Source organism: Roseburia sp. 499 (assembly GCF_001940225.2).
Taxonomy (GTDB): Bacteria; Bacillota; Clostridia; order Lachnospirales; family Lachnospiraceae; genus Petralouisia.
Genome location: NZ_CP135164.1, coordinates 3,287,273 through 3,381,825 on the forward strand (window position 1 = coordinate 3,287,273; position 94,553 = coordinate 3,381,825).

The 94,553-nt window shown below is 37.5% G+C and carries 90 protein-coding genes, 1 pseudogene and 1 riboswitch (1 of these 92 cut by a window edge); of the genes and pseudogenes, 85 read left to right on the forward strand and 6 right to left on the reverse strand.

The annotated features are described in order from the left end of the window. On the forward strand, positions 1-321 hold the 3' portion of the coding sequence (locus BIV20_RS16200; protein ID WP_075721815.1) for an SAM-dependent methyltransferase. 156 nt of this gene lie to the left of the window's left edge; 321 of the gene's 477 nt are visible here — the last part of the coding sequence; the start codon falls outside the window, past its left edge; it ends in the stop codon at positions 319-321. 60 nt (positions 322-381) lie between these two features. Here the strand turns inward: BIV20_RS16200 and BIV20_RS16205 are convergent, their stop codons facing one another. Then, a complete protein-coding gene (locus BIV20_RS16205; RefSeq protein WP_075721814.1) occupies positions 382-1,449 on the reverse strand; it encodes an undecaprenyldiphospho-muramoylpentapeptide beta-N-acetylglucosaminyltransferase in 1,068 nt (355 codons plus the stop codon). A 179-nt stretch (positions 1,450-1,628) separates the two neighbouring features. Here BIV20_RS16205 and BIV20_RS16210 point away from each other — a divergent pair, with 179 nt between their 5' ends. Continuing rightward, positions 1,629-1,943 (forward strand): hypothetical protein, encoded by a 315-nt coding sequence (locus BIV20_RS16210; RefSeq protein ID WP_075721813.1) that lies wholly within the window; start codon positions 1,629-1,631, stop codon positions 1,941-1,943. A gap of 95 nt (positions 1,944-2,038) precedes the next feature. On the opposite strand, the gene vanX is transcribed toward BIV20_RS16210, so the two are convergent. Continuing rightward, on the reverse strand, positions 2,039-2,647 hold the full coding sequence (gene vanX / locus BIV20_RS16215; RefSeq protein ID WP_075721878.1) for a D-Ala-D-Ala dipeptidase VanX: 609 nt from the start codon (positions 2,645-2,647) through the stop codon (positions 2,039-2,041). A 313-nt stretch (positions 2,648-2,960) separates the two neighbouring features. Here vanX and BIV20_RS16220 point away from each other — a divergent pair, with 313 nt between their 5' ends. Then, the gene (locus tag BIV20_RS16220) at positions 2,961-4,220 is read left to right on the forward strand and encodes an IS110 family transposase (RefSeq protein WP_083655299.1); all 1,260 of its coding nucleotides are present in this window, start codon (positions 2,961-2,963) and stop codon (positions 4,218-4,220) included. Between the two features lie 141 nt (positions 4,221-4,361). Here BIV20_RS16220 and BIV20_RS16225 read toward each other — a convergent pair whose 3' ends face one another. The 3 genes from BIV20_RS16225 to BIV20_RS16235 all read right to left on the reverse strand — a co-directional run bounded on the left by BIV20_RS16225 (position 4,362) and on the right by BIV20_RS16235 (position 8,376). After that, a complete protein-coding gene (locus tag BIV20_RS16225; protein WP_075721811.1) occupies positions 4,362-5,378 on the reverse strand; it encodes a D-alanine--D-alanine ligase family protein in 1,017 nt (338 codons plus the stop codon). Beyond that, the gene (locus tag BIV20_RS16230; protein ID WP_075721810.1) at positions 5,371-6,384 is read right to left on the reverse strand and encodes an NAD(P)-dependent oxidoreductase; all 1,014 of its coding nucleotides are present in this window, start codon (positions 6,382-6,384) and stop codon (positions 5,371-5,373) included. Before BIV20_RS16230 ends, BIV20_RS16225 begins: the two co-directional genes overlap by 8 nt. Before the next feature lie 231 nt (positions 6,385-6,615). Beyond that, entirely contained in the window at positions 6,616-8,376 is a 1,761-nt protein-coding gene (locus BIV20_RS16235; RefSeq protein WP_083655297.1) for a methyl-accepting chemotaxis protein, read from the reverse strand. Positions 8,377-8,653: 277 nt separating this feature from the next. Between BIV20_RS16235 and BIV20_RS16240 the strand changes: the two genes are divergently transcribed. From BIV20_RS16240 to BIV20_RS16435, 40 genes and pseudogenes are all read left to right on the forward strand, one after another. Further along, positions 8,654-9,844 carry a cell wall hydrolase gene (locus BIV20_RS16240; RefSeq protein WP_075721809.1) on the forward strand — a complete coding sequence of 397 codons (1,191 nt, stop codon included), beginning with the start codon at positions 8,654-8,656 and terminating at the stop codon, positions 9,842-9,844. A 133-nt stretch (positions 9,845-9,977) separates the two neighbouring features. Next, entirely contained in the window at positions 9,978-10,415 is a 438-nt protein-coding gene (locus BIV20_RS16245; RefSeq protein ID WP_075721808.1) for an NfeD family protein, read from the forward strand. A 21-nt stretch (positions 10,416-10,436) separates the two neighbouring features. Beyond that, the gene (locus BIV20_RS16250) at positions 10,437-11,369 is read left to right on the forward strand and encodes an SPFH domain-containing protein (protein ID WP_075721807.1); all 933 of its coding nucleotides are present in this window, start codon (positions 10,437-10,439) and stop codon (positions 11,367-11,369) included. An 87-nt stretch (positions 11,370-11,456) separates the two neighbouring features. Then, on the forward strand, positions 11,457-12,443 hold the full coding sequence (argF, locus tag BIV20_RS16255) for an ornithine carbamoyltransferase (protein ID WP_075721876.1): 987 nt from the start codon (positions 11,457-11,459) through the stop codon (positions 12,441-12,443). A 22-nt stretch (positions 12,444-12,465) separates the two neighbouring features. Next, positions 12,466-13,461 (forward strand): biotin--[acetyl-CoA-carboxylase] ligase, encoded by a 996-nt coding sequence (locus BIV20_RS16260; RefSeq protein WP_075721806.1) that lies wholly within the window; start codon positions 12,466-12,468, stop codon positions 13,459-13,461. A gap of 10 nt (positions 13,462-13,471) precedes the next feature. After that, on the forward strand, positions 13,472-13,822 hold the full coding sequence (locus tag BIV20_RS16265; protein WP_075721875.1) for a DUF6145 family protein: 351 nt from the start codon (positions 13,472-13,474) through the stop codon (positions 13,820-13,822). Between the two features lie 4 nt (positions 13,823-13,826). After that, complete coding sequence (locus BIV20_RS16270; protein WP_075721805.1) at positions 13,827-14,603, forward strand: type III pantothenate kinase; 777 nt, start codon at positions 13,827-13,829, stop codon at positions 14,601-14,603. Between the two features lie 5 nt (positions 14,604-14,608). Beyond that, positions 14,609-15,592: a tRNA dihydrouridine synthase DusB gene (gene dusB, locus BIV20_RS16275; RefSeq protein ID WP_075721804.1), complete on the forward strand. Its 984-nt coding sequence runs from the start codon at positions 14,609-14,611 to the stop codon at positions 15,590-15,592. Positions 15,593-15,606: 14 nt separating this feature from the next. Next, positions 15,607-16,137: a hypothetical protein gene (locus BIV20_RS16280; RefSeq protein ID WP_083655293.1), complete on the forward strand. Its 531-nt coding sequence runs from the start codon at positions 15,607-15,609 to the stop codon at positions 16,135-16,137. Positions 16,138-16,188: 51 nt separating this feature from the next. Next, positions 16,189-16,668 (forward strand): transcription elongation factor GreA, encoded by a 480-nt coding sequence (greA, locus tag BIV20_RS16285; RefSeq protein ID WP_075721803.1) that lies wholly within the window; start codon positions 16,189-16,191, stop codon positions 16,666-16,668. 13 nt (positions 16,669-16,681) lie between these two features. Then, positions 16,682-18,163 (forward strand): annotated as a pseudogene (gene lysS / locus BIV20_RS16290) (lysine--tRNA ligase); the annotation flags it as partial. A gap of 299 nt (positions 18,164-18,462) precedes the next feature. Further along, the gene (locus BIV20_RS16295; protein WP_075721801.1) at positions 18,463-18,702 is read left to right on the forward strand and encodes a hypothetical protein; all 240 of its coding nucleotides are present in this window, start codon (positions 18,463-18,465) and stop codon (positions 18,700-18,702) included. Between the two features lie 18 nt (positions 18,703-18,720). Next, positions 18,721-19,503 (forward strand): ParA family protein, encoded by a 783-nt coding sequence (locus tag BIV20_RS16300; RefSeq protein WP_075721800.1) that lies wholly within the window; start codon positions 18,721-18,723, stop codon positions 19,501-19,503. Further along, on the forward strand, positions 19,496-20,386 hold the full coding sequence (locus BIV20_RS16305) for a ParB/RepB/Spo0J family partition protein (protein WP_075721799.1): 891 nt from the start codon (positions 19,496-19,498) through the stop codon (positions 20,384-20,386). Before BIV20_RS16300 ends, BIV20_RS16305 begins: the two co-directional genes overlap by 8 nt. Further along, positions 20,386-21,447 (forward strand): DUF6017 domain-containing protein, encoded by a 1,062-nt coding sequence (locus BIV20_RS16310; RefSeq protein ID WP_242939877.1) that lies wholly within the window; start codon positions 20,386-20,388, stop codon positions 21,445-21,447. The genes BIV20_RS16305 and BIV20_RS16310 overlap by 1 nt, the downstream gene beginning before the upstream one ends. Positions 21,448-21,485: 38 nt before the next feature. Then, positions 21,486-21,839 carry a nucleotidyltransferase domain-containing protein gene (locus BIV20_RS16315; RefSeq protein ID WP_158024949.1) on the forward strand — a complete coding sequence of 118 codons (354 nt, stop codon included), beginning with the start codon at positions 21,486-21,488 and terminating at the stop codon, positions 21,837-21,839. Between the two features lie 34 nt (positions 21,840-21,873). After that, a complete protein-coding gene (locus BIV20_RS16320; protein WP_075721796.1) occupies positions 21,874-22,290 on the forward strand; it encodes a hypothetical protein in 417 nt (138 codons plus the stop codon). Positions 22,291-22,455: 165 nt separating this feature from the next. Further along, entirely contained in the window at positions 22,456-22,641 is a 186-nt protein-coding gene (locus BIV20_RS16325) for a type II toxin -antitoxin system TacA 1-like antitoxin (protein WP_075721795.1), read from the forward strand. Next, positions 22,628-24,646, forward strand: coding sequence for a HaeIII family restriction endonuclease (locus BIV20_RS16330; RefSeq protein ID WP_075721794.1), 2,019 nt, complete (start codon positions 22,628-22,630; stop codon positions 24,644-24,646). Before BIV20_RS16325 ends, BIV20_RS16330 begins: the two co-directional genes overlap by 14 nt. A gap of 13 nt (positions 24,647-24,659) precedes the next feature. Further along, positions 24,660-25,124, forward strand: coding sequence for a hypothetical protein (locus BIV20_RS16335; protein WP_075721793.1), 465 nt, complete (start codon positions 24,660-24,662; stop codon positions 25,122-25,124). Between the two features lie 11 nt (positions 25,125-25,135). Beyond that, positions 25,136-26,044, forward strand: a complete 909-nt coding sequence (locus tag BIV20_RS16340) for a hypothetical protein (protein WP_075721792.1) — start codon at positions 25,136-25,138, stop codon at positions 26,042-26,044. A 103-nt stretch (positions 26,045-26,147) separates the two neighbouring features. Further along, entirely contained in the window at positions 26,148-27,962 is a 1,815-nt protein-coding gene (locus BIV20_RS16345) for a KAP family P-loop NTPase fold protein (RefSeq protein ID WP_075721873.1), read from the forward strand. A gap of 18 nt (positions 27,963-27,980) precedes the next feature. After that, positions 27,981-28,736 carry a hypothetical protein gene (locus tag BIV20_RS16350; protein WP_075721791.1) on the forward strand — a complete coding sequence of 252 codons (756 nt, stop codon included), beginning with the start codon at positions 27,981-27,983 and terminating at the stop codon, positions 28,734-28,736. After that, positions 28,733-30,016, forward strand: a complete 1,284-nt coding sequence (gene qatC, locus BIV20_RS16355; RefSeq protein ID WP_075721790.1) for a Qat anti-phage system QueC-like protein QatC — start codon at positions 28,733-28,735, stop codon at positions 30,014-30,016. The genes BIV20_RS16350 and qatC overlap by 4 nt, the downstream gene beginning before the upstream one ends. Further along, positions 30,016-30,753, forward strand: a complete 738-nt coding sequence (qatD, locus tag BIV20_RS16360) for a Qat anti-phage system TatD family nuclease QatD (RefSeq protein ID WP_075721789.1) — start codon at positions 30,016-30,018, stop codon at positions 30,751-30,753. The genes qatC and qatD overlap by 1 nt, the downstream gene beginning before the upstream one ends. Before the next feature lie 545 nt (positions 30,754-31,298). Continuing rightward, complete coding sequence (locus BIV20_RS16365) at positions 31,299-32,729, forward strand: hypothetical protein (protein ID WP_075721788.1); 1,431 nt, start codon at positions 31,299-31,301, stop codon at positions 32,727-32,729. After that, on the forward strand, positions 32,719-33,048 hold the full coding sequence (locus BIV20_RS16370) for a ribbon-helix-helix protein, CopG family (RefSeq protein WP_075721787.1): 330 nt from the start codon (positions 32,719-32,721) through the stop codon (positions 33,046-33,048). The genes BIV20_RS16365 and BIV20_RS16370 overlap by 11 nt, the downstream gene beginning before the upstream one ends. Beyond that, positions 33,049-33,270: a hypothetical protein gene (locus BIV20_RS16375; RefSeq protein WP_242939875.1), complete on the forward strand. Its 222-nt coding sequence runs from the start codon at positions 33,049-33,051 to the stop codon at positions 33,268-33,270. Next, positions 33,206-33,712 (forward strand): JAB domain-containing protein, encoded by a 507-nt coding sequence (locus BIV20_RS16380; RefSeq protein WP_242939874.1) that lies wholly within the window; start codon positions 33,206-33,208, stop codon positions 33,710-33,712. The genes BIV20_RS16375 and BIV20_RS16380 overlap by 65 nt, the downstream gene beginning before the upstream one ends. Before the next feature lie 110 nt (positions 33,713-33,822). Next, positions 33,823-34,794: a DUF6782 family putative metallopeptidase gene (locus BIV20_RS16385; RefSeq protein ID WP_075721786.1), complete on the forward strand. Its 972-nt coding sequence runs from the start codon at positions 33,823-33,825 to the stop codon at positions 34,792-34,794. A gap of 94 nt (positions 34,795-34,888) precedes the next feature. After that, positions 34,889-35,029 (forward strand): hypothetical protein, encoded by a 141-nt coding sequence (locus BIV20_RS16390; RefSeq protein WP_158024948.1) that lies wholly within the window; start codon positions 34,889-34,891, stop codon positions 35,027-35,029. Next, positions 35,022-36,056 carry a DUF5688 family protein gene (locus BIV20_RS16395; RefSeq protein ID WP_075721785.1) on the forward strand — a complete coding sequence of 345 codons (1,035 nt, stop codon included), beginning with the start codon at positions 35,022-35,024 and terminating at the stop codon, positions 36,054-36,056. The genes BIV20_RS16390 and BIV20_RS16395 overlap by 8 nt, the downstream gene beginning before the upstream one ends. A 14-nt stretch (positions 36,057-36,070) precedes the next feature. Beyond that, positions 36,071-36,430: a SpoVG family protein gene (locus BIV20_RS16400; RefSeq protein ID WP_075721784.1), complete on the forward strand. Its 360-nt coding sequence runs from the start codon at positions 36,071-36,073 to the stop codon at positions 36,428-36,430. A 12-nt stretch (positions 36,431-36,442) separates the two neighbouring features. Next, positions 36,443-36,697: a SpoVG family protein gene (locus tag BIV20_RS16405; RefSeq protein ID WP_075721783.1), complete on the forward strand. Its 255-nt coding sequence runs from the start codon at positions 36,443-36,445 to the stop codon at positions 36,695-36,697. 94 nt (positions 36,698-36,791) lie between these two features. Continuing rightward, positions 36,792-38,597, forward strand: coding sequence for a relaxase/mobilization nuclease domain-containing protein (locus BIV20_RS16410; RefSeq protein WP_075721782.1), 1,806 nt, complete (start codon positions 36,792-36,794; stop codon positions 38,595-38,597). Positions 38,598-38,648: 51 nt separating this feature from the next. After that, positions 38,649-39,890: an ATPase, T2SS/T4P/T4SS family gene (locus BIV20_RS16415; protein WP_075721781.1), complete on the forward strand. Its 1,242-nt coding sequence runs from the start codon at positions 38,649-38,651 to the stop codon at positions 39,888-39,890. A gap of 1 nt (position 39,891) precedes the next feature. Beyond that, complete coding sequence (locus BIV20_RS16420; RefSeq protein ID WP_075721780.1) at positions 39,892-40,380, forward strand: hypothetical protein; 489 nt, start codon at positions 39,892-39,894, stop codon at positions 40,378-40,380. Next, positions 40,380-42,005 (forward strand): hypothetical protein, encoded by a 1,626-nt coding sequence (locus BIV20_RS16425; RefSeq protein ID WP_075721779.1) that lies wholly within the window; start codon positions 40,380-40,382, stop codon positions 42,003-42,005. Before BIV20_RS16420 ends, BIV20_RS16425 begins: the two co-directional genes overlap by 1 nt. Beyond that, positions 42,005-42,787, forward strand: a complete 783-nt coding sequence (locus tag BIV20_RS16430) for a hypothetical protein (RefSeq protein WP_075721778.1) — start codon at positions 42,005-42,007, stop codon at positions 42,785-42,787. Before BIV20_RS16425 ends, BIV20_RS16430 begins: the two co-directional genes overlap by 1 nt. Beyond that, positions 42,788-43,738, forward strand: a complete 951-nt coding sequence (locus BIV20_RS16435) for an InlB B-repeat-containing protein (protein WP_075721777.1) — start codon at positions 42,788-42,790, stop codon at positions 43,736-43,738. Positions 43,739-43,902: 164 nt separating this feature from the next. Here the strand turns inward: BIV20_RS16435 and BIV20_RS16440 are convergent, their stop codons facing one another. Continuing rightward, positions 43,903-45,276, reverse strand: a complete 1,374-nt coding sequence (locus tag BIV20_RS16440; RefSeq protein ID WP_242939811.1) for an IS1380 family transposase — start codon at positions 45,274-45,276, stop codon at positions 43,903-43,905. Between the two features lie 311 nt (positions 45,277-45,587). Here BIV20_RS16440 and BIV20_RS16445 point away from each other — a divergent pair, with 311 nt between their 5' ends. The 42 genes from BIV20_RS16445 to ltrA (BIV20_RS16650) all read left to right on the forward strand — a co-directional run bounded on the left by BIV20_RS16445 (position 45,588) and on the right by ltrA (BIV20_RS16650) (position 94,470). Then, positions 45,588-46,814, forward strand: coding sequence for a hypothetical protein (locus BIV20_RS16445; protein WP_143524573.1), 1,227 nt, complete (start codon positions 45,588-45,590; stop codon positions 46,812-46,814). Positions 46,815-46,954: 140 nt separating this feature from the next. Beyond that, positions 46,955-47,389, forward strand: a complete 435-nt coding sequence (locus tag BIV20_RS16450; protein WP_075721775.1) for a hypothetical protein — start codon at positions 46,955-46,957, stop codon at positions 47,387-47,389. A 12-nt stretch (positions 47,390-47,401) separates the two neighbouring features. Next, positions 47,402-47,728 carry a hypothetical protein gene (locus tag BIV20_RS16455; protein ID WP_075721774.1) on the forward strand — a complete coding sequence of 109 codons (327 nt, stop codon included), beginning with the start codon at positions 47,402-47,404 and terminating at the stop codon, positions 47,726-47,728. Positions 47,729-48,009: 281 nt separating this feature from the next. Further along, entirely contained in the window at positions 48,010-48,231 is a 222-nt protein-coding gene (locus tag BIV20_RS16460) for a hypothetical protein (RefSeq protein WP_075721773.1), read from the forward strand. 9 nt (positions 48,232-48,240) lie between these two features. Beyond that, positions 48,241-49,251, forward strand: coding sequence for a hypothetical protein (locus BIV20_RS16465; RefSeq protein ID WP_075721772.1), 1,011 nt, complete (start codon positions 48,241-48,243; stop codon positions 49,249-49,251). Then, positions 49,232-51,721, forward strand: coding sequence for a VirB4-like conjugal transfer ATPase, CD1110 family (locus BIV20_RS16470; protein WP_242939885.1), 2,490 nt, complete (start codon positions 49,232-49,234; stop codon positions 51,719-51,721). The genes BIV20_RS16465 and BIV20_RS16470 overlap by 20 nt, the downstream gene beginning before the upstream one ends. Then, positions 51,711-53,093: a C40 family peptidase gene (locus tag BIV20_RS16475; protein WP_075721770.1), complete on the forward strand. Its 1,383-nt coding sequence runs from the start codon at positions 51,711-51,713 to the stop codon at positions 53,091-53,093. Before BIV20_RS16470 ends, BIV20_RS16475 begins: the two co-directional genes overlap by 11 nt. A 17-nt stretch (positions 53,094-53,110) precedes the next feature. Beyond that, positions 53,111-54,556, forward strand: a complete 1,446-nt coding sequence (locus BIV20_RS16480; RefSeq protein ID WP_075721769.1) for a hypothetical protein — start codon at positions 53,111-53,113, stop codon at positions 54,554-54,556. Between the two features lie 3 nt (positions 54,557-54,559). Continuing rightward, a complete protein-coding gene (locus tag BIV20_RS16485; protein WP_075721768.1) occupies positions 54,560-56,890 on the forward strand; it encodes a VirD4-like conjugal transfer protein, CD1115 family in 2,331 nt (776 codons plus the stop codon). 90 nt (positions 56,891-56,980) lie between these two features. Then, positions 56,981-57,214 carry a hypothetical protein gene (locus BIV20_RS16490; RefSeq protein WP_075721767.1) on the forward strand — a complete coding sequence of 78 codons (234 nt, stop codon included), beginning with the start codon at positions 56,981-56,983 and terminating at the stop codon, positions 57,212-57,214. Between the two features lie 69 nt (positions 57,215-57,283). Beyond that, positions 57,284-58,159 (forward strand): hypothetical protein, encoded by an 876-nt coding sequence (locus BIV20_RS16495; protein ID WP_075721766.1) that lies wholly within the window; start codon positions 57,284-57,286, stop codon positions 58,157-58,159. A 16-nt stretch (positions 58,160-58,175) separates the two neighbouring features. Next, complete coding sequence (locus BIV20_RS16500) at positions 58,176-58,724, forward strand: hypothetical protein (RefSeq protein WP_075721765.1); 549 nt, start codon at positions 58,176-58,178, stop codon at positions 58,722-58,724. Then, on the forward strand, positions 58,717-59,997 hold the full coding sequence (locus BIV20_RS16505) for an ATPase, T2SS/T4P/T4SS family (RefSeq protein ID WP_075721764.1): 1,281 nt from the start codon (positions 58,717-58,719) through the stop codon (positions 59,995-59,997). The genes BIV20_RS16500 and BIV20_RS16505 overlap by 8 nt, the downstream gene beginning before the upstream one ends. Continuing rightward, positions 59,978-61,060 (forward strand): hypothetical protein, encoded by a 1,083-nt coding sequence (locus BIV20_RS16510; RefSeq protein ID WP_075721763.1) that lies wholly within the window; start codon positions 59,978-59,980, stop codon positions 61,058-61,060. The genes BIV20_RS16505 and BIV20_RS16510 overlap by 20 nt, the downstream gene beginning before the upstream one ends. Further along, positions 61,044-61,994, forward strand: a complete 951-nt coding sequence (locus tag BIV20_RS16515; protein WP_143524572.1) for a hypothetical protein — start codon at positions 61,044-61,046, stop codon at positions 61,992-61,994. Before BIV20_RS16510 ends, BIV20_RS16515 begins: the two co-directional genes overlap by 17 nt. Before the next feature lie 17 nt (positions 61,995-62,011). Then, on the forward strand, positions 62,012-62,851 hold the full coding sequence (locus BIV20_RS16520) for a type II secretion system F family protein (protein ID WP_075721761.1): 840 nt from the start codon (positions 62,012-62,014) through the stop codon (positions 62,849-62,851). 12 nt (positions 62,852-62,863) lie between these two features. Beyond that, positions 62,864-63,280, forward strand: coding sequence for a hypothetical protein (locus BIV20_RS16525; RefSeq protein WP_075721760.1), 417 nt, complete (start codon positions 62,864-62,866; stop codon positions 63,278-63,280). 12 nt (positions 63,281-63,292) lie between these two features. Next, positions 63,293-63,862, forward strand: coding sequence for a hypothetical protein (locus BIV20_RS16530; RefSeq protein WP_075721759.1), 570 nt, complete (start codon positions 63,293-63,295; stop codon positions 63,860-63,862). A gap of 15 nt (positions 63,863-63,877) precedes the next feature. After that, positions 63,878-64,618 (forward strand): hypothetical protein, encoded by a 741-nt coding sequence (locus BIV20_RS16535; RefSeq protein ID WP_075721758.1) that lies wholly within the window; start codon positions 63,878-63,880, stop codon positions 64,616-64,618. A gap of 291 nt (positions 64,619-64,909) precedes the next feature. Next, positions 64,910-67,084: a hypothetical protein gene (locus tag BIV20_RS16540; RefSeq protein WP_075721757.1), complete on the forward strand. Its 2,175-nt coding sequence runs from the start codon at positions 64,910-64,912 to the stop codon at positions 67,082-67,084. Positions 67,085-67,097: 13 nt separating this feature from the next. Beyond that, positions 67,098-67,301, forward strand: coding sequence for a hypothetical protein (locus BIV20_RS16545; protein ID WP_075721756.1), 204 nt, complete (start codon positions 67,098-67,100; stop codon positions 67,299-67,301). Between the two features lie 506 nt (positions 67,302-67,807). Beyond that, positions 67,808-67,957 (forward strand): hypothetical protein, encoded by a 150-nt coding sequence (locus BIV20_RS16550; RefSeq protein WP_242939873.1) that lies wholly within the window; start codon positions 67,808-67,810, stop codon positions 67,955-67,957. Between the two features lie 258 nt (positions 67,958-68,215). Next, a complete protein-coding gene (locus tag BIV20_RS16555; protein ID WP_075721754.1) occupies positions 68,216-69,310 on the forward strand; it encodes a hypothetical protein in 1,095 nt (364 codons plus the stop codon). 185 nt (positions 69,311-69,495) lie between these two features. Further along, positions 69,496-69,571: riboswitch (cyclic di-GMP riboswitch) on the forward strand. Between the two features lie 73 nt (positions 69,572-69,644). Further along, positions 69,645-69,845: a DNA-binding protein gene (locus BIV20_RS16560; RefSeq protein ID WP_075721753.1), complete on the forward strand. Its 201-nt coding sequence runs from the start codon at positions 69,645-69,647 to the stop codon at positions 69,843-69,845. A 208-nt stretch (positions 69,846-70,053) separates the two neighbouring features. Next, entirely contained in the window at positions 70,054-74,373 is a 4,320-nt protein-coding gene (locus tag BIV20_RS16565) for a DEAD/DEAH box helicase (protein WP_202817021.1), read from the forward strand. After that, positions 74,370-76,826: a PIN domain-containing protein gene (locus BIV20_RS16570; protein ID WP_075721752.1), complete on the forward strand. Its 2,457-nt coding sequence runs from the start codon at positions 74,370-74,372 to the stop codon at positions 76,824-76,826. Before BIV20_RS16565 ends, BIV20_RS16570 begins: the two co-directional genes overlap by 4 nt. Positions 76,827-76,835: 9 nt before the next feature. Continuing rightward, positions 76,836-77,966 (forward strand): hypothetical protein, encoded by a 1,131-nt coding sequence (locus BIV20_RS16575; RefSeq protein ID WP_075721751.1) that lies wholly within the window; start codon positions 76,836-76,838, stop codon positions 77,964-77,966. Next, positions 77,966-79,816: an AAA family ATPase gene (locus tag BIV20_RS16580; protein WP_075721750.1), complete on the forward strand. Its 1,851-nt coding sequence runs from the start codon at positions 77,966-77,968 to the stop codon at positions 79,814-79,816. The genes BIV20_RS16575 and BIV20_RS16580 overlap by 1 nt, the downstream gene beginning before the upstream one ends. 8 nt (positions 79,817-79,824) lie before the next feature. Further along, the gene (locus tag BIV20_RS16585) at positions 79,825-80,391 is read left to right on the forward strand and encodes a 4Fe-4S single cluster domain-containing protein (RefSeq protein ID WP_075721749.1); all 567 of its coding nucleotides are present in this window, start codon (positions 79,825-79,827) and stop codon (positions 80,389-80,391) included. A gap of 393 nt (positions 80,392-80,784) precedes the next feature. After that, on the forward strand, positions 80,785-81,750 hold the full coding sequence (locus BIV20_RS16590; protein ID WP_278335699.1) for a radical SAM/SPASM domain-containing protein: 966 nt from the start codon (positions 80,785-80,787) through the stop codon (positions 81,748-81,750). A 2-nt stretch (positions 81,751-81,752) separates the two neighbouring features. After that, on the forward strand, positions 81,753-82,646 hold the full coding sequence (locus BIV20_RS16595) for a radical SAM protein (protein ID WP_075721747.1): 894 nt from the start codon (positions 81,753-81,755) through the stop codon (positions 82,644-82,646). A 4-nt stretch (positions 82,647-82,650) separates the two neighbouring features. Then, positions 82,651-83,808, forward strand: a complete 1,158-nt coding sequence (locus tag BIV20_RS16600) for a radical SAM protein (protein WP_075721746.1) — start codon at positions 82,651-82,653, stop codon at positions 83,806-83,808. Next, entirely contained in the window at positions 83,768-84,493 is a 726-nt protein-coding gene (locus tag BIV20_RS16605; RefSeq protein WP_075721745.1) for a hypothetical protein, read from the forward strand. Before BIV20_RS16600 ends, BIV20_RS16605 begins: the two co-directional genes overlap by 41 nt. A 10-nt stretch (positions 84,494-84,503) precedes the next feature. Continuing rightward, positions 84,504-85,184, forward strand: coding sequence for a hypothetical protein (locus BIV20_RS16610; RefSeq protein WP_075721744.1), 681 nt, complete (start codon positions 84,504-84,506; stop codon positions 85,182-85,184). Continuing rightward, the gene (locus BIV20_RS16615; RefSeq protein WP_075721743.1) at positions 85,184-86,083 is read left to right on the forward strand and encodes an NAD(P)/FAD-dependent oxidoreductase; all 900 of its coding nucleotides are present in this window, start codon (positions 85,184-85,186) and stop codon (positions 86,081-86,083) included. Before BIV20_RS16610 ends, BIV20_RS16615 begins: the two co-directional genes overlap by 1 nt. Positions 86,084-86,151: 68 nt before the next feature. After that, positions 86,152-87,159 (forward strand): helix-turn-helix transcriptional regulator, encoded by a 1,008-nt coding sequence (locus BIV20_RS16620; protein WP_075721742.1) that lies wholly within the window; start codon positions 86,152-86,154, stop codon positions 87,157-87,159. Positions 87,160-87,180: 21 nt separating this feature from the next. Next, positions 87,181-87,432, forward strand: coding sequence for a hypothetical protein (locus BIV20_RS16625; protein WP_075721741.1), 252 nt, complete (start codon positions 87,181-87,183; stop codon positions 87,430-87,432). A gap of 170 nt (positions 87,433-87,602) precedes the next feature. Further along, positions 87,603-88,766 (forward strand): GTPase family protein, encoded by a 1,164-nt coding sequence (locus tag BIV20_RS16630; RefSeq protein WP_202817020.1) that lies wholly within the window; start codon positions 87,603-87,605, stop codon positions 88,764-88,766. A 27-nt stretch (positions 88,767-88,793) separates the two neighbouring features. Beyond that, positions 88,794-89,579 carry a lecithin retinol acyltransferase family protein gene (locus BIV20_RS16635; protein WP_075721740.1) on the forward strand — a complete coding sequence of 262 codons (786 nt, stop codon included), beginning with the start codon at positions 88,794-88,796 and terminating at the stop codon, positions 89,577-89,579. A 235-nt stretch (positions 89,580-89,814) separates the two neighbouring features. Continuing rightward, positions 89,815-90,774 carry a hypothetical protein gene (locus tag BIV20_RS16640; RefSeq protein ID WP_075721739.1) on the forward strand — a complete coding sequence of 320 codons (960 nt, stop codon included), beginning with the start codon at positions 89,815-89,817 and terminating at the stop codon, positions 90,772-90,774. A 513-nt stretch (positions 90,775-91,287) separates the two neighbouring features. Then, positions 91,288-92,682 carry a group II intron reverse transcriptase/maturase gene (gene ltrA, locus BIV20_RS16645; protein WP_075721737.1) on the forward strand — a complete coding sequence of 465 codons (1,395 nt, stop codon included), beginning with the start codon at positions 91,288-91,290 and terminating at the stop codon, positions 92,680-92,682. A gap of 546 nt (positions 92,683-93,228) precedes the next feature. Beyond that, positions 93,229-94,470 carry a group II intron reverse transcriptase/maturase gene (gene ltrA / locus BIV20_RS16650; RefSeq protein ID WP_075718702.1) on the forward strand — a complete coding sequence of 414 codons (1,242 nt, stop codon included), beginning with the start codon at positions 93,229-93,231 and terminating at the stop codon, positions 94,468-94,470. Positions 94,471-94,553: the final 83 nt, after the last annotated feature.

The window sequence follows — 94,553 nt, forward strand, 5'->3', positions numbered from 1 at the left end:
GAGTGTAGGTCAATCTTAGATACAGAACAGCCTTATAAAAGGGCGCCTGAGAAAATGGGCATTTTTGCTACGAGGTCTCCGATTCGTCCGAATCCAATCGCATTGACTGCAGTAGAGGTTATTAGTATCGATTATCAAAAAGGCATTATCCGGATTCCATATATTGATGCAAATGACAATACACCGGTTCTTGATATCAAGCCATATACCCCTAGTCTTGACAGAATAGAAAATCCTACGGTTCCGGATTGGTGTTCTCATTGGCCGAAAAGTTTAGAGGAATCTGCAACTTTTCCGTGGGAAAATGAATTTAATTTTTAAAAACGTGTTTGTAAAAAACGGGAAGATTTATTTTAAATCTTCCCGTTCCTATTTCTGTTCTTACTTCTTTGCTGCCTCTTCGATAATCTGAACTACAGTCTCTACAGAGTTCATCTGTTTACTCTCTTTCATGGCAGTGATGTACTGGTCCCGATTTTCGTAAAGTTTCTGTACCGCATCTAAAAGAACTACATTACTTAAGTTCTCTTCTTCAATTACCATGCTAAATCCTTGCTGTTCAAAGGATTTTGCATTTAATATCTGGTCTCCACGGCTGGCGTTGGCAGAAAGTGGGATCAAAATATTTGGCTTATGTAATGCAAGTAATTCACAGATGGAATTTGCGCCGGCGCGGGAAATTACAATATCCGCAAGAGCAAACATATCGCTTAATTCCTGATTTGCATACTCAAATTGTGCATAACCTGCTGTACCGTGCAGGGATTTGTCCAGATTGCCCTTTCCGCACAAATGGATGACCTGATAGGTTTTTAAAAGCTCTGGCAGGATACCACGGACAATTTCGTTAATAAACAGTGAACCGCTACTGCCACCTACTACAAGAATGACTGGTTTGTCATCGGTTAGATGACAGTAATCCAATGCATGTTGGCGGTTTCCGCTTAACAATTCGCTTCGAATTGGAGAACCGGTAAGTATTGCTTTGTCTGCCGGAAGATATTCTAAAGTTTCCGGGAAGTTGCAGCATACCTTGTAGGCGTTTGGAATTGCGAGTTTGTTGGCAAGTCCCGGAGTAATATCCGATTCGTGGATAATGGCCGGAATGTGACAGTGTTTTGCTGCAAAGACAACCGGAACAGATACAAATCCGCCCTTAGAAAAGACCACATCCGGTTTCAATTTTTTTAAAAGTTTGCGAGCCTGACCGTAGCCTTTTAGTACCTTAAAAGGATCGGAAAAGTTTTTGATATCAAAGTAACGACGTAGTTTTCCGGAAGAAATGCCATAATAGGGAATGTCGCAGTCTTCAATCAGTTTCTTTTCCATTCCTTCGTAAGAGCCAATGTAGTGAATATCATATCCCAATTCTTTCAAACGGGGAAGTAATGCAATATTAGGAGTAACATGTCCGGCAGTTCCACCGCCGGTAAGTACGATTCGTTTCATTAGAACCTCCAAAATTATTCTTCAAATTATCATTACTCACTATTTTATACTCCTCTATAAAAAAGTCAAGGGAAACATGTCGTCGAAAAAGCCCGAAACATGCGATGAAAAGAGGGCTTGTCCTACTTTTCAAAAGAAAGAAACTTCATTATAATAGTAGAAGAAAAGGAGGCGGGATTATGAGTACAGTAACAGAGGTACTGCAAAATTACGGAGAGATAGCAAATATCGGGCTGAAAACAGTGATTGGAATAGCGATGCTGTGCCTGTTAACAGGGATTTTAAAACAGATAAAGAGATTAAATACAAGTTTAAAAAGCATTACAGCGAATATGCAGGCGTATTTTGATGTGATTCTTACGGAGGAAGAGGAAACCAATAATGCGCAGCATATGGAAAAGGAAGAGGAAATCAGAGCTAAGATAGAGCAGTTAAAAAAACAAGAAGAGGATGAACAGATTTTTAATGCCGTGTTACAGGAATATTTTTCTTGAGAAAGTAAGAAAGTTGTAAAAAGTATTGTAAAAGAAATGTAAGAAACGGAGCTGGCACATGAATTGATGATAATGCGTAGCTCCGTTTCTCTATTTTATTCAATTACAAAATCAAAATAAACATCCGGATATGGTTCGTTTTTTAACGAATAATGCCACCACTCATTCTCGTAAGGAACAAATCCGCCTTTTTCCATAAGGTCACGAAGGAGTTTACGGTTTTTATGTTCTTCTTTTGTGATTCCCTGTGCATCATAGTGAGATACCTTATCCATTAGGTCGAAGTCTCCACCCATATCTAAAAGTTTCTGGCTTTCGATATCATATAATGTCAAATCGATGGTGCTACCTCTGCTGTGACCGGAATATTCTGCTATGTATCCGTCATCAATCATTGTTTTCTTATCAATATTTGGATAGTGTTTTGATTTACGGCTTTCATCTTTGCTATGCTTCGTCCATTCCATAAAATGAGATACTGCTCGTACCGGACGATATCCGTCCCATAAAAGAAGTCCTAATCCCATTTTTTGTGCCATTTCGTTTACTTTCTTTAATGCATTTGCCATTTCAACGGTTCCAACTACACGATTTACTTTATATCCATTTACAGGCATTCCCATGAAATTGTCCCATGTGGCATATTTTGCATCCCATCTGATTCCTGGGATAGCTTCATCTAAAAATACAAAATTCTGTTTCATTTGTATAATCCGCCTTTCTGCGAAAGGTACCAATGTTTCATGAAACATTTTGGTGAACTTCCGCTTTTCTAATCTATTTTCCTTCTGATATATTCTTCTTATAAGACTGACACACTACAGAACACGTGGAGGTGAGTGGCGGGGCTGTATAGCGGCGACCTCGCATTTGTATATGTTGTCGGTCATCCGTTAAGGCATCAATGATTGGCGCATAACAGTAGCCCGTAAACTTATCTCTTCCAAAGTCGACTCGATTTTGCCGGATGATCAGTCAATGTCAGCTTATAACTATAAATTTCAGGAGGTTATTTTATTGTCGTTTAAAATTCTCAAAAACAATTGTTGTGGGCTTGATGTCCACAAAACCTGGATCTATGCCTGCATCGGTATTACTGATTCCAACGGTCGTACTGAGTATAAACAAGCTCGCTTTTCTTCCTTTACAAAAGGTTTGCAAGAGTTGTGTGATTGGCTTGTTAAATATAACTGTAACGACGTTTGTATGGAATCTACCGGCAAATACTGGATTCCAGTTTTTAATATCTTAGAGAAGAATAACATCTGGGTTACTCTTTCTCATCCCAAATATACCAAGCCTCAAAAAGGTAATAAGACGGATCGTAAGGATGCTAAATGGATCTGTGATCTATATATGTGTGGCATGGTCCAGCCTTCCTTTATTCCTCCGGCTGATATCCGTCAATTAAGAGATTTAGCAAGATACCGTTTCAAACTCACTTGCATGATTACCGGTGAGAAGAATCGTGCACATAACTGTCTTACTGTCTCTAACTTTAAGCTGGATGATGTCTTTACTGATATATTTGGTAAATCTTCTCGTTCCATTACGGAACAGATTTTACAACACCCTGGGGAAACTTTTGATGTAGCACCATTTGTTGATGGCAGATGTAAAACTCCTATCGAAGAAATACAAGCTGCTGTTGATGGCACTATCTCTACCGAACAAGCTGTGAAACTCAGACAATGTCTTAATCACATCGATGAATTAGAAATGCACAAAGCAGAAATAGAACGGGAAATCTTTCGTCTCAGTGATAAATACGAAAAAGTCCTTAATCTTATGCGAACCGTACCAGGATTCGATAAGAACCCAATGACTGCCATTCAGGTGCTCTCTGAAATCGGAGGTGATATGTCTGTCTTCCCCACAGCTAAAAACCTCGTTTCATGGGCAGGATGCTGTCCTCGCAATGATCAAAGCAATCAAAAAATCAAATCCACTAGGATTTCCCGTGCTGGTTATTATTTTAAACCAGTTTTGGTGCAAGTTGCAAATGCTTTAATCAAATCGAAGAAAAATCCTGAATTTACTACCCGTTATCGACGTATAAAAGCACGTCGTGGTCACAAGAAAGCTATCATTGCTATCTGCCGTATGATCCTGACCGCTATCTGGCACATACTCACAGATTTAAAACCATATACACCAGAAGGTTTTCTTGCATCACGTCCTGTGAATGAATCAAAAGTACTGACCACTTCACAGGCACTTAATTTACTTAAACAACGAGGATATGTCATCAAAGATGATGCTGTTCCTGTTACCTGATTAGGTGTTGTGTCTATATTTAATTTTTATGCCACCGAAAGATGGTTTGTTTGCTATGCCCTTTATTTCTTGGCTGGCCTCTACTTATTTGTTTCAAACTTGTCTCCTTCATACAAAATTTATTCATGTCAAAGTGTGCGTTTAGAGTGCTAACTCAACTAATCGATTAATCATTTCTGTAAAATCAATGCCGGCTGCGTGCATCATACGAGGATATCGGCTATAACAGGTAAGCCCCGGTAATGTATTTACCTCATTTAAAATGATTTCCTCGTTATCTGTTAAGAATAAATCTACTCTGGCCAGTCCTTTGCAGCCCATTGCCTGGTACACCTTTTTTGCTTCGGTTTTAATGCGTTCGGTTAGTTCTTTTTCCAATGGAGCGGGTACTTTAATAGAAGAGTTTTCAGACCCCTGTTCCGGATTTTTTTCTTGATGGATGCGGAAAAATCCGTTGCTAACTTGAATCATGTCTACCTCACCGGTGATTAGCGCATTACCATTTCCCATAACTGCACAACCAACTTCTGCACCTACAATGGCTTCTTCGATTAACACTTTACTATCATATCTTAATGCCTCTTCTATAGCGGCTTGATATTGTTCTTTGCATGTTACTTTACTAATTCCAAAAGAGGAACCGGATCTGGCTGGTTTGATAAAGACTGGGTACGGCAACGCGTCCGGATTAATGTCTTCTACACACTCTGTTGTTATAAACCAAGGAACGCGCACTCCGGCCTTTTGGGCCACCAGATGTGCGAAAGATTTGTCCATTCCGATTACAGATGCTTCAATTCCGCAACCCACATAAGGAATGCCGGACATTTCCATAATTCCCTGAAGCTGTCCATCTTCGCCCATTTTTCCATGCATAACAGGGAAAATCACATCAATTGGTTGAAAAGTATAGTTGTTGTTTTCTAATAATAAAATACCTTTCATGCTTTTGTCCGGTGACAAAATAGCGGTTACATGACTGTCAGACAATGGCTGTTCGGGACTTGTTACTTTATGCCACTCTCCATTTTTGGTAATTCCAACATAAGTCACCTCGTATTTTGTTTTATCAATATGATGATAAACCTCTGTAGCGGATTTTACTGCAATATCATGTTCCTCTGAACAACCTCCGAATAAAACTAAAACCTTAAGCATAAATCATGTCCTCTCTTTCCTTTAAGTTTTTTACTAATTGACCCGAAAATATTTCCGGTACTTTTTCTGATAAGTGCTTGGGTGTATACTCTATGCATCCCAAGATACTATTTTTCACGGAATCTTCTAATGCTTGCTCCGTATAAAAAGCGCTATGAGGTGTAATTATCACATTCTCCATTTGGCAGAGTTTTGCAATGTTTGTCTCGACCTCTTCACAGGATTTGTAGAAAAATAGTTCATCGTTTTCCAGTACATCTAATGCGGCCCCCGAAACATCACCATTTTCTAAAGCGTGAATTAGTGCTGGAGTGTCAATTAACCCTCCACGAGCCGTATTGATGATATAAGCCCCTTTTTTTAAAAAATGAATATTGCCTTTATTCAACATATGTGAGCTATCTTTATCTAAAGGAATGTGATAACTTACAATATCGCTTTTAGATAAAAGTTCTTCATAAGGAACATAGGTCAGTCCCTGTACGTGGTACTTATCGTAACAGATAATTTTGCAGCCAAATCCTTTTAAAAGTCTAATTACAGCTTGTCCAATGCGTCCTGTCCCAACCACACCAACGGTTAATTCTTTCAGTTCCTTAAATCTTTTCTGGGGAAGTCTATAATCATATGCTTCCATCTTTTTCTCTGTGTTCTTCATATTGCGAAGAGACATAAGTATTAACATTAGTGTATGTTCCGCAACGCTCTCCGGTGAGTACGCTACGTTTTCCACTTGGATTTCTAAGCGATTTGCTTCTTCTGTGCAAATGTGGTTTGTGCCGATACTTCTTGTGGAGATATATTTCACGCCAGCCTGTTTCAAACGTCTAAGATTTTCTTTGTTTATATGATCTGCATGGCTAATGCTTAATAAATGTTCACTACCTGTCTGACACATCTCGTCCATGTTTTTGTAAAAGTGAAGTTCAACTTGATATAATGTAGCGTATTTTTTAAAGATTTCTTTTTCGGTCGGAGTACTTCCTAAAACAGCTATTTTCTTCATGGTTTTCCTGCCTTTCTATATTATTTTTTGTATGCTTGCTTTTATGTTTTGTATTTTAAAGCTTCAAAATGACAAGCAGGTGACTTCTTTATTACAAATCCGTCACTTTTCATTTTTTTAGAATTTTGTTAGAGGAATGAAACATGAGAGTGTTGTTGGTTATAACAAAAAAACTGCCACTTTACGATTTTTATCAATCATAAAGTGACAGCTTCTTTTGCTTATTAGAGATTAAATCTGAAAGATATTGATATTCTTTTCCAGTGTAGAAGCAATTTCCTGTAATTCCAGTGCATGATCTGAAATTTCCTGCATTACGTTAGCTACTTCGATAACAGCAGCAGAGGTTTCCTCGGTGCTTGCTGCATTTTCCTGTGCAATGGCAGTAAGATTCTGAACTACATCTACAATACCGTTTCTGGTAGAATTTAATTTATTGGTGCGGTCAGCAATTTGAGCAATACCGTTGATGGATTCGGTAATACCGGTTTCTACTTGTGAAAATACTGTTCCGGCTTTGGAAACATTTTCACTTTGCTGTTCCATAATAGTTTTTACTTCGTCCATAGTCTTTACAGCTTTTTCGGAATCTTCCAATAAAGCATAGATAACCTCATCAATCTGTCTTGCGGAATCATTAGACTGTTCTGCAAGTTTTTGAATCTGGGATGCAACAACAGCAAATCCTCGACCGGCTTCTCCGGCTCTGGCGGCTTCGATAGAAGCGTTCAGGGAAAGTAGATTGGTCTCATCTGCAATGGAGGCAATCAACGAGGTGGCTTCCTTGATTTTCAGAGCGGATTCATTGGTTGTATGAGTCTGTTCGTAAATAACGTTGATAGAATCAATTGCTCTCTTATTAATAATATCCAGTTCCTGAAGTGTGTTGTTAGCAGTATCGCTGGACGCCTTAATCGCATCAGCTGCGTGATGTAAAGCAGATACTTGAGAATTGGTATCCTCTACCATGTTGCCCATTAATACAATATCTTCTGTTGCTTTCTGTGTTTCCTGGGCCTGATTGGTAGCTCCGGAGGCAATCTCAGAAACAGCCTGTTCTACATTTTGGACTGTACCACTTGTAGTGGTGGCATTTCCGGTTAGCTTAGCAGAAGTTTCATATAATATAGCGCTCTGATTTTTAATATCCGTTATGACATTCACTAAAGATTCGCGAAGAATAATAATTGCTTTTGCCATTGTACCACATTCGTCTTTTCGACGGCTGATTTTCTTTGTGTGAGAATCTTCACGGAAGTCCATATTTGCCAGGCGATTAATAAGGTTGGTGACCTGTAAAATCGGACGGGTCAGTTTGGCGGTAATAAAATATCCTAAAATGCCAAGGAATAACATATTAAAAATACCTGCAGCAATTGCACGATAGAAAGTCTTGTTGACAGGTGCCATAATTTCATTTTCATCAATAGTCAAAACTAAAATAGCTTTTCCTTTTCCGGCTATGTAATAGGAAGCGTATTTGTCCGTACCACGATAGTTATACTCTTGAAGTCCTGGTTCTGGAACGTCTCCGTTTGCAAGTTTATCTACAAGGTCTAGAACCATGATGCTTTCTGATTGTGATCCTATTCTGGTTTTGTCAGGATGATACAAAATGGTTCCATCGGCAGAAGTAACATAGAAGTAACTGCTGTCCATTCCCTCGATGCCTGCATCGCCTAATAAAGTTTCCAAGCGGTCTGCATATAAGTACATAATAGAAATACTAATGTTTTGATCTAAAATATTTCCATAGGCAGATGTCATATCCTTCATATAGTTTTTGGTTATTGCTGATGTATTATTTCCTACGGATGGAATAATAAGAGCGATTGTGAATACAATACTTACCAAAACAGAACCGGTCAAAAGCATGACAATTTTTGATTTAATAGAAGAAAAGAAACCCGCTTTTGTAGTTTTTTCTGACTGAGTTTTCTTTCTCTGTTTTTTCTTATTTGCCGTTTTTTCGGCCTTTTTTACATTACCCACAAGAAATCCTCCTTTAACTATTTGCCTATGCTACATTATATCATCATAATTTGTCAAATGCAATAAAACAGAAGGAAATAAAAGGAAAATGAATAGTGAAAAGTAACAAAGAAAAAAGGTAAAATAGAAGGGGAAAAAGAGATATATTATTGGAAAACTTGACAAATTACAAAAACTTTGCTATATTGTAACAGGTTTGTAATAATTGTAACAATTCTGCATAAAATAATATAATAAAATGAAATTTATGCAGTTACGTACAATCAGGAGGTTAACTATGAAATTCAAGAAGGTTATAGAAAGCGGAATTATTGCAGGATTTGCGCTTACCATTGCTTTATCAGCAGTGTTCGGGACAAATGTATCTGCTAAGGCAGCTGACCAGAGACCGGAAAAAGAATTTGCACAAGAGACCAGTGAAGAAGAAATAGAAGTAGCAACCATAGAAAAGACAGAGATTAATCTGGTAGCAGAAGCAGCAGAGGCAATGGAAAGTGCACAGGCAGCAGAGGGTGCAGTAACAGACCAGTTGGTTGGTGAGGGCATCGAGGCTCCGGTACAGATGGTAAGTCAGGAAGTATCACCTTGGGCTGCAAAGCTTATGCCGAATGTTGAGGACTATTTAAATGTTCGTGCAGAGGCATCTGACGATGCTGAGTTAGTAGGAAAGATTCACAAAGGAGCAGTTGCAGACATTGTGGAACGTGGCGATGTTTGGACAAAGATTAGTTCCGGAAGTGTAGAAGGATATGTAAAGAATGAGTTTTGTGTGACAGGACTTGCTGCAGAGAATTTAGCAAATCAGCAGGGTACCACATACGCTATTGCGGTAAGCGGTGGTGTAAGAGTCCGTGCAGAGGCATCTTCCGCAGATGGTGTTGAGATTTTAACAGTTATGGAAGAAGGCGGTAAGTTAAAAGTTGACAATGAGGCTCCTCAGGTAGAGGGCTGGGTTGCTGTTAAGTGTAATGATAAGACAGGATATGTCAGCGGAGAGTTTGTAAATGTAGATTTAGAGCTTGGCAAGGCAATTTCAATAGAGGAAGAAAGAGCAGCAATTGCAGAAGCAGAAAAGGAAAAGAAGGCACAGCAGGCTTCTCAGGGTACACAGCAAAGAGGTGCTGTTGCAGCATCTTATGATGATGTGACACTATTAGGAGCATTGATTCAGTGTGAAGCCGGAAGTGAAGGATATGAAGGACAGCTGGCTGTTGGTGCAGTTGTAATGAATCGTCTTAGAGCAGGATATGCCGGAAGTATTTCAGGTGTTATTTATCAGAGAGGACAGTTTTCACCGGCGTCCACTGGAAGGCTGGAAAGCGTATTGAGCAGAGGGGTCAGCGGAAGTTGTTTACAGGCGGCGCAGGAAGCAATTAACGGAGCAGATAATGTAAACGGAGCAAAGAACTTTAAGAATGCTTCATCCGGACAGGCGGGAATCGTAATAGGAAATCATGTGTTTTTCTAAGTAAAGTATAAGAAGAGAAAAGCAGTTCTATCTTTTGCGGATGGAGCTGCTTTTTGTTCTACATTAAATATTGTAATCTTGGGAAAAGTATAGTAATATGTAAGAAGTTAAAAAATTCGAAGGAGGGGAAGGAATGGAAGGTATCATAGGAATTATCTGGTTGGCAATTATTGTTGTAATGGCAATTATTGAGATTATCACACTCGGTCTTACCACAATTTGGTTTGCCGGTGGCGCATTAATTGCGTTTATTGCCAGTCTTTTTGGCGTAAGCCTGCCAATTCAGATTGTATTATTTGTTATAGTATCTTTAGTGCTTCTTGTATTTACAAGGCCGTTTGCAGTAAAATTTGTAAATAAGAACCAAACTCGTACCAATGCGGAGAGTTTGATAGGAAAGAGTGCAATCGTGTTGGAGGATATCAATAATCTGAAGGCAGAGGGTGCGGTAAGTGTAAATGGACAGGAATGGACTGCAAGAGCAGTAGATGATACTGTTATTACAAAGGACACAGTAGTAGAGATAGTAGAAATTAAAGGCGTAAAGTTAATGGTAAAAGCAAAAATATAATGTAAAACGGAGGATTTTATTATGCCAGGTTTAATAGTTGGAATTATCATTTTATTGGTACTGATATTAGCACTGTTAGCATCATGTGTTAAAGTAGTGCCGCAGGCACAAGCGATGGTTATTGAACGTTTAGGTGGATACTTAGGAACATGGGGCGTTGGAATTCATTTTAAAATGCCATTTATTGATCGCGTAGCAAAGCGTGTTCTGTTAAAGGAACAGGTTGTAGATTTTGCACCACAGCCGGTTATCACCAAAGATAATGTAACCATGAGAATTGATACCGTTGTATTTTTCCAGATTACAGACCCGAAGTTGTTTGCTTATGGAGTAGAGAATCCAATTATGGCAATCGAAAACTTAACAGCAACCACACTTCGTAATATTATCGGTGATATGGAATTAGACGAAACACTTACATCCAGAGAGACCATCAACACCAAGATGAGAGCATCTCTCGATGTTGCAACAGACCCATGGGGAATCAAGGTAAACCGTGTAGAATTAAAGAATATTATTCCACCACAGGCAATTCAGGATGCCATGGAGAAACAGATGAAGGCAGAACGTGAACGTCGTGAAGCCGTAACAAGAGCAGAAGGTGAAAAGACAGCAACCATTCTTGTTGCACAGGGTAAGAAAGAATCTGCAATTTTGGATGCAGAAGCAGAGAAGCAGGCAGCAATCCTTCGTGCAGAAGCGAAGAAGGAAGCAACGGTTCGCGAAGCAGAAGGTCAGGCAGAGGCAATCTTAAAGATTCAACAGGCAAATGCAGATGGTCTTCGTTTCCTGAAAGAAGCAGGACCGGACAGCGCAGTGCTTCAGTTAAAGAGCTTAGAGGCATTTGCAAAGGCAGCAGATGGAAAAGCAACCAAGATTATTGTACCATCTGAGATTCAGGGAATGGCAGGATTGGTAAAGTCCATCGCAGAAGTTGCAAAAGAAGATAAATAAAATAGTAAGAAAGAAATAAAACAGGAGCGGGGTGTCGTGTCAGATATGGCAGCCCGCTCTCATATGCATAGAACAGGAGTGAAAAACATGAATTTAAAAGGACGTAATTTTTTAAAACTAAAGGATTATACACCGGAAGAGATTACATATCTGATTGACTTATCAGCAGAATTGAAAGAAAAGAAGAAAAAAGGAATTCCACATGATGAGTTAAAAGGAAAAAATATTGCTTTGATTTTTGAAAAGACAAGCACCAGAACCCGCTGTTCTTTTGAAGTGGCAGCTCATGACCTGGGAATGCATGTGACCTATCTGGATCCATCCGGTTCTCAGATTGGAAAAAAAGAAAGTATCGAAGATACTGCAAGAGTATTAGGCAGAATGTTTGATGGAATTGAATATCGTGGATATGGACAGGAAATTGTAGAGGAACTGGCAGAGTATGCAGGTGTTCCTGTTTGGAACGGATTGACAAATGAGTTCCATCCTACACAGATGATAGCAGATATGCTGACGGTAAAAGAGCATCTGGGACGTTTAAAAGGCGTTAAGTTTGTTTATATGGGGGATGCTCGTTATAATATGGGAAATTCCCTGATGGTGACTTGCGCAAAGCTTGGAATGCATTTTGTAGCATGTACCAATAAGAATTATTTTCCAGATAAAGAGTTGGTCGCTTATTGTGAATCTGTGGCAAAGGAAACAGGAGCAACCATTACTTTAACGGAAGATGTGGCAGAAGGAACGAAGGATGCAGATGTTATTTATACAGATGTATGGGTATCCATGGGTGAACCTGCAGAAGTATGGGAATCCAGAATTAAGGAATTGTTGCCATATCAGGTAAATAAAAAGGTAATGGATAATGCTGGAGAAAAAGCAATCTTTATGCATTGTTTGCCGGCATTCCATGATTTGAAAACCGGGATTGGACGTGAAATTCACGAAAAGTTTGGTCTGTCTGAAATGGAAGTTACGGATGAAGTGTTTGAAAGTAGCCAATCCGTAGTATTTGATGAAGCAGAAAACCGTATGCACAGTATTAAAGCAATTATGTATGCAACTTTAAAATAAGAAGAAATCGTAGGATAGAGCCATGAAGACAAAGATATTACAGATATTACGTCAAAGTGAAGATTATGTATCCGGTCAGGAATTGTGCGAAAGTCTTGGAGTTTCCAGAACTGCTGTGTGGAAAGCAATCAAGCAGCTTCGGGAAAAAGGATATGAGATTGAAGCAGTACAAAACAGGGGATACCGCTTGGCTGTTATACCGGATGTATTATCTCAGCAGGAAATAGAAAGCTGTATTCGTACAAAATGGTTGGGACATAAAGTGTTTTATTATGATGAAATTGATTCTACCAACACAGAAGCGAAGCGAAGAGCAGAAGAAGGTGCTCCCTATGGAACGCTGATAGTGGCAGATATGCAGAGTGCCGGTAGAGGAAGAAGAGGAAGAGGCTGGGAGTCCCCTCATAATCAGGGAATCTTTTTTACCATATTGCTGAGACCGGAAATAGAGCCGACCAATGCGCCAATGCTTACCTTGGTAATGGCGATGGCAGTGACAAGAGCAATTTCGAATTGTACCGGGTTGAAGGCAGAGATTAAGTGGCCAAATGATGTGGTGGTAAATGGAAAAAAGGTAGTTGGAATCTTAACGGAAATGAGCGCCCAGATAGATTATGTTAACCATATTGTAATTGGAACCGGAATTAACGTGCATCAGGAAACATTTCCTGAGGAATTGGCAGAGAAAGCAACTTCCCTTGATATGGAATTAAAACAGCAGGAAAAAACTCTAAATGTCTCTAGGGCACAGCTTTTGGAAAAAATATTAGAACAGTTTGAAGAATGTTATGAAAAGTATATTCAGACACAGGATTTATCGAATTTAATGGAAGAGTATAATCAGAATCTTGTGAATATGGGCCGTAGAGTAAGAGTTTTAGATCCGTTAGGAGAATTTGAGGGCAGTGCATTGGGAATTAATGAACATGGCAGTCTTCGGGTTGAAAAAGACAATGGCGAGATAGCAGAGATTTCCTCAGGAGAAGTATCTGTTCGCGGAATTTATGGATATGTATAAAGGAGAACTTATGGAACAGGAAGAAATTGTATTATGCGGTTCCAGCGCATATACCCAGAAATATTATCTGAATGAGGATTTTGAAGGTCTTCCGGACAGCATTAAGGATGAACTAAAGATTATGTGTGTGCTGTATACAGAAGATATTGGTGGAGTGCTTACGTTAGTATTCGATGAAGATGGAAATCTGAACTTTCGGACAGAGGCAGATGAGGGAGACCTCTTGTATGATGATATCGGAAGTGTCCTGAAGGTAAAGCAGTTTCAGCAAACAAAAAGGGAGCTTTTAGAATCACTGGAATTGTATTTTAAAGTATTTTTCCTTGGAAAAGAACTAACGGAAGAGGAATTGGAGGATTAAGTCTATGTTATTAGGAGTAGATGTAGGAAATACCAATATTACATTTGGTGTATTCGATGGTGAAGAAATAGAAGCAACCTTTCGTATGACCACGAAGCTGCTTCGTACCTCAGATGAATATGGAATTTGTATTCGTGATTTGTTAAAACATAATGGAATTGATTACGAAAATATTCATGATGTTATTATTGCTTCTGTAGTGCCGAATGTAATGCATTCTCTTTTAAGTTCTTTTATTAAGTATTTTGGAGTTCATCCGGTGGTAGTGGAGCCGGGAATTAAGACAGGCATTCGCATTGCCACAGAGAATCCAAGACAGATTGGTGCAGACCGTATTGTAGATGCGGCAGCAGCTTATGAGTTGTATGGCGGACCAATATTTGTCATTGATTTCGGAACCGGAACGACGTATGACCTGGTAGATGAAAGCGGAGCTTTTCTTTCGGGAGTTACAGCACCGGGTATTCGTACTTCAGCAAAAGCATTGTGGGAAGATGCTGCAAAGCTTCCTGAAATCGAAATTCGAAAGCCGGCAAGCATTCTGGCAAAAGAGACCATCAGCAGTATGCAGGCAGGATTGATTTACGGCCAAATTGGACAAACAGAATATATTATTCAAAAGACCAAGGAAGAAACAGGATGGCATGATATGAAAGTTGTTGCAACCGGAGGACTTGGAAAGATTATTGCGACAGAAACCAAGGCCATAGATATTTATGACCCGAATTTGACTCTTCAGGGACTGCGTCTGATTTATAATAAGCAGAACCGAGGAAAATAAGATATATGGAAAAACTGACAATAGGAAATGTAACATTAGAAAATAATTTAGTATTGGCGCCCATGGCAGGAGTAACAGACCTGCCATTTCGTGTGTTGTGTAAAGAGCAGGGAGTGGGACTTATCTGTATGGAGATGGTAAGTGCCAAGGGTATTTACTATAATAATAAAAATACAGAGATTTTGTTGACGACTACAGAAGAAGAGCGGCCTGTCTCACTTCAGCTTTTTGGTTCAGACCCCAAGATTATGAGTGAAATGGCGAAAAAAATAGAGGAACGCCCCTTTGATATTTTAGATATTAACATGGGATGTCCGGTGCCAAAAGTAGTAAATAATGGAGAAGGCTCTGCCCTGATGAAGAATCCCAAACTGGTTTACGAGATTGTGTCGGAGATTGTGAAAGCAATTCAAAAGCCTGTTACGGTTAAAATTCGTAAGGGATTTGATGAGGAGCATGTGAATGCAGTAGAGATTGCCAAGATTGCAGAAGAAGCAGGAGCGTCTGCAGTTGCAGTGCATGGCAGAACCAGAGAGCAGTATTATGCTGGGAAAGCAGATTGGGACATTATCCGTCAGGTAAAAGAAGCAGTTTCTATTCCTGTCATTGGAAATGGAGATATTCTTACGGCACAGGATGCCTTGAATATGAAAAAACAGACTAACTGCGATGGATTTATGATAGGCAGAGGTGCCCAGGGAAATCCATGGATTTTCCGTCAAATCATTCATTCGCTGGAAAAAGGCGAGGAACTGCCAAAACCTTCCATGGAGGAAGTTACAGAAATGTTACTGCGACATGCAAGAGCGCAGATTGCTTTTAAGGGCGAAGTAGTAGGAATTCGTGAAATGCGAAAGCACGCCGCATGGTATACCAGCGGCTATAAAAATTCCGCAAAACTTCGGGGAAAAATCAATGAAGTAGAGACTTATGAGGATTTGGAAGCATTATTTCGAAGCGTAGTGTCATATACTAGAGAAAAACAGTAGTCTGGTATAGCAATATGCTAAAATGGTTGGAATATTTTTTTCGAAAAAAGAAAGTTCCGAAAGAAAAAGAAGAAGTAGCGATTGTAGAGCAAAATCCCTTTTTGCCCCATTTTAGGTGGATTTTGGAACAGATTCTTGAAAAGTATGGAATCTCTTATGGGGATATTCGACCGCTCCTTCTGGACAGGGATACGGAACCGGAATCCATGCTTTCTGAGGATGATGTGGCGTTAGTCTTGGAACAGATATCCGAAGACTTAAATTTTTTACGAATTGCAACGGAACGCCCTGTATATTTTTCTTATTATATAGAGAAAATGTATGAAGAAAACGGCTTGGTGGTGCAGCTGGAGTCTAAAAAGGATTTTTCAATGGAAGGAATTAATCTTGTTTTGGATATGGAACAAAAAAGTAAGTTGCATCGTGAGTGTATTAAGGAGCAGATTCATTATATTCCAATCTATAAAAAACCTTGGAATCAAGCGGAAAATCTTGACATTTCGGTACCTATCGGGTATAATACTGTGATTGTTAAAGGAATGTAAAAATTAATAATTAAAGGATAAATAGAGAGCAGAGGAAAGGTGTAACAGTCTATGGAAAAGAAAAACATATTGACGTATGAAGGTTTGCAGAAATTAGAAAATGAATTACAGGATTTAAAGGTAGTAAAGAGAAAGGAAGTTGCTCAGAAGATTAAGGAAGCAAGAGAACAGGGTGACCTTTCTGAAAATGCAGAATATGATGCTGCAAAAGATGAGCAGCGTGACATTGAAGCTCGAATTGAAGAAATTGAAAAGATTTTAAAGAACGCAGAAGTTGTAGTAGAAGACGAAGTTGATTTAGATAAAATCAGTGTTGGATGTCGTGTAAAAATCTATGATTGCGAATTTGAAGAAGAATTAGATTATAAAATTGTAGGTTCTACCGAAGCAAACAGCCTTCAGGGTAAAATTTCTAATGAATCACCGGTTGGAAAAGCTTTAATCGGAGCAAAAGTGGGTGATACGGTAAAGGTAGAGACCCAGGCAGGCGAGATAGAATACAAGGTATTGGAAATCCAGCGTTCCAATTAAGAGGAGGATACAAATGGCTCAGAATAATAATGCACAAGAGCAGGATATTAACCAGTTATTAAAAGTACGTCGTGAAAAATTGCAGGATTTGCAGGAAAATGGAAAGGATCCTTTCCGGATTACAAAGTATGACGTGACACATCATAGTCAGGAAATCAAAGACAATTATGACGAATTAGAAGGAAAGACCGTTTCTATTGCAGGAAGAATGATGTTCAAACGTGTGATGGGAAAAGCATCCTTCTGTAATGTACAGGATTTACAGGGTAATATTCAGGCGTATGTTGCAAGAGATAATATTGGAGAAGATTCCTATAAGGATTTCAAGAAATATGATGTAGGAGATATTCTTGGTATCAAGGGTGAAGTATTTACCACTAAGACCGGTGAAAAATCTATCCACGCAACAGAAGTGACTTTGCTTTCAAAGAGTCTTCAGATTTTACCGGAGAAGTTCCATGGATTGACTGATACAGATGTCAGATATCGTCAAAGATATGTAGATTTGATTATGAACGCAGATGTAAAAGATACCTTTATCAAACGTTCCAAAGTATTAAGTACAATTCGTAGATTCTTAGATGGACAAGGCTTCATGGAAGTAGAGACTCCGATGCTGGTATCTAATGCAGGTGGTGCAGCAGCGAGACCATTTGAGACACATTTTAATGCACTGGATGAGGACTTAAAGTTAAGAATTTCCTTAGAATTATACTTAAAGAGATTGATTGTAGGTGGAATGGAAAGAGTCTATGAAATTGGACGAGTATTCCGTAATGAAGGTTTGGATACCAGACACAATCCTGAATTTACCCTGATGGAATTATATCAGGCATATACTGATTACCACGGCATGATGGATTTGACCGAGAACTTATATCGCTATGTAGCAAAAGAAGTAACCGGTTCTGAGATTCTGACTTATGGCGATAAAGAGTTAGATTTATCCAAACCATTTGAACGTATTACCATGGTAGATGCGGTTAAGAAATATTCCGGTGTAGATTTCAACGAGATTCATACCTTAGAAGAAGCAAGAGCCGTTGCAAAAGAAAAACATGTGGAATTTGAGGAAAGACACAAGAAGGGTGATATTCTGAATCTGTTCTTCGAAGAGTTTGTAGAGGAACATTTGATTCAGCCAACTTTTGTTATGGATCATCCAATTGAAATTTCTCCATTAACCAAGAAGAAACCGGAGAATCCGGAATATGTAGAACGTTTCGAATTCTTCATGAACGGTTGGGAAATGGCAAATGCTTATTCCGAGTTGAACGACCCAATCGACCAGCGCGCACGTTTTGAAGCACAGGAAGAACAGTTTGCAGCCGGAGATGACGAAGCAAATCATACAGATGAAGATTTCTTAAATGCGTTGAGCATTGGTATGCCACCAACAGGTGGAATCGGATTCGGTATCGATAGAATGGTTATGATGATGACAAATAGCCCGGCGATAAGGGATGTACTGTTGTTCCCAACGATGAAGTCATTGGACAAGTAAAAACCGCATAAAATCAAGGGTTTCAGGGTGTTGAGTAGGTGCTTACTACAACGCTTACTACAACAAATTCGTAAGTTGATATGAAGAATTATAAGCTCAACTGACGGATTGCTTTGAACAACTACAGATAGAAAAACATGTAAAATGAGGACTTTTCTTCAGAAATTAATCTGAGGAAAGGTCCTTTTTTCGTGTTTGGATATTTGATTCGTATAAATTTTTCATATACGAATTTCTGCGATGTGGCATACGAAAAGCATACGAATTTGTAGGAAAGGAGATTGAGACAAATGATACACACAGCGTTAAGTGCAACTCATATGGTTGATATTTCACTGAGAGACCCTGGAGGTGGAGAGATGATCAAAGTGAGATTGCAGGGAACCAAAGAAGATATGGAATGGTTAGAAAAACAATTATCAGAATGTCCAGAGGTCAAGATTACAGAATCATCTGAGACATTCAGTAACAAAGGAACAAGTAAGTATTACAGAAAATATTTAGAAATCAACAGAAAAAACGAAGAATAGAAAAGGAGATTAGACCATATGAGTAAAGTTATTATTTGTGCAAATCAGAAAGGTGGGGTTGCCAAGACCACCACAACAGTAAATCTTGGCATTGGACTTGCAAGAGAAGGAAAAAGAGTATTAGTGATTGATAACGATCCGCAGGGTTCCCTTACAGAAGCTTTAGGATATCAGGAACCGGACAGCTTGGAAATCACACTGGCTCAGATAATGGATTGGGTATTGAATGAGGAATCGTTTGATATCAACGCAGGTATTCTTCATCATGAAGAAGGTATTGATCTGATGCCGGCAAATATTGAGTTATCTGGTGTGGAAACCTCTTTGGTTGGAATTATGAGTAGTGAGACGGTTCTTAAGGAGTATATTGATATGCTTGGGAATCGTTATGATTATATTATCATTGATTGTTCTCCAAACTTAGGTCAGCTTACATTGAATGCATTGGTAGCTGCAGACGAGATAATTATTCCTGTACAGGCTGCATACCTTCCGATTAAGGGGTTAGAGCAGTTGCTTAAGACAATCAGCAGGGTAAAGAGAAAGATGAATCCAAAGCTCCATATAATGGGAATATTGCTTACGATGGTTGATTACAGAACCAATTATGCAAATGAGATTACAGAAGTCTTATATCAAGTGTATGGAAATGAAATCCATATCTTTGAAAATGTTATTCCGATGTCTGTGAGAGCTGCAGAAACTCCTGCAGAAGGAATCAGCATATATAAGCATGATCCAAAAGGTAAAGTTGCAGATGCATATACGGCATTAACAAAGGAGGTTATCAGCCATGAGTAAGAGAAATCTTGGAGAGAGAATTAAGTTACAGTCATACGGAGAGATGTTTGGCGAAGAAAAAGAAACTGAGGTTATTGTTTCGGAACAGATAAAGGATGTGGCTCTTTCAGAGCTTCATCCATTTAAGAATCATCCATTTAAAGTACTTGATGATGAAAAGATGGCTGAAATGGTAGAGAGTGTGAAGCAGTATGGAATTCTTGTTCCTGCTATTGCGAGGATACGTGCAGAAGGTGGTTATGAATTAATCTCTGGTCATAGAAGACACCATGCTGCAACTCTTGCAGGATTAGATACAATGCCGGTAATGATTAAAGATTGTGATGATGACGAATCCACGGTGATTATGGTGGATGCTAACATTCAGCGTGAAGATATTTCTATTAGCGAAAAGGCAAAGGCTTATCGCATGAAATATGATGCCATGAAACATCAAGGTGTATCTGGAGGTTCATCACTTGCAGAGATGAGTGAATCAGCGGGGGAAAGTAGCAAAACAATACAGAGACTTATTTATCTATCAAATCTATCAGACGAATTGCTTGAATTAATTGATAGCAAGAAACTTGGTATTGCTCAGGGTGTTGATCTTGCTTTTCTCTCGAAAGAGAAGCAGGAAATCGTGCTTAGTGTAATGGAGAAGACTGGTATATATGTCAATATGGAGCAGTCAGCTCGTATTAAGAATGCTGTAAAAGAAGGATTATTTAATGAACAGTGGTTGTTAGAAATCCTTAGTTATAAGAAACCACCGGTACGAAAGGTGGTATTCAATCAGAATAAGTTGGATTCCTACTTTGAACCGAATATGACGAATGAAGATATCGAAGGAATCATTGTGAAATTGCTGGATGAATGGAAAGCGAAAGGAGGTCAGGATTAGTGGAGAAGTTAGAATTGGATTTTTATTATGGAAAGGAATCAGAGCAGTTTACATTCTACAGACTCCCAAAGGCGCTTATCTCGGATGAGCGCTTTAAGGGAATCACAAATAACGCAAAGCTTCTCTATGGCTTGATGCTTGATAGAATGTCGCTTTCAAAGAAAAGAGGCTGGCTTGATGAAGAAAATAAAGTATTCATCAAGTATTCTCTTAATAATATTGAAGAGGATTTGAACGTTAGTAGAAAGACTGCCGGATCTATTTTAAAAGAGCTTGAAGCAATTGGACTTATTGACATGGTCCAGCAGACTGGAGTTGCTAACGTTATTTATGTGAAAAATTTCGTGTCGGAAGGTCGTTTAGATGCCCGAAAGCAAAGGGATTCAGAGGACAAGTACAAAAATGAAACTGGTGTAAAAACTGAACCAGTGGAAAAAGGGAACCAGTGTAATATTTCCACTAGTGAAGAAAATGCACCAGTGAAAGAAAGTAACCAGTGTAGAAATTGCGCTAGTGAAGAATCTGAACCGGTGGAAAAAATGCACCAGTGTAATTTTGACGCAGAGACTGGGGAAATATTTCCACCAGTACCAGGGGAAAATCTACACACGAATAATATAGAGTCAAATAATAATATGAGTTATACTAATCCTATCAGTCTATCTTATCAGCAGGCGAAACCGATTGACGAGATGGATGAGGCGACTGCATATATGGAGCTTATCAGAGAGAATATTGATTATGACATTATGATGTCTGATAAGAACTGGAGAGATGCAGAAATGTTTGATGAACTTTATCAGATTATATGTGATGTTGTATGTGTTCCTCGTAAGACAATTCGAATCGCAGGAGAAGAATATCCATATAGTCTTGTTAAGAGCAAATTCTTGAAGCTTAATTCAAGCCACCTTCAGTATGTTATCAGCTGCATGCAGAATAACACCACAAAGGTTGCAAATATCAAAGCTTATTTGATTACAGCCTTATACAACGCGCCAAATACCATAAGCCATTATTACAATGCTGAGGTCAATCATGATCTCTATGGCATTGATTAGTGCTTTTGGTCAAGTTGGCCAGAAGTGGGGTGATGCATATGTGGTTTGAATCATACAAAGAGGATTTGAAAGAGCAAATAGGTAGAATCATTCGTGATGAATTCTTTGGAAAAGATGAATTTGAATTGGTGGATATAGCCTTCTATGGAAGCAGGGTAAGCGGTAAGGCGAGTGTTGATTCTGACTTGGATGTGCTTGTTGAATACAAGGGTACTGCAAGAGAGGATACAATCTTTGATGTGCTTGCAGAACAGCAGCTAATGCTTGAAGATGTTCGTTTAGATATCAATCCGATTAAGAATGAAAAATCGGGGACAATAGTTGACTATCTAGAACGATGCGATGATAATTGGAAGGAACACATTACGATTCAGCGAAGACGAAGCAGATAATAAGATTAGATGTATATAGAAGGGAAGTGTTGTTATGGCAAAGTATCAAGTCATGATTGATGACAAACCTAAATACGAGAAGAATTACAAATTACCATTAATCAATATTGTGGCTGCGGTTATTTGGAGTATTCCGTTTCATCAGAAGTTATTTCCGGATGCGGGATGGTGGGTGACATTTGGTTTGTGCGCAGCATTTGTTGTTATGTATGTGGTACTTAGTTATCTTCCTATTATAGTTGCAGTACCCTCTATTGCAGGAGTTATTATTCTGACAGCGTTGTTTTGGGTACCGGCAGATTACATAGGAAATAATGTTGTTAGGATAATAGTTAAAGTGCTAATCGCAATTGTATGTGGATTTATTGAGCTGGGGATATTCGCAAATGCAACGGTTCCTTGGTTGGAAGGAAAAGAGGCAAATAAGCCAAGGATCAGAGTGGAAAAATAAAGTACATTTTTTTGCACAATATATGATTGAAAGTAGGAACCAAGATATGATGTTTTCTGTCTTAGGTTCCTTTTTTAATGTCAGAAAAACATATGTTTGTGCAACAAAGTATTGACAATGTTACACTTTTGAAGGTAAAATTTAAAAATGAGGAGGTGCCTTAAAATGAAAAAATCAATATCAATTAGCATAAGAGTTAGTGAAGAAGAATTGGAAAAGTTTAAACAAGCTGCAAGACTTGAAGCATATGCTTCTTACAGTGAGTTTGTGAGAAGAACTGCTTTAATAGAGGCATCAAGGATTATTAAAGAAAATGATATTGAAGGAGTAAAAACTGATGAATGTAATTAGTTTGTTTAGTGGATGTGGAGGACTAGATTTAGGTTTTGAAAGAGCTGGATTTAATATTCCTGTTGCAAATGAATTTGATAAAACAATATGGGAGACTTTTAAGGTTAATCATCCTAACACACATTTAATCGAGGGTGATGTAAGACAGGTTACGAAGGAAGATATTGCTCAATACATAGATGGAGAAGTTGATGGAATTATTGGTGGACCACCATGTCAATCTTGGTCAGAAGCAGGTTCACTTAAGGGAATCAAGGATGCGAGAGGTCAGCTATTTTTTGACTATATCAGAATATTAAAAGAATTCCAACCTAAATTCTTTTTAGCGGAAAATGTAAGTGGAATGCTTGCAGATAGACATTCTATAGCGGTACAGAATATTTTGGAATTATTCGATGAGGCTGGATATGATGTTTCGTTTACATTGGTTAACGCGAAAGATTATGGCGTTGCCGAAGAACGTAAGAGAGTATTTTATATAGGATTTAGAAAAGACTTGAAGATAGACTTTGGTTTTCCTAAAGGTTCTACTAAAGAAGATTCAAAAAAGATTACCTTGCGTGATATTATTTGGGATTTGCAAGATACCGCTGTACCTTCAGGTGAAAAGAATAAGCATAATCCCGATGCAATAAATAATAATGAATATTTCACAGGAGCATACTCTCCGATTTTTATGAGTCGTAATCGTGTTAAGAGTTGGGATGAGCAGGCATTTACAGTGCAGGCTTCTGGACGACAGTGTCAGTTGCATCCTCAGGCACCTAAGATGGTAAAGGTTGGAATTAACGATTGCAGATTTGTTGAAGGCAAGGAACATCTTTATAGAAGAATGACAATTCGAGAAGTTGCGAGAGTACAAGGATTTCCGGATGATTTTAAGTTTATTTATAATGATACCAATACTGCATATAAAATGATTGGTAATGCAGTTCCTGTAAACTTGGCATACGAGATTGCAGTAGCCATAAAAATGTATCTTGAAGGAAAAGGCTCCTCTGTTGAAGTTGACAGAGAGGTTATAGATGCTAAGGAGGTCAATGAGAAGAAAGTGAGTACAAAAAGTAATGATCAGGGAAGAGCTTATGAATATGCTTGGATACAGACTTTATACAAAGCATTAGCTGAGTTGAGAAAAACAAGAATAGTGGAGAATTCTAGTTTAGTGGCAAATGAAAAGGCATGGTCACTTATGGATGAAGATATGCAGGAAACTTTCATGATTTCTGCTAGTGCAGCTATTGATACGGTGTTAGAACTTGAACCAAGAATGTCCGAAATCGATAATGATGAACTTACACTTGAGTTCCAGAAAGATGGACAAGGCGTTAAGGGGGATGTTAGAGATATTGTAATTAAAAGAAAAGATATTGAATGGGAAGTAGGATTAAGCATTAAGCATAATCATGATGCCGTGAAACATAGTAGATTAAGCCACAAGCTTGATTTTGGAAACGAATGGTTTGATATGCCATGTTCTGATGAATATTGGGTTGCTGTGGAACCAATCTTCAATGTGTTAAAGCAAGAAAAAGAGAATGGAACAAAATGGTCTGAAATTGAGGATAAGAGTCAGAAGGTGTACATTCCTTTATTGCAGGCATTCATTGATGAAATCAATCGTGCAAATAAGAAGGATAGTACAATGCCAAGAAAGATGATTGAGTATCTGATTGGTATTGAAGATTATTATAAGGTTGTGAGTAAGGATAGCAAAAGACTTACGATGATTCACACATTTAATATGCATGATACATTAAATAAGCCTGCAAAGAATAAGGTATCTGCAATTACTGTACCTATTGTTAAGTTACCTACAAGACTTGTTGCACTTGAATTTAAGCCAGATAGTGATAATACGGTAGAAATGTATCTTGATAATGGTTGGCAGCTTAGTTTCAGAATTCACAATGCTAGTACAAAGGTAGAACCAAGTCTTAAGTTTGATGTTCAGTTTATCAGTATGCCGATGGAAGTTCTTAATATCGAATGTAAGTGGAATTAAGGTGGTGGCATAAGTGAGAAAGATGCTTTTAAGCTTTAAGCCAGAAGTGTATGAGAAAATTAAATCTGGGAAGAAAGTATTCGAACATAGAAGAAACTTCCCAGATGAACCTATTATGGCATATATGTATGTAAGTGCGCCTATTAAAGCAGTCACAGGAATAGTCTATCTAGGAAAGAGACATTTGCTATCGGACTGGAAGGAAGAATACAAAAATGATAGAGATGTTGTAATGCGGATCGAAAAATATCAAGAGTCATATAGATATGCCATGGAGATTGATGAGTTTCTGGAAACTACAGAAATATCGCTTGATGAACTAAGGCGTGATGTTCCTGGATTTGTTGCACCACAAATGTATATATATTTGGATGGAACACAGCTGTTAAGATACTTAGAAAAAACATTAGAAATAAAGGAAAATAAAATTGTAAATAAATTTGATGGCAATATGTCTCATTGTATATGTAAATATTAGAGGATGATATTATGGCAGATTTTATTGAAGCAGAAGAGGTAGTAAGAAAGTTTTTTCCAAAGGGGACTACTTTTGACTATGAGGGCGAGGAATACATGGTTATCGATTCTGGGAAACCATTACCTCAAAAAGGCAAAGGTGAACCAAAAACTGATATATATGTATGTGCACAGAGTGAGGGTACAACTAAGGAATTTAAAATATCATATAAAAAGAAAAATGCAGACTTTCTTGAAAATAAAATGAAGAGTGATCGAGCAGAACAAATCTTTGGAGCAAATTGGAAAGAGATTATTGAAGAAAATACTAAACGTATTTCAGATAGATTTGAAGAAACTCCGGTTTTGTTTTTAGATCAAAGAAAGAAAACGGAACCAGGATCAATGACACTAGGTTGGAGGTTTGAACTTTTTAATAAACTTCAAGGCGGATTGTCAGGAAAGATGGAAAATATGACAAGGGATCAGGTATATGAGGTTTATGCAGGTAAAAAATTAGAAGAAAGGAAGCGTAATGCGAAAGTAAATGGAAAAGTAATTCCAAATTCTGGTACAGCGGATTATATTTTGGTTACAGATGAAGTTGAATCTGCACAAGATATAATAAATAGAATGCAGCCTATAGGTGAATATATTGATGAAAACCCAGATATTTACTTTGGATGTAAGGCTTTAAACTATCGTTCCAAAAAGAAAAAAATGGAAGGCAATAGAGCTTTATCTGTACAGGTGGATTGGCATGTCGAAGATAAAAAATTAAGCATTGATATTGAATATGAAAAACCCTTAATGAGAGATGGAAAACAAATGAAGGCTGCGGTACAAACATGCTTAAAATTATTACAAAAGAAAGATGCCACAGAATTTGATTCCAAAGAGTTGGAGGATATACCAGTCTATAAAAAAGACAGTACGGAGTAATTAAGATAGGTATATGGGATAATAATTCAGACAATGGTTTTTAAGTATCAATATGGTTTAGAAATCGTGCTAAAGAGAGAAACGGTTAATGGAGAAGATGTTTATGTGGAAAGATAGCGAAACAGAAATAGATTATCTTGATTATGATTATTTAGTGAAAAGCATAGAAGATATAATATTAGATGATGATTTGTTACCAGCAAGTATAGGCGTATACGGTGATTGGGGAAGTGGAAAATCTAGCCTTATGCATATGTGCAAAAAGAAATTAGAAGCTAAGGATAAGAAAATAGCATGTTTACTATTCAATGGTTGGTTGTTTGAAAACTATGAAGATGCTAAGACAGCAATGCTAGGAACCATCTTAGATGAGATTGGAAAGAAAAAACGGTTACCAACAAAAGCAAAAGAAACATTGTCTGGATTATATAAGAGTGTTGACAAATTAAAATTAGCAAAAAATGTTACAAAAATGGGAATGGATTTTTTTCTGACTGGTGGAATCGGAACCATAACAGATATTACGCTTAATCAGATTAAAAATAAAATAGCTGGAGTACAACCGGATATAGATATTGAAAAAATATATGATTCAGTAAAAGATGAACTTGATAATAAAGAATTTAGAGAAGACATTAGAAGCTTTCAATCAAATTTTGAAAAATTGTTAGATGAAAGTAAAATATCAAGATTAGTAATCTTTATTGATGAATTGGATAGATGTCGACCAGATACCATACTGGATACATTAGAAGCCATGAAATTATTCATGTTTAAGGGAAAGGTCGCTTTTATTATTGGAGCCGACGAGAGACATATATCATATGCGGTAAAAAGTAAATTCAAAGATATTGAAGGAATACAAATCAATATTGGAAAAGAGTATTTAGAAAAATTGATTCAATATCCTGTCAAAATTCCAAGATTGAGTTCTGATGAGGTAGAAACTTACATTTCTTGTTTATTGCTTCAATCAGAATTAGAAAAAGATGTATTTGATAATTTGGTTAATGAAATTGGCAAAGCTAGAGTGGAAGATTTTGAAAAGTTTTCTTTACATAAAGTTTTAGAAAAGATGGATATTGATGCAAATGAAAGTATTGCTGTTGCAAGTCAGGTTGCAAGTGTATTATCGCAAGGCCTACATGGAAATCCAAGGCAGTGTAAGAGATTTTTGAATTCTATGTATATGAGGTTAAAGATGGCGGAATTCAAGAATAAGGTATTGGACAAGAAAATACTTGCGAAGATTATGGTGTTAGAATATATAAGACCACAGTTATTCAATAAAATAGCAAATATGACCATGGATGGAGTTTTGCAGAGTGAATTGGCTCCTTTTGAAAATAGAAGAGAAGGAGATGAGGAAATTCAAGGGGAATTGATGATTTGGGAAAAGGATGACTGGTTTAGAGATTGGTGTGAGATGGAACCAAAATTATCTGACAAAGATTTAAAATTATATTTTTATTTTATGGGAACATCATTGGATGAAAAAATAAGTAGAATTTCGTCATCTCTTTCACCAATGGCTAAAGATGTTTTAGATAAATTGATGTCAAAATCAGATATTAAAATGTCAGAGGCATTGGAAATATCAGATGAACTAACTTCTTCTGAAAAAGCTACTATTTTAAATGCTATGGCAACTAATATGTCAGGTCAAACCAAGATTGAAAAAGAACATATTGAAAGTTTTACAAAGTTTGTTGCAAAGAATAAAGAGTTGTCTGTGGAAGCATTCGCGCATTGTAGTAATTTTTCAGCAAAGCAGGTTCCTATAGGCGGATGTGTTTATATTGCTGAATTGGCAAAAAAGACGAATATGGAAACAGAGTATCGTGAGTTAGCGGTAAAATGGGGAAATATTGAAAAAAATTTGCAACAGGGTATTGAAAATGCACTAGATATGGAATAAAAGGCAAGGTGATTTAGATTGGGAACATCTAGTATTTTTTATGGTAATAATGATAGAAGTGCACTATTACCATCTGATTATGAAGGTAGTGAGGAAAATAAAGTAACAGTATCGTGGAAAACTGTAAAGACTGATATGTCTAAGTATATTACTAGTGGTGGGACCAAAGGGAATGGAAGACATATAATCAAACAATACATAAAAGCAGCTGGTGGGGCTGGGAAAATGATGAATCAATCGTCTGCTGGACTAAAAACAGCAAGAAGCATTGGTTCAATGTTATATAACATAAGTATAGATGGTATAGGTGTAACGTTAGATAATCTGGGAATTCAGTTTCAAGGTAAAAGTGTATCTGAAATTTTCTCAAGATTACTTGATGTAATGACTCCAGGAGTGAATACAAAGGAAGAGGCTGCAGCAAGAGAAGCAGCTCAGGAGACTCTTGTAGATTTATATGATTATGTTGAAGAAAACGATATGAACTTAGAATGTTTAAATCATATGGAACCATATTTAATGGATAAAGCGATGTGCAAATATATTAGCTCATATATTTGGAATATGATGCTTAAAGATTTGGAAAGTCGTTTTGAAAAGTATATGGACGATGCAACAAAAACTTGTCAAATGGAAAAGGATTTTAAAGATATTATTTCTAGTGTTGTCAAAATTGAGTTTGAAAAGAAAGGTAGCTTAATGAATAACAATGTTACAGACGCTATATCTGATTTAAGCACAAAATGCATTAAAGCATTGGAGGGAATAGAATGATATTTAATGTTATTCTTGGTTCAGAAGAACAATACACTGTAAATGAACAAGAAAAGGTAATTGATTTTACAAGAGATGATTCTTTTTCGTATACTTTTTGGAGGGACAAAAATCTGCTTCCACACTGGTATGACAAAAAAGCATTAGACCTACTTTATATTTCACTCGCCGTTTTTGCAGCTGATAGATTGTGTCTTAGGAATGATGCAGAGGATGGTTGGAGCCGAAATATAGAAATTCATATGCCGGTGATGAATTTGAGTGTATGGAATCAAAATAAAGAATTATTAGAAAAATTATTATCCTTTTTAAGTGGAGATTTCTATACATTTGTATTTAGAGAACGAGAAGAAACGGACATAGAAAAAAGTTGTTATGAAACATATCTTAAAGTAGATAAGGATAAATTAAAAGATTATGATCGATTGTGTATGTTTTCTGGAGGGCTGGATTCGTTTATTGGTGCAATTGATTTGCTTGAAGAGAATGAAGGAAAAACCCTTTTTGTAAGTCATTATGGAGGGGGAAAAGGAACAAAAGAGTTTCAAGATGCTTTAAAGGAAAAATTTTTTCAAGCTTATGATGTAGAAAAAAGAGATTTTCATCAATATTTTGCCAAGGTTATAGCAGGAGAAGAGGAAACAACAAGAACAAGATCATTTATGTTTTTTTCACACGCAATTGTTTTGGCTTCAGCACTTGAAAAAAATGTGGAAATTGTTATTCCGGAAAATGGATTAATATCATTAAACATTCCAAGTACATTTTCTAGATTAGGCACGAGCAGTACAAGAACCACGCATCCATACTATTTGAGGATGTTTCAAGAATTATTAAATCGTTTGGAGCTAGATATATATTTTGTAAATCCGTATCAATTTAAAACAAAAGGCGAAATGTTGATAGAGTGTAAAAATAAAGAGTTTGTGGAGAATAATTTATCTAGTACGATGTCATGTTCACATCCAGATAATGGTAGAATGCTTAAAGAAACGGAAGCAAGGCATTGTGGTTATTGCCTTCCATGTGTTATTAGGCAAGCAGCCATAAAGAAAGCGGGTATGCATGATCAAAGCACATACAGAGATCGTGAGTTTAAAATGGTAAAAGAAGCCAGGACAATTTTAAATTCATACAGACTTGGCATCGAGAAATATAACCCTAAATACGCTTTTTTGACAGTACAACAAAATGGACCTATTGAAGAAAAGATTGAGCAATATGAAAATTTATATGTACGTGGCATGAATGAACTTAAAGACTATTTGGAGGAGATATAATGTCAAAGTTCTATTTTGATACACACATGCATTTTGACCTATATCAGAATAGAGATGATGTGTTAACATACTTGGAAAAAAACGGATGTTATACGATTGCTATAACAAATTTACCAGATTTATTTGAAAAATATAGATTATGCTATGGACGATATAAGTACGTCAAGTTTGCACTGGGATTTCATCCAGAGCTGGTTTATAAATATAAGAGTCAAATTGATAAGTTTAGAAGTAACATACGATATACTAGATATATTGGAGAGATAGGTGCAGATTTTACAACAGAAGATAATAGAGAACGGGAAGTGCAGCTAGAGGTATTAAGTGAAATAGTTTCTTCTTGCAATCAATATGATGATAAAATCTTGTCAGTTCATACAAGAAAAGCGGAAAAACAAGTTCTAGCAATTCTGAATAATTGTAAATCGCAAGTGATACTTCATTGGTATTCAGGGACTATAAGAGAAATGGAAGAGGCAATTGAAAGAGGTTACTACTTTTCAATAAATCATCAGATGATAAGAAGTAATAATGGGAAAAGAATAATAGCAAATATTCCATTAGAAAGGATACTTATTGAAAGTGATGCTCCGTTTACGAAAGGACTTGAAAAGAATTATTCAATAAAGTTTATGGATGATATTTATCGATTTATATCTGAAACAAGAAATATTGATGAAGAAGAATTAGGAATAATTCTAAAAAACAACTTTAGAACTATTTTAACACAAGCGTGATATATGTTGATATTGAATATGTTTACTGTAGGGATGGCTGTGCTAAGCTATTCCTAAATGCGGAAGGCTCCGATTTTCAGGCAATAATGCTTGAGAGTTAGAGCCTTTTCTTTGTGCCTTCAAAGCGCAGCCATGGGTTCCTGCAGTCAACATATGAGAGTTGATAGTAGCTTTTGGTCAAGTTGACCAGAGGTTGTCTATATTGGGGTTTTAGGGTGGATACCCTATAGCACGCGACATAGGAGCGTGGTTTTTCTGCCGATAGTTTATGCAACTATAGGCGTATCCTGTTATTCTTTGTTAGTATTGCAGATCACAAGGGGTGTGGGATAACCACAAGGTGCTTGAGGTGGCTTATTTACTAGGGTTAAGAGCCTTAAGGGTCTTGAGGAGACGAAAATTTAATAATAGCAATGAGTTTTAGATACCATCAAGGTTGTTGTGAAAATCACAAGGGGCTTGGTGGTATTTTTTTGCCCTATTTTCTGTAATCACGATTTTCAGGCTCCAAGTACTTATTAGAGGTCAAGGAAAGGAGTGCTTAGATGGAAGAGAAATTAACGACTCTCGAAAAATATGGATACATATACCATATGGTGGGAATGAATCCAATCACCAGAAAAGAATTACGTGAAAAGATCAAAAAGGATAGTCCTAAAATGTCAGAAACGACATTGAAGAAATATTCTGATGCTCCGTTTGATGGGGCATATCCAATGTTTGTAGTGAAAGAAGACAAAGCGACTTTGGATATAACAGCTTTTCGTAGTTTTATTGAGGAACTGTGTAAGTATGTTGGAACAGATGCAGCTGTTCTGTTTACTGGCCCAGCTCCTGCACCTGGAGGACGAAAGGGTGACAATCCGCAGATTGCGAAGGTTCCAAATAAAGCAGAAAATCCGCAGATTCTTATTGAGCGCAAGAAGAACACAGAACTGTCAAAGCAGATTGCAGATTTAGAGAAACAGATTGAGGAGCTGCGTTTAGTAAATCAGAAAATTGTAGCAGATAGCGTGCTCGCAAATATGAGTAAGGAAATAAATATTTCGACAGTTAGAGTATTTGGAAAAGCGGTTGAAGAAGATATTTTTCTCCATAATGTGTCTGATGTTTTAGGAGAAGTCAGAGACGTAAGTAAAGTTGGAGGCATTAGACAAAGCTTTTATGTTAAAGATTCAGATAAAACAAAAGAGCTTACCGTACAGAATGTAAGGTCGAAGGTGGCAGAGATTTTATTTAGAAGTAAATTCTTTGAAAAGCTTTTCCATGATTCCTGTGCTTATGAAAAGAAAGTAAGTGGCAAGGTTGATATTACAGCCACGCAGATGGATGCAAATAGAAGAAAGTCAATAGAACTGCTTCTTTCGGATGATAAGTTAAGCAATAGGGCAAAGCTTGCATTGTATGCCGGGTGGCATGAATATCACGGAACTGAAATGGAAGATTTACTTAATTATGCTGGTGATCATTGTTTAGATGCAAATTATGTTATCAGACTTTTGGAGAAACCGGATGTAGCAAACAATTATCAAAATGTCAGAGGGTTTTTACGTCAGGCTTGTAAAGCAAGCGAAGCAAGAATGAAACGAGAAGCTGCGAAGGAACTTATCGCAGGGGAGTGGTTTGTAATCGCAGAGTACAATGGCAAGCCTTGCAGATTTCAGATGTTTCCGGTAGAGGAATTACTTTATTTTGAAAAGCTTCTTAGAAAAGGGTTATATCCTAAAGCAGTTCTTGAAATAGACAAATTGCTTGGAACATATAAAAAGTCAGCATTTGTAGATGCAGATCCTGAGAAGGAACTTGTGGTTAGAAGTGTCGGCTATATGGATTTGGATGCGGAGTATTATGCAGAAGCTTCTAAGATGATTCATCAATATGAAAAAATGAGTGGAATTGATGCCAATGTTCCTATTGAAGAGGATGGCAGCTCTGATGATTTTAAGGAATATGAGGAGGGAAGCCATGGCGAATAATAAGAGATTGTTTTTGTCACTATCAGAGGAAGATGTGGCGAGACTTGATGTGTTAAGAACGGAGCTTGGTATGAACCGCTCACAATATATTCGGTATGTATTGTCAGGTCAGAAAAAGAAACTTGTACCTTCAATGCAATACAAGGATGCAATAGGAAAGCTTTCAAGTATTGATTTGTCACTTAGGGTTATTGCACTTAATGAGAGTTTGGCGGAAGAGGACAGGCTTGCAATATATAGCGAGCTTGATGAGATAAAGAAAATATTTGGACAAGTAGCCTTTGGTCAAGTTGACCAGAAGCTGTCATCGGAGGTTTAGATGGACGAAGTAGAATTTGATGTAAAGGAATTATTTCATTTTATGAATACACATACGGATGAATTTTTTATTCGTGTTCGATTTGACGAGGGAGGAGGATTATGTGGAGAAACAGATAGATGTAGTAGCGGTGAGATTAGTGAAGGATGGGACGATTATGAGTCCGAAGCCGATTACGATGCCTATAGATGTGGTGGAACTTCTTGGGGAGCATATGTGTGAGCTTGATAGGGAAGTGGTCTGCGTAATCAATTTGCGCTCTGATGGAACTCCTGTTAATTGTAATTTTGTAAGCATGGGAGCTGTTGATGAATGTGTGGCACATCCAAGGGAAATATTAAAGAGCTGTATTTTGACTAACGCAGCGTCTATGATCATGCTTCATAATCATCCTTCGGGAAAGCTTAATCCTAGCAAATGGGATACTATGATTACCGATAGGATGCTTAAGGTAGGAGAGCTTATAGGTATTCCACTTAGGGATCATATTATTGTAGGTGGAGATAATCATTCTTACTTTAGCTTCCGTGAAAAGGGGCTTATGGAATTTGAACATGTGAAGCTGGAAGAGGATTATCTGAAAATTGAAAAGGAAAGATTTGCTGTGGCAGAAGCTGGTGCGGAAGAAATAGCTGCACCTGTAAGAAGGAAGCGTAGCAGATAGAAAGTAGCTCGGAGAGAAATCTTCGGGCTATTTTTCTGTAATTACGAATTTTAGGCTCCAAGTACATAGTGTAGATATTTTCTAACACTTAGGGAAAGGAGGTAGAGGCTTTGAAAAAACCAAAGGTTAGTAGAGAGGAAAAGATGAGTCTGATTCAGGAAAAGTTGGAAACAGGAGTTAGAGAGATTTTTGAATCTGAAAAGTACCGAGAGTACATAAGGACAATGGCTAAGTTTCCAAATTACAGCATCAATAACTGCATTTTGATAGCATCGCAAAGACCAGATGCTTCTTATGTATGTGGCTATAAAACTTGGCAGACAGAATTTAATCGAACTGTGAATCGTAATGAATCTGGAATTATGATTATTGCTCCTGTGAAATATAAGGCTGATGTTGAAGAACCTGTATATGATGAGAATTCTCATCCTGTAATTGGTGAAGATGGAAAGCAGAAAATGGAAAAGGTATCAAAGGAATTCCAAGGATTTCGACCGGCATATGTTTTCGATGTGGAGCAGACAAGTGGGGAACCGTTACCATCATTAGTGCACTTACTTCAAGGTGGTGTAAGAGACTTTGAAATGATTAAGGAGGCGCTGATTGCCATTAGTCCTGTTCCAGTAACATTTGAAGCAATAAGTAGTGGGGCAAATGGATTTTATAGTCCTAGTGAAAAGCGAATTGTTGTTAAAGATGATTTACCGGAATTGCAGACGATTAAAACTCTAATTCATGAGATTGCTCATGCGGAGCTTGGACATGGAAGCGAAGAGGACAAGTTTGATCGGAAAACCAAAGAGGTCCAGGCTGAGTCGGTTGCTTTTTGGGTAGCGGCTATGATTGGTGACGATGGCGGACTTGACACATCTGAATATTCATTTGGGTATATATCCGGGTGGAGTAAGGATAAGGAAGTTTCTGAATTAAAGGAAAGTTTGAATTTGATAAAAGAGACAGCAGACCGTATCTCATCAAATTTGGGAAGCAAGCTTGAAGAACTGCAAAAGGAGCTGCAGACAGAAGTAAAAGAAGAAATAACGGAATCATCTGCAGAAGTAAAAAGAAAAAAATCCAGATAAATTTTTAAAAATTTCTGTAATCACGATTTTGAGGCTCCAAGTACTAAGTGTAAGGATAACAATCCAACAAATAAGCGAAAGGAGAATAAAGATTATGGATTATGTATCTAACGGCAATGTAGTCATTGCAAAAGAGAGCAGATCAGATAAGGCAGGAACACTTCTTGCATATGATATGTATCTCGCAAAAAACAGAAAAGGCAGTAAGAGAAAGGAGAAGGAAAGACATGCTTAATTTTCAGGAATTTCAGGAGTATGTAGAGATGAACCTCAAGGAGGTTTTATCAGAAGAGTACCAGGATGCAGTCGTATCATTAAATGAGGTAACCAAGAACAATGGTACAGTTCTTCATGCGGTTACAGTAAGACCGGAGGATTCAAATATTGCTCCAAACATTTATCTTGATGGATACTTCAAGAAGTATGAGGAAGGGGCAGATATTGATATCGTAATGGGTGAAATCGGCAGAGTTGCTATGGACAACATGAGAGCACCGGAAGAGTTTGCTTCTATTGGAAGAGACTTTCAGAATTTTGATTTTGTAAAGGACAAGATCATTATGGTAGCTGTTAATGCGGAGAGAAACAGAGATTTACTTGCAGGTGCACCTCATCAGTGCAGAGAGGATCTTGCTCTTATTTATAAGGTCATGATTGGAGACAACAAAGATGGTATCGCAACAATTACCATTAAGAATGAACATATGGCAATGTGGGGCGTAACCACAGAAACAATTCATGACTTAGCAATGGAGAATACAAAAGAGATTCTTCCTGTAACTATTCAGTCTATGAATGAGGTTATGAGAGAGATGTTTGCGAAGGATGGAATGCCGGATGAGATTGCAGAGGCAATGTTTGCAGATATGCCTGCGAACCAGCAGATGTATGTGATTTCAAATGCCTCAAAGGTAAATGGTGCAGCTTCTATGTTCTATGAGGATGCATTATCAGGTCTTGCAGACAGAATTGGAACGGATCTATTTATTCTACCATCATCTGTGCATGAGTGCATTGCAGTATCTACTGATATGGGAACACCGGAATCACTTGCTGAAATGGTTCAGGAAGTAAACGGAACTCAGGTTAATTTGGAAGAGCAGTTGTCGGATCATGTGTATCGTTTTGATGCAAAGGCGAAGACGATTTCACTTGCAGATACAACTATGGAACAGTTAGAAGCAAAGGTTTCTGAAAACACTCAGGAATATGATGTTTCACAGTCACAGACTGAGGGTTCTCGCCCTCGTCATCACAGATAAGGAAGGAGATTATTATGCAGGTATCGGAAGTAAGATTAAATCTGTTAAAAACAGATACAGCTGTAAAGGCGATTGGTAGTTTTGCACTTGATGGTGCATTTGCAGTAAGGGGAGTTCGTGTAATGGAAGATAAGAATGGTCACAATTTTGTGGCTTTTCCTTCCAGGGAAAAACAGGACGGAAGCTATGAGGACATTGCGTTTCCTCTAAGCAAGGAGTTATATGCATCCATCACAGGAGCGATTATTGATGAGTATAAGCAACAGGTGGAAAAGCAGGAGCAGGCACAGAATCAGGAGGCTTCGAAGGAAGCGACCCAGACAGAGGCAGAGAGCGCAGCTGCACCTGCTCCGAAGAAAGGCAAAAGCAGATAAGGAGGGTGTTTCGTGCAGGTAACAGAGGTTAGACTTACAAAGGCTCCAAGCGAAGATAGTTGTTTGGCATATGGCAGTTTTACTTTGGATGGGGATTTTGTAGTCTGTGGAATAAGAGTCTTAAAGACAAAGGACGGAAATCTCTTTGTAGGCTATCCGTCAAAGCAAAATAGCAGAGGGGAATATAAGGATGTTTGTTTCCCGATGGCTAGAGCACTTAGAGAGGATATTTCTTTAAGAGTCCTTGAAGAGTATGAAAAATTATAAGTAGTGTATTGGTTAAAATGTTCATGTTTAATTACCTCCCGATTGTGGCCGTCCAGAAATGGGCGGCTGCTTTCATATAGAGAAAGGATGGTTTATGGCAGAAGGAATTGTAGTAAAGATATGGAATGTTAGCGCAAATAGTAGTACGAGGTCTGGTGCATCACAGATTCAAAGTTCGATTGCATATATTGAAAACCCCGAAAAAGTTGGTGTGAGGATAGGGGATAACACTGGAACGCAAGTTGGAAATGAATTGTCATATGTGATGAACGATATGAAAACCTTGGATGGTTTATATGTTGGTTGCAGACACATCTCAAATATAAAAAATGCTACAGAGGAAATGATGCAAATCAAGGAGTTTTATGGAAAGCTTGATGGTCGAGTGGCAACACATGGAGTGATTTCATTAGATGAGAGTGAATCGAATCCAAAGAATGCCGGTAAGTTGATGCTTTTGTTAGACGAACTTATGCAGAAGGTATTTCCTGATAATCAGGTGGTATATGCGGTTCATACGAATACAGAGAATCTGCATATCCATTTTATATTGAATACGGTAGGTCTTGACGGAAAAAAGATTCATATGGATAAGAATTTTATGAAAGAGATTCTTGAGGCAAATCTTAATGACTTGGCGGAAAAATATGGATTCACTCCTAATGAAAAGTGGCAGAAGAAAAAAGAGCCGGAAACAATACCTCTTGTGCAAAGGAAGATTTTGCTTAGGGGGTTGATTGATAATGCTATAGAGCAAACAGATGATTTTGCTGCATTTATTGCATATTTAAGAGCGGATGGATTGACAGTAAATGTGGGTAAGAATCTGTCGCTTCAAATGGAAGGTATGAGTCATGCTATGCGAACAGGTCAGCTTGGAAGCAATTATACCATTGAGGGGATATGCAGTCGTCTTGCTTCAAAGTTAGATCCTCTGGTATGGAAGTCTGTTTCTGAGCAGTCGCATTATATCTCAGAGAGAGAAATGCTTTTATTTACACCAAATAAGATGAAAAATTATGCAGATATGGAGAAGGATGAAAAGACAGATGCAGTGAGATTATTAAAGCTTGGCAGAAATCCGTGGGTCGAAGCAAGGTCAGATAATTGGCAGATAGAAAGGATGGGTAAAGAACTAAATAAAATCGGATATGTATATGAACTAGTACATTTTTATTCCAGGGGAGCTGACAATACGGATGCTGCCATGAAAGCTATTATTGAAAAGCGAAAGATTTTGGCAGAAGAGCGTAAAGAGATACGGGCTAATCTTAAAGCTTATAAGCCTATTATTTCTATTTATGAAGAAATGAAAAAGTATATGCTTCGTGCTTATTTATATGATGCATATGGCAGGACGGAGTACATTGATGATTTTCAGAATTACATGCAGCTGTCCGACAGGCTTATAAAAATATATGGTAAGTCGGTGGAAGAGGTGGCGGATTATATTGCAGACCAGAAAGCGCAGCTTTTATATGCCAAGGCGCAGGATGCTGAACTAAATGAGCAATACAAGGTTATTAGAAAATATGTTGATGAAAAGAGATTTCTTGTTGACGAAATGGGACTCTCTTTCTTTAAGGCAGTTGGTCATAGTGAGGCAAAAAAAGATGCAAGAGAATATGGTGTATTTGCCAGTGATATTAAATATATAACTGCGAAGGATATAGAGGATGTCATTGTCAGAGTAGTGACTACTCCGGACGTTATTGATGGTAAGAATACCGTCACAACGACTGTAACTGTTATGACAAATGATGAGAAAACTATCAAAGAAATATCCTCAAGGGATATGGATGCAAAGGCATTTAATGATGCTTTATTTGAATTATCAAGTGAATATGGTTTAAGAGATTGCCAGACACATAGAAAAAATATCAGAAAAAATGTGCTGTAAATCTGTAATCACGATTTTTAGGCTCCAAGTACATTGTAGGAGGCGAAAATAATGCAGAGATTACAGTATCAAAAAAAGACAGATGGTTCCCTGATACAGGAGCCAAGTCTTTATAAGGTAAGTTCTATTTTTAAGGAAAATGAACTTGCAGATATGTTTCTAAAGCTTAAGGCTAATGTGTGTGACCTAAATCCTGCTTTAGTAACGAAATGTATTACCGGTACTGAGCAGGATTTTATTATGCTCATGAACCGTGCAAAGGAATTTGTGGAGTTTAATTATCCAAGAGCGGGACCAGATGTAAAGAGAAAGCTTCTTGATATGTTTCAGCAGTGTGTGTTTGGCTATTATGTTTTAACGCCACTTATCACTGCAAAAGATGTATCGGATATAAAGGTGTTGGGCTTCGACCATATTGTTGTAAAAGCAAATGGCGAGAGGTATGTGGCTGATATTAGCTTTTTTAGCGAGGACGATTATAAATCCTGGTATGAGAGAATCCATAGAATTCACAAGCTTGGTCGAGCAGAGGAATTTGCTTTAGGACATTGTACGGATAGAAAAGGTGTAGATGCTTTTTATTTAAGAATTGATGTCCAACATGCTTGTATCACATCTACAGAAAAGAACAATATTCATATTCGAAAGATGCCAAAGGAGAAACTTTCTTGGGAGTATCTTAAGGAAAACGGGATGCTTGATGATGAGATGATGGAATATCTTGCTGATAGAATTGGTGCAGGTTACGGTTTCCTAATTTCTGGTCGAGGTGGATCCGGCAAATCTACCCTTCTTAATAATATGGTTGACTGGATTCCCTTCAATCAATCCATTCTTGTTTCTCAGGAATCGGATGAGTTATACAGCAACGTGCATCCACAGATTCAGTTTGAGCACACCATGACAGTTAGAAAAAATGATGTAGTAACGGATTTTACACTGGAAGATGAACTTAGGCTTGGGCTTTTGCAGGATATTGACAATTTTATCATAGGTGAGATTAAGGGCGGTGAGGCACTTCATGTATTTACGACTGCTATGAGTACCGGTGCAAGGTTTTTTGGAACAATTCATTCCAATGATGCAAGAAGTTCTGTGACAAGACTTGCGCAGTGTGCCAGATATGTTTCGGATTATCCTATGGAAACACTGGAGGAAATGCTTACCTGTATGCCTTTTGTGCTGATTCATATGAGTCATTTTTCTATTGATGAAATTGTTGAGATTGATGGATGGGATGCAACTAATAAGAAGCTTAAGTTTGCACAGGTATATAGGAAGGAGTGCAAGTAAAATGACAGTTATGTATTTGATATTGGCGGTGCTTTCGATTGTTTATCTGATAGTGGCAACTGTCATGGACTTAAAGGAGCGAATGGTATTTGTGTTCCCCGCAATTGCCATAAATGCACTGTGGAGTGCGTATCTGCTTTTTAGTGGTTCATATGACAATACATTTTTAAGTGTGTATTGGATGGTAAATCTGATTGTTTATTTACTTCTGAACCACTTTGGAATCTGGGGCGGAGGAGACAGTGATTTGTTCCTTTTGATGGCCAATGTGTGCCTTGCAGCAGGCTCTGTTTTGAATGGATATAGTGCGGCATTTCTTGAGTGCATTTACCTGTGTGCAGGCCTTGGATTATCCATTGGCATTAGTCGTGTTGAAGCGGGAATCAAAAGAGAAAAGGTAACACTTAATCGCGGTGTTGCTGTGGCTCCAGGGATAGCGATTGTGATGATTGTGCTCCTATTGAAAGGGCTTATTTGGAGGGTGATGTGATGGATGAAATACAAATTATAGAAAGACTTCTTCCTCAGATGTCAGAGGTTATGAATGTAATCCCAGGAGAAGAATTTCGAATGAAGGATAACGATACTTTGCTGATCCTACAAAGGCGAATGGAAAACAGTGATCTTTGTATGGAACTGCAGGCCTTTAATGAAATCTTTTCAGATAAGGATGGCTGTAGTCTTCACAAGCTTAGAACATCAGCGGTTGCACTGATTAAGATTCGACTTTTGATTGAGCGTAAGGAGAGGGATTTTAATGCTAGAAGCTTGAGACTTCTTATAAAGGAATTCCATGTTCAGAGTACTAAGGTTGAGAACATTATCCATTTATCAAGTGTGAATGCGATGGCGGCTAGCGATTATCAGAGGGAACGAATTGAGCAGACACTTAAGAAGAATAATGCATTTCTTGATGCCTTTCGAATTGAGATAGAAACCTTAGAAAAGCGAATTGAAAGAATGCCCGTTTCAGATGAGGAGTTAGAAGAAGAGAAGTCTTCTGATTCTAGGAAAGGAAAAAAGAGTGAAGAAGTTGTAGCTCCAGTAAAGGCAGAACGAAAGAGTCCTTTTGGCTCAATTACAAAGCGATTCCAGGAAGCAAAGGAAAAGCAGGTAATAGATGAGCAGTTAAAGGTAGTGGAGAAAGAACAGTCGGTTACAAGCTGTGAGGAGATTCCATTTTATGAGAAGAGCCTTGGGTTTACAGAGAAGTATGAATGCAAGGATATTCCAGCATATTGCATTTTCAAGCGCAAGAACAATTTCTATTTTGGGCTTACTCGCAATGTAAATAAGACCACCTATGATAATCTTGATGGAAGCCTTATGGAACTAACAGAAGCAACAGATGATTTCTTGCAGTTTATGACTGTGGATCTTTTGTCGGAGGAATATAACTTAGTGCCTTTTTCTGATAAGGAGAAGGAAGCACTTCGAATGTATTTTAACTTCGTATCTGGTTGCTTTAGAAAGTATATTGGCGTGACTCTTACGGTGCAGGAATATTTGTCCTTTAAGGGTTATTACAACAAGCTTGTGCTTAAGATGTTCGAGCTTGAGAAGAAGGAAAAAGAAGACTATTACAAAGCATTGATATTGGCAGATGCCTATCAAGGATACATGGAGGGATATGACCTTAAGTGCTCCGATAATGAGGAAACAATTATCGCCAATATAGTAAAGGAGAAGCATGGAAATTATATCGATGACCTTAATCTTATTATGGACAATCATATTTGTGATGAGGCTGCGAGGGCTGATTTAGTGGAGCTGATTCAAAAAATTAGAGATTTCAATAAGCCTATGGAAATAGCTGAGGTTAAGAAGGAAGAGCCTGAGGTAATTTCTCCAAAACCACAATATGATTTGTTCCCAGTGATGCCTCAAATGTATGGAATGCCTATGATGCCAATGAACATAAATCAGGGTGTTATGCAGATTGTGATTCAGATTTTGAATCGAGACATGGAGGTTGTGGATGAGGCTTTATATGCTGGTAGCAATATTAGCCAGGCTCTTTATGATTATCAGTCGAAGGGCGGATATATCAAGAGACTTGGCTTTAGAAATAACGGACAAGACATTTTTTGCAAAGAAGAAAAGGAGATGATTTGATGAAGAAAGAAGGGAAAATTATGTGCGTTGGAATTGTAGTAATTGTATTAGTGGTTGTGGCGATGATTACAGCCAAGAATAATCATGGTACTCAGATAAGTGGGCCAGATGATATTGAAGTATCTGATCTTGTGTTTCGCGAAGAAATAAAAGATAAGGAAAAGAATAAGCTTGATTCGAAGGACAGAATGGAAAAGGTTATTTCCGATTACGAAAAGTCTTTAGGGAATGCAAGGTTTATCACGGTCGAAAAGGTGGTTCGAACTACCACAGAAGATACAGAGGGGAATTATAGTACAGTCTATGATTCCTATCTGGTATCTGATGTAGATCTTGTAAAGGGTAAGGATTCGACTGAGGAATTTGCTAATGCAGTATCAGCAGCGGAGTATGATGATAGCTTAATTCAGACTGTTGATTTTGCAGATGGATTTGGTTTTTCTTATCAGGGTCTTAATGCTAGAGGCATCTATGAGGCTCTTCTTGAATTAGAAGGCTTTGATGGAGATTTGTCTAAGGTAACATTTGATAACGAAACTCATGAGATGACAAAGCAGAATATCTATGTGCTTTTAGATGAGGGAAGTATTATTAAGAGACTTTTGCCGGAGTATGAAAGTAAGGATGTGATTGAGCAGAAAGTATATTTCCAGACCACAAAAGATGGGGATATAGAAGTTCCAGAGTGCTTTGTTGCAGTCATTAAATATCGTGAGGAGGATAAGGTAATCGAGAAGAGCATTTACCTTCAGGTGTCAGTGAATCATTGGGAGGTGGTATAAATGTCAAAGTTTAAGAAGTTAATGGCAGGGGTAATGTTTGTAATGGCATTGCTCCTGTCTTCAACTACAGTAGCCTATGCTGATGATATTGGAGCAGGCGGAACTGGAGAAGGAGATGGATCTGGATCTGGAGGTAGTAATGTGTATACCTTCTCATATCTGTATGATGCTGGTAGTGATTCTATTCAGCTTAAGGTAGATACCAAATATCCAATAAAGTCTTTTGGAAATACGACATCACACACCTTTACAAGTCCGTCTGATAACATCACTTTGTATACTCAGAATCCTAGGCTTGGTAGCTCACTTGATGGAGCTATTTCATCCATGATTTCTCAGGGAGGATACAACTTTACTGTTGCAGAAGTAAAGGAAAAACTGAATGCTCTTGGATATTATGATAAGGGTAATGGCGTATGGAAATATGATGGAGGTTATCTGACATATATTTCAGCAACCAAAATTAGACCAAAGCCAAAGAATCACACGGTAGCCTATGATGCTAATGGTGGTACAGGATCACCAGGTAATCAGACTAAGACAGAGAATGTAACTTTGACACTTTCCTCTAAGAAGCCAACAAGAACTGGATATAGTTTTCAGTATTGGACAGCAAGTATCGGTGGAACCTATTATCCTGGCGGTAGCTATACCCATGATCAGGATGGTGGAACCGTAACCATGAAGGCAAATTGGAAGGATGATATTGCTCCAAGCTGCAGCTCCTTTACCGCAGTTCCAAATTATTGGAGCGCAGGTAATGGGACAGTTTCATTTACAGTAAGAGATCAAGGAACAGGCCTTGCATCCGTTAAGCTTCAGAGATATTCCGATGTAAGTAAGTCTTGGATAGATATTGAAACTTGGACTTATAGTGGTACAAAGGATTCTCAAAGTGGAAGTTATGAGGAAACCTCAGAAGGAGTTTTTTATTATAACCTGAATCCGTGAAACTTAGTTGTTTTTTTACAGGAACTGCCCAGAATCAATGTTATTCATTGCTTTACACCGAATTTTAGTACACAATTCCTGTTTGTTGCGAGATTTATATCTATTTGCAGCTTATAAGGTGCAAAAATGACGCACCTTAACAAGCCTTTTTCTGTTTTGTATTCTTAGGCCAGAGCAAAACGCTTATAAACATCCATAAATGCATGACGCCATACATTACTGCAACCAATTGCCAAGACAATCCGTCGTCCATGAGTTGTTACATGTCCGGCGATTTGAATCAGATTCCCTATCACGGTTCTGATACGTCTTCTTTTAACAGGGTGTTTTGTTTTAGGAGCTCGCCTGCTTTTTAACGACTCCTGACCTATTAATCGCAAAATATTATACGCAAGCACAGTTAATTCAAGGACCAGCTCATTTGTATCAAATTTGCCGGATGGAAGTCTTTCAACATCCATATCCGTCTTGATTTCACTGTGAAACTGTTCGCATTCGCCGTGAGCATGATAGCCATTTATGATATCATCATCGCTCCAGCCGAGATTGGTCCATATCGTATTGCACTCGATATCCGGAACCAGAAGGAACTGTCCGTTTTTATCGGTTGTTCGTTCAATCACCTCATATACAATGCGCATGGTAATGGTTTTTGATTCTCCTTCGGAATCTGTATACGCTACATCTTTCCACGAAGAACCTATGTAAACAGTTTTTCCATCACGAGGATTACGGATGTCCTTACAGCATTCCTTTACTTTGGCAATCCAATCTTCTTTGGATTCACCTCTTCGAAGATTTCTTTTTACAATAAACCAGGAACCGTCTTCGATTAGAATGCCTAAGTTTTCAGCAGCATCATTCCCTGCGTCCATACGAACCAACAGTTGCTTGTCTGTCAGTTGATGTCCAAGCCGAAGTGTCTGCTTTAAAAATGCGGGTGTATTGCACTGGCAATGCTGACTTCCTTCCCGTAGCTCCGTATTTGCAAGAAAGCCTTCTGTGCCAATGTATGCCATCATTGGTGCATAACCATCAAATCCTTTGTATGTGTGTGCAACTCCTTCCTTATGTGTTTTTGAATTATCCATAGGAGTGACGTCAAGATCCAAAGGAACTAACCCGGATTCTAATGCGGAAGGCTGAACATGGAAGGTATGAAACATGGCAACATTTGCATTTAGGATTTCTTCCCTCAATGAAGACCCTATATCATCCATACGCTGACGTAAGGTCTCAGCAGATGGAATCGCCCTTGTGATACCAAGAGCAAGCTTGTAATACTCAGGATCATCAGACATCTCATTGATAGCATCATAAGAAGTCTTGCCCTGACAAAGAAGTCCGATATAAGAAAGAAGAATATCTCCGTTTTTGATTTGGCTCTGGGAACGTTTGCCATCAACCTTCATGTTATTGCACTTTTTAATGAAGCTGCTTTTGCCAAGCATCTGTCCCACAAGAGATAATCCGCTGGGAGTAATTAGTCTTTCATTGGAAAATTCGATTACGAGTTTTTTCATAAATATCCACCTCATATATTGATACTTATATTTTACTATATGAGGTGCTAAAAACACAGAGGAAATATGAGAAAGTCATATGTTTTTATCTTCACCCATTGGGTGAAAACAAAAACTAGAAATGAAACCGTGTTACACCCAGTATTTATCGGGTATACGCCCGAAATAAGGTTATCAAGTTTCACGGATTAAGGTATAAGTTAACTATTAAGGATAAGGCTGGAAATACAACAACAAAAACTTATAGCTATATTTATCTTGATCATAGTAATCCAGTGATTTATGGTACAGAAAATACTGTGACGACTTGGACAAAGGTTGCACCAGTGATTAACGTGATTGCGACAGATTATCTGTCAGGAACAACTTATAATGGTTCGGGATTAAAAAGTCTTGTAATTAAGGATTCGTCAGGAACAGTGGTTAAATCTGGAGTAAGCAGTGCGAAATATAAGTTATCTGCAGCTTATCAGGGAACATATACTTGGACGATTGTTGCAACAGATAATGTAGGACATACAAGTACTAAAACAGTAACAACAAGATACGATAAGACAGGACCAGATTGCAGCAGTCTTGTGGCGACACCTAACAGTTGGAGTGCAGGAAATGGAACTGTGACATTTACTGCAAGAGATTCTTGGTCTGGGTTATCCTCAGCCGTGCTTAAGAGATATTCTTATGTGACTGGAACATGGAAGGATGTGAAAAGTTGGTCGTTTAATGGAACAACAAGTTCTGTAACAAGAACTTATACGGAAACTGATGAGGGAGTCTTTTATTACAAGCTTGTATTAACAGATGCCCTTGGAAATACATCTTCCCATATATCAGCTACGATTTATCTTGATCACAGTAATCCGGAGATTTGGGGAGTTGAAAATACTGTGACAGATTGGACGAATGTAGCTCCAACAATAAGTGTATCAGCAACAGATTATCTGTATGGTACAAGCTACAATGGTTCAGGCCTTTCAAGTGTTGTGATTAAGGATGATTCGGGAAGAGTAGTAGGCTCTGGTTCAGCATCTGCTAGCTATACTCTTGAAAAGAAATATGAAGGTAAGCATACTTGGACAATTGTTGCTATTGATAATGTAGGGCATACAACAACCAAATATGTGACCACAAAGTATGACTGCACACCGCCTGGTATAGATGGAACAGAGATTACCTTTGTTACACCAGATGGGCAGACCGTGTCTGGTTATTGCCAGGATAATATTATCAGCCAACATATCGATGATGAAATTTCAAGAAGTCCAAACGGAGCAAACCTAAGCTCAGGAATTCGAAGTGTAATCTTGTATCGAGTGACAAATGGTAATAAGGTTGCTATCAATACAAGTAGTACGAAGAAGCTGTTTGGAAGCTCAGATACACATTCAGCATTTGATATGTATTATGAGATTGCTGCGAATGAAAAGGTAGCAAGCTATTATGAGATTATCGTAACAGACTTTGCAGGAAATACTGTAAAGAAAAAGCTTACTAGCCAGTACAGTTTGCTTAGCTGGTTCCATACGAGTATTGATAGAAGTACTTATGAATAGGGATTTAGGACTCCGAAATGGAGTCCTTTTTTCTTTTATAAAAAATTTCTGATTACCCGTTGACAACCATTTGAATATGTGCTATCTTAATATCAAGTTGATTACCATTTGATTACAAGAAAAGAAAGAGAGGTATTTTTATGTTCACTTACAAAATGAATGCTCAATTCGTGAACGGAACAAGTTTGTTTGATGATAGTATCAGAGAAGAGGTTAAGAAAGCAATTGAGAATTACAATTCAAAATCTTTGATTGCTAAGAATCCAAAGCAGATTGTTGACTACAGTTATTCAAATGATGGGGTTACGCTGATCATTGAATTAGAAAGTGAAGCAGAACTTCCAATGCCAACAAAGGCTCTTAGAATTTTAAGTACATATTTATCGGAGTGCTTAGATAAAAGCTATCTATCGCCAAATGGAAAGCAGCTTTTTAAGATGTCTGTAGTATCGGATGCAGATGTTGATAGTAATGGAATTATTGATAGTGATGATAATTTGTCTTTAGAGGAGTTCAAGTCATTATCTGTAGATGATAAATTAGTTGAAATTTATAAATTGTTGACCAGAAGATAGGAGGATGAGTGTATGTATACTAATAAATATTCTGTAAAATGGTTTGTGCCAATGCGTATTCAAGATGATTTTTCTGAAACAGAGAAAGCCTGTATTCAACGAGCTGTGGAAGCTTTTAATGAATATTTTAAGAATGCGACACCTAAGATGGTTTCAAACAAGAAATATATTTCTGACACAACTATAGACCATAATAAGGTAATCATAAGATTTGAAACAGAGAAACCGTTGGTGTTTATGCGTAGAGGTAATGCATTAAGACAGTTTTCAAGATTTCTTGCAGAAGAAGGATTTGATTTATTTGTGGCAGATCATCGTTTAATGCGAGCTAGTGCATAATTACTGTGTATGCTATATTTTTAGAGTCCCCTCCTGGGAGTTCGGGCAAGGAGGGCTAGGGTGGTTCGGAATGGTACCATCATAAAAAAACAGAATAAAATTGGAAGCTTAACTGCTCCAAACAAAGGAAATCTCAAGGAACGAAAAATTCTTTGAGATTTTTTTGATTTTTTCTGTAATCACGATTTTCAGGCTCCAAGTACTTAATGTAAGCGATGAGAGTTGAGCTTAAAAAACTTAAATCTTAGCTTGCGAAAAATAGGAAAGGAGAAAATTGTCGAATGGAAAAGCTTAGAAACAAGATTGATTCTGCAATCATTGGAGCAAAGTGCCGTCTTATGGCAAAGCGTGAAGGTAGCGACCAGCTTATCGTAATGTTCATCATTATCGCGGTAGCAGCAGGTATCGCAGGACTTCTTTACCTCTTCGGTAAGAATACATTGCTTCCAAACATTCAGAATAAATTGACAACTTTGATTGACGGTTGGTTCAATCACGCGTAAGGAGGACTCATGGGAAAAAACGCAGGTAAAAAAGCAATCCTAAGAGAAGAAAAAAGGCTTCAAAAAGAGAAAAAACGTCAAATAGAGCAGGCCAACAAAATGCTCATTCCAGTGAGTAAAAAAACAAATCAGTCACTTGGAATCATTTCATTTGACCCAGAAGGGACATTTCGATTTGTAAATAATCGCTGGCTTAGAGTATTTGTGGCAACGGAAGACACCTTATGTCATATGGCAAAAATGAGCCTAAAGCTTCACGGAAGGATGCGAATTACCATGCACATGAGCGGAAGTGGTGGCAGGGAAACCTGCCACATTTCTCTTATGGAAACCGGAGAAATCTATGAGGAAGTAAGACAGAAATTTAAGCACGATGAAGAATTTTTAAGAACTATCGGGGTGCTTAAACAGATGTCGGTTGATGAGGTCATGAACACAGTGGCAGAGAATTTCTTTATAGATACGAGGTTTTCATATGCTTCCTATGTGCGTGGAAACAAGGATTGGGAGAAGGAATGCTTTGCTAAGGTAACAGAGAGTGATGATTCGTTTACTACTGGAAGGTATTACGGAGAAGGATTTATTACTTTGGCAATGCCAACTGCCACTCAGGCAGATCTCATAAAAAGATTAAAGGAATTAGGATGTGAATTCTTTTTTGGAATTGACATGAACGCTTTATCTGTCGAAGAGCAAAGCGATTTCAATAGAAATCTGGAAAAGAGATATAACAGAAGATTATCTGTGAATGGAGCAGAGGATTATGTGAATACATCTATGATTCTTGCAATTATTTGTGATTCGGACGATGCAAGAAAGATCGTGGAACAAACCTTTGTGTCTGTTTTTGAAGGATATGGATTTTGTATGGCACCGGCATTTGCAAATCAGAAGCAGGTATATCATAGTCTGCTGAGCTTTGGAATTGTTGATGCGAAGGTAATGAGAAATGTAGATGTAAATGTTTTATCGGTAGTGTTTGGAGGTGAAAGTCGTGAAAATGCCAAAGTCGAAGTATGAGCAGACAAAGGTTCCGGATGAACCGCTTATAAAGGAAATGTCATCGGTACAGGATATTTTTTCAATTCTTAGCATCGATGACAGCGGTATATTTGAACTTCCGGCGAGAAGGTTTTCAAAGCTTTATGTACTCAGCGATATTAACTTTGCGGGAGTTACGGATGAAGAGCAGAAAGCTATTATCATAAACTTCTCAAAGGTGCTTAAGACAATTCCGTGTAGATTTTCATATTCTGTAGCCAATGAACATGTAGACGAGAAAAAGTTTCATGAAAAGATTTTGTATAGCATGAAACACGATAAGTATGACGGTTTAAGAAAAAGTTATAACAAGATTATTAAGGATAAGGTAAGCGATGCAAAGCAAGGGCTGTATCAGACGATTTATTTGACACTTACTATCATGGCAGAGGATATGGCTGATGCAAAAGGAACATTTAGTTCCATTGAGAGTGCGGTTAGAAGTGCTTTTGTTGGTATTGGTGTAAATGGTATCCAGGGCTCAGTCATGAGAACAGTAGGTATCAATGAGAGGATGCAGCTTTTATTTAATCTTACCCATATTGGAATTGAGACAGAATATGAATTTGATTTTGACAGAGAATTAGCCGCTAAGCATGATTGGGTTAATATCTTGTCTCCAGCAAGTGTACGTTTTGAAAATGAGCATTTTGTAATGAATGGACAGGTCGGCAAGGTGTTTTATATTCATGAATATCCAAAGAGCTTAGAGAGTGACATTATATCGGCACTTAGTAAGATGAACTGCACAAGCTATGTAACCGTTAATAATGAGCTTCTTGATATTTCGGGCTTTAAGCAAGAGATAGCAAGAAAGTATATGGGTGTTGGTATGAAAATTGAAAACGAGAAGCAGAGAAATCGTAATAATAACGACTATCTTGCGGATGCTAGCCAGAAGCTCTTAAACGAGAAGGAAAAGTTGGATCAGTTTTCAAAGGAACTTGATACCAATGATGACCATTATTTTAACTCTACAATGATGGTACTTATTATTGCAGACGATATGGAAGAACTTGCAAGAATTGAAGAAAAGCTTATGAATGCAGCCTCACTTAAGTCATTAAAGCTTAAAAGCTGTTTTGGAAAGCAAAGAGAAGGACTTAATTCTGTTTTGCCACTTGGCATTCAGGAATTTAAAAGGGTAGTGAATCTTTCTTCAAGTTGTCTTGCAATGTTAATGCCATATAAGACGCAGGAACTTAATGATATTGGTGGCATTTATTATGGTGTGAATCAATTGTCTCAAAATGTGATATTTGCGGATAAAAAGAAGCTTAAGAATCATAACGGTCTTATCTTAGGACAGTCAGGTTCTGGTAAGTCAGTATTTGCAAAATCGGAGATTATCTGCACGTATACCAATTACGAGAATGATCAGATTCTTATCGTGGCTCCACAGCTTGAATATAATGGGTTAGCTGACGAAACGGATGGTACAGTTATTTCCTTTGATAGCACCAAGGAGGCTTATGTGAATCCTATGGATGTGGATTTTGAAGGAGTTGATTATGGGCGACTTAGAGAGATTATCTCTGATAAAGCGGATTTTATTTTGTCGTTATTATCGAGCTGCTTAAAAAGGGATATGCTTCCGGAAGAGCAGGGAATCGTAGATAGCGTTATTGAAAAGGTTTATTCAGAAAATTATGCCATGAGAAAAAGACTCAATGGTATATCTGAGGAAGAATCAGAATATAGCGTGCCAGGATATATGCGAAGCGATTCTGTTGTAATTACTGCAGAAACAAATATGAGCAATGAGGAACAGGTTAGAGCTTATTCGCCCACCTTACAGGATGTGTATCAGGGGCTTTTGGATGAGGGAAGCAATCTGGCAGTTCATTTAGCAGCGGCTATGGAAATCTTTGTAAATGGTTCACTTAATCTGTTTAATCACAGAACAAATGTGGATCTAAGCAATAGATTTATCGTATTTGATTTATCTGGTCTTAAGGATAATCTTCGTATCACTGCGATGCTTATTATGATGGAGACTGTAAGAAATAAAATCAAGGAAAATGCGAAAGAAGGACGTTGGACACACCTTTATATTGACGAATTTCATGAGCTTTTAGCGGTGGAACAAGTGGCTTCCTTTGTACTTAAGCTGTGGAAGGAAATCAGAAAAATGTCCGGTATCTTAAATGGTATTACTCAGAATATGTCAGATTTACTGAACAATGATAATGGCGGTAAGCTTCAGGCGATTCTTTCTAACACGGAGTACTTTGCGCTTCTTAGCCAGTCAACGCTTGATAAAAATAAGCTGATGCAGTTTTTACCAAGTATCAGTCCTGCAATGTTTAACTTTGTTGATAATGCAGCAAGTGGTACTGGACTTCTTAAGATGGGGGCTGTAACCGTACCATTTGATATGAGAATGGATAAGAATAGTGAAATCTATAGAATTGTAAACACTGACGGAGGTGGCAGCTATGGAGTTTAAGAGTAGCCAGGTTGCCTTTAAGTCAAAGAACAATTTTACAGATGACATGAAAAGATTTGTGGTTGATGAGGTAGCTAGATTTACTACTGATAGTAATGAAGCTGCCTCTGCTTCGTTAGATGAGATGGCAGAAAAGGCAGTGAGGTTATCGGCTGATAAGAATAAACGCTCAGTAGAAGAACAAAAGCAGATACTTCATGAAATCAAAGAAAAGAAAAAGGCTCTTAAGAAGGAATCAATCAATCCATCAGATCCAGAGATGATTACCAGAGGTTCTTCTTATTCCAAATCAGAAACTGTTGCTAGTTCATCCAGATCAACAGTTGGAAATGTTTCGAGTTCGACTGGCTCATTTGCAGATACAAGCACAAGTTATTCTTCTAACTCTGCAGGAAATTCTAAGTCTACAGAAGGTAAATTTGGAGGCGAAGAGGTAATAGAAAAGGAATTCACGAAAGAAACAGATAAACATTTTTCTGATGACACTAAGTTTGATAAGGAGACAAAGCAGAAGGAACTGAACAAGAAGCAGGACACAGCAAAAAAAGAAAAATCAAAGGAGCAGAAGAAGGCTGCATCAAAGACTTCCATCGCAACGATGCTTCGAGCAAAAAAGGATATGGCAAATGACCTTGCTTCCGATAAGTCTACAGGAAATGCTTTCGCGGATGGAGTATCAGGACTTATGAAGACCTTAGTGGATTTAGTAAATCCGATGCGATGGGTTAAGTCGTTACTAGCAAAGCTTGGAGCAATTCTTGCTCCATACATTGCAATTTTTATGGTGGTTGCAACAATTGTAATAATTATTGTGATGTTTATCTTTTCGGTATTACAGCCACTAAAAGAAGTGAGCGATGCTATTACAGGGTTCCTATCAGTCTTTTCTTCGGAGCCGGATGTTTATATCAATTCTACCATGTCTAGTGAGGATATTGATGAAATTGTTGAGGCGATTACTTGTGATGAAACACAGGAGAAGGTAATCAGATTTGCATTAAGTAAAGTTGGTAGTCCATATAGTCAGGCGAATAGAACAAGCGGAACAGCATTTGATTGTAGCTCTTTAGCATATTATGCGTGGGATGCAGCCGGAACAGATATTAGTTATGGGACAAGGTATCCACCAACAGCTGCAGAGGGAGCAAGGCTTCTAAACGAAAAAGGAAAGACATTAGATACCATGGATTTGTTGCCGGGAGATTTAATCTATTATGGTGGCAGTAGTAATGGAAGATACATGGGAATCTATCATGTTGCTATTTATATTGGAAACGGAAATGCAGTGGAAGCATTAAATGAACGCTGTGGCGTGGTTTACCAGAAGTTGCGCACAAAGAATGCCATTATGGTCGCAAGACCTAACAAATAGAAGGGAGAGATGAAAGTATGGCAGATGAAATTTCACAGGTAGTAGAGATGGAGTATAAGGGAGTGTATTACCTATTTAAAGGAAGTAAAGCAATGGTTGCCTTGATTGCAAAGGCGATTAAGGCTTTAACTGACCATCATTACAATAAATATTTGAACAAGCCAGGAAACTGTGACTGGAAGAAGATGCAGGAGATATCAAAAGGGGTTCCACCTATTTTAGAGTTTCCGAAGGAAATGTTTGAAGAAAAGGTTATCAGAATTGATTCTGATGGAACTAAGATTATGAAATCAGACTTTGACCTTTATTGTGAAAAGTACAATTTGAGATATTGTATTATGCCAGACCTTAATCCGAATGATGACTATATTCCGGTTGCAGTTCCAGCTCAGGATGTAGGAATTCATAAGGAACAGATTAAGGCGGTTATGGAAAGACGAATCAACAATGAACAGGATAAGGACAAGGCTATTGATGCCAAGATTGTTATGGTCAAAGAGAAGATTGCAAATGCTACAAGTGATACGGAAAGAGAGGCTGCAGAGAAGGAGCTTGCAATGTTACTTGATGCGAAGGCTGAGAATGCAGATCTCTTAAAGGAATCAAAGGAAAAGGCAGAGCATGAGAATGAGATTGATTTTGCTGAGTACTTAAAGCAGGGAGAGGGCTGTCTTTTTGCAACTGATCCAGAGAGAGCATTGGAGCAGGATGAGGTGTGTGGTATTGTCCGTGAATACACGCCGTATGATTGTATGTGGCCAGTAAGAGATGAAGACCATATTCCAGAGACTGGTGAGGTTTTCTACAGTCAGGTTACCAGTGATGAAAAGATTCATATGATTAAGCGTGAGTTTCGTAAGGATGATGCAGGCCATATTTATTCTGAGTATAAGGTTAGAATGCCAGGATCTTCGGAAGTGAAGATTTTCTCTGATTATGGATTAAGCCGTGAACAGTGGAAGAAGCAGATTCCAGCCATGCTTAAGGAAGCTGGTCTTGAGAATGGACAAAAAACTGCAGTTGTTCAGTCTGAGGAACGTTTCAAAAAATATCAGGAGTATCTTGAGGCAAATTTTAAGAAGGCTTCTGAAGGAGAAAAGCCGGCAGAAGCGGAGTACAGCAGTGAGGAAGCCAAGGAATTTGTGAAGGGATATAATGCCAAAGTTCAGGATAAAAAGGAATATGAAGAGACGCTTTATTCTACTGTAGCAGTTCCAGTTGCAAAGCTTATGCCGGACGGAGAAGAAGTAATGTGCATGGAGATTTCAGAGGGGCTTGTAAAGGGTGTGATGATTGAGTCTGTAAATGACAAAACAGCACATGTTTTTATTAAGGATGATGCAACATATTCGGTACAAAAGCACGATGGAACCATGAAGGAAATGTCAGGATCAGACATTGCAAAGAGTGTATCGGAATCTGCAAAGGAAGCAATTTCAAAGGTTGCAGGAAGGAGAAGATAGTCTATGGGTAAAACGGGTGGAAGTTCCATAAAGAAGCATACAAGAACACTTAAGGAAACATTGATTATGTATGGCATTGGTTCAGTTCTTTGTATATATCTTGGATTTCTATGTGGCGCTGTATGGATGCCAGATAATAATTTGTGGGAATTTATGGCGAACTTCAATGAGTTTATTATCCAAAGACACAATTTTATAGTGGGGTTTACGAAAGCAACCCCTGCTTTTATTGCGGTCTTTTGGGTAATGTTTTCTATGGCATTCATTATTATGGCAACAAAATTTGAGCATCCGTTTGCAGGTCAGGAATATGGTGTGGCAAAGTGGGGAAATGCAAAAGATTTTACAAGACAGTTTGCAAACCATGATCCAAAGAATGAGATTGAAGTAGTAACCGGAAATGCGAATATATCAGAGAAACTTACGGTTAATTGCAAGAACTACTGGCTAGCAGAGGGTGTGTATCTATCCATTGATAATGTGAAAACCTCAAATCTTAATATGCTTGTTGTAGGACCTCCAGGTTCTGGTAAGTCTTTCAGACTTGCACGTCCGATGCTTAGTCAGCTTTGTGGGAATTTCCTTGTAACTGATCCAAAGGGAGAATTGTATAAGCAGACAGGACAGTATTTTGAGGATAACGGTTATGAAGTAATGGTCATGAATGTGGAATCAGAGGATGGTATGCCAATGAGTATTCATTTTAATCCATTCCGATATATTAGAAACGAGTCAGATATTATGTCCATTGCAGGTATCTTAATGAAAGCGACAACTCCACAGGATGAAGCTGGCGGTGGTAATGATCAGTTCTTCGAGCAGAGTGCAGAAGTGCTTTTGACTTCACTGATTTACATCATGAAGGAATATATCGTAGAGGAAGAAAGAAACTGGGCAACCTTTGTAAAGCTTCTTAATGCGACTACAGTCTATACAAAAGCAGATGGATCGATTGATAACAGACCAGGGGGAATATTGGATATTGCAAAGAAAGCACAGCTTAAGTGGAAGAAGAACCATGATTCCGATTTCCCTGGGTATGTTGCTATTGAGAAGTATTATAACGGTGCAGCGGAGACAACATCCTCTATTGTAGCTTCTCTTGATGCACATTGTAGATATATGAAACTGCAATGTGTAATTGATTTGTTATCAGAGGATGAAATCAAGATTAGCGAAAGCTTTGGCTATTCAAGAAAGAGCGAGAATTCAGCAACTGGAAAGAGAATACTGTTTATCGTAACCAGTGAGGATAAGAGATATTATGACTGGATTCCAAGTATGGTTTATTCATTATTCTTTGATGAACTGTATCATCTTACAGCAATTGATCCAAAGCTTCATGAAACACTGCCACATCATTTGACATTTTTGATGGATGAATTTGCCAATGTTACTTTGCCGGATTCCTTTGTCGAGAAGCTATCAACTATGCGAAGCAGAAATATGTCAGCAGTTATTATTGTGCAAAACTTAATTCAGCTTAAGCGCAAATTCCCAAAGTTTGATATGGATAAGGACCTTATTGGTAACTGTTCCATAATCGATATTTTGGGTGCGCCTGATATGGACTCCTGTGAGTACTTAAGTAAGCATTTTGGTACCCAGACGATTCATAAAGCAAGTGATTCTGATGCAAAGGATTACAGGGGAAGTAGTTCAAGGTCAGAGGATGTTATGCAAAAGCCTCTTTTATCTGCAGAAGATATTTTTGCGATGAAAAAGGATGGTGAGTGCGCCATTGTCATTAAGGGTGCAGACCCACTTTTTGAAACGAAATGCCGTATGGAGAAAACTCCTTTTGTGAAGTTACTTTGTAGAAAGACAAATCCTTATGATCCAAAGAGAACAAGACAAAAACGAGAGAAGTTTAAGATGGAAAACAGTATGTTTTTCTTAAGTGGAGAAGAAGCAGTTACACAGGCAAAGAAAATTAGGGAATCAGGTAGTACAATTCTTCGATTGACGGAGAATGATGTTGAAAACCTGATTTTGGAGGGAAAGATGGATACTCCTGTAACAACTTTAAAATTCACAGAAGAAATGCAAAAGAAGCTTCATGAGAATTATGAGAGATACATAGATGAGCACTCTACAGCTCCTATTGATTTTTCAATTTATAAGGAAAAGAATGATGACAGTGCGGAGGCGAAGAAGAAATATGTTAGTCGAGCAGAAACTGTACAAAACCTTATTCAGTACGGATATTCTAAAGCTCAGATTAGGTTTTTATATGAGCTTATTATGGCAGATTATGACGCAGAAAGAATACGGAATATGTTCCCGACCGACTGCGCCATTGAAGAAATAAAAAATTTTGCAAAAATTCTATAGTTTTTCTGTAATCACGATTTTCAGGCTCCAAGTACTTAATGAAAGGGTTAAGGAATTAGCTCTTACCAATAAGGAAAGGAGAACTAAAATATGGGAAACATGATTTTGGCAGCAACAAGTTATACAAAGGCTATTACAAGTTTAAAGTCTGTGCTCCTTACACTTGGTAGTGCAATTGGAGCTGTAATGTTGGTTTATGGTGGAATTAAATTTGCTATGGCATTCCGCCAGATGGATCAACAGGGTGAGCATCAGGCTGTTTACTCAGTAGTAGCTGGTGGCGTTCTTGTAGGATTAAGTGCTCTTGTTTCAGCACTTACCTAAATTGGTCCCGGCTCTTTTCTATGAGGAGCTGGGATTTTTTCGTTAACAGGTAGTAGAAAGGAGACGTTTATGGAAGGCATAGTAAAAGCGCTATATAACTGTGCGTTTACCGTCTGGAATGCTCTCATGGAGATTGCAATGACGCTCTTTACTACAAGTCCTAAACTGGCAGCAGGAGGAACACCATATTCAACGGTGCACACATTTTATAATGCAATAGCAGATGCGACTGTACCAATTGCGACAGTGTTTTTTATCATTGCAATTTATAAGTCAGTCATATCGGCACCGCCCGGACAGCAGGCACAAAGGTTTCTGCATGATGCGTTAAGATACTGCATTATCTTATATATCGCAGCGAATATGTGGAGCATTATGGGTTACATCATTGATTTCACAGATGGAATTACAGGAAAGCTATCTGCAGTTAGTGGTTACACATTATCCGTAAGTGGAGATATGGAAACGATTATAGAGGATTGCTTGAAACTACCAAGTTTTGAGCTATCTGGAGAGTGGCTTGAAAAGTTCTGGAGTACAATCGGATGTTCATTGTTGTTCTTGATTGGCGGTATCGTATTGCTATTTATTATGGTTGCAAGTTGTTTATCTATCATAAGTAGCGGATTCCAGAGAATCTTAAAGCCACTTATGATTCTGCCATTTGCAGGAATTGCTATTGCACTTGGAGCTGGAGGTCACGATATTTCAAGATCACTTGTAACATATATCAAGACTTTCTTTGGATTCTGCATATCTGGAGCTTTGATGGTAGTAGCGGTAAAAACGGGTGTATCGTTATGTACGAATTTGGTGAATTTTGATCTCGCAGGTGCATCGAATATCTATAAGTGCATCTTAATTACCGTTCAGATGGCAATCACACCAATTGTAATCAGTGGACTTGTAAAGGGTAGTGATGCAATCACTGCAAGAATGTTCTAGGAAGGAGAGATTAGTTATGGCGCAAATGAACAGAAATGTAAATTTGGAAGAGATTGATTCGGATGCATTATTCGGTATCGATGCCTTAAAGAACCAGACGATATTGCAAAAAATAGTGTTTTTCGGAAGTGTCATTGCAGGAGTGCTAGTTAATGTGTTGCTCCCACTGTATTATGACACCCCAAGAATAGTATGCATTCTTATCTTTTTGGGGCTTCTATTAGTGGGAGTAGCAATTGGCTGTAATTATACAGAGGACATGACTTATGGAAAGTATCTGTATTGCTTTTTCTTTAAGCCGTCTATATCCCTTCAGTATGTATCAACAGAGGATGTAGAGAAGGTAAAGGAAAAGGCCATTGTCTTAAAGAAAGAGGAAGAAATGACCTTAAGTCGACAGCAGCAGGCAGATCCTGCAGAGCAAAGAAAGCTTTTGATTAAGTTAGTTGCTTTTGTGTTGGTTATCGTAGTAGCGATTGGTTCGGTATTTATTTACAAAGGAATTAATGAAGGAAACAACCTCCACCATGAGGCGGGGGAGATTATGGAGGAAACAGATGAATAGAGAAATGAAAGAATACGCAGATTTAGCTAGACTTCTTGAAACTGAATTCCATGAGAGACAGGATGCAGGAATCTTAGCAAATCTCAATAAGAAAAACATTGAAGGATTACATGTCACAAGAGAGAAGATTCTTTCAGACATGAGAAGACAGTTAACAGAGTATCAGGATGAAGAGGGTAACGAGCTTACCAGTGAAGAAAAGGATCTTGTGATTGATCTCATTAAGAAAGAGTTATGGGGTTATGGGATCATTGATGATCTGATTCATGACAAGGGAATTTCTGATATTAAGCTTTATGGGCCAAGTAGAGTCCGTACCAAAAGAACAGGTAAGAGAGAAGAGGCAGCAGTTACTTTTGCTGATGATGCAGCTTACAAGATGTTTGTTACAAAGCTTCTTGAAAGAAACAAGGTAAACCTTGGTACTGCCAATGCGATTCAGACTTTTACTGATGCAACTCAGGATGATTTTATCTTACGAATCACGATTATCTCTGGACTTTTGGTGGATGGTGGAAAACCAGTAGTGGCGATTCGAAAGATTCCAAAGGATAAGTACACACTTGAGAATCTTGAAAAGGCTGGAATGTTTAAGCACAGAGCATCCGGCAGAACTATCAAGTTGGATCGTTCTGGTATTAAGAAGTATTTTTCTGAGGATAATACAGATTTCAATACCCTTATGAATCAGATGATTCGATCAAAAGGGATTCTTTTTACCGGTAAGGGAGCAAGTGGTAAGACAACTCTTATGAATGCCATGATTGCTGAAATCCCATTTGATGAGTCGGTGATGATTTGCCAGGAAAATGCAGAGTTATTTGACCTTGTGCATCCAGACTTATTTAGTTGTCATGTAATGACCAATCAGGGTGATTCAAAGATTAGCTATGAGCTTGGTGATTTAACAAGAGCAGCACTTCTTGTTGACCTTGACCGTGTGATTGTAGGTGAAGTAAAGGAAGGTTCAGAAGCAGCTGGTCTTTCAAAGGCATCTATGACAGGACATAAGTGTTGGACTTCTGTTCACGGAGAAAGTTGTGAGATGGCAGTAGATAAGATGGCAGATTATATCAGCCAGGCTACTGGATATTCCACAAGAGATTCTTTAAAGCAGTTACAGGGTTTTGAGTATGTAGTGCATCTTCGTAACTTTATGGTAGATGAGATTATCAGAATCGCTGGCTGGGATAAGGAAAGAGAAGCTTTGATTTTTGAGACTGTATATCCTTTTGTGGCGAAAGGAGTAGGAGATGAGAAAACGAGTTGTTAGTTTGGCACTTATTACAGCAATGGCATTTTCATTAACTGGATGCGGAATGTTTAATACGCTTCTTGGTTTGTCAAATGATAAGCCTACAAGCTTTAAGGATGTAAATGATCTTGAAAGTGGAAATGCTTATGTATGGCATCATGAGGGCGGAAAGATAGAAGAGGATCTTAAGAAGGCCAGTGATAAGAATGTATTTTTTACCTGCATTACTGGGAATTACAACTTTAAGAAAAAGGAACTGGAGGAAGTAACAGAATATCCAAGAAGCATTTGGATTGATACATCTACGGATTCAAAGATTCCAACAGTGATGGCAGGAGATTATCTTTTATACGTGCATGATGAGACGGTACCGGAATCCATTGTCTTTGAACGATTTGCTGATTACGGATATACGATTGGTATTTCTAATATGCAAGCAGATATGGGAGGACATTATTATCTGATGTTTGCTGATGTTGAGGACGATGATTACAAGTACTTCATTGACATGGAGTCAGATGCATCGGAGCTTACAAAGCTTGGTGTTATCTCAAAGCTTTACCTTGATAAGGTAGGGAATATGAGAGTAGATAAGGATTCGGTATCGGATGGTGGAACTGTTCTTAATCTTAAAAAGGACAAGACATACACCTGCGAGTTTTACACAGGAACTTATTATCAAGATTTTAGCTTAAAGGCCAATATCCATAGTTTTGGAAGCTTTGAGAGATTTGTAAGTTACGATTACGAGTTTATGCATAGCAATGTAATTGCGATTAAGATTCCAGATTACTTTGTCAGTGGATATTACTTTGTAAATGGTGTAGGGCTTTTTAGGTATGTATCTGATACTGATGCAAAGGCATATAACGGAGAAGCTTATGATCCAAACATCAACTGGAACGAGCCTATGATTCTTTATAACGAAGATGGAACCGTTTTATATGATCCAAGTGATCCTGATAGCAACAAGCCAAACATCGATGATATCTCAGACCCAGGAGATTATGGGGATGTGGATATAAATGTGCCAATAGAAGTAGAAGAAAAGGAGGAAGATGCAAGTGGAGGTAGTAGTTAAGATGATTCCCTGGGCGCTCATATTTCTCTTTGCATTTCTCTTTATGTTTATTGTTCATAAGAGATTTGTTGAGAACAATGTCTGGGGAAAACTTGTAAAGAAATATAAGGATAATGTGGATGCAAAGGTGTTATCGGAAGCCGAGTTCGTAACGAGATTTGGTGCCATTGAGAATAATTCCCTTTTGTATAAGCTTGATCGAATGATGCTTGTCAGTGGTATTAAGAACAGATTTAAGTTTGCAAATGGCGAAACGTTCTTAGGAGCGCTGATTCTAGCTGCGATTGCAGGTTTCTTTGAGGGGACGATTCTCTTTCAAAATGGATTGGTTGGTATCTTTTTAGCTTGTGCCCAGGCAGTAGTTCTTTATGGAATTGTCATGGCACTTGCAGGAAAGACTTACAACCAGATTGAGGATAACACAGCGATTTTTATATCCATCTTATCTAATCATGCAAAGGGTAGCAGTGATATCGTAACAATCTTTCAGAATACGATTCCGTCTCTATCTGGTCCACTTAAGCGAATTGCAGAGAAGTTTGTGATGGACGCAGAAGCAACGGGAAATGTAGATATTGCTTTTGATTATATGAAAGAGTCGGTAGACAACAGACAGTTGCAGACCATCATTGTAAACCTAAAAAACTGTATGCATTATCAGGCAAATTATGAAGAGGTGTTAGCTCAGATGATGAGCCAGGTGGCAGCAGGATTATCAGCGCGAGAAGACAGAAAGAATATTCTGTTTTCCATGAAGATGACACTTGTTGTTATCAGTATCATGGCGGTAGTTATCGTTCTTATTATTGGAGCGGGTCTTGATATTGATGTAGCAGGAAGTTTGACAGGAACAATTGTAGGACAGATTTTACTTCTGATTACTGGCCTTTTATATCTGATGGTCGGTATCAAGATGTTTAAGACAGACAAGTAAGAAAGGAGGACGATGGATTGATTAAGATTTTATATGCATTATTGTTTATCATTGCATTTTCTCTTGCCCAGGGCATTGTATATCTCATCAGAGGTACAACCCCAGCAAAGGAAGCAAAGAAGACAATCAATAAGGTGAAGAGTTCATCTGTATTAACAAGGTTTGTCGCTGAGAAGCAGATTGAGCTTAAGAAGATGGGAGCCGGAGTTCTCCTTAAAGATCAGATGACAGTAAGTCAGTGGTACATGTTTAAAGCTTTAATGGCAGCAGCATTTGGAATGATTACATTCTTTATCATAAGTGGAGTTATGAATTCAGCTGTTGGTAAACCATTAACAGTTGTGGCAGGAGTACTTGGCTGGTTCTTCTTAGATGTGATTTTAAGATTACAGAACAAGTCATCTAATGACGAGATGATGCCTGACATCATGGAAATGAGTAGATCCGTGCTCTATGGAAAACGGGGCGGTCAGTACATTGCAGATGCACTTAAGGATTCTGTAATCGTAGTTGAGAATAAGCGTCTTAAGACAGCGCTTATGAAGCTTCGAAGTGAGCTTGATTCTGGAAGATCCTTAGATAGCTGTCTTTATGAGCTTGAGATGAGCTTTTCCAATGGTGAGATTAGTTCGTTCTGTACTGTCATTAAGTCCTTGCAGTCAACAGGTCAGGTAGATGAAGCGCTTCGTACACTAGAAAGTAACATTGAAAGAGAGCAGGTCAGTGTAAATAAGAGACGTTGTATTGTACTTGAGCAGAAGACAATGCTTTATGTAGTATTTATCGCTATGGATATCTTAGCCATGATACTTTATTGCATTGTTATGAAGTTATTAGAGCTTCAGATTGGATTTTAAGGAGGTGGCAGCATGAAGTTATTAAAGAAAAAGCGCAAAGCCTCCGTCATTGAAAACACGCTTGTGATGTTTATCAATCTGGTTTTAGTCTGTGCATTCCTTGTGATTATCTTTGGTGCCTTTTCTGGCATCAGTGATAAGTGGGGAATGAGACAGGTGGCAAGAGAGTACATGCTGATTATGGAGACAGAAGGATATCTTAAGCCAGCAGATCAGGCAGCACTTAAGGCAGAGCTTGAAGGTTATGGACTGTACAATATCAGTTTTTCGGGAACCACAACCAGTGAAGTGAATTATGGAGACAGAATTTATCTTTGTATCAGTGGAACCTATGATGACAATATTTTATCTTTTGCCGGAGCTATATCTAAGTATACGACTCATCCAAGTACCATTACGATAAAACGCCAGACAACGGCGAAGCAGTAAGGCGGTGGTATTGTGAAGAAACTGATTAAAAGAAAGAAGCAGGCGACAGGAGCTTTTGGATATTTGTTTATGTTCATGACGGTGTTGATTGTAGCAATTATCACTTTATATATGGCGCAGGTAAGTAAGCTTATGACTCATCAGCATCATGTGGATGATTCGTTAGCAGATGCAGTTTTAGCAAGTCTTGTAGCAGATGATGTGTACTATTTTGAAACTTATGAGCTTACAGGTACACCAGTTGTAAGATTTAGAGATAAGGATAAATCTTATGCAATCTTTAAGGATTGTATGAATGATTCGGTATCAGAAACAGATGGATTCTATTACAACTTTGGTTTTGATACCTTTATCTGTTATGAGGTGGAAGGTAATATCGTAAAGGCTACGGAGTATTCTGGTAATGGCGGTTATAAAAGGACATGGACTGCAAGGATTGGCTCTGAAAGAACTCCCACTGGAGAAGTGGTAAAAGAAACATCAGCCTATGGCAGGGTAAGATTTGGAATCAAGAGCATTATTAATGGAAATTTGATAACAAAAACCAAAGACATTTATTGTACTTTGGAAATCAACAATTAGGAAGGAGACTATTATATGTTTGAAAAAAAGATAAGCGAAGAGCAGAAAAAGAAGATGGAAAAAGAGACAAAGAGATCTCTTAAGAAGGAAAAGAAGGACAAGGCAGCAGACAACAAGATTCTTTCGGTAGTGAAGGTAGTTGTTTTACCGCTTTTATTTGCAGGTATTGTGGTATGTGCAATCTATCTTGCTATGCAGCAGAAAGCAGTTCAGGATGATCTGAAAACAACGGTTGTCTGCATGAAGGAAGACGTGCCTGCTAATACCTATGTGGAATCAAAGGATATTGAAAAGTACTTTACGACAGTGAAGGTACAACTTGAAGCAGTACCGGAAAATGCATACAAATCACTTTCGGATTTTTCAAAGGATGGATTCTATATTGAGAATTCAATGAAAAAATCCCAGATGGTGCTTTCTTGCAATATTGCTTCTAAGGATGAAGTGATGGACAAGTATTTAGCAGGTTATGAGGTAACATCCTTTGATGCCCAGAACTTTTCTGATGGTGTAAATGGTTCTCTTAGACGAGGGGATATCGTGGATGTATATGCATTGGATCCTGCAACAGAGCTTTTGACTTTATATGCAGAAAATGTATATGTGGCAGAGGTATATGATAATTCCGGTAAAAAGGTGACAGAGCCTGATGGAATTGCAACAGCATTTACAGTATGGGTAACACCAGATGAGGTAGAGAGCTTAAATTTGGCGGTTGTGTATGGCGGAGTGCAGATGTATTTGAAGACGGAGTAGAGATTTCAATAACTCTTGAAATACGTTAGGAAGCAATCTTGGAAAATAATAGTTGACAAAATAATGGTGGTGGAATAAAATGATATTTACAGATGTGACTCTACAAGATGCGAACTACGAAAACGCTGAGTCGAAGTCATTACCAGTACACGATTTTAGGAACACCACCTTTATCAAGTATGCGGCGAGAGATTTATGAGATGAGTCCGTGCATACGCACGGTTTTTTTTATTTTATAACCTCCTTGTAATAGTCATGTCTGATGATAAATTACAAGGAGGTTTTTTCATTATGAGAAAACGTGAAATGACAAAGCTTATGGCAGCTGAGGCACATAAGCGAATGAAATCCGCACAGTCGTTGGTAGTCATTGGTCCAACATCGTCAGGAAAGAGCACATTGGTTTATGCATTGGTAAATCATAAGTTGATTAAGTTCATCATGGTTGGTGTGGGTGATAAGTGTCAGACAACCATAATTCCATGCAACTTTATGTTTGATGCGAGAATAGAGAGAAATGAAGATTTTTCAATCCAAATCAAAAGTAAGTCATTTTCTACAAAGCCAATTCATATGAAGGTTATGGAGATGCTTGCAAAGCAATTTGCTGCAAATGATTATGATTGTGCTGATACTATTGATTCAATTGATGAAGCAGCATTTCAGATGGTTCTTGAACCTACTGATGCTTCATATCATCTCGGAAAGCTAGCGGATGAAATTTCTATTGAACAGTTTAAGCTAGTAATTAATACAGCACTACTCACTATTGAGAATGCTGAAGAACCTTTCCTTAATCGAGTAAAAGCGAAGAAGAAAGAACCGGATAAGCGCAAAGTTTCAATAGAAGAGATCAGAAATATTGTGATGGAAGATATGTGGAGTGAGTTGAACCCAATCTTGTTAGAGGAATACCAGGCTTGGTTAAATAGTATTGGCAAACTTATTTCTGATAGATTAGACAAGTGCCTTGGTTGCATAGATGACCCTAACAGTATACTTGAGTACACTGTTGATGAGAATGATGCTGAGCTAAAGTATGGAGGTGCGATTTTACAAAGCCTTTTTGATCCTTTTGAACCATATAGTTTAGTAATCGAGGATATGACTGTTGCCTGCAGACCTAGAGAGGAACTTATAAAACAGTTCGATGATAAAATCCCTCTTAGATTTTGTTTGCGAGACACCATGGGACTTAATCAGATTAGTGCAGACAATAATTCTATAAAGGATGCGCTTGATATAGCATTAAATTGTAGCCCGGATAGCATTTTACTTTTAATGAATTTGGAAGAAAAGGATGAGGTTATCATTGATTGTTGTGAGGCAATTAATACAAGGGTAAGTAAAGCACAGAAACTTGATATTCCAATCTATGTAATATTTACTAAAGCTGACAGAGTGATTAGTAATATTATTAATAAAGCAGAGCGCGATACGGTTGAATTAAGACAAGAGGATTATTCGAAGAATATCTGTGGAGCTATTGATACTATGGAAAAGAGCATTAAGAAATACCTTACATGTCTCAAAAATCAAGACTCAACGTGGCTTTCAATCAGATATATGGAAGAAAAAATTGATCCAATACAGACTGCATTAAGAGACTTAAATGATGAAAGACGACGCAAGTTTACTCAAGATGGTTTGTACGAATTCATTAACGAAGTACTGATGGAAACACAGATGAGAATTCTTCCAAAGGGAATGAAAGCCCCTTTATTTGTTACTGTGAAAGAAACAAGCTCGCCTGCTATCAATATAAGTGTAATACAAGGGGTTATCAGTACAGAATACAGCCAAATTGTTTCAGCACTAACTACTGAAAAGGCAATTGTAAATGGATATCAGATTACCGACACACGTAGGATTCACGGAAGGAGTGTAGTTAGGTATTATGAGAACCTTCAGGTGGGCTTAGGGTATACGACAAATGCGTATGTATATGGTAATTTTAGTATCAATATGAAGGGTATGTTAAGAAAAGTGCTTGAAAAATATATTCCTGATTTCCTTACATTGTATGAAAGCGAAGCTATCAAAACTTTGGCTGATAATCTAGATGATGTCGAACTGGATTATATTATAGAGGAATTAGACGCAAACAAAGATATTACAAGATTTGCGTTTTCGGATATTAATCCGGCGGTATTTGATGGATTACCTGAGAAGGCTAGAAAAATTCAGAAGTTACACTTGATTTTCAGACATTACTTTGCTGCTTCTGAGAAGTACAATATGGTTATTGATAAGGTTGCATTTAATCTCTCATATGGAAATAAGATTATTCGCAATATGGTTGATCAAAAGTACAATGAACCATATATAACATACGACCAGACTATTAGAGATATGCAGGAAAACTTTATTAAGTTCTTCTCTTCCGAAAGATTTGCAGACATGCTTACTACAGAAATTAGTAATGCAATGACCGAGATTGTAAACAAGATGTTTGTGATTATTTAGGAGGGCAATGCTAATGAATGTAGATAATATTGTAAATCTCAATGAGTTAGAATCCACAGGAATTATTGAATGTCCCTATTGTGGAAAGGGCAAGGCATACATTTATGGAGCGACTGGAATGCAGTCGAGTGGATGTAGTGTATGCAAGAGAATAGTCCTTTGGGATTTTGACAACAAAACAGCTTACAAAGCTTCTGCAAAGAAATTTGCAAGTTAATATATAGATGCTACTTGAGCACCAGGGGCCGCATAGCGAGCTACCACTTAGCCGGGGCAGATAAACATTTAAGGAATAAGTTCTTTGTGTTTATGTGCACCGGTTTTTTTGTTGCAATTCGATGTCATCTAAAGACATTGGAATAAAAAAATTTTTCATGCTGAAATATGCATAAAATCTAACTTTGAGAGATTTTGAGGTTTTGCAGTGCAAAATAATACTTGAAAAATTCTCCAATGCAGAGTATTATACAAAAAGAACAAGTGTTCGATAAGATTGAATATTTGGGATCAGCTAGAGTATTCTGCAGTGGGGGACACGGGCTCGGTGTCTTACGGAAAACCCGCTTCATTAGCCGCTAGATCAACGGCTATGGCTACATTTGCACGAGAATGACAATTCCCTTTTTTCTCGATGAGATGAACGTTACTATTTATCTTTATTGGAGGTGAATTCTGTTGCAAGAGATCACATTTTATTGCAAGAACTGTAAGAAGAGTTTGCATATGTCATATATTCTTACAGGAAACGATGATGCACCGGTGTTACCGAGTGTAACCATCAAGTGTACATGCTGTAAGCGTGTGTTAATGCTTAAGAAGTACACAGAAAAGAAACTGTTGGAACATGCTGTTGGGGATAGGTTTTACATCTAAGCAGCTACAAGAACACTATACAACTGAATTAGTGCTCATCACGATACACGGGCATGACCCAAGAGAGGCGTGAAAAACATTTACCAGCGAGGACTGGGCGTTTTTCACGTCTTATTTTTTTATCTGAATATGGAAATCGAAGGCTTTCTTCCTGGTAGCAACCGGGAGGGAGGCCTTTTCTTTTAGCCAATTTAATACCCAGAGGATGTGTGCGCTTCCTCCCAAGACAAATTTTTTAAGTCGCAGGAGGAAAAGAATATGCGTACAACATTAACATTTAACAGTAACTTGGAGTCTTTGTCAGATTATATGACAAGAGTAACAGCAATCCTTAGAGCTATAAGGGATAGCGTACCTGCAGCAGATGGCATTGATTACAGTGTTGAATTAACTAAGGCAGAGAAGATTGAGTTATTTCAGGAGACTTTAATTCTTGCCATTCAGGAGATGGAGAGAACTACAGGAAAGCATTGCACTCGTAAGCACCAGTTTGGACAGGATGAAGAGGATTTTATTAGTAATTTCAAGATTGTTATTTCTGATAATTTGCTTTCGTTCAATGATTCTGTTCATCTTGAGGATGGAGAGAAGCAGTATCAGTTTTCAACATTTCTTAAGCATCTTTCATCCGAAGCACTTATTCTTACCTATGCCGGTATGCATGGTGTAACCAGGGATGTTGAGAAGAAGTTTAATCAGATTCTAAATTTAAGAAAGAGACTTGCAAAGGATAGAGAAAAAGACATTTATTCTATTACTCCAGAAATGATTCATGAAGTGAAGCCAGAATACTCTGTTAAGGATATCAAAGCAGTGTTTGATTATCTTGACGGAAGGATGTCAGTTGAACAGATGATTGAGGAGGACGGTATGGAAGGAGAAGCATTCGAGGATAAGAACCATGAAGGTCCTGATCTTAAGAATGAGGTAATGGATATTAACGTTCAGAAATTCTTTAATCTTTTCCTGGGAAAGATGAGTGATTTGGAGAAGTTCTTTGCCTTGATTGAGATTGGCTGTTCAGACAAGTACGCTTCTATGACTGTATCTCAGCTTGGTGTGGATCCGGTGTTTATGAATATTGTGGCTGCAGATTCAAGATATGCAAAGAACATTATGACTGGTGATGTGGTTATTAAAAGACCAGATCGTCACTCATATACAGACAGAGATATTGAGCTTAAAGATGTCAAATATGTTGGCGGAACTGTGGTTCGTTATCAGAGAGAGCAGACCAGACTTCGCTGGGCGAAGCTTAGAGAGGTATTGACTGAGGATGATATTCTTGGAAATAAGAGTGTGGAGTACTTCCAGGAGAAGTGGGAGAAACTTATAAAGAAATATGATAACTAAATGGCCGATAAGTATTGGATTATTTTAAAAATCTGTTGTACTCGGTTTATAGATATTTTAAATTGTTATCAATAGTTTATTTGTGCAAAATATATATCTTAGTTGTTTAGAATGACGAGTTAATGAGCAGAATTACTGAAAATATATTGACATTGTGCGAATGAAAGTGTATAATTGTTGTTAGCTTGATATTGAGGCAAAGTATGTGAAAACATATGACGCAAAACTATAGGGACTGTAGAATGTCAGCCAGTTGCAGTATTGATTATTAGACACAGTCTTTTCTACAAAATGGGAAAGCCTGTGTCTCTTTTTGTATCATGTGAGGTGAATTATGAATGGATATTTAAAAATTTCAGAAGTTTCAGAAAAGTGGGGGATTAAGGAGAGGAGAATCAATACTTTGTGCCTTGAAGGACGTATAGAAGGCGCTATCAAGTTTGGGAATACTTGGGCTATACCAGAAAATGCTGAGAAGCCAAAGGATGAGAGAATAAAGAGTGGTAAATATATTAAGGAAAAAAGATTAGTATGACATATAGTGTCTTGGTAATTATATATAATTGGTTAGGAACATTGAGCTATTAATTGTTCTACTAGTACGGCAGAGAAAGGCATGGTATTGAGGTAGATATCTAGTAATAAAGATATTAGAAAAAATACTTGGTGTTCTTGGTGTGGGCATAATAGAAACAGTTGTGGTTGCTGATTTACCAAAGTCGTGAGATACGGGGATGAAAGATATGGCAAATGACAAAGATTTTACGAAATTGATAGCGGGAATTGTTGGTGCTAGTATTGCAGGTGTAGCGGTATCTGCAACGGTTAAAGGTGTTAAATCATCAAGTAATAAAGACAAAGAAATAACCAATGCAACACACAAAAAAACATCAGATGATATTTTTGAGGAAGAACGTATCAAACAGGAAATGGATGATATGTGGAAACAAAAACAAATGGATGATATGTGGGAAGAACATAGAATTATGCAGCATTCAGTATGTGGCTCGGAAAGGAACAATATGGCAGATAGAAATGATAATAGCTTTTATGACAATGATGAATATGAAATCGACGATTATGAAAATGAATATGACGAGGACGATGAGTATGATGAAGAAGACGAAACAGAAGAAATAGATAATTCGGAAATGTCATTTTATGGACGCAACATTTGTATTTTGCTAAACGATAGTGAAGATGATAGAAGAAATAAATTAAAGACAAGCGAAGCAAATCTGGTTAAGAGATTCCCAAAATTAAAGGAATTATCTTCAATAGATAGAATGCAGCAAATCTTGGACGGATTATTTCCTGAAGGTTTTCAGAAGCAGATGTATGTAAGAAATCTTACCTTTACGGGTAAGAATGGTTATGATGTCAAGGTTCTTGGAATAAGACCTGAAAGAACACCAGGAGATTTTCTTGAAGGTTATTTACCAGATGAAGTGTCTTTGCTTTTTAAAGGACATATTGCTGGGAAGGAATTTCGAGTTGATTCAGTCTTTGAAGTAATGGATACAGAGCAGCTTGACTTTGAGGTGGATGTTGTTGCCACTCCTTATCAATCTCCTGAAAGAATAGGGGCAAACTTCCTTTATGATATTTTGGATAATGCCGGTTCACTTACAGAATATACAGGTGAAAAACTTGAAGAGTGGAAGGAGTATTTGGCGTGGAAACGAGAACTTGCTAGTCGTCAGATTTATGGATGCAAGTATTTCAAGGTAGGATTCGACGAAGAAAAGAAAAGGTTGAATTTCTGGCTCGTCTTTGAAGATCCGGATACATTTAAGGCATTTAAGAAGTATTTAAGCCGTGATATTCAAGTTTTTGACAATAACTATTCAAAGGATAAATGGCATTTTGATTTTGCTGGAGATATCAATAATAGAAAGCAGCGATTTAATAGTGTAGAACTTGGACGTTATAGAGGCGTTGTTAGCGAATACTATCTTAGGGATAATAGTGAATTCTTTGATGAAGAGCAGGAAGAAAAACATATATTAACCGAAGAAGAGTGGATGAGTGGCGACTATGATGATGAAGTATATGAAGAGGAAACTTCAAAGGGAAGTATTTACGAAGCATATGATAATCCTTATATAGTTCAGGTTGCTTATGATCTTAATCGTAGAGATATAGATGAGATAAATCAGCGTAATTTAGACGATGAGGAAGCAGTTCAGTATGTATACGATAATATTTTAGGTAATTACTATACGGATGGATTCTTGGCACTGTCTGCAATAGGAGATTTTGTACTTATTAGAAGATTCCAGCAGGCGATAGATCAGCTTGAAAGAGACGAATGCTATTCTCCAAACCTAGCCATGTGGCTTTTTAATGTAAACAGAGCAAGAACTCCTGAAGATATCGACATAGATATAGATAAGTGGCTTAACCCAAAAATAGAGAAAAATGAAAATCAGAAGGAAGCTGTTAGAAAAATGCTTGCTGCACCTGATTTATGTTTAGTTCAGGGTCCTCCAGGAACAGGTAAGACAACAGTTATTGCTGAGGCAATCTATCAGTTTGTTCGTAGAGGGGATAGAGTCCTTGTGGCATCGCAATCTAATGATGCGGTGGATAATGCATTGGAACGATTGGCAGATTCACCTGAAATTAGAGCTATAAGATTAGGTCAAAAAGGCAAGAAAAAGAGAAAAGTTGAAGATTTAAGTACCAGAAAGTTTGGAGAAGATGAGGCACTTAAATACTATTATCATGCTCTTTCACTTCAACTATCGAAGAATTGGCTTGATTTGTGGGATTCACTAGAAAGCGGTGGTGTACAGTACGACACAGATATTCGAGATGCGAGCCTTTTTAACCAAGATATTGCTTCTTTAAATACAGAATTGTCAGGATTAAATCAGGAGTATGAGGATGTAAGAAAAGAATTTGCCTTATTAACAAAGGAATTTGAAAGGGCCAATGATGAAAATACAAAGTTAGAAGAGGATAGACATCAGTATCGACTGGCATCAGATTGTTTTAACGGTGAATCAGATTCACAGTTCTATTTGTCTGAGGACATGCTAAAAATCTTCGAAACAAAGCTGAATAAGCTTATAGATATTACTACAAAAGTAGGTATATACCTTACGCCTGGCTTGCTCGATGTTGAAGTAATGGGACTTGGAAAAGAACAAGCCTATGTATATATGATTTCCAAGAATCTTAAGACACTGAGCGGATTATGTGAGAAGATTCGGAGCGCAAAGGGAAATGATAGTAGTAATGATGGAGAGATATTAATCCTTAATAGTCAGCTGTCTGATGTAAAGCAGAAACTTTTGGAGTGTTTGCAAGAAGATGACACTGATGGAGCCGCACAGTATACAAAAGAAATGAAGTCGTTACAAAAGAGAATTGATGAACTTAAATTCTCGTCCTCGGTGGTTACTATTTCTGATGTTGAAAAGAGCATTTTGGGGAAAAATGTAATAGATGGTATTGAAGCTGGCGACACGGATAAATGGTTAGAAACATTTACTTTAGTTATCGATAAATGGACACAGGCTATTGCGTTAGCTTTGGCTACAGTTAAGGAAGAAATCGCATCACGAAAAAGTATAGATGTATCCGAAATAATAAAACGACGTTCTGTTGCTGAAAGTAAAGTGTCAGAAATTGTTGAAAGAATGGACAAAACGAAAGCTCAGATAATTACTAAAAAGCAAACGTTATTAAAACTAAGAGAAAAGTACGACATAGAATCCACTAATGCTAACGATATCATTGCTCATATCAAGCAGTTAAAGGAAAACAATATTAGGCAGCTTAATGAGCAGAGAAGTTTTAGAAATGATTGGGAAAAAACAATTAGAGGTTTCAAAGAGCGTTTGGATGATGCAGATGCATTTAAGTATGACCAAGAACATTATCAGCAGATTTATATAAATGCATGTAATGTAGTAGGCATTTCTTGTACCGATAATATGAGGAATCTAACTGATAACGGATACAATGACTTTGATGTTGTAATAATTGATGAGGTTAGTAAAGCGACTCCACCAGAACTTTTGATTCCATTAATGAAGGCACGTAAAGCAATACTTGTAGGTGACCATAGACAGCTTCCACCTATGTTCAAAGAGCACGAAGGGTCTTATAAGGAACTTGCCGAAAGCCAAGAAAACGCACCAGAAGAGGTAAGAGATTTACTCACCCAGGATAATTTTAAGAGATTCCAAAAGATGGTTACTTCTTCATTGTTTAAGGATTATTTTGAACAAGCTGAAGATGAAATAAAGCATTCTTTGTTGGTACAGTATCGCATGCATACAGACATCATGGATATTATAAACCGATTCTATGAGCAACGTTTATCATGTGGTAATTCAGAAGAAGTTGAACGTATGGAGAAGAGCCACGATTTAACTATTAAAGGTGTAGATGGTAGTACTTTTATTACTCCGACAAGACATGCATATTGGATTGACTCTTCTTTCACTCCGAGTGACAAGCCGATCTATGAGGTTAGACCTAATAATAGCACCTCAAATTATAATGTCTTGGAAAAGTATATTGTAATGGAGTTGTTAAAGAAAATTGCTGATGCATATAGAGAGCAAGGATATAACAAAAACAATAAAAAAACTGTTGGAGTTATCAGCTTTTATCAGATGCAGGTAAACGAGATTAGAGAAGCGTTTAGAGAAGCAAAAAGAACATTTGATTTTTCGGCTATTGATGTGGATATTAATACAGTGGATAGATTCCAGGGTAAGGAAAAGAACATCATCATTACTAGTTTGGTAAGAAACAACGAAAAGGGACGTGCTAGTAAGCATGTAGTTGCTTTTGAACGTATTAATGTTGCGTTTTCAAGAGCTCAGGAGCTTCTGTTTATTGTTGGTGCTAAACATATGTATGAGAATCAAGCTGTTCAACTTCCTAATATGGATATGCCGGGATTTAAGACGGCTCCTGTATATAAAAACATTATGGAAGGACTTAACAGAAAAGGATGTTTTAAGACTTGCAATAAGATAATAACACCAGAAATAGAGGAAGAAATTATTGCTGAGTATAAAGAGATGGGGGGAAAATTATGATTTTTTCAGAAGTAACACTTTCATACCCTTGTGTACAGCATAATGTTGAAGTCGCACATTTTACAGCTAGAAAATCCACAGCTATTGAGTGGCTTATTCTTGAGGCTATTAGCAAGTGTGAGAAGCTGACTAATTACACTGGTATTTCAATAGGTGATTTTTTTGAACAGATATTTACAATTTCAGATGCTGATCTTTTGATTAGACCAGTTTTAATCTCGCTACAAGACATGGGAGCGATAACTATATCAGGAATTGATGATGAGACAGAACTTGATACAGTTGCAATGAGCAATTTAAAATTGACCAACACTGGACGAGAAATGCAAACTTTGGGGCTTTTACCTGGGACAACATCAGAAGAAACTTTTTCCATTTACTATGATATTGTTGCTGAATCTTTGAAAGATGAAGCAAATGTTTTCAAAGAAGAGTCAACTGGGATCCGAGTAATTGATATTGAGGATGCAGATGATACAGAATTTCCGGAAGGAGCAATTAGAGAGTGGTTATTCTCCATTCAGAACGATAAAAAGCGAAAGCGGTTAAACTGGCTTACTCCAACAACGAGGATAGAGTCGATCACTCGTCTTGGCTCAGAATTATATTGGAAAAATATCACACGAAAAGTTGAACTAGTCGAGGGAATGCGTTGGAAGGTTTCTGGAGTAGAGGATGAGAATATAGATGAGGTTACATTAGAAGAATCGGATATTTCATGTCCCGAGAATTTAAAAGATTTACCTTATTTGGAGATATCAGATCCAGATGCCGAAATAAAAAGACTTGTATCAATTGCAGAAATCAATTCATTAATAGGGGAATTCCTTCAAAAGGATGATTTGTTTTGTGTAGAGTCAAAGTACTATAAGGACATAAAGGTAAATCAGCAAGGCAAGAAAAAAATCAGAATAGGAATAGTATATGGTTTTGATAAGTTTGAGGTAGAGAGCAAAGGAAAGCAAATCATTATACGTGTACCTGATTGTGAATTTAGGAGTATGGGACTTTACTTTAATACAAAAGATTCGGTACAGGCAGGCATTGCTACGGTAACCGCAGGATCTATTTCTAAAGATATCGCAATTGCATATATTCCAAATACAAGTGAGATAAGCCTTACTAATACTGTAGTGGAAATTGTTGATAAATATTACGCTCAAGATAATACTATTTTGTTTGCATTATATGAACTCGGACTAAAGGAAATGTTCTTGCAATATTCCGAACGTATTATTTCTGAAGAGGAAAATATTGCAGATAAAGCTAAAACAATTGAACAGTTTAATGAGAAGAGCAGGGGCTATTATGGACAGAATATTATTTCAGCGGCAGACAAGGAAAGGTTGCTTGTAAACGAGAATTACATAGTGGGAAAATGCCAGACAATAGAAGGTGCTAAGAATGTTATAGCAGAGTATGCAGAGATAAATGCATTTAGACAAGACGAAAGTTTATTCCAACGAATAATGAAACTGTCTATTGAAACTGTTGGTGAGCAAGACTCTTTGGAAGATATATGGGATTTTTGGAAGGCTATTTCCTCAGCAAAGAAAGCCTATATAAACTGGGTTACAAAACTTGGCCTCCAGAAGAAACTGTACTCAAAGAAAAGTATTATGACCTTTATAAATAAATTCACTGACGAAAATATTTTTGAAATTGAGGAATATACTGCTGTTGAACAGATTATTCTTAGTATGAGAAGAATATCATTGCAAATAGAAAATATGCTGCCCGAACTGAATCTGTATAAAACGGTTAGCGAAGAAAAATATAATGAGCTTGTACTTAGTCACATCGATATTATTGAGAATCTGTATGATCAGTCTAGAAAATGGCAGGATGAAGAAGAACGTTTCAATAATAAGATAATTGAACTAGAGGAAATACTTACGACAGATACACCATTTGATAATGTAAGAAAGAATATATCCGGACTGCGTAATGCTCTTGCTACATTCTTTGATGATTCCTTCATGAGATTTAATAAGGTGTATATTGTGGATACATGTACACTTATGAATGAACCTAGCTTGATTTCATGGTTTGATGGGGAAAAAGCATTACTTGTTATTCCAATGATTGTACTTGATGAACTTGATGGCTTAAAGAGTGATGAAGATGAAGAAAAAGCTTTCAAGGCAAGAGAGGTAATTAGAAATATTAGTAATTACAAAGCATACGATTGGCTGAGCACAAGCGAATCAAGTCATCCGGAATTGCTTTCAGATGATTTAGATAAAGAACGAAATGATAATAAAATTCTGTCGATTGCAATTCGGTACTGTGCAAAGAAACCTATTCTGTTAACTGATGATATTAATCTTGGAAACATCGCAAGTGCAAATAAAATTGAGAATATGACTCTTGAAGCATATCAAGCGATGAAGCAACACGAGAAGTTGTCAAACAAGGGTAATAGTAAGAAATCAAAGAAAAAGAAGAAATAAGGAGGTTTTATGAGTAGTTCATATGAATATTCTTATGCTCTTGAAGCAGCGCGTAGGAGACAAATCTATTTGAATCGAATTGCTTCAACAACAGAGCAATTTTTTAATCGGTATAATCAGCAGTATAGAGAAATGAAAAACCGTGGACTGGCTGCATATATTCCATCTGAGATGAGCAGATTAGAATCGGATCTTTCCAGAATTAGAAGCTTATTAACCTCCAATCCAGAAGAAGCAAGAGACCTTAGTTACGAGGTGGGTTCATATATTAGAAGTATGTCGTCATTGGCTTCTGGGGCTCGTGAACAATTTGAACGTGCCGAAAGAATGCGAGTTGAGGCACTTAGAGAAGAAAGAGAACATCAGCAGAGTGCCTTGATGAAAGAGTATTTTGAAATTTTGCAGACAATAACTAATCCAATAGTTGTTAACTATTCCATTTCTGAAATGCAGCAAATTAGGCGCGAGATTGAAAATGGCAGATTGACAAGTTCTTCAGAACTTAGAAAGAAGTCAGCAGATGTAATATCATCTGCAGAAATCAAGGCTGTTGAATGGAAAGAAGGAACAATTAAGAAAAATCGTCAGAAAGACGCGGCACAAGCTCTTAGTGAGGCTGAAGAGCGTCTTAAAACAGAGAAAATAGAAAATCAAGAAAAAACACAAGAGTTTTTGGATAAAATTAGCAAGCTCAAAGCAGGGCTTGATGCAGGAACTGTTGATGCAGACACTGTTGAAAAGCAGGTGGTTTCTATTGAGAGTGAAGTTGACGATACCCTTATTTCTGAAGAAACAAGGCGTGAAACTGTGATGGCAATTGTCAAACAGCTTAAGAGTCAGGAATTTACTGTAGAAAAACCACAGCTGGTACAGACAGACGGCAAAAATTTTGTGAAGATAGTAGCAAAGCAACCATCGGGTAAACGTGCAATCTGCAATGTGGACTTGCATGGAAAGATAGCATATAAATTTGATAATTATGCTGGAATGACTTGCTTAAAGGATATAGAAAAATTTAATGTTGATCTTGAACAAGTTTATTCAGTAAAGTTGTCTGATGAAAGAGTATTGTGGCAAAATCCAGACAGACTTTCTATGGATGCAAATAGCTTACCGAGTAATGAAGGGAGAAAGGCATAATGGCGGATAAAGAATTGAATCTTTGGCTAGAGCGATTTAGCCGAGATATAGGATATAAATCTTCAGTAATAGTTTTTGGAAACACAGCTGATATAATGCTTAATCCTAGAAATTCTGGTAAATATGACTCAGTAATAAATACTCTTATTTCTTATATTCGAGATAAAGGATTTAAGCAGGTTGTTAAATGGGATCGTGTAGACGGGATTGATCACAGTATATCAGACGAAATTGTTGGTGTGGATGATCAGAATGTGCAGGAACCTAGTTCTAATGATTATGACTTGGGTGGTTATGATTTAGGTGATAATACAAATCAGGGGAGAAACTGCTATAAGTCACCAGATGAATTCTTCCCTTATATGCTAAATGTAATGAAGAATAGCTCAAATAGGACAGCTTTCATATTAGATTATTCAGATTATATTTTTGGAAATGCAAATTCACTATCTGAGAAGGAACGTGATTATCTTGCAACACTGGGAAAAACGCTTGAAGCAGGCCAATCCTACAATATGCTCGATAGCGATTTTGCAGATATAGGAAATATTGTTGTTATAGTGGCTCACAATAACGCAATGATTCCGCCTGCGTATTATCTGAATAATTCGATGGTTAGTTCCGTAAGCGTTCCTTTGCCTGGACACAATGAAAGAGAACACTTTATTGATACTAATAGAGCGTGCTTAAATATTACACAGGACATTATTTCAGATAAAACTGCTAAAGATGACCTGATTGATGCACTAGATGGTTTTTCACTTAAGGATATTGCACAGATGATGAAGTTATCAAGACAGATGACAGAAAAAATGTCATTTGAGAAACTTATCAATCTATTCAAATATGGTGAGAAAGTAAGTCCTTGGGAAGAATTATCAAAAGATAAAATAGAGCGTATTGAGGAAGAACTCGGTAAAAGAGTTAAAGGTCAGGATGCGGCGATTTCAAAAGTGAAGGATGTAATTATCAGGGCATATACAGGTTTTTCAGGTTTACAGCATTCATCAAAGCAGAAAAAACCGAAAGGAACATTATTCTTTGTTGGACCTACAGGTGTTGGTAAAACGGAACTTGCGAAATCATTAGCTAGTTTTGTATTTGGAGATGAAAATGCATGTATTCGTTTTGATATGTCTGAATATAACCACGAGCATAGTGATCAGAGGCTTGTTGGAGCGCCTCCAGGATATGTTGGATATGAGGCAGGTGGACAGCTTACTAATGCAGTAAAAGAAAAGCCATTCTGTGTTTTGCTATTTGATGAAATTGAAAAAGCGCATGGAAGAATTCTTGATAAGTTTTTGCAGATACTTGAAGACGGACGTCTTACTGATGGTAAGGGTGAGACGGTTTATTTTTCTGAAACAATTATTATCTTCACATCAAATATAGGTGCTGCAGAAGTAGATTCTAACATGGACTCAAAGGAAGTTAAGAAGCAGTTTGTGGAAAAAGTGCAGAAACACTTTATAGAGGAATTAGGAAGACCGGAGTTACTAAACCGTATTGGGGATAATATTGTTGCATTCAACTTTATTGATGATCCAACTGTATTTACGAAGATTGCAAAATTGAAGTTTAAGACAATCGAAGACTTCGTAGAGGAGAGATATGGAGCAAGAATTGCATTTGAAAATGAGGATGAGATTTTTGTATCTATAGGCAAGAAGGCTGGAAAGCAAAATGGTGGTCGAGGTCTTTTAAATGTTATGGAAACGGTGATTATTAATCCGTTATCAGAGTTTATCTTCGAGAGATCTGATATGTTGAGAAATAGACAGATCTTGATTAAACCGATGTTTCCGGACAGACCGGAATTATGCAGGTTTGAGTTTGAATTGAAGTAGGTGATTAGATGGCTTATTTAAATCTTGCGTCTATTAGACTTTGTACTGAGTCTGAGGGACCTGGAAAAAGAATTGCTATATGGGTTCAAGGGTGCGAAAGAAGATGCCCTGGGTGTTGCAATCTTGATATGCAGGAAATACGAAAAAACATAATAGTAGATACAAATGATTTGATAGAGCTTATTCAAAAATCTATGGCTTCAGATGAAATAGAAGGTTTGTCATTTATAGGTGGTGAACCAATGTTGCAAGCTGAAGGGTTAAGTGAAATTGCAAAGTGGGCTCATTCGGTTGGGCTCACAGTACTTGTGTTCACTGGTTATTTATATAATGAACTGGTTGAGATGAATAATAAAAGCGTGGATGAACTCTTGTCAAATATTGATTTGATAGTGGACGGACCATATTTGCAGGAATTGTATGATAATGAACGTGATTGGATTGGTTCAAAAAATCAAAACATCCATTTTTTAACACAAGCTTATGAGCCTGGGATAGAATTTGAAAAGCAAGAGCACCAGATGGAGGTTTTGGTTTCGGAAAACGATATCTTGGTAAATGGATGGCCATATTAGGTAGTGACTCCATAACATGTTGCTCATTGAAAAATAGTGAAATTATGTTTAGATACAATGCAGAATAGATGATAACCAGATACTGGATGGGTTTATTGTGGGTGACATAAGAAGCTACTTGAGATTAATATGATCTAATCAGCCATAAGGTTGAAAAGATAAAATAATATAGGAGGGAGGTAACAATTATGCAGGAGCTTAATAATGCAATTATTGAAGAGTCTTGGCAGGATATCAACCGTGCAGAGTGTGAAGAGTCTAGCTTGTTTGACATGTGTTCATGGGGAGAAGCTAACTAATTCACAAGTATAGTTGCTGTTATTGGACATGGCTGTTTGTGAAAAGATAGCAAACAGCCTTTATTAGAGGTGAAATAAATTGCAAATATATTTTTTGTTAACTGAAAATTGTAATTTGAATTGTTCTATGTGCATAAGAGGAAGACAAGAAGGAATTAATATGGATATAGAACAACTTGAGGCTGTATTAGCGAAAAATGATTTTTCGCATCATGATATTGTTATTACAGGTGGAGAACCATCAATACATTCAAGGTATCAAGAAATTGTAGAATTAATGTGTTCGAAGGCAAAAACAGTGACTGTTACTAGTAATGGCACCCTTGACCTACATATAGATGCATTAACTCAGTATGATAATTTGTTTTTTCAGATATCGTTGGATGGCGATGAATTAGAACATAACGATATTAGAGGGGATGGAACATTCACAGTTACTTGGAACACTCTTGAAAAATTGGATTGTCTTAAGATGAAATATGTTGTTGCATCTGTAGTGAGTCGAAAAAATAAGGATAAAATATTTAAATTAGCATCCAAATTAGAGACTTTGAAAAATATGCGATTTTGGAGAATTTCATATGAGATGCCGTTTGGGAGTGCTGAGGGACTTTCAAATATAATGGGAGCAGATGAATGGAATATGTTTGTGGATAGCTTGATAGACATTGTAAAGTTTAGGATGATAATTCAAAAAATATTCCCATTTGATTTATATGATAAAAAAAAGGATGAATTGGATGAAATTGCAAAATCAAGAAACAGAAGTCTAAATTGTGGAAGTGGAACAAGTAAAATATATGTATATCCAGATTTTAATGTCTATCCATGCACATGTCTTACTGATTTTTGTGTGGGAAATCTTACAAATGAGAAATTAGAGGATATATTGGGAGGACCTAAGAATAGGCTTTTTTCCGAGTATGCGCTCAAGGAAGAATCTGAATGTCAGAAATGCGAATATAAAACATTTTGTAATGGAGGTTGTGTAGGAATGTCTTACCATTATTTTGGTGAGCTTGGAATGGGTGACAAAAGATGCCCGAAACTACATAAATAAAGATGAGAATATTTTATTTTAATATTACGTACGGTTGTAATAGCAATTGTATTTTTTGCTATTCCCACAATACAAAGCATAGTAAAAAAACTTACAACGAAATATCTTCAGAGGCGTTCTTTAAGTATCTAGATGATAATAATTTGAAACCGGAGGATAGAGTAATTATAAATGGTGGAGAACCTTTTTTGCATTCGCAGATAGATTGTATATTGAAAGGATTACAAACATATGGCTGTGAAGTTTTGATATATACAAATGGTAGATTAGTGAAAAATTTTTCGCTTGAATATCTGTCAGAAAAATATAGATTTGTTATTCCTATTCATGGATATGAGGAGATTCATGATAAGATTACAGGAGTGCCTGGAAGCTATGATGAAACCCTTCAGAGCCTTCATTATCTAAAAGATAATGTAAGGTGTAAAGTAGATATAAAAATTATTATTAATAACTATATGATAGATCAAGACCCTGACAAAAATAAGCTGGGGATTTCGTTAGCAAATGTTCCTTTTAATAATGCTGTACATATAACTAAGATGGCAGATACTATAGTTTCAAAACGAAATGGATGTAAAAGCGTGAAAAATGAAAAGGCCGCAGAGTACACTAAATGGTTGTTTGATTATTACAAGAGTAGGGATATTAATATAAAATTGTTTGACACATGCGTTAAAAATATAGAATGGGAAAAATATGGTGAGATGCCCCATTATCTTGACAGCATAACAGTTTACTTTAAAGATAAAAATCAATTTAGAGAAATGATTCTTGAAAGGTCATTGCCCGAGTGTATGCCTACGTGTATGTGCAAAGAAAAGTGCGTTTCAGCTGTTGATGAGTACAAGGCGATTGAATTTGTTAAGGGAAAAATAATTGAAAATTTGGAGTGAAAAAATGATACATGAAATTGCATTAACGATAAAGCCAACAATGAGTTGTAACATGAGGTGCAAGCATTGCTTTAATGGCGACATACTGAACTCTTCTGAAATGTTAGAATTGGATAAGGTTAAGAACTTTATTGAGGCTGCCTGCAAAAAATATAAAGATGTCAAAATAACGTTTCATGGCGGGGAGCCGACTCTTGCAGGAATTGAATATTACAAAACTGTGTTCTCATTTCAAAATGAGATGAAGATTAAATATGGAACAAAGTTTTCTAATAATTTCACAACCAATGCATTGTTATTAAATGATGAACTGATGGAATTGTTGATAGAAAATAATGCACTTATCAATATTTCTTTTGATGGCCCATATAATGATTATTTGAGAGCATATAGTGATATTGTTCTTGATAGAATTATGAATGTAAAGTCCAAAGGTGGGAGAACCCGAGCATTCTGTACCATATCCAAAGGATCATATGAACATTTAAAAGATATTTATTTGTGGTTCAGTGAGCGAGCGATTGATTTTAAAATATTACCTATTGAACCTAGGGGTTACGCAGCAATTGATAAGGAACTCCTTATGGACATAGATATTTTTATGAAGAATCTTACTGAAACTTACAGATATTGGCTATTGGATAAGAATTGTGACATAAGATTTTATACGTTTGAAGAATTTGCAGATCTTCGGAGAACTACTCAATTCAAGCCGTTTTGGTTTAAGCGAGAAATTGCGCTTAATCCAGATGGTAAAATATACCCATTTGGAAGACCAAACGATATACAGTTTTGTCTTGGTGAATCAGATGATAGTCTTGATTTAGAGGCATGTTTTTCTTCTAAAGAATATGAAAGAATGATAGAGATATTGCAAGCATACAGAGAACAGTATTGTAAGAAGTGCTCTGCTACGATGGTTTGTAATGGAGTTTGTATCTGTATGTCATATATGTATGTTCAAGATTCACAGTTACTAGAATATAGCTGTAATCAGTCTAGACATATTTTCGAAAATATACTAGATATTAATGACGAGGTCATTGAAGATATTCGTACAGGGAATGATGAAAAATATAATGAATTCGCAAGAAATATTTTTATGAAGGATATAGATAATTATGCAAAGAGTATTTCGTTCAAGAGGAATCAGATTAATTAAGTCAGAGGATGGTGTTTGCTGTAGAGAGAAAGTTTATTATGAACCAGATGGGGCATATATGATAAAGAACTCATCAGTAAATAGACTACAGTCTGATGGGATTATTTCTTTGTTTGAATATGCTATTGTCGATGGAACAATAGATTCATTTAATTATCATGTAAACCTTAATAATGACTATAGCCGCATTTATCAAGGATTGCCAAATTACATTTTTGATGAAGTAACAGAATTGGATTCTTATTTAGGGAATCCATTTAAGAATTATACAATAGGATACAAATTTTGTAATGCCGAAATAAGAGGGAGGAGTTTTTATTTTTATCCAACAGTATGGAAGGAAAATAGATATGGTATTAAAGGTATCACGGATACAGATATCATAACTAAAAAAGTAGATTCTTTTTATGAGTATATCGGATTAAATAAAGAATTGTACGGAGATGAAATGAAAGATTTTATTGAATCGATATGTAAATTAAAGGGGGTAAGTATTGCTTATGAAATGAATAAGAAAGACTACAAAATATACTGTCGAATGAATATGGAGCGGTTAAAAAAACTTTTAAAAAAACATATGGGATATGACTTGATAGATCATGATGAATATGGACCAGTAGTCTTAGTTGCCCAAAGGATTTATGATTCAGCTATAGTGGGCTATAACTTATATTATTTGGCATAGAGGATTAATTGTGAGATATAAAATAGCTGGAGAAATATGGGAATATGACACGAATATTGTTGAGATCATAAATGGGTTTTCGGACTATGAATCTCAAGAATATGTAGATGAAGTGATTAATTTGCGCTTGGATGGGATAGATAGTTTTTGTAATCATTATTCTATGTTATATGTTCAGGCAGAGAAGATTTATACATTGCAGGTTTTTGCAGAGGAATTGCTGCAGAAAGAAAAATTGCTTTTGCATGCTGGAGTAGTTGTTGTTAAAACTAAGTGTTTTGTGATTATAGGTGGACCAGGAGAAGGTAAGAGTACTCTTTTAGAATTGCTTGTAACAAGGCTTGGACATAATTGTGTCGAAATAATTGCAGATGATAGGGCAGTAATAGCTCTGGTAGATAGTCATCTGGAAGTGTGGAATACACCTTGGAGCAAAAAAGGAGTATGTTGCAAAGAAAATGGTTATAAGATAGATGGTATTTTGTTTTTAGAAAAAAGTGAAGACTTTATGATTTATGATATTGATGTTGAAACATCATTAAACATTTTATCTAAGCTGTATCCGCGAGATGTGTGGGATAAGGTGGCTGAATTGGCTAAAAGTCTTCTAAATGAGTGCGCGACGTATAAATTTGACAATAACCTTGTAAATTTTGATATATGTAAATTTGAAGAGGTGCTAAAAGTTTAATGTATGATTATATTATAGTAGGTTCTGGTGTTGCAGGGGCGGTTTGTGCGTATGAACTGTCTAGAATTGGTTATAGCTGCCTTGCTATTGAAAAAAATGCTAAAGATTATGAAAAGATATGTGGTGGAGGAGTCTCTTATAAGGCACTACATTTACTAAAAGGTATCGGTATTGATACAAATGAATTGATGAGGTTGGAATCCCAAATAGTGAACGGGCATGTTATTTATAAAGGTAGGAAAAGCTATATTAAAGAATACAAGAAGGATAATATATCTTTAGGAATACAAAGAAATATATTTGATCGATTTTTAATGAAGCAAGCTATAGAGTTTGGAGCCGAGGCTATTTATGGGGAATTAGTTGAAAGCATTGATAAATTAGCAGACAGATACCGGATAAATAACTATGAGGCAAAGAATATAGTTATTGCATCAGGAGCAAGACCATTATTTTATGGAAAAATATCTCATGAACAAAGTATAGGGTATTCTGCACAAATAAAAGCAGATGTGATATTGGATAATCAAAAGTTCTACTATTGGTATTTTTCTGAAAATGATGATAGTAAGTATTTCTGGGTTTTCCCTATAGGTGAAAATTTATGGAATATTGGAGTGTGGAGCAGATATTGGTATAAAGGATTAAAAGAAGATTTTAGGGATTGTTTTACTAATATTTTTTATCCTAACATTTCGGGAGAGTTTCAATTTTATAGAATGCCTAGAGCAGAATTTCTAGGACATGTTGATCAGAGAACTACTTCAGAATTATTTTCGAATGGAATTGGAGATTTTGCTGGTAAATGTAATCCGAAAAATGGAGGGGGAATAATTGGGGCAGTAGAATCAGCGATTACTTTAGCAGAGAATGAAAAAAGTAAGCTGAGAACTTATTAGGTTGCATTCTAAAAAAACGACATGTTGTGACTAGAGATATATTTAAAAGTGAATAAGAAGGTACGAATATGGAGGAAAAAAGAACTAAAAATTATAGAACTTTAGAAATGTATGTTTCCCTATGCGAAGGAAAGATTATCAATAAAAGAGAAGCTGCTAAAAAATATGGTGTTGATGCTCGTTCTGTTCAAAGAGATATTGATGATATAAGAGAGTTTTTGGATGATCAAAGCCTACAGGGGGATGGGCGAATAGTTGAATATGACCGTTCAAAAAAGGGGTTTGTTATGGTTGGAGAAGAACCTTCCATGATGACAAATAGTGAGATTTTAGCTGTAGCTAAAATACTTCTTGAGAGTCGTGCATTTACAAAGAAGGAGCTAAAAAATATTCTTGATAAACTTGTTGAGGGATGTGTTCCATTGAAGAACATGAAGCTTGTTAGTGATTTGATTTCAAATGAAAAGTATCATTATGTCGAATTGAATCATAAGGAGTACATTCAGGATAAGCTTTGGGAGATTGGTTCTGACATTCAGGAACATAATCTTGTGTCACTCAGGTATGCAAGAATGAATGCACCAAGGGAATCAATAAAAAGAGTTGTTGAACCAATTTCAATTATGTTTTCTGAATATTATTTTTATTTGAATGCATATATAGTTGAGAAGGATGAATCTGGGAAATATGTGCATAAGTATAATTATCCTGCAATTTTTCGAATTGATAGAATAAAGAATTATAAGACTTTGGAAGAAAAATTTAGGGTATCATATGCTAATCGTTTTGAAGAGGGTGAGTTCAGGAAGCGAGTTCAGTTCATGTATGCCGGTAGGCTTCAAAGCATAAAGCTCAAGTTTTATGGCAGTAATCCGGAACCTATATTGGACAGACTTCCAACCGCAAGGGTGGTTGAACAGTATGATAATGAGTGTACAATTGAGGCAGAGGTTTATGGAAAGGGTGTTATTATGTGGTTGCTGAGTCAGGGGAGTAAAGTGGAATTATTACGACCTGAGAGTATGCGGGATGAGATGAGAAAAGTTCTTCATGAGATGTTGAATTTATATGAATAAGAGTAGCTGGAGGTGGGTGCTGTGACGATGGTGCCTATGATGAAAAGATGTCCAAAGTGTCATAGAAGATTTAATTGGAATCCGGATGTTAGAAATTTTATATGCCCGTATTGCCGTGGTTTAGGAAACCCAGGAAAGACGATTTTAGAAAAGATTCTCGGAAAGAAAAACAAGGAGGATGACTTAACAGATGAGGTTTGGGTAAATACGGAAAATCCGGTGCTTGGAAAGGATGGAAAGCCCCAAAATAAAAAGATAAAAATTGATAAATAATGATGCGAAATCTCTTATCTGACAGCCGGGTAGGAGATTTTTTATTTTCTTTTGAGGATGACAAAGGGTGTCATGCATGAGGGATAGAATGTAATTACATTCAGAGGACAGGAGGAGCGTCTCCAGTTTGAGAAGGATAATGTATTGTAAACCGAAAGGAGATTATTTGTATGGCATTGTTTACAGATTTATTTAAGAACATTGGTGACAGCATTGATGATGTGCTGAGAGCACAGGAAGCCGGAGAAGGCACTATCAAAGAGAATATGGACGACCTCTGTGATATCCTCGAAGAGGAAATTCTTAGGAGTAAGGCATCAGAGGATGAAAAGAAAGAACTCTTAAAGAGACTCAGAAAGTTCTGTAATACTGAGACAAACATTATGCTTGTGGGAGCTACTGGTTGTGGTAAAAGTTCTACCATCAATGCATTGTTTGCAGTAGGTGAAGAGGAAGAAGAAACAACAGAAGTTGTTAACGATGGCGATGATGACGTGGTTGTTGCTGAGGTAAAGACAAAAAAGCCTAAATATGTAGAAGTTGCAAAGGTTGGCAGCAAGGCAGATCCGGAGACAAAGGATATTGAAAAATACAAGATTGGTAATTTAGTTCTCTGGGATACTCCAGGTCTTGGCGATGGAACTGAGATTGATGAGCATCATAAGGAAGTCATTACAGAGCTTCTTAGAGAAGAGGATGATGACGGCAATGCTCTGATCGACCTCGTGCTTGTTATTCTTGACGGTTCCACAAGAGATCTTGGTACCTCTTATAAGATTCTTAATGATGTAATTATTCCGGAGCTTAAGGATGATACAAACAGAATCCTTATTGCTCTTAATCAGGCCGACATTGCTATGAAAACCGGTCGTCACTGGGATTATGAGAAGAATGAGCCTGACGAGACCTTGATTGCTTTCCTAAATGAGAAAGTAGAGTCAATCAAGACAAGAATTAAAGAGGATTCTAATCTCGAAGTAGAGCCTGTTTATTATTGTGCAGGATATGAGGAAGAATCAGGGGATGTGGTTCATCCATATAACCTCTCTAAGCTTCTCTATTACATTATGAATTCACTTCCTGCTGAGAAGCGCGTAGCAATCATGGAAGGAATCAATACCGACTCTGATAATTATGAGCATAATGATGAGGACGAAGATTATAACGAAGGAATTAAAGATAGTTTTTATGATTCCTTTGATTACATCGGGGATGGCGCAGATAAAGGAGCTGAGATTGGTGGAACCATTCTTGGTATTCCTGGAGCTATCGTAGGAGCAGTTGTTGGAGGATTTATCGGTTGCGTTCATAGTATCCTCGATGATATTTTCTAATTTCAAATATAGAAAGGGCGGTCGTTTATGGACGATTATGCAAGTATTGTTAATGCTTTTGAAGAGTTAATTAAATACAATGCCGGAATTATTGAGGCCATAGGGGACTGCCCTAATATTGAAAGAGTAGTAAACAGAGAACCGGTATTTTGGAGAAGCATTGACTCAAAGGGCGGTTTTGAATGTCAAGTTAATATTCTATCTGGGAAATGCAGGGTCGTATCTCCATCTGGTATGAGAGTGGCAAATGGAAGCCGTAATGTTATGGTAGAGAAAATGAAACGTCTTAGTTCCCGAAGCTTCCTTAAGCCAGGAGATGTAATCGGTGTTAGCCGTAAAGGCATATATGAGCATTATGCAGTTTATCTTGGAAATAATAGGGTTATTCATTATTGCGGTGAAGGTAATGATTTTGGTGGAACAGTTAGCGTTCATGAAGCAGATATATCTGAGTTTTTAAAGGATTCCAAGAATTATTTTGTTGTATGGTTTGATAAAGGAATCCCTTATAAAATTCAGAATGAAACTACATTTTTATTTAATGGCTCCCTTGATTATTATAACGGTGGATTTCAGAAGGTAAAAAGAAACATATTCTCTGCAGATGAAACTATTAAGCGAGCAAAGAGCAGAATTGGTGAGACAGAGTACAATCTTATCACTAATAACTGCGAGCATTTTGCAATGTGGTGCAAAACCGGAGTGTCAGAGTCAAGTCAGGTAAAGAATATTGCGAGGGCAGCACTTGCATCAGGAGTGACCGGATATGGTCTTCGTTCTCCAGAGGCAAAGAGATTATTAATCACTACATAAAAGGCGGTGAGGTTTAATGAGAAAAATCGAATTTAAGGTTTGTAGAAAATGTAATAAAATGTACCGCTGGGAAAGTGGTGGAATCGTTATGACTCCTCGTGATCATATGGACATGGGTTTGTGTGAGAGATGCAGAGCCAAGATGGTGTTTAATACTATTGGCGACTTATTTAAGCGTAAGAAATAAAATGATTTGTGTCGATATTATTGCTGATAGGAAGAGAGGTGAAGAGAAGTGTTTGAAACATTACTGGATGAGTTCATGCCAGCTGAGGATTTAAGAGAATATTTGAAAAAAGGAGTTATATCAGATAGTTATATGGCTGATATTATTTTTTATTCTCCTGTTCCGGTAGAGAAGAAGAGAAAAGCTTTGCTTGAGCTTGAGCAAATGGATTTTCCTGAGGATAGAAAGTTGTTTAAAGAGTATTGGATTAAGTACCGTCCATCAATTGAAGAGGCTTTGAAACTAAGAAGAACGAAAGATGCAATTTTTATAGTATATGAGCAGACTATTTATGGTGATGATGTAGACTCAGAAGAATGGATGCATGGCATTTTCTCTTCATATGCTGCAGCTGAGGCTTGTATTAAAAAGGACATTAAAGAAAAGAAGGATGAAGAGGACCAGATGTCATGGTATGAAATAAATCTTTGGGCCAAAGGTGATAGTGATTCTTATGTTGATACCTGCACCTATTATTATATAGACGGTGAGCTTGTTTACACGGAGGTTGAATTAGGTAATGATTTTCATGAGAGTTGTACAGATGGAGAACTACGAATTCCAGTATCGTATAAGCCGGGAGATATTCTGATTGCTGACAGATATCCTTTTGGGCGCAAAGAAAAATTCGTAGTGCTTCAGATTGGAGATAATCGGGATTGTTGCTGCTTGCAGGCACTTTGTAAAAAAGCAGATGGTACCTGGGAGGTAGGAGCAGTAAAACATGGAATGATTGGATCGATAGGATACCCCAGAGTTTCTGTTCTTTATACTGCTAAGAAGTATGAGCCAGATTTATCTGATTCAGAAGACACTATTCTTGCTAAGGTAAGTGAAATGGTTGCTGGGGATGAGAAAAGAGGCACTGTTATCTGGGATGAAATGTGTTGTGGGAAGAATGATGAAGAGCTAATGACTATTCTCGATGGTATTGTTTTTTCTATAGCAGAGCAGACGGCTGACAACTAGTAAAGATGTTCAACATAAAAAGGCTATCAGGGAGGTGACGGGCATCTCTCTGGTAGCCTTTAGTAGTATGTGCGCCTGGCGGCGCACGTTTCTAACGGGTGTAAGTCCCGAATCCGCCCGGCAGTGGGAAGGATATAGCCGAAGGCAAGGGTGTCCTCGTGAGGGGAATCTGAAGGAAGCCAGATGTGGGAACAGACTAACCACGGGCAAATCTCTGGTCTGACGAAAAGAAATCACATATAAGGTCTATCGTGAGGGTAAGACTGCATACCAAGCCGAAGCCCAATAACTGCACGGAATCACGAGGGATAAATGTGGCAGATAGATGGAGAGAAAGAAACGTGTGGTACCCGGGGAGACCTGTGTGAAACGCTTTGAGAGAAGTAACCACTGCACAAGGAAACGAGGCAGTATTGAACGCACAGGAGTCAGCAGAGGTCATAGTAGCCGAAAGGTGAAGGACCGAATCAGTAGGAGTCTTTAGTATAACCGAGAAAGGAGGAATGACCAATTATGACAGAAAACATTAGGAATAATGGCTGTTTGCAAAGAGATAGTGCGGAACACGAAGAGTATGCGAAAGCGTCTAGGTCATTCAATCAGATATGGAAAGAAAGAGACAGTGCACAGCCGAAACTCTTGGAGGAGATACTGTATAAAGATAATTTTAACAGAGCATATAAGAGAGTTAAGGCAAATAAGGGAGCGTCAGGTATTGATGGGATGACCATTGAAGAGGCACTTCCATATCTTAAGGAACATCAGCAGGAGTTGACTAACCGAATCTACAGAGGAAAGTATACTCCGTCGCCAGTAAGGCGAGTTGAGATTCCTAAACCAGATGGTGGTGTGCGAAAGCTTGGCATACCAACAGTGATAGACCGTACACTTCAACAGGCAATAACCCAACAGTTAGTGCCAATCTATGAACCACTGTTTGCAGACGGTAGTTTTGGCTACCGTCCTAACAGAAGTGCGAAAGGAGCAATTCTTAAGGTTAAAGAGTATGCAGAGCAAGGCTACACATATGCGGTAGTCCTTGATTTATCAAAATACTTTGATACCATCAACCACGAAATACTCATCAATCTTCTTCGGAAGAATATTAAAGATGAGCGCGTGGTGCAACTTATTAAGCGTTATTTGAAAAGTGGGGTAATGGAAAACGGAGTGGTCATTGACACAGAAGAAGGTTCACCGCAAGGGGGGAATTTATCGCCACTACTTGCAAATATCTACCTCAATGAGTTTGACCAAGAGTTCTTAAAGAGAGGTGTTCCTTTCATACGATATGCTGACGACATCGTGCTTCTAGCCAAGAGCAAGCGAGCATCCGAAAGACTCTTGGAAAGCAGTACGAGATACCTTGAAGAGAAACTGAAATTAACAGTTAACAGAGAGAAAAGCCGAACTGTCAGTGTGTTTGCAATCCGAAATTTTAAATTTCTTGGCTTTGCGTTGGGAAGGAACGGAAGTGGCATTTATGTCAGAGTACATCCAAAGTCATGGAAGAAGTTTAAGTCTAGGTTGAAAGAATTATCTTCCCGTAAGTCTGTACAGTCAATCAAGCCAAGCCTTGAGAAAATCAAGGTCTATGCAAGAGGATGGCTTAACTACTATGGAATAGCGAGCATGAAGAATAACATCGATGACATCAATGGATGGCTCTATCACAGAATACGTATGTGCATATGGAAACAATGGAAACTACCAAAGACGAAAAAGAGAAATCTTATCAAAATGGGAATACCAGAATACTTTGCGCATATGGCGGCTAATAGCCGAAAAAGACATTGGTTCTGCGCCAACCTCACGACGGTAAAGCGGGCTATGTCAAAAGAAAGACTGATAAACAGTGGCTTTTATGATTTAGCCACAGCCTATCAGTCTGTGCACGTCAACTATTGAAACCGCCGTGTACCGAACGGTACGCACGGTGGTGGTGTGCCATGAAAGGCGCACAGAAGATGAAGGCAGGTCCTTCGGCAGGGATTGAACAGGCAAATCTGTCAAATCACTCTAATGCTGCTGTAGTCAAGCCTATGGTAGTAAGCGATTAGAGAAAAGGCTACAAACTAATAGTCAGATAGGATACATGAAGATGAACGCAAGTGAACCATTGATGAAGTGTCGAAAGCGTAAGATTTCTGCAAAACTCACTTTTCACCACTAGGTGGGGATAAAGATAATGGATACCTGTAACGCTGATTATCTGTGGAACGGCATTAAGATGGCATGAGCATGTATTAGGCTTCTGTGTGAAACATGGGAACCTACAGACTAATGAAAATCGAAAAGGTACAAGTCGCAGAAAGGCAAGACCGAAAGTAGAAAAGTAGACTGTAGGGGCGGAGTCATTCGTAGTAGTTATGAAGTCACTGTAATGGTGATGGAGCAAAGGGATGACATCATTGAGCTTGAATTTGAGAACAACTAGAAAACTAGGAGGATTTGATGAACGAGAGCAAGCAATACGAAATACCAAAGAAGGCTGTCATTGAAGCATACAAAAGAGTTAAGGCTAATAAAGGAAGTGCTGGAATAGACGGTATAGATTTTGAAAAGTTTGAAGGAAAACTCAATAACAATCTCTATAAAATATGGAATCGAATGAGTTCAGGCAGTTATTTTCCATCACCTGTAATGGCGGTAGAAATACCAAAGAAAACAGGAGGTGTCAGACGATTAGGTATACCAACTATAACAGATAGAGTGGCACAAATGGTGGCAAGAATGTACGTGGAAAGTGCAGTAGAGCCTATGTTTTGTGATGACTCTTATGGATATAGACCTAACAAGTCAGCTTTGGATGCGATAGAGATGACAAGAAAGAGATGTTGGTACTATGATTATGTAATAGAATTGGACGTGAAAGGTCTATTTGATAACATTGACCATGAGTTACTAATGAGAGTTGTGCGAAGACATGTCAAAGAGGTGTGGATATGCATGTACATTGAAAGGTGGCTCAAAACTCCTTTTGTATTGAGGAATGGCGAGGTAATAGAGCGAAATGCGGGAACACCACAGGGTGGAGTTATTAGTCCTGTGCTTGCGAATATGTTCTTACATTATGTCTTTGATATGTGGATGAAAAGAAATTTTCCACAGGCACCATTTGAAAGATATGCAGATGATGGAGTTGTACATTGTAAAACTAAAGGAGAGGCTCTTTTCATAAAGGAATGTTTGGTAAAGAGATTTGCAGAGTGCAAACTTGAACTACATCCGATTAAAACAAGAATTGTGTACTGCAAAGACAAGGATAGAACGAGGAATGAGGATTTAACAGAGTTTGATTTTCTTGGATATACCTTCAAAGCTGTATACATTATGTGTAAAGATGGGAAAATGCGTTCAAACTTTATTGCATCAGTCAGTAAAACGTCAGCTAAAACATTCAGGGATAAGATAAAATCGTTAGAAATTCACAAGAAAACTGGGTGTAAAATCGACATGATTGCAAAAATTTTAAATCCAATGTTGAGAGGTTGGATTAACTACTTTGGGAAATTCAATCCTTCAGCGATGAAATATACACTTCAGTGTGTAGAGCGTAGATTAGTTAAATGGGCAATGTGTAAATATAAAAATTTCCGTGGACACAGACAAAGGGCAGAAAAATGGCTCTTGTCTGTAAGAAAACGAGAGCCTAAGTTATTTGCTCATTGGAGCAAAATGTATTTGTATTGTTAAATGATAAGAGCCGTATGAAGGGAGACTTTCACGTACGGTTCCGTGAGAAGTTTGAGGTGAGAGTCCTCTTACTTACTCGACTG

Excerpts from the sequence above, each read along its gene's own strand:
- BIV20_RS16205 (WP_075721814.1), bottom strand. The coding sequence starts at position 1,449 with ATGAAACGAATCGTACTTACCGGCGGTGGAACTGCCGGACATGTTACT.
- BIV20_RS16210 (WP_075721813.1), top strand. The coding sequence starts at position 1,629 with ATGAGTACAGTAACAGAGGTACTGCAAAATTACGGAGAGATAGCAAAT.
- vanX (WP_075721878.1), bottom strand. The coding sequence starts at position 2,647 with ATGAAACAGAATTTTGTATTTTTAGATGAAGCTATCCCAGGAATCAGA.
- BIV20_RS16225 (WP_075721811.1), bottom strand. The coding sequence starts at position 5,378 with ATGCTTAAGGTTTTAGTTTTATTCGGAGGTTGTTCAGAGGAACATGAT.
- BIV20_RS16230 (WP_075721810.1), bottom strand. The coding sequence starts at position 6,384 with ATGAAGAAAATAGCTGTTTTAGGAAGTACTCCGACCGAAAAAGAAATC.
- BIV20_RS16240 (WP_075721809.1), top strand. The coding sequence starts at position 8,654 with ATGAAATTCAAGAAGGTTATAGAAAGCGGAATTATTGCAGGATTTGCG.
- BIV20_RS16245 (WP_075721808.1), top strand. The coding sequence starts at position 9,978 with ATGGAAGGTATCATAGGAATTATCTGGTTGGCAATTATTGTTGTAATG.
- BIV20_RS16250 (WP_075721807.1), top strand. The coding sequence starts at position 10,437 with ATGCCAGGTTTAATAGTTGGAATTATCATTTTATTGGTACTGATATTA.
- argF (WP_075721876.1), top strand. The coding sequence starts at position 11,457 with ATGAATTTAAAAGGACGTAATTTTTTAAAACTAAAGGATTATACACCG.
- BIV20_RS16260 (WP_075721806.1), top strand. The coding sequence starts at position 12,466 with ATGAAGACAAAGATATTACAGATATTACGTCAAAGTGAAGATTATGTA.
- BIV20_RS16265 (WP_075721875.1), top strand. The coding sequence starts at position 13,472 with ATGGAACAGGAAGAAATTGTATTATGCGGTTCCAGCGCATATACCCAG.
- BIV20_RS16270 (WP_075721805.1), top strand. The coding sequence starts at position 13,827 with ATGTTATTAGGAGTAGATGTAGGAAATACCAATATTACATTTGGTGTA.
- dusB (WP_075721804.1), top strand. The coding sequence starts at position 14,609 with ATGGAAAAACTGACAATAGGAAATGTAACATTAGAAAATAATTTAGTA.
- BIV20_RS16280 (WP_083655293.1), top strand. The coding sequence starts at position 15,607 with ATGCTAAAATGGTTGGAATATTTTTTTCGAAAAAAGAAAGTTCCGAAA.
- greA (WP_075721803.1), top strand. The coding sequence starts at position 16,189 with ATGGAAAAGAAAAACATATTGACGTATGAAGGTTTGCAGAAATTAGAA.
- BIV20_RS16295 (WP_075721801.1), top strand. The coding sequence starts at position 18,463 with ATGATACACACAGCGTTAAGTGCAACTCATATGGTTGATATTTCACTG.
- BIV20_RS16300 (WP_075721800.1), top strand. The coding sequence starts at position 18,721 with ATGAGTAAAGTTATTATTTGTGCAAATCAGAAAGGTGGGGTTGCCAAG.
- BIV20_RS16305 (WP_075721799.1), top strand. The coding sequence starts at position 19,496 with ATGAGTAAGAGAAATCTTGGAGAGAGAATTAAGTTACAGTCATACGGA.
- BIV20_RS16315 (WP_158024949.1), top strand. The coding sequence starts at position 21,486 with ATGTGGTTTGAATCATACAAAGAGGATTTGAAAGAGCAAATAGGTAGA.
- BIV20_RS16320 (WP_075721796.1), top strand. The coding sequence starts at position 21,874 with ATGGCAAAGTATCAAGTCATGATTGATGACAAACCTAAATACGAGAAG.
- BIV20_RS16325 (WP_075721795.1), top strand. The coding sequence starts at position 22,456 with ATGAAAAAATCAATATCAATTAGCATAAGAGTTAGTGAAGAAGAATTG.
- BIV20_RS16330 (WP_075721794.1), top strand. The coding sequence starts at position 22,628 with ATGAATGTAATTAGTTTGTTTAGTGGATGTGGAGGACTAGATTTAGGT.
- BIV20_RS16340 (WP_075721792.1), top strand. The coding sequence starts at position 25,136 with ATGGCAGATTTTATTGAAGCAGAAGAGGTAGTAAGAAAGTTTTTTCCA.
- BIV20_RS16345 (WP_075721873.1), top strand. The coding sequence starts at position 26,148 with ATGTGGAAAGATAGCGAAACAGAAATAGATTATCTTGATTATGATTAT.
- qatC (WP_075721790.1), top strand. The coding sequence starts at position 28,733 with ATGATATTTAATGTTATTCTTGGTTCAGAAGAACAATACACTGTAAAT.
- qatD (WP_075721789.1), top strand. The coding sequence starts at position 30,016 with ATGTCAAAGTTCTATTTTGATACACACATGCATTTTGACCTATATCAG.
- BIV20_RS16365 (WP_075721788.1), top strand. The coding sequence starts at position 31,299 with ATGGAAGAGAAATTAACGACTCTCGAAAAATATGGATACATATACCAT.
- BIV20_RS16370 (WP_075721787.1), top strand. The coding sequence starts at position 32,719 with ATGGCGAATAATAAGAGATTGTTTTTGTCACTATCAGAGGAAGATGTG.
- BIV20_RS16375 (WP_242939875.1), top strand. The coding sequence starts at position 33,049 with ATGGACGAAGTAGAATTTGATGTAAAGGAATTATTTCATTTTATGAAT.
- BIV20_RS16380 (WP_242939874.1), top strand. The coding sequence starts at position 33,206 with ATGAGTCCGAAGCCGATTACGATGCCTATAGATGTGGTGGAACTTCTT.
- BIV20_RS16390 (WP_158024948.1), top strand. The coding sequence starts at position 34,889 with ATGGATTATGTATCTAACGGCAATGTAGTCATTGCAAAAGAGAGCAGA.
- BIV20_RS16395 (WP_075721785.1), top strand. The coding sequence starts at position 35,022 with ATGCTTAATTTTCAGGAATTTCAGGAGTATGTAGAGATGAACCTCAAG.
- BIV20_RS16400 (WP_075721784.1), top strand. The coding sequence starts at position 36,071 with ATGCAGGTATCGGAAGTAAGATTAAATCTGTTAAAAACAGATACAGCT.
- BIV20_RS16410 (WP_075721782.1), top strand. The coding sequence starts at position 36,792 with ATGGCAGAAGGAATTGTAGTAAAGATATGGAATGTTAGCGCAAATAGT.
- BIV20_RS16415 (WP_075721781.1), top strand. The coding sequence starts at position 38,649 with ATGCAGAGATTACAGTATCAAAAAAAGACAGATGGTTCCCTGATACAG.
- BIV20_RS16420 (WP_075721780.1), top strand. The coding sequence starts at position 39,892 with ATGACAGTTATGTATTTGATATTGGCGGTGCTTTCGATTGTTTATCTG.
- BIV20_RS16425 (WP_075721779.1), top strand. The coding sequence starts at position 40,380 with ATGGATGAAATACAAATTATAGAAAGACTTCTTCCTCAGATGTCAGAG.
- BIV20_RS16430 (WP_075721778.1), top strand. The coding sequence starts at position 42,005 with ATGAAGAAAGAAGGGAAAATTATGTGCGTTGGAATTGTAGTAATTGTA.
- BIV20_RS16435 (WP_075721777.1), top strand. The coding sequence starts at position 42,788 with ATGTCAAAGTTTAAGAAGTTAATGGCAGGGGTAATGTTTGTAATGGCA.
- BIV20_RS16440 (WP_242939811.1), bottom strand. The coding sequence starts at position 45,276 with ATGAGGTGGATATTTATGAAAAAACTCGTAATCGAATTTTCCAATGAA.
- BIV20_RS16450 (WP_075721775.1), top strand. The coding sequence starts at position 46,955 with ATGTTCACTTACAAAATGAATGCTCAATTCGTGAACGGAACAAGTTTG.
- BIV20_RS16455 (WP_075721774.1), top strand. The coding sequence starts at position 47,402 with ATGTATACTAATAAATATTCTGTAAAATGGTTTGTGCCAATGCGTATT.
- BIV20_RS16460 (WP_075721773.1), top strand. The coding sequence starts at position 48,010 with ATGGAAAAGCTTAGAAACAAGATTGATTCTGCAATCATTGGAGCAAAG.
- BIV20_RS16465 (WP_075721772.1), top strand. The coding sequence starts at position 48,241 with ATGGGAAAAAACGCAGGTAAAAAAGCAATCCTAAGAGAAGAAAAAAGG.
- BIV20_RS16470 (WP_242939885.1), top strand. The coding sequence starts at position 49,232 with ATGCCAAAGTCGAAGTATGAGCAGACAAAGGTTCCGGATGAACCGCTT.
- BIV20_RS16475 (WP_075721770.1), top strand. The coding sequence starts at position 51,711 with ATGGAGTTTAAGAGTAGCCAGGTTGCCTTTAAGTCAAAGAACAATTTT.
- BIV20_RS16480 (WP_075721769.1), top strand. The coding sequence starts at position 53,111 with ATGGCAGATGAAATTTCACAGGTAGTAGAGATGGAGTATAAGGGAGTG.
- BIV20_RS16485 (WP_075721768.1), top strand. The coding sequence starts at position 54,560 with ATGGGTAAAACGGGTGGAAGTTCCATAAAGAAGCATACAAGAACACTT.
- BIV20_RS16490 (WP_075721767.1), top strand. The coding sequence starts at position 56,981 with ATGGGAAACATGATTTTGGCAGCAACAAGTTATACAAAGGCTATTACA.
- BIV20_RS16495 (WP_075721766.1), top strand. The coding sequence starts at position 57,284 with ATGGAAGGCATAGTAAAAGCGCTATATAACTGTGCGTTTACCGTCTGG.
- BIV20_RS16500 (WP_075721765.1), top strand. The coding sequence starts at position 58,176 with ATGGCGCAAATGAACAGAAATGTAAATTTGGAAGAGATTGATTCGGAT.
- BIV20_RS16505 (WP_075721764.1), top strand. The coding sequence starts at position 58,717 with ATGAATAGAGAAATGAAAGAATACGCAGATTTAGCTAGACTTCTTGAA.
- BIV20_RS16510 (WP_075721763.1), top strand. The coding sequence starts at position 59,978 with ATGAGAAAACGAGTTGTTAGTTTGGCACTTATTACAGCAATGGCATTT.
- BIV20_RS16525 (WP_075721760.1), top strand. The coding sequence starts at position 62,864 with ATGAAGTTATTAAAGAAAAAGCGCAAAGCCTCCGTCATTGAAAACACG.
- BIV20_RS16535 (WP_075721758.1), top strand. The coding sequence starts at position 63,878 with ATGTTTGAAAAAAAGATAAGCGAAGAGCAGAAAAAGAAGATGGAAAAA.
- BIV20_RS16540 (WP_075721757.1), top strand. The coding sequence starts at position 64,910 with ATGAGAAAACGTGAAATGACAAAGCTTATGGCAGCTGAGGCACATAAG.
- BIV20_RS16545 (WP_075721756.1), top strand. The coding sequence starts at position 67,098 with ATGAATGTAGATAATATTGTAAATCTCAATGAGTTAGAATCCACAGGA.
- BIV20_RS16550 (WP_242939873.1), top strand. The coding sequence starts at position 67,808 with ATGTCATATATTCTTACAGGAAACGATGATGCACCGGTGTTACCGAGT.
- BIV20_RS16555 (WP_075721754.1), top strand. The coding sequence starts at position 68,216 with ATGCGTACAACATTAACATTTAACAGTAACTTGGAGTCTTTGTCAGAT.
- BIV20_RS16560 (WP_075721753.1), top strand. The coding sequence starts at position 69,645 with ATGAATGGATATTTAAAAATTTCAGAAGTTTCAGAAAAGTGGGGGATT.
- BIV20_RS16565 (WP_202817021.1), top strand. The coding sequence starts at position 70,054 with ATGGCAAATGACAAAGATTTTACGAAATTGATAGCGGGAATTGTTGGT.
- BIV20_RS16570 (WP_075721752.1), top strand. The coding sequence starts at position 74,370 with ATGATTTTTTCAGAAGTAACACTTTCATACCCTTGTGTACAGCATAAT.
- BIV20_RS16575 (WP_075721751.1), top strand. The coding sequence starts at position 76,836 with ATGAGTAGTTCATATGAATATTCTTATGCTCTTGAAGCAGCGCGTAGG.
- BIV20_RS16580 (WP_075721750.1), top strand. The coding sequence starts at position 77,966 with ATGGCGGATAAAGAATTGAATCTTTGGCTAGAGCGATTTAGCCGAGAT.
- BIV20_RS16585 (WP_075721749.1), top strand. The coding sequence starts at position 79,825 with ATGGCTTATTTAAATCTTGCGTCTATTAGACTTTGTACTGAGTCTGAG.
- BIV20_RS16595 (WP_075721747.1), top strand. The coding sequence starts at position 81,753 with ATGAGAATATTTTATTTTAATATTACGTACGGTTGTAATAGCAATTGT.
- BIV20_RS16600 (WP_075721746.1), top strand. The coding sequence starts at position 82,651 with ATGATACATGAAATTGCATTAACGATAAAGCCAACAATGAGTTGTAAC.
- BIV20_RS16605 (WP_075721745.1), top strand. The coding sequence starts at position 83,768 with ATGCAAAGAGTATTTCGTTCAAGAGGAATCAGATTAATTAAGTCAGAG.
- BIV20_RS16615 (WP_075721743.1), top strand. The coding sequence starts at position 85,184 with ATGTATGATTATATTATAGTAGGTTCTGGTGTTGCAGGGGCGGTTTGT.
- BIV20_RS16620 (WP_075721742.1), top strand. The coding sequence starts at position 86,152 with ATGGAGGAAAAAAGAACTAAAAATTATAGAACTTTAGAAATGTATGTT.
- BIV20_RS16630 (WP_202817020.1), top strand. The coding sequence starts at position 87,603 with ATGGCATTGTTTACAGATTTATTTAAGAACATTGGTGACAGCATTGAT.
- BIV20_RS16635 (WP_075721740.1), top strand. The coding sequence starts at position 88,794 with ATGGACGATTATGCAAGTATTGTTAATGCTTTTGAAGAGTTAATTAAA.
- ltrA (WP_075721737.1), top strand. The coding sequence starts at position 91,288 with ATGACAGAAAACATTAGGAATAATGGCTGTTTGCAAAGAGATAGTGCG.
- ltrA (WP_075718702.1), top strand. The coding sequence starts at position 93,229 with ATGAACGAGAGCAAGCAATACGAAATACCAAAGAAGGCTGTCATTGAA.